The 115,343-nt window shown below is 49.6% G+C and carries 100 protein-coding genes, 6 tRNA genes and 1 other RNA gene (2 of these 107 cut by a window edge); 66 read left to right on the top strand and 41 right to left on the bottom strand.

Annotated features, from left to right (window positions below; translation table 11 throughout):
• The 3 genes in view from AACH41_RS07675 to AACH41_RS07665 are tightly spaced (at most 16 nt apart) and all read left to right on the top strand, a layout consistent with a single transcriptional unit that may run on beyond the window.
• Positions 1–439, top strand: partial view of a hydantoinase/oxoprolinase family protein gene (locus tag AACH41_RS07675; RefSeq protein ID WP_338654199.1) — the 3' portion only. 620 nt of this gene lie to the left of the window's left edge; only the last 439 of its 1,059 coding nucleotides appear in the window; the start codon falls outside the window, past its left edge; it ends in the stop codon at positions 437–439.
• Complete coding sequence (pabB, locus tag AACH41_RS07670; RefSeq protein WP_338654196.1) at positions 421–1,875, top strand: aminodeoxychorismate synthase component I; 1,455 nt, start codon at positions 421–423, stop codon at positions 1,873–1,875. The genes AACH41_RS07675 and pabB overlap by 19 nt, the downstream gene beginning before the upstream one ends.
• A 16-nt stretch (positions 1,876–1,891) precedes the next feature.
• Positions 1,892–2,557, top strand: a complete 666-nt coding sequence (locus AACH41_RS07665; protein ID WP_338654193.1) for a hypothetical protein — start codon at positions 1,892–1,894, stop codon at positions 2,555–2,557.
• Positions 2,558–2,577: 20 nt separating this feature from the next.
• Here the strand turns inward: AACH41_RS07665 and AACH41_RS07660 are convergent, their stop codons facing one another.
• The 4 genes from AACH41_RS07660 to AACH41_RS07645 are packed head-to-tail and all read right to left on the bottom strand — an operon-like array spanning position 2,578 to position 8,504.
• A complete protein-coding gene (locus AACH41_RS07660) occupies positions 2,578–5,709 on the bottom strand; it encodes an efflux RND transporter permease subunit (protein WP_338654190.1) in 3,132 nt (1,043 codons plus the stop codon).
• 36 nt (positions 5,710–5,745) lie between these two features.
• Positions 5,746–6,810 (bottom strand): hypothetical protein, encoded by a 1,065-nt coding sequence (locus AACH41_RS07655; RefSeq protein ID WP_338654188.1) that lies wholly within the window; start codon positions 6,808–6,810, stop codon positions 5,746–5,748.
• Positions 6,807–8,225, bottom strand: coding sequence for a TolC family protein (locus AACH41_RS07650; RefSeq protein ID WP_338654186.1), 1,419 nt, complete (start codon positions 8,223–8,225; stop codon positions 6,807–6,809). The genes AACH41_RS07655 and AACH41_RS07650 overlap by 4 nt, the downstream gene beginning before the upstream one ends.
• A 42-nt stretch (positions 8,226–8,267) precedes the next feature.
• Positions 8,268–8,504 (bottom strand): hypothetical protein, encoded by a 237-nt coding sequence (locus AACH41_RS07645; RefSeq protein ID WP_194747649.1) that lies wholly within the window; start codon positions 8,502–8,504, stop codon positions 8,268–8,270.
• 145 nt (positions 8,505–8,649) lie between these two features.
• Here AACH41_RS07645 and AACH41_RS07640 point away from each other — a divergent pair.
• From AACH41_RS07640 to AACH41_RS07595, 10 genes are all read left to right on the top strand, one after another.
• Positions 8,650–8,734 (top strand) — tRNA-Leu (locus AACH41_RS07640).
• Positions 8,735–8,893: 159 nt separating this feature from the next.
• The gene (locus AACH41_RS07635) at positions 8,894–9,268 is read left to right on the top strand and encodes a RidA family protein (protein ID WP_338654183.1); all 375 of its coding nucleotides are present in this window, start codon (positions 8,894–8,896) and stop codon (positions 9,266–9,268) included.
• Between the two features lie 335 nt (positions 9,269–9,603).
• The gene (tig, locus tag AACH41_RS07630) at positions 9,604–10,914 is read left to right on the top strand and encodes a trigger factor (protein ID WP_194747645.1); all 1,311 of its coding nucleotides are present in this window, start codon (positions 9,604–9,606) and stop codon (positions 10,912–10,914) included.
• Between the two features lie 3 nt (positions 10,915–10,917).
• The gene (gene clpP, locus AACH41_RS07625) at positions 10,918–11,565 is read left to right on the top strand and encodes an ATP-dependent Clp endopeptidase proteolytic subunit ClpP (RefSeq protein WP_275355305.1); all 648 of its coding nucleotides are present in this window, start codon (positions 10,918–10,920) and stop codon (positions 11,563–11,565) included.
• 27 nt (positions 11,566–11,592) lie between these two features.
• Positions 11,593–12,882, top strand: coding sequence for an ATP-dependent Clp protease ATP-binding subunit ClpX (clpX, locus tag AACH41_RS07620; protein ID WP_194747643.1), 1,290 nt, complete (start codon positions 11,593–11,595; stop codon positions 12,880–12,882).
• Positions 12,883–13,018: 136 nt separating this feature from the next.
• The gene (gene lon / locus AACH41_RS07615; protein WP_313987602.1) at positions 13,019–15,451 is read left to right on the top strand and encodes an endopeptidase La; all 2,433 of its coding nucleotides are present in this window, start codon (positions 13,019–13,021) and stop codon (positions 15,449–15,451) included.
• 120 nt (positions 15,452–15,571) lie between these two features.
• Complete coding sequence (locus tag AACH41_RS07610) at positions 15,572–15,844, top strand: HU family DNA-binding protein (RefSeq protein WP_018985281.1); 273 nt, start codon at positions 15,572–15,574, stop codon at positions 15,842–15,844.
• A gap of 60 nt (positions 15,845–15,904) precedes the next feature.
• Positions 15,905–15,980 (top strand) — tRNA-Val (locus AACH41_RS07605).
• 163 nt (positions 15,981–16,143) lie between these two features.
• Positions 16,144–16,220, top strand: a tRNA-Asp gene (locus AACH41_RS07600).
• 313 nt (positions 16,221–16,533) lie between these two features.
• Positions 16,534–18,432: a SurA N-terminal domain-containing protein gene (locus AACH41_RS07595; RefSeq protein ID WP_338654170.1), complete on the top strand. Its 1,899-nt coding sequence runs from the start codon at positions 16,534–16,536 to the stop codon at positions 18,430–18,432.
• A gap of 77 nt (positions 18,433–18,509) precedes the next feature.
• On the opposite strand, the gene AACH41_RS07590 is transcribed toward AACH41_RS07595, so the two are convergent.
• The 10 genes from AACH41_RS07590 to gloB form a co-directional block, all read right to left on the bottom strand.
• Complete coding sequence (locus tag AACH41_RS07590; RefSeq protein WP_338654169.1) at positions 18,510–19,127, bottom strand: cold shock and DUF1294 domain-containing protein; 618 nt, start codon at positions 19,125–19,127, stop codon at positions 18,510–18,512.
• A 202-nt stretch (positions 19,128–19,329) separates the two neighbouring features.
• On the bottom strand, positions 19,330–19,851 hold the full coding sequence (locus tag AACH41_RS07585; protein ID WP_338654167.1) for a hypothetical protein: 522 nt from the start codon (positions 19,849–19,851) through the stop codon (positions 19,330–19,332).
• Positions 19,852–19,961: 110 nt separating this feature from the next.
• Positions 19,962–20,444, bottom strand: coding sequence for a hypothetical protein (locus AACH41_RS07580; protein ID WP_338654165.1), 483 nt, complete (start codon positions 20,442–20,444; stop codon positions 19,962–19,964).
• A 61-nt stretch (positions 20,445–20,505) separates the two neighbouring features.
• Positions 20,506–20,901, bottom strand: coding sequence for a hypothetical protein (locus tag AACH41_RS07575; RefSeq protein ID WP_338654162.1), 396 nt, complete (start codon positions 20,899–20,901; stop codon positions 20,506–20,508).
• Between the two features lie 306 nt (positions 20,902–21,207).
• Complete coding sequence (locus AACH41_RS07570) at positions 21,208–21,993, bottom strand: SDR family oxidoreductase (protein WP_194747633.1); 786 nt, start codon at positions 21,991–21,993, stop codon at positions 21,208–21,210.
• Between the two features lie 48 nt (positions 21,994–22,041).
• The gene (locus AACH41_RS07565) at positions 22,042–22,866 is read right to left on the bottom strand and encodes an ABC transporter permease (protein ID WP_338654157.1); all 825 of its coding nucleotides are present in this window, start codon (positions 22,864–22,866) and stop codon (positions 22,042–22,044) included.
• An 11-nt stretch (positions 22,867–22,877) separates the two neighbouring features.
• The gene (locus AACH41_RS07560) at positions 22,878–23,903 is read right to left on the bottom strand and encodes an ABC transporter permease (protein ID WP_338654154.1); all 1,026 of its coding nucleotides are present in this window, start codon (positions 23,901–23,903) and stop codon (positions 22,878–22,880) included.
• Between the two features lie 3 nt (positions 23,904–23,906).
• A complete protein-coding gene (locus AACH41_RS07555) occupies positions 23,907–25,514 on the bottom strand; it encodes a peptide-binding protein (protein ID WP_338657590.1) in 1,608 nt (535 codons plus the stop codon).
• 125 nt (positions 25,515–25,639) lie between these two features.
• Positions 25,640–27,208: a transglycosylase SLT domain-containing protein gene (locus AACH41_RS07550; protein WP_338654152.1), complete on the bottom strand. Its 1,569-nt coding sequence runs from the start codon at positions 27,206–27,208 to the stop codon at positions 25,640–25,642.
• Between the two features lie 210 nt (positions 27,209–27,418).
• The gene (gene gloB / locus AACH41_RS07545; RefSeq protein ID WP_338654149.1) at positions 27,419–28,198 is read right to left on the bottom strand and encodes a hydroxyacylglutathione hydrolase; all 780 of its coding nucleotides are present in this window, start codon (positions 28,196–28,198) and stop codon (positions 27,419–27,421) included.
• Between the two features lie 90 nt (positions 28,199–28,288).
• Here gloB and AACH41_RS07540 point away from each other — a divergent pair, with 90 nt between their 5' ends.
• The 7 genes from AACH41_RS07540 to rfbD all read left to right on the top strand — a co-directional run bounded on the left by AACH41_RS07540 (position 28,289) and on the right by rfbD (position 33,768).
• The gene (locus AACH41_RS07540) at positions 28,289–29,068 is read left to right on the top strand and encodes a class I SAM-dependent methyltransferase (protein WP_338654146.1); all 780 of its coding nucleotides are present in this window, start codon (positions 28,289–28,291) and stop codon (positions 29,066–29,068) included.
• Complete coding sequence (gene rnhA / locus AACH41_RS07535) at positions 29,034–29,483, top strand: ribonuclease HI (protein ID WP_228518729.1); 450 nt, start codon at positions 29,034–29,036, stop codon at positions 29,481–29,483. Before AACH41_RS07540 ends, rnhA begins: the two co-directional genes overlap by 35 nt.
• A gap of 13 nt (positions 29,484–29,496) precedes the next feature.
• Positions 29,497–30,177 carry a DNA polymerase III subunit epsilon gene (gene dnaQ / locus AACH41_RS07530; protein ID WP_338654143.1) on the top strand — a complete coding sequence of 227 codons (681 nt, stop codon included), beginning with the start codon at positions 29,497–29,499 and terminating at the stop codon, positions 30,175–30,177.
• Positions 30,178–30,299: 122 nt separating this feature from the next.
• Complete coding sequence (rfbB, locus tag AACH41_RS07525; RefSeq protein ID WP_194747621.1) at positions 30,300–31,385, top strand: dTDP-glucose 4,6-dehydratase; 1,086 nt, start codon at positions 30,300–30,302, stop codon at positions 31,383–31,385.
• Positions 31,385–32,266, top strand: coding sequence for a glucose-1-phosphate thymidylyltransferase RfbA (rfbA, locus tag AACH41_RS07520; RefSeq protein ID WP_338654140.1), 882 nt, complete (start codon positions 31,385–31,387; stop codon positions 32,264–32,266). Before rfbB ends, rfbA begins: the two co-directional genes overlap by 1 nt.
• Positions 32,266–32,811, top strand: coding sequence for a dTDP-4-dehydrorhamnose 3,5-epimerase (rfbC, locus tag AACH41_RS07515; protein WP_338654139.1), 546 nt, complete (start codon positions 32,266–32,268; stop codon positions 32,809–32,811). Before rfbA ends, rfbC begins: the two co-directional genes overlap by 1 nt.
• A gap of 39 nt (positions 32,812–32,850) precedes the next feature.
• The gene (gene rfbD / locus AACH41_RS07510; protein WP_338654136.1) at positions 32,851–33,768 is read left to right on the top strand and encodes a dTDP-4-dehydrorhamnose reductase; all 918 of its coding nucleotides are present in this window, start codon (positions 32,851–32,853) and stop codon (positions 33,766–33,768) included.
• Between the two features lie 13 nt (positions 33,769–33,781).
• Here the strand turns inward: rfbD and queD are convergent, their stop codons facing one another.
• Together queD and AACH41_RS07500 are read right to left on the bottom strand one after the other, a co-directional pair.
• A complete protein-coding gene (gene queD, locus AACH41_RS07505; protein ID WP_338654135.1) occupies positions 33,782–34,228 on the bottom strand; it encodes a 6-carboxytetrahydropterin synthase QueD in 447 nt (148 codons plus the stop codon).
• Between the two features lie 70 nt (positions 34,229–34,298).
• Positions 34,299–34,472, bottom strand: coding sequence for a hypothetical protein (locus AACH41_RS07500; protein ID WP_194747616.1), 174 nt, complete (start codon positions 34,470–34,472; stop codon positions 34,299–34,301).
• A gap of 221 nt (positions 34,473–34,693) precedes the next feature.
• On the opposite strand from AACH41_RS07500, the gene AACH41_RS07495 reads away from it, so the two are divergent.
• The 3 genes from AACH41_RS07495 to AACH41_RS07485 all read left to right on the top strand — a co-directional run bounded on the left by AACH41_RS07495 (position 34,694) and on the right by AACH41_RS07485 (position 35,647).
• Entirely contained in the window at positions 34,694–35,224 is a 531-nt protein-coding gene (locus AACH41_RS07495; protein ID WP_228518728.1) for a glutathione peroxidase, read from the top strand.
• 182 nt (positions 35,225–35,406) lie between these two features.
• Positions 35,407–35,482: transfer RNA gene (locus AACH41_RS07490), tRNA-Ala, on the top strand.
• 89 nt (positions 35,483–35,571) lie between these two features.
• Positions 35,572–35,647: transfer RNA gene (locus AACH41_RS07485), tRNA-Glu, on the top strand.
• A gap of 162 nt (positions 35,648–35,809) precedes the next feature.
• Here the strand turns inward: AACH41_RS07485 and queF are convergent.
• A complete protein-coding gene (queF, locus tag AACH41_RS07480; protein ID WP_194747615.1) occupies positions 35,810–36,256 on the bottom strand; it encodes a preQ(1) synthase in 447 nt (148 codons plus the stop codon).
• A 79-nt stretch (positions 36,257–36,335) separates the two neighbouring features.
• Between queF and smc the strand changes: the two genes are divergently transcribed.
• From smc to AACH41_RS07445, 7 genes are all read left to right on the top strand, one after another.
• Positions 36,336–39,845: a chromosome segregation protein SMC gene (gene smc / locus AACH41_RS07475; protein WP_338654127.1), complete on the top strand. Its 3,510-nt coding sequence runs from the start codon at positions 36,336–36,338 to the stop codon at positions 39,843–39,845.
• 52 nt (positions 39,846–39,897) lie between these two features.
• The gene (locus AACH41_RS07470; RefSeq protein WP_338654123.1) at positions 39,898–41,331 is read left to right on the top strand and encodes a cell division protein ZipA C-terminal FtsZ-binding domain-containing protein; all 1,434 of its coding nucleotides are present in this window, start codon (positions 39,898–39,900) and stop codon (positions 41,329–41,331) included.
• A gap of 2 nt (positions 41,332–41,333) precedes the next feature.
• Positions 41,334–43,418 carry an NAD-dependent DNA ligase LigA gene (ligA, locus tag AACH41_RS07465; RefSeq protein WP_338657589.1) on the top strand — a complete coding sequence of 695 codons (2,085 nt, stop codon included), beginning with the start codon at positions 41,334–41,336 and terminating at the stop codon, positions 43,416–43,418.
• Positions 43,419–43,477: 59 nt separating this feature from the next.
• A complete protein-coding gene (locus AACH41_RS07460) occupies positions 43,478–44,299 on the top strand; it encodes a tetratricopeptide repeat protein (RefSeq protein ID WP_338654122.1) in 822 nt (273 codons plus the stop codon).
• A 177-nt stretch (positions 44,300–44,476) separates the two neighbouring features.
• On the top strand, positions 44,477–45,424 hold the full coding sequence (gene msrP / locus AACH41_RS07455) for a protein-methionine-sulfoxide reductase catalytic subunit MsrP (protein WP_194747608.1): 948 nt from the start codon (positions 44,477–44,479) through the stop codon (positions 45,422–45,424).
• 61 nt (positions 45,425–45,485) lie between these two features.
• Positions 45,486–46,040, top strand: coding sequence for a protein-methionine-sulfoxide reductase heme-binding subunit MsrQ (locus AACH41_RS07450; RefSeq protein WP_338654119.1), 555 nt, complete (start codon positions 45,486–45,488; stop codon positions 46,038–46,040).
• A 331-nt stretch (positions 46,041–46,371) separates the two neighbouring features.
• Positions 46,372–48,633 carry a GGDEF domain-containing protein gene (locus AACH41_RS07445; RefSeq protein ID WP_338654116.1) on the top strand — a complete coding sequence of 754 codons (2,262 nt, stop codon included), beginning with the start codon at positions 46,372–46,374 and terminating at the stop codon, positions 48,631–48,633.
• Between the two features lie 59 nt (positions 48,634–48,692).
• On the opposite strand, the gene AACH41_RS07440 is transcribed toward AACH41_RS07445, so the two are convergent.
• Genes AACH41_RS07440 through flhB form a run of 7 tightly spaced genes read right to left on the bottom strand, consistent with a single transcriptional unit; the run spans position 48,693 to position 56,548 of the window.
• Positions 48,693–49,628 carry a flagellar motor protein MotB gene (locus tag AACH41_RS07440; RefSeq protein WP_194748422.1) on the bottom strand — a complete coding sequence of 312 codons (936 nt, stop codon included), beginning with the start codon at positions 49,626–49,628 and terminating at the stop codon, positions 48,693–48,695.
• Positions 49,628–50,380, bottom strand: a complete 753-nt coding sequence (locus tag AACH41_RS07435; RefSeq protein WP_338654115.1) for a flagellar motor protein — start codon at positions 50,378–50,380, stop codon at positions 49,628–49,630. Before AACH41_RS07435 ends, AACH41_RS07440 begins: the two co-directional genes overlap by 1 nt.
• Positions 50,380–51,114, bottom strand: a complete 735-nt coding sequence (locus tag AACH41_RS07430; protein WP_275355227.1) for an RNA polymerase sigma factor FliA — start codon at positions 51,112–51,114, stop codon at positions 50,380–50,382. The genes AACH41_RS07435 and AACH41_RS07430 overlap by 1 nt, the downstream gene beginning before the upstream one ends.
• 17 nt (positions 51,115–51,131) lie before the next feature.
• The gene (locus AACH41_RS07425; RefSeq protein WP_194747603.1) at positions 51,132–51,923 is read right to left on the bottom strand and encodes a hypothetical protein; all 792 of its coding nucleotides are present in this window, start codon (positions 51,921–51,923) and stop codon (positions 51,132–51,134) included.
• Positions 51,916–53,265, bottom strand: coding sequence for a flagellar biosynthesis protein FlhF (gene flhF / locus AACH41_RS07420; protein ID WP_338654110.1), 1,350 nt, complete (start codon positions 53,263–53,265; stop codon positions 51,916–51,918). The genes AACH41_RS07425 and flhF overlap by 8 nt, the downstream gene beginning before the upstream one ends.
• Position 53,266: 1 nt before the next feature.
• Positions 53,267–55,354 carry a flagellar biosynthesis protein FlhA gene (gene flhA / locus AACH41_RS07415; RefSeq protein WP_275355223.1) on the bottom strand — a complete coding sequence of 696 codons (2,088 nt, stop codon included), beginning with the start codon at positions 55,352–55,354 and terminating at the stop codon, positions 53,267–53,269.
• A 21-nt stretch (positions 55,355–55,375) separates the two neighbouring features.
• A complete protein-coding gene (gene flhB / locus AACH41_RS07410) occupies positions 55,376–56,548 on the bottom strand; it encodes a flagellar biosynthesis protein FlhB (protein ID WP_338657588.1) in 1,173 nt (390 codons plus the stop codon).
• Positions 56,549–57,157: 609 nt separating this feature from the next.
• Between flhB and flhD the strand changes: the two genes are divergently transcribed.
• The 23 genes from flhD to cheZ all read left to right on the top strand — a co-directional run bounded on the left by flhD (position 57,158) and on the right by cheZ (position 90,073).
• The gene (flhD, locus tag AACH41_RS07405; RefSeq protein WP_194747599.1) at positions 57,158–57,478 is read left to right on the top strand and encodes a flagellar transcriptional regulator FlhD; all 321 of its coding nucleotides are present in this window, start codon (positions 57,158–57,160) and stop codon (positions 57,476–57,478) included.
• Between the two features lie 49 nt (positions 57,479–57,527).
• Positions 57,528–58,094 (top strand): flagellar transcriptional regulator FlhC, encoded by a 567-nt coding sequence (gene flhC / locus AACH41_RS07400; protein ID WP_194747597.1) that lies wholly within the window; start codon positions 57,528–57,530, stop codon positions 58,092–58,094.
• 46 nt (positions 58,095–58,140) lie between these two features.
• Positions 58,141–58,989, top strand: a complete 849-nt coding sequence (locus AACH41_RS07395) for a class I SAM-dependent methyltransferase (protein WP_275355219.1) — start codon at positions 58,141–58,143, stop codon at positions 58,987–58,989.
• A 182-nt stretch (positions 58,990–59,171) separates the two neighbouring features.
• Positions 59,172–60,029, top strand: coding sequence for a flagellar motor stator protein MotA (motA, locus tag AACH41_RS07390; protein ID WP_194747595.1), 858 nt, complete (start codon positions 59,172–59,174; stop codon positions 60,027–60,029).
• A 59-nt stretch (positions 60,030–60,088) separates the two neighbouring features.
• Positions 60,089–61,033 (top strand): flagellar motor protein MotB, encoded by a 945-nt coding sequence (gene motB, locus AACH41_RS07385; RefSeq protein WP_194747593.1) that lies wholly within the window; start codon positions 60,089–60,091, stop codon positions 61,031–61,033.
• A 96-nt stretch (positions 61,034–61,129) separates the two neighbouring features.
• The gene (locus AACH41_RS07380) at positions 61,130–61,672 is read left to right on the top strand and encodes a chemotaxis protein (protein WP_194747591.1); all 543 of its coding nucleotides are present in this window, start codon (positions 61,130–61,132) and stop codon (positions 61,670–61,672) included.
• A 44-nt stretch (positions 61,673–61,716) separates the two neighbouring features.
• Positions 61,717–62,085, top strand: a complete 369-nt coding sequence (locus AACH41_RS07375) for a response regulator (RefSeq protein ID WP_018985223.1) — start codon at positions 61,717–61,719, stop codon at positions 62,083–62,085.
• 30 nt (positions 62,086–62,115) lie between these two features.
• A complete protein-coding gene (cheA, locus tag AACH41_RS07370; protein WP_338654095.1) occupies positions 62,116–64,524 on the top strand; it encodes a chemotaxis protein CheA in 2,409 nt (802 codons plus the stop codon).
• Between the two features lie 12 nt (positions 64,525–64,536).
• A complete protein-coding gene (locus AACH41_RS07365; protein ID WP_338654092.1) occupies positions 64,537–65,052 on the top strand; it encodes a chemotaxis protein CheW in 516 nt (171 codons plus the stop codon).
• Between the two features lie 90 nt (positions 65,053–65,142).
• On the top strand, positions 65,143–67,752 hold the full coding sequence (locus AACH41_RS07360) for a methyl-accepting chemotaxis protein (protein WP_338654089.1): 2,610 nt from the start codon (positions 65,143–65,145) through the stop codon (positions 67,750–67,752).
• Between the two features lie 174 nt (positions 67,753–67,926).
• Positions 67,927–70,431, top strand: a complete 2,505-nt coding sequence (locus AACH41_RS07355; RefSeq protein WP_338654086.1) for a PAS domain S-box protein — start codon at positions 67,927–67,929, stop codon at positions 70,429–70,431.
• Between the two features lie 216 nt (positions 70,432–70,647).
• The gene (locus AACH41_RS07350; protein WP_338654084.1) at positions 70,648–73,293 is read left to right on the top strand and encodes a methyl-accepting chemotaxis protein; all 2,646 of its coding nucleotides are present in this window, start codon (positions 70,648–70,650) and stop codon (positions 73,291–73,293) included.
• 118 nt (positions 73,294–73,411) lie between these two features.
• Positions 73,412–73,636 carry a hypothetical protein gene (locus tag AACH41_RS07345; RefSeq protein WP_194747579.1) on the top strand — a complete coding sequence of 75 codons (225 nt, stop codon included), beginning with the start codon at positions 73,412–73,414 and terminating at the stop codon, positions 73,634–73,636.
• 209 nt (positions 73,637–73,845) lie between these two features.
• Positions 73,846–76,548 carry a methyl-accepting chemotaxis protein gene (locus AACH41_RS07340; protein WP_338654079.1) on the top strand — a complete coding sequence of 901 codons (2,703 nt, stop codon included), beginning with the start codon at positions 73,846–73,848 and terminating at the stop codon, positions 76,546–76,548.
• A gap of 298 nt (positions 76,549–76,846) precedes the next feature.
• Positions 76,847–79,561, top strand: coding sequence for a methyl-accepting chemotaxis protein (locus tag AACH41_RS07335; RefSeq protein WP_338654076.1), 2,715 nt, complete (start codon positions 76,847–76,849; stop codon positions 79,559–79,561).
• Between the two features lie 319 nt (positions 79,562–79,880).
• Positions 79,881–83,060, top strand: a complete 3,180-nt coding sequence (locus AACH41_RS07330) for a methyl-accepting chemotaxis protein (protein WP_338654073.1) — start codon at positions 79,881–79,883, stop codon at positions 83,058–83,060.
• A gap of 459 nt (positions 83,061–83,519) precedes the next feature.
• On the top strand, positions 83,520–85,472 hold the full coding sequence (locus tag AACH41_RS07325) for a methyl-accepting chemotaxis protein (protein ID WP_338654071.1): 1,953 nt from the start codon (positions 83,520–83,522) through the stop codon (positions 85,470–85,472).
• Positions 85,473–85,528: 56 nt separating this feature from the next.
• A complete protein-coding gene (gene fae, locus AACH41_RS07320) occupies positions 85,529–86,236 on the top strand; it encodes a formaldehyde-activating enzyme (RefSeq protein WP_313989212.1) in 708 nt (235 codons plus the stop codon).
• A gap of 41 nt (positions 86,237–86,277) precedes the next feature.
• On the top strand, positions 86,278–87,177 hold the full coding sequence (locus AACH41_RS07315) for a CheR family methyltransferase (protein ID WP_194746682.1): 900 nt from the start codon (positions 86,278–86,280) through the stop codon (positions 87,175–87,177).
• A complete protein-coding gene (gene cheD, locus AACH41_RS07310) occupies positions 87,174–87,782 on the top strand; it encodes a chemoreceptor glutamine deamidase CheD (protein WP_124551641.1) in 609 nt (202 codons plus the stop codon). The genes AACH41_RS07315 and cheD overlap by 4 nt, the downstream gene beginning before the upstream one ends.
• Positions 87,783–87,808: 26 nt before the next feature.
• Positions 87,809–88,879 carry a chemotaxis response regulator protein-glutamate methylesterase gene (locus AACH41_RS07305; protein WP_275355195.1) on the top strand — a complete coding sequence of 357 codons (1,071 nt, stop codon included), beginning with the start codon at positions 87,809–87,811 and terminating at the stop codon, positions 88,877–88,879.
• Positions 88,880–88,991: 112 nt separating this feature from the next.
• On the top strand, positions 88,992–89,390 hold the full coding sequence (gene cheY / locus AACH41_RS07300) for a chemotaxis response regulator CheY (RefSeq protein ID WP_194746684.1): 399 nt from the start codon (positions 88,992–88,994) through the stop codon (positions 89,388–89,390).
• Positions 89,391–89,392: 2 nt separating this feature from the next.
• Positions 89,393–90,073, top strand: a complete 681-nt coding sequence (gene cheZ, locus AACH41_RS07295; protein ID WP_194746685.1) for a protein phosphatase CheZ — start codon at positions 89,393–89,395, stop codon at positions 90,071–90,073.
• Between the two features lie 78 nt (positions 90,074–90,151).
• Here cheZ and AACH41_RS07290 read toward each other — a convergent pair whose 3' ends face one another.
• Positions 90,152–90,529 carry a DUF779 domain-containing protein gene (locus AACH41_RS07290; RefSeq protein ID WP_194746686.1) on the bottom strand — a complete coding sequence of 126 codons (378 nt, stop codon included), beginning with the start codon at positions 90,527–90,529 and terminating at the stop codon, positions 90,152–90,154.
• Between the two features lie 101 nt (positions 90,530–90,630).
• Positions 90,631–92,151: an aldehyde dehydrogenase family protein gene (locus tag AACH41_RS07285; protein ID WP_194746687.1), complete on the bottom strand. Its 1,521-nt coding sequence runs from the start codon at positions 92,149–92,151 to the stop codon at positions 90,631–90,633.
• A 323-nt stretch (positions 92,152–92,474) separates the two neighbouring features.
• Between AACH41_RS07285 and AACH41_RS07280 the strand changes: the two genes are divergently transcribed.
• Positions 92,475–92,564 (top strand) — tRNA-Ser (locus tag AACH41_RS07280).
• Positions 92,565–92,610: 46 nt separating this feature from the next.
• Here the strand turns inward: AACH41_RS07280 and AACH41_RS07275 are convergent.
• From AACH41_RS07275 to cmk, 6 genes are all read right to left on the bottom strand, one after another.
• Positions 92,611–92,919, bottom strand: coding sequence for a ComEA family DNA-binding protein (locus AACH41_RS07275; RefSeq protein WP_338654062.1), 309 nt, complete (start codon positions 92,917–92,919; stop codon positions 92,611–92,613).
• A 110-nt stretch (positions 92,920–93,029) separates the two neighbouring features.
• On the bottom strand, positions 93,030–93,725 hold the full coding sequence (gene pyrF, locus AACH41_RS07270; RefSeq protein ID WP_338654060.1) for an orotidine-5'-phosphate decarboxylase: 696 nt from the start codon (positions 93,723–93,725) through the stop codon (positions 93,030–93,032).
• A 51-nt stretch (positions 93,726–93,776) separates the two neighbouring features.
• The gene (gene lapB, locus AACH41_RS07265) at positions 93,777–95,009 is read right to left on the bottom strand and encodes a lipopolysaccharide assembly protein LapB (protein ID WP_194746693.1); all 1,233 of its coding nucleotides are present in this window, start codon (positions 95,007–95,009) and stop codon (positions 93,777–93,779) included.
• A 127-nt stretch (positions 95,010–95,136) separates the two neighbouring features.
• Positions 95,137–95,424, bottom strand: a complete 288-nt coding sequence (locus AACH41_RS07260; protein ID WP_018985241.1) for an integration host factor subunit beta — start codon at positions 95,422–95,424, stop codon at positions 95,137–95,139.
• Between the two features lie 14 nt (positions 95,425–95,438).
• Positions 95,439–96,935 carry a 30S ribosomal protein S1 gene (gene rpsA / locus AACH41_RS07255; protein ID WP_124551649.1) on the bottom strand — a complete coding sequence of 499 codons (1,497 nt, stop codon included), beginning with the start codon at positions 96,933–96,935 and terminating at the stop codon, positions 95,439–95,441.
• Positions 96,936–97,112: 177 nt separating this feature from the next.
• Positions 97,113–97,787 carry a (d)CMP kinase gene (cmk, locus tag AACH41_RS07250; RefSeq protein ID WP_338654043.1) on the bottom strand — a complete coding sequence of 225 codons (675 nt, stop codon included), beginning with the start codon at positions 97,785–97,787 and terminating at the stop codon, positions 97,113–97,115.
• Positions 97,788–97,881: 94 nt separating this feature from the next.
• On the opposite strand from cmk, the gene AACH41_RS07245 reads away from it, so the two are divergent.
• On the top strand, positions 97,882–98,109 hold the full coding sequence (locus AACH41_RS07245) for a DUF2061 domain-containing protein (protein ID WP_275355173.1): 228 nt from the start codon (positions 97,882–97,884) through the stop codon (positions 98,107–98,109).
• Between the two features lie 6 nt (positions 98,110–98,115).
• Here the strand turns inward: AACH41_RS07245 and aroA are convergent, their stop codons facing one another.
• Both aroA and AACH41_RS07235 read right to left on the bottom strand, forming a co-directional pair.
• Positions 98,116–99,414 carry a 3-phosphoshikimate 1-carboxyvinyltransferase gene (gene aroA / locus AACH41_RS07240; RefSeq protein ID WP_338654039.1) on the bottom strand — a complete coding sequence of 433 codons (1,299 nt, stop codon included), beginning with the start codon at positions 99,412–99,414 and terminating at the stop codon, positions 98,116–98,118.
• A gap of 12 nt (positions 99,415–99,426) precedes the next feature.
• Complete coding sequence (locus AACH41_RS07235) at positions 99,427–100,296, bottom strand: prephenate dehydrogenase/arogenate dehydrogenase family protein (RefSeq protein ID WP_338654036.1); 870 nt, start codon at positions 100,294–100,296, stop codon at positions 99,427–99,429.
• Between the two features lie 82 nt (positions 100,297–100,378).
• Between AACH41_RS07235 and ssrA the strand changes: the two genes are divergently transcribed.
• Positions 100,379–100,744: a transfer-messenger RNA gene (ssrA, locus tag AACH41_RS07230) on the top strand.
• 88 nt (positions 100,745–100,832) lie between these two features.
• Here ssrA and AACH41_RS07225 read toward each other — a convergent pair.
• From AACH41_RS07225 to AACH41_RS07195, 7 genes are all read right to left on the bottom strand, one after another.
• Positions 100,833–101,591: a hypothetical protein gene (locus AACH41_RS07225; RefSeq protein ID WP_313989182.1), complete on the bottom strand. Its 759-nt coding sequence runs from the start codon at positions 101,589–101,591 to the stop codon at positions 100,833–100,835.
• A gap of 10 nt (positions 101,592–101,601) precedes the next feature.
• A complete protein-coding gene (locus AACH41_RS07220; protein ID WP_194746763.1) occupies positions 101,602–102,501 on the bottom strand; it encodes a response regulator in 900 nt (299 codons plus the stop codon).
• Positions 102,498–102,995 carry a hypothetical protein gene (locus AACH41_RS07215; RefSeq protein ID WP_194746764.1) on the bottom strand — a complete coding sequence of 166 codons (498 nt, stop codon included), beginning with the start codon at positions 102,993–102,995 and terminating at the stop codon, positions 102,498–102,500. Before AACH41_RS07215 ends, AACH41_RS07220 begins: the two co-directional genes overlap by 4 nt.
• Before the next feature lie 121 nt (positions 102,996–103,116).
• Positions 103,117–103,485 carry a hypothetical protein gene (locus AACH41_RS07210; protein ID WP_338654024.1) on the bottom strand — a complete coding sequence of 123 codons (369 nt, stop codon included), beginning with the start codon at positions 103,483–103,485 and terminating at the stop codon, positions 103,117–103,119.
• A 348-nt stretch (positions 103,486–103,833) separates the two neighbouring features.
• On the bottom strand, positions 103,834–104,373 hold the full coding sequence (locus AACH41_RS07205) for a PEP-CTERM sorting domain-containing protein (protein ID WP_338654023.1): 540 nt from the start codon (positions 104,371–104,373) through the stop codon (positions 103,834–103,836).
• Positions 104,374–104,396: 23 nt separating this feature from the next.
• Positions 104,397–104,912, bottom strand: a complete 516-nt coding sequence (locus AACH41_RS07200) for an FxDxF family PEP-CTERM protein (RefSeq protein WP_338654022.1) — start codon at positions 104,910–104,912, stop codon at positions 104,397–104,399.
• Between the two features lie 206 nt (positions 104,913–105,118).
• Complete coding sequence (locus tag AACH41_RS07195; RefSeq protein ID WP_338657587.1) at positions 105,119–106,864, bottom strand: PQQ-binding-like beta-propeller repeat protein; 1,746 nt, start codon at positions 106,862–106,864, stop codon at positions 105,119–105,121.
• Between the two features lie 254 nt (positions 106,865–107,118).
• Here AACH41_RS07195 and AACH41_RS07190 point away from each other — a divergent pair, with 254 nt between their 5' ends.
• From AACH41_RS07190 to mnmC, 10 genes are all read left to right on the top strand, one after another.
• Positions 107,119–108,162 carry a cyclopropane-fatty-acyl-phospholipid synthase family protein gene (locus tag AACH41_RS07190; RefSeq protein WP_338654020.1) on the top strand — a complete coding sequence of 348 codons (1,044 nt, stop codon included), beginning with the start codon at positions 107,119–107,121 and terminating at the stop codon, positions 108,160–108,162.
• A 15-nt stretch (positions 108,163–108,177) separates the two neighbouring features.
• Positions 108,178–108,705 carry a DUF2878 domain-containing protein gene (locus tag AACH41_RS07185; protein ID WP_338654018.1) on the top strand — a complete coding sequence of 176 codons (528 nt, stop codon included), beginning with the start codon at positions 108,178–108,180 and terminating at the stop codon, positions 108,703–108,705.
• Between the two features lie 2 nt (positions 108,706–108,707).
• Complete coding sequence (locus tag AACH41_RS07180; protein ID WP_275355156.1) at positions 108,708–109,475, top strand: DUF1295 domain-containing protein; 768 nt, start codon at positions 108,708–108,710, stop codon at positions 109,473–109,475.
• On the top strand, positions 109,472–110,110 hold the full coding sequence (locus AACH41_RS07175) for a DUF6134 family protein (RefSeq protein ID WP_338654013.1): 639 nt from the start codon (positions 109,472–109,474) through the stop codon (positions 110,108–110,110). Before AACH41_RS07180 ends, AACH41_RS07175 begins: the two co-directional genes overlap by 4 nt.
• A gap of 38 nt (positions 110,111–110,148) precedes the next feature.
• Positions 110,149–110,646 (top strand): lipocalin family protein, encoded by a 498-nt coding sequence (locus AACH41_RS07170; RefSeq protein ID WP_338654011.1) that lies wholly within the window; start codon positions 110,149–110,151, stop codon positions 110,644–110,646.
• 73 nt (positions 110,647–110,719) lie between these two features.
• On the top strand, positions 110,720–111,664 hold the full coding sequence (locus AACH41_RS07165) for an acyl-CoA desaturase (RefSeq protein WP_338654009.1): 945 nt from the start codon (positions 110,720–110,722) through the stop codon (positions 111,662–111,664).
• A 5-nt stretch (positions 111,665–111,669) separates the two neighbouring features.
• Complete coding sequence (locus AACH41_RS07160; RefSeq protein ID WP_338657586.1) at positions 111,670–112,917, top strand: FAD-dependent oxidoreductase; 1,248 nt, start codon at positions 111,670–111,672, stop codon at positions 112,915–112,917.
• Positions 112,914–113,687 carry a DUF1365 domain-containing protein gene (locus AACH41_RS07155; protein ID WP_338654007.1) on the top strand — a complete coding sequence of 258 codons (774 nt, stop codon included), beginning with the start codon at positions 112,914–112,916 and terminating at the stop codon, positions 113,685–113,687. Before AACH41_RS07160 ends, AACH41_RS07155 begins: the two co-directional genes overlap by 4 nt.
• A gap of 16 nt (positions 113,688–113,703) precedes the next feature.
• Entirely contained in the window at positions 113,704–114,993 is a 1,290-nt protein-coding gene (locus AACH41_RS07150; RefSeq protein ID WP_338654005.1) for a cyclopropane-fatty-acyl-phospholipid synthase family protein, read from the top strand.
• A 36-nt stretch (positions 114,994–115,029) separates the two neighbouring features.
• On the top strand, positions 115,030–115,343 hold the 5' end (the start) of the coding sequence (mnmC, locus tag AACH41_RS07145) for a bifunctional tRNA (5-methylaminomethyl-2-thiouridine)(34)-methyltransferase MnmD/FAD-dependent 5-carboxymethylaminomethyl-2-thiouridine(34) oxidoreductase MnmC (protein WP_338654003.1). It continues 1,663 nt past the right edge of the window; 314 of the gene's 1,977 nt are visible here — the first part of the coding sequence; the start codon lies at positions 115,030–115,032; the stop codon falls past the right edge of the window.

Here is a 115,343-nt window from a genome sequence, read left to right as displayed (position 1 = left end):
CGAGTATTTTGCCACCACGGCGGATGTCTACCGTATTTTGGGCGAGCTGCCGGCCAGCGATGACCTGGCAGACACGGCGGATGGTCAAGGCAAATCGCTGTTAGAAAGCATGCGGCGCATCGCTCGTATGGTTGGGCATGATGTCGAATCAGCCGAGGACAACCTCTGGCAGTCTCTGGCGCAGGCGTTTAAAGCAGCGCAGCTCACCTTAATCAAGCACAGTATTCAGGCAGTGATCGCGCAGGGACAAGACCGACCGCAGACCTTGGTGGGTCTTGGTGCGGGCAGTTTTCTGGTCAGCCAATTGGCTGACGAATTGGGGATGAAGTACTACGCTGCTTCTACTGTGGTAGAGGCCGCTGAGGCAAGTTTAAAAAAGGATGCAGAGGTATGTTTTCCGGCCTATGCAGTGGCGAGGTTATGGCAGCAACGACATTGAATACGCTGACGCTCCCGTATGCTGAAGGCATGCATTGGTTCAAGCAGGTGAGAGACCTCACTTGGCCCATGTTGCTTGAAAGTGGGCAGATTGAGAAAACAGATGCAGTCGCGACCGTGGATGAAGAGATCAGCCTGGGGGCGCGCTTTGATATTGTGGTGGCTGCCCCTGTGGCGAGAATAATTCATCGGCATCCGCACACAGACGTGCTGGTTGATGAGCAGCGCACCCGCACGGAAGAAGATCCTTTCAAAGCCATTCAGCAATGGTTGCTCTCCCATCCTGTTGAACGTACCCCTGAGGTTCCGTTTGCAGGGGGCGCCCTCGGCTATTTTGCCTATGACTTGGGTCGCAGTATTGAAAACATTCCAGTGATGGCACAACAGGACGTGCCGTTGCCAGAGATGATGGTGGGCATTTATGACTGGGCGATCATCGTGGATCACCATGCACGGCAGTGCAAGCTGGTTTCGCATTTACGCTATCTGGATCAAGCAGGCCTTGAGCAACTGCATGCCAGGTTGCTATCCGTGGCGCCAGAATGCAATAGCGTACCATTTGAAGTCGTCGGCAACGTAGAGGCCAATCTGGATCAAGCAGCTTATGCTCAGGCCTTTACACGCGTCAAAGATTACATCCGTGCCGGGGATTGCTATCAGATTAACCTTGCGCAGCGTTTTGCCGTGGAGGTGCGCGGTGACGCCTGTCAAGCGTATGATCATTTCCGGCAATTGAGCCGTGCGCCTTTTATGGCGTTGATGCAAGTGGAGGACGGGGAGGGGTTGCCTGTTTCGGTCCTTTCCATGTCGCCTGAGCGTTTTTTGCAGGTGGTGGATCAACAGGTGGAAACGCGTCCGATCAAAGGCACTCGTCCGCGTCACCTCGATGCTGAGCAAGATGCAGCGATTGCCCAGGAGTTATCCGGCTGTATCAAGGACCGCGCCGAGAACCTCATGATTGTTGATCTGTTGCGCAACGATATCGGCAAGGTGTGTGCCGTTGGGTCGGTGAAAGTCGAAGCGTTATTCAAATTGCAGCGATTTACCAATGTGCATCATCTGGTCAGCATCGTTCGTGGTCAGCTGGCCAATGGGTTTCATGCGCTGGATTTGCTGCGCGGTTGCTTCCCTGGCGGCTCTATTACTGGTGCGCCCAAGTTGCGTGCGATGGAAATTATTGAGGAGTTGGAGCCGCATCGGCGTGGGATTTATTGCGGCAGTATCGGCTACATTGGCTTTGATGGTTGTATGGATACGAATATTGCGATTAGAACGGCGGTCATTGCCCAAGACCGCATGACGTTTTTTGCCGGCGGTGGCATTGTCGCTGATTCGGATTGCGCCAAAGAGTATCAGGAAACCTTTGACAAGGCGTCGCAGTTCTTCAAGCTGGTTGCGGCATTTAAAACAAAAAACGAATGGTCAGCAAAAAACTAATGTTCAGGAAGATGCGATGTGGGTGATCAAGCTAGGGGGTAGCGTGACCCACTATGATAGCCTGATGCAATGGCTAAAGCTGGTGGTGCGCTGGGGGGATGGTAAGGTGATCATCGTCCCCGGGGGCGGTGTGTATGCTGATGCGGTACGTGAGTTCCAGCGCTTGCGGGCGACGATGCCTGAGGGACATATCGATGACAGTCAGGCGCATGCGCTGGCAATTTACGCCATGGATCAAATGGCACGTAGCCTGGTAGCGATGATGCCCGCGCTAACCCTGGTGCGTAATCCCTTTGAAATTGCCGAGCGTGGCTGGCAACACCGTGGCCTGGTCTGGTTGCCGAGTGAAATGGCATTAAACCAGGCATTTGCCACGGAATATCCGCTGCCGCACAGCTGGGACGTGACCTCGGATAGCCTGGCCGCGTGGTTGGCTTTGCAACTGGATGCTTGCCAGTTGTTGCTGGTGAAGTCTGATGAACGCTTGCTGAGCCTAGACCAGGCGCTGACATTGCCACAATTGCAGGAGATGGGCATGATAGACACCGGAGTTACCGCGCTCCTCAGGCTGGCGCGGTTTAAAACCCGGGTGGTGCATCAGAGTCAATACACACTGTGCGAGCACGGCTTTGATGCCAGCCATTTTGATCGTTGTGGCGTGACGAGTATTTCAACTGCGTAATGCAGGTTTAGCCAGGCACATTACTGAGGGGCTGTCTGCTCAAATTTGCCAAAATGCAGCATGATCGTGGGCAGAATCAGCAAATTAAGAATTGTTGAAGACACCAGCCCGCCGACAATAATGGTCGCCATCGGGCCCTCAATCTCCCGCCCGGGTTCGCCGCTGCCAATGGCGAGCGGGAGTAAGCCTAACGCTGTTACCAAGGCGGTCATCAGCACCGAAGGCAGCCGTTCTGAGGCGCCACGAATGCAGGTCTCCAGATTCCATTCACAGCCCTCATGATCCACCAGATGCTGGAAGTGCGATACCATCATGATGGAGTTGCGCAACGTGATGCCAAACAAGGTGACGAACCCCACCAATGTGCCTACCGAGATCCAGCCGCCACTAAAAAAGGTCACCACTACGCCGCCAATCAAGGCAAAAGGCAGATTGGCAAAGGCTAGCAGGAGGTTACGCAGCCGGCCAAACGCCATGTACAGCATGAGAAAAATGGCGATGCCAGCGACCAGCGAATGAACAATTAGGTCCTGACGCGATTGCGCGTTAGCTTCAGCCTCACCCGAAAATTCAAGATAGTTGCCGGGATTGAGTGTCATCTTTTCATGTAAAGCGCTTTGTATCTGTTTAAGCAATAATGTCTGGTCACGCCCGGCCATATTGGCGGTGACAGTTTGGATGCGTTTGGCACCTGAATGCAGGATTTTTGACCGTCCACCTTCCTGCGCAACATAAGCGACATCAGACAGCTTGAGCATCTGGCCTTCGGGGTTGAAAATAGGCAGGTTGCGCATATCGGCGATATCGTCGCGTGCGGCATCATTGAGCAGCACGCTGACACCGACCGCGCGATTGCCAATGTAAACCTGGTTGACAGGCACCCCTTCATAGCAGGCTTTAACCGTCTCCAGGACGTCCATAGGCTGCAACCCCCACAATGCCAGTTTTTCCTGCTTGAGCCGAATCACAATCTCTGGCGTTTCAGGTGGGGATTGCACCATGACATCTCGAATGCCGCGTATCCCGGCCAATACACTGGCGACTTTTTGCGCATCCCTGTCCAGGGCATCCAGGTCCTGGCCGTAAATATTAATCACCAAGCCAGCGGCGTAGCCCGAGATGGTTTCTTCAATCCGCTCGGTTAAAAACGTATTCATGGCAAAATTGGCGCCGACAAATCCCACTTCCACTTTACCGTCATCCTCTTCGTCCGTGGATTCGCCAGCCAGCTCCTCTCGGATGGCATGAAAAATACGCTCCTGCTCAGCGCCGGGCAAGGTGCCAGTCTCGACCTCAAACTCGCTGTAGTGTGTGCCAAACGTATCTGCTGCATTCGGGGCCCGGCCTACCCATTGGGCGACCGTTTTCACTCCGGGGATTTCCAGCAGCGTTTTAGTGACCTGATTGCCCAGCTTGAGTGACTGCAGCTCTGAGGTCCCTGGCACGGTAGTCATGTGCAATACGTAGTGCCCTTCGTGCAGGGAGGGAATAAATTGGCTCCTGAATAAAGGCAGCAGGGCCAGGCCGAGTGCAATACACACAAAGCTGCTCAGCAGAATGAGCTGATAATGCTGTTCAATGCGGTGGAGCAGGGCGACATAACGGTGCTTGAGCCAGTGTAATAAAGGTGATTCTTGCGCATCTAAAGGCGCTTTCGCCAGCAACAGATAACAGAGTGCAGGGGTAAGGGTGAGGGCGACGAATAATGAGGCTAAGATGGCAGAAATATAAGCGTAGCCCAATGGCGCAAACAATTTTCCTGCTACCCCTGTCAAGGTCAGCAACGGTAAAAATACCAGCGCGACAATCATGGTGGCGTAGACCACCGAACTGCGCACCTCCATCGAAGCTTGAAAAACCACGGTTGTCACAGGTTGTGGCTGTGCAAGCTGGCGGTTTTCGCGTAGGCGGCGGAAAATATTTTCCGTATCAATAATGGCGTCATCCACCACTTCGCCCAGTGCAATCGCCAGCCCCCCCAGCACCATGATATTCAGACCTGCACCACACTGGTAGAGCACCACAATGGCGGTTAGCAGTGACAAGGGAATGGCCGTGGCGGAAATGACGGCCGTACGCACGTTGAACAAAAATACAAACAAGACGGCGATGACCAGTATGGAACCAATCAATATATCGGAGCGCAGGCTGTGAATCGCCGTTTCAATAAAGTTGGCCGGGCGGAACAGGCCGGTGTGCAAGGTTGCTTGCGCGCGTTGCAAGCTGGGCTGTATCTCTGCCAGTTTTTGCTCCAGCTGTTTGGTGAGGGCGTATACGTTGGCCCCCAATTGCCCTTGCACCGATAGATAGACGCCCACCTTGCCATTGATCGCCGCACTGCTAATGGAGGGGGCCGCACCTTCTGCGACTTCGGCCACATCGCTGATGCGAATGGTCCGGCCAAGTTTGCGGAGCAGGGTGATGTGTGCGAGTTGCTGTGGTGTCGTGGTTTGCCCTTGCGTATTCAGAATGAGGCGCTGATTGTCATTTTGGATAAACCCGGCCCCTCTGACTCCAGTTGCGCGGGAGGCTGCATTGACGACATCTTGCACATTCAGCTGGTATAGCATCAATTTGCGCGGATCAATCTTGATTTGAAACTGACGCACTTGTCCGCCATAGACATTGACATCAGCCACGCCAGGTATGCTCATCAAATGCGGAGTCAGTTGCCAATCGACCAGGGTCCGTAGCGCCATCAGCGACAGCGTCTCCGAGGTAATACCCAGCCCGAGAACGGTACTGGCGGACGAGGTCAGCGGAGTCATTTTGGGAATAATGCCTGCAGGTAGCAGATTGCCCAGCATGTTCAGGTGCTCCGCAACCATTTGCCGATTGCGGTATATGTCTGACTTGTCCTGGAAAACGACGGTGACGATGGACAAGCCTGGAATCGACTGCGAACGTAAGCTTTTGATGCCTATCGATCCGGAGAGCACGTTTTCAATCGGTTGTGTCACCATTTTTTCTACCAGGCTGGCGGACAATCCCGGCGATTCGGTTTGAATCACCACCTGTGTTGGCGCAAACTCTGGAAAAACATTCAGATCACTTTGCTGCAGGCTATAAACACCATACAGTACTACCAGCAGGGCCAGGCCGATGATGACACCGTAAAAGCGGATGGAAAATCTGACTAGGGCTGCCATCATGGTTTGAAATCTCTATTTTTTTCAAACAGTTGCAGATTAATCTTCATTTTCATTCTTGATCTGAAATTTGAACTCTTCCGACAACAACAACTGTGCACCATGGGTGACGACTTCTGTGCCGGGCGTTAAATGGGTGTCGAACCAGCCGTGCTCGAGTTCAATATCAGAGGCCACCGGTTTGCGCAAAAAGGTATCTGGCTGGGTCTTGATGTAAATCCAGGCGATGCCCCCGTGCCAGGCAATCGCCTGGTTAGGCACCAGTACGCCCTTGAGTGATTTTGACGAGGCCTCGGCCGGAACCACATTGACCCGCATGCCTACCCGCAAATAATCGGCGGGCGCACTGTAAAAATAGGTTTTTCCGATATTGCTGATATCGGTTTGGATCGATTGCGAAACAAACTCTGCCCGGATGGGGGTGACTTCATCTTGAATTGGGGTCAGATAAACAACGGAGTCGGTGGCTGGTGCCTCATAATTCAACGGAAAACTGACTTGTACCAGTACTTTTTTTTGCTTGATCAAGTCATTGAGCGGGCCTTGCGAAGGTTGCTGGGTGATGAGGGTAGCCAGCGGTTTGCCCCATTGTGCCACGATGGTGTCTGTGAGCGCCCTGAGTTGCTCTTGCGTGGTTTTGATATGCGTCTGGTCGCTAATCATCACTGACTGCGCTTCTTGTAGTGCCTTGTCAGAGATATTTTTGTCGTCTTCGTTCAGTTGCTTGTAACGCTGGTATTGCAGTTGATGGTTAGGCAACATGTTTTCAGCCAGTGCCAATTGTGACTTGAGTAGCTGGTATTGGCTGTTGTAGTCCACCAGTGTCTGGATCGAGATCACTGAACCCAGCACCTTGATATTGCCATGATATTGATAGGCTTGCAGAGGCTGCACCTGGATGCCACTGTTTTTTTGCGTGGCTGCATTCAATTTGACCACTTGCAACCCATTTTGCTCGCTTACTCTTGAGGGGCCTTCAATGGTTTCATCTCCGTCATTCTGGACGGATTCATACTCGTCGCGACCGAGAATGGCAACGCACCATATCAGAACCACAATCAGTAAAACCTGAACCACAATAATCCACAGCGCTTTTTTATTCATTTGGCTGTTGCCTTTTGCTGTTGTTTTAGGGTGACCACCGGGCGCTGTGACAGCGCGATGGGTGTTTGCATTACGTTCTCAATCTCTTGCAATGCCCGCATGACATTGGCCTGCTGCAAAATGAGCCGTTGCTGCGCATTGTAAAATTGAATTTCGGCTTGCAAGTATTCCACTTTGTCGATCAGCCCTTGCCGCCACTGTTTTGCAAGCTGGGCTTTTCTCTGCATTTGCTGTTCATAGGTTTGTGTCAATGTGACCAGCAAATGCGCGCTATCGCGGTATTTGACATGCACCTGCTCTGAAGATTGAATCACCTGATGCTGTAAGGCATAAAATCGCGCAGCTTCATTCAGTCTCACTTGCTCGGCTTGTGCCCACAAATCCGAATTGCGGTTGAGCAGGTTCAGCATGGTGCTCAATCCCAATGACCAGATTTTATCGCCATATTCATACATGATGCCGGGGCTGAGCGAGAGGTTGGGGTAGCGCTTGGCCATCTCCAGTTTCAGTTGCGACTCAGCCTTGGCATATTGTGCTAAGCCGCGTTGAATGTCCATGCGGTTGGTCAGCGCATAATGTTGTATGGTGGTCGCATCGGCATATACCGCTGCATGCGCAAAGCGCTCCTTGAGAATTTGGGAAAGCTGGACTGGCGCCAGTTTAAACAGCGGGTTGTTTTGTGTGGTCAGTCCGGCATCATGCAAGATTTTCTGCTCGGTCTGTTTGATTTGAACACTGGTTTGTTGCAACTGCCAGGCTGACTGGTCACGCTGCAAACGAATCGGCAGCACGTCAGATTGCCCTGCGACTCCCACATCCAGCCGTTTCTGGTAAGCATCCAGCAATTGATCCTGTGCTGTTTGCAATTTGCTCAAGTTTGCCTGCATGGCTTGCTGCTCTGCCAGCAAAATCAAGTCTACGCTCAATTGCTGCCTGAGCATCCACGCCGTTTCCGCGATCTGTATTTTGGCGATGTCTGCCTGATATTGCGCGATTTCAATGCTGATTTGTCGCTTGTTAGCAGTAATTAGCGGGATACTCACTTGCAGGCTGTAAGCCCAGGGGCTGATGTCACCATTGGCCTGGTTGCTATGCGCTAACTGGCTGTTCAAGCCGACTTGCGGCCGGAGTCCGGCACTGGTGATGCTGGCGAGCGCAACTGCGTAATCGGATTTTGCAACTTTAAGGGCTGGATGAAAATAAAGCGCAGATAAGGTCAGGCTATCCAAATCCCAGGTCTGGATAGGCCAGGCGGTCTGGGGTGCATTGCTTAGAACAAACGTCTTGAAGCCATCTTCATCCGGCACCGCTTCATGGATGGTGGTAATGTTTTCTTGTTGAGGAATCGGGTGTGGCTGAAAAGCAGTGCCGCAAGCAGTCAGTAACCATGGAAAAGCAAAAGCTAGCAGACGCATCACATCTCAAGCCCGCATGTCAGACATGCACTTCACCAGAACTTAGTTGACGATGGTCGCGTGAACAGCGTCCAGCGCGTCTTGTAACAGGTCTTCTGGCAGCTGATTAATGGTCGTGGCCAATAAATCAGCGGCTTCCACCGTGCGAATTGGCAAATCCGGTGTGTTGAGTTCTGCAATGAGTCCGGCAGCCACCCCGGTGATTTTGAGCAAAATTTCACGCTCTCGCATCAAGAGCTCAAGTTCCGCTCTAAGCATGTTTTCTTCGGCTGAATGCATATCCTGTCCTATAACAACGTTTTTATGATGATTAATCTGGCATCTTGCAGTTGAACGGCTGGCTTGTCAATCTGAACTCGGCAAGTTTGTGAAAGCTGATGCAATTAGGGTATAATATCGAATTGTCAGCGAACGATGGCAGTATGCGAAAGTGGCGAAATTGGTAGACGCACTGGATTTAGGTTCCAGCGCCTCGCGGCGTGAGAGTTCGAGTCTCTCCTTTCGCACCACCTCACCCGATGGGGGAGGATACAAATTAAAGGCTTCCTTTGCGGAGGCCTTTGTTGTTTTTGGCGGCCGTTCAATGGTCATGATAGAGCGGCCTAAGCAAATGATCTGGATTGATTTGAGCGAGTCATCTTTGAATGACGCTCTGAAAGGAACGAAAAATGAATATTGTACAAACAGCGAATGCACCAGCCGCGATCGGGCCTTACGCACAAGGTGTTGTCGTCGGGAATATGCTTTATACCTCAGGGCAAATCGCCTTGCGCCCGGATGGCACGCTCAATGATGGCGATATTGAGACCCAGACGCGTCAAGTACTATCCAATTTGCAGGCTATTATCGAGGCTGCAGGGGGCAGTTTGCAGCAAGTTGTGAAAACAACCGTGTTTCTCAAGAATCTGGATGATTTTGTGGCGATGAATCAGGTGTATGCCGAAGTGTTTGGCACGCACACCCCGGCACGCTCCACCGTACAAGTGGCCAAATTGCCGCGCGATGTATTGGTTGAAATTGAGACGATTGTTGCACTTGCATAAGATGTTGAGTAAACATTGCTGAGTTAGGCCGCTTGCAATTAAAGTGCTTAGCCCCATCTTCGATTCATGTAGTGAGTATTTCGCATTTTGATGGGGTTGTCGTTTAAAAGTACAGTGTCTTTAGCCATGTGTTGTGCGCAGTTGCGCTAAACTGGCTTTAAGTTTATTTCAATTCAGACTTGTGTTATATTTTTACGCTCTTTTTTCATCATTTGATCGCCGGCCTCTGCCTTTAGAGTGTGGTCAGGTTGTGTGAAAACATTATTAAATGCGCATTCAATGGCGTTCACTTACATAACCCATCGTTAAATAACGATTTTTACAGGAAGTTCAGCATGGCAGCAGTATCTGTTGAAACAGTCAGCAACTTGGAACGTCGCATGACAATCAAAGTCCCTTTGGCACCGCTGGAAGGGCAAATCAGACAACGTTTACAGCAAATTTCACGTACCGCCAAGTTTGCTGGTTTCCGTCCGGGCAAAGCGCCCATGGGTTTGGTCAACCAGCACTACGGCAATCAGGTCCGCGATGAAGTGTACTCCAAAGCTGTAGAAACCAGCTTTGGTGAAGCGGTAGAGCAGAATCAGCTGCGTGTGGCAGGCTTCCCGAATATCGAGCATATTCCGTTTAAGGATGCTGCAGAGGAATTTGAATACATTGCTACTTTCGAAATTTTCCCGGAAGTGAAACTGGGCGATCTGAGCAAAGTCAAAATTGAGCGTCCAGCGTTGGAGTTGACCGATGCCGATGTGGAAAAAACATTGGATGTGTTGGTGAAGCAGCGCGTGAGCTATGAGCCGGTCAAACGCATGTCGAAAAAGGGTGACCGCATTAACATTACTTTGACCGCTTCTATTGATGGTGAGCAGGTTGAAAGTACTGGCGACCGTGGTATTGATCTTGTGATCGGTGAACCAGGCCGTGTGAAAGAATTTGACGATGCGTTGATCGGTGGCAAAGCTGGTACCGAAAAAACATTTGAGATCACTTATCCGGAAGATCACAATCCGGCGCAGTTGGCAGGTAAAACTGTGTCTTATGCGGTGAAGTTTGTTTCTGTGTCGCAGCCAGTCTACCCTGAAGTGGATGCTGAGTTTGCGAAAAGCCTCGGGGTGGAAGATGGCAACATCGACACCATGAAAGCTGAAATCAAGCAAAGCCTTGAGCAAGAAGTAGATAAACGTATCAAGGCACGGGTTAAAGAGTCTGTCTTCCAGGCCTTGGTCGATGAGAGCAGCTTTGAATTGCCTAAAGCGGTGATTGCGGCCGAGACTAATCGTTTGATGCAGGTTGCTGCACAAAACCTGCGTCAGCGCGGTGTGGATCCGGCACAAGTGCCTATGGAGCCTTCTGTGTTTGAAACGCAGGCACAGCGCAATGCCAAGTTGCGTTTGGTTTTAACTGAGTTGGTCAACACCAACAACTTGCAGGCCAATGCCGATCAGGTACGTGCGATGGTAGATACTTTCGCGCAAAGCTTTGAGAAACCTGAAGAGCTGGTCAACTGGTATTATGCAGATGTGAAACGTCTGGATGAGCCAGCGGCCTTGGCGACCGAAGAAAATGTTGTTGCCTGGGTGTTGGAAAAAGCCAAAGTAACAAACAAAAAAATTAAATTTGATGAATTGATGATGGCAGGTGCTTAAACCATGAATTATATGAACGCGAACGAAGGCATGATGCAACAACGTATGGAGCCACAAGGCCTGGGATATATCCCTATGGTTATTGAGCAGAGTGGCCGAGGAGAGCGTTCATATGACATCTATTCCAGGCTGCTCAAAGAACGCGTCATTTTTCTGGTGGGGCCGGTCAATGACATGACCGCCAATCTGGTGGTGGCGCAGTTGCTGTTCCTTGAGGCCGAGAATCCTGACAAGGACATTTCTCTCTACATTAACTCTCCCGGTGGCTCGGTCACTGCGGGGATGTCTATCTATGACACCATGCAGTTCATCAAGCCCGATGTCAGCACGCTGTGTATCGGTCAAGCGGCCAGCATGGGCGCGTTCCTGCTGACCGCTGGTGCGAAAGGCAAGCGTTTCTGCCTGCCTAACTCACGCGTGATGATTCACCAGCCGCTGGGTGGCTTCCAGGGCCAGGCGTCTGATATCGAGATCCATGCCAAAGAGATTTTGTACCTGAAGGACAAACTCAATGGCATCATGGCCCATCACACTGGCCAAAGTATTGAAACCATTGCCAACGATACCGATCGTGACAATTTTATGAGTGCTGACGCTGCCAAAGCTTATGGTTTGGTAGATCAGGTGATTGCCGCACGTAGCGCTGCTTAATCAGCGCGTAACTAGCAGGGGAATAGCATGGCAAACAAATCTGACAGCGAGAAGCTGTTATATTGCTCGTTTTGTGGCAAAAGTCAGCATGAAGTGAAAAAACTGATTGCAGGCCCCTCTGTGTTTATTTGTGATGAATGCGTTGATTTATGCAATGACATTATTCGTGAAGAAATTCAGAGCCTTAACGAAATCAAGTCCGCAGACAAAAAATTGCCGACGCCACAAGAAATCTGCTCTATTTTGGATCAGTATGTGATTGGCCAGATACAGGCGAAAAAAAATCTGTCTGTTGCGGTGTATAACCACTACAAACGTCTGGGGTATAACCCTTTGTCTGACGGCAACCAGTCTGGCAAAGATGATGTTGAGGTACAAAAAAGCAACATTTTGCTGATTGGACCAACCGGCTCTGGCAAAACATTGCTGGCGCAGACCTTGGCACGTTTGCTGGATGTGCCTTTTGTGATGGCGGATGCGACCACACTGACCGAAGCCGGTTATGTGGGTGAGGATGTTGAAAACATCATGCAGAAACTGCTGCAAAAGTGTGATTACGATGTAGAAAAAGCACAGCGCGGCATTGTTTATATTGATGAAGTCGACAAGATTTCCCGTAAGTCTGATAACCCGTCAATCACCCGTGATGTGTCTGGTGAAGGCGTGCAACAGGCCTTGTTGAAACTGATCGAAGGCACGATTGCCTCGGTGCCGCCACAAGGTGGACGCAAGCATCCTAACCAGGAGTTTGTGCAGTTGGATACCACTAACATTCTGTTTATCTGCGGTGGCGCTTTTGACGGGCTGGAAAAAGTCATTCGTCACCGTTCAGAAAAAGGCGGTATTGGTTTTGGTGCCGAAGTCAAGAGCAAAGAAGATGTGCGCGCGGTTGGCGAAGTTTTGCGTGAAGTGGAGCCGGAAGATCTGATCAAGTTTGGTTTGATTCCTGAGTTCATTGGACGTCTGCCAGTCGTGGCGACACTTGAGTCTCTTGATGAGGCTGCACTGATGACGATTCTGGTAGAACCCAAAAACGCGCTGACCAAGCAATACATGAAGCTGTTCAAAATGGAAGGCGTTGAGCTGGAGTTTGAAGAGTCTGCCTTGCGTCTAATTGCTAAAAAAGCGCTGGAACGTAAAACCGGTGCACGTGGCCTGCGTTCGATTCTCGAGCACGCTTTGCTAGACCTGATGTATGAGCTGCCATCTCTCAAAAACTTGTCTAAAGTGATTGTAGATGCTGGCGTGATTGAACACACCTCCGAACCAATTCTGATTTATCAGGATGCACAAAAACGCGTTGAAAACGCACATTAAATCCCGCTTGCAATAGCCGTCCGGCTATTGCAAGATAGCATCTAATAGCATGAGATGCTTGCTCTCTTGAATTCTCAAAGAATGTTCCCATCTATATGCAAAGGACTTGTTCCTTTGACACTTATTGAAAGACGCTATGACAGAACACACTTTGCTTGACTCCGAGACACCGGAAAACGCTTTAATCCCTTTATTGCCTTTGCGCGATGTCGTCGTCTATCCCCACCTGGTGATTCCATTGTTTGTTGGCCGGACCAAATCGGTCAAAGCGTTGGAGCGCGCTTCAGAGGGCGATAAAAAGATTTTGCTGGTTGCACAAAAGTCAGCCAACAAAGACGATCCTGTGGCTGAAGACTTGTATGAAATCGGTACCCTGGCGACCGTACTGCAAATGCTCAAGCTCCCGGATGGTACAGTGAAAGTTCTTGTAGAAGGCTTGCATCGCGTACGCGTTTCCCATTTTGTGGAGACTGACGAGTGCTTCATGGCTTTGGGTGAAGAGGTTGAGCAAACAGATCAGGATGACAAAGAGGCTGAAGCCTTGATGCGTACGGTCATGACCCAGTTTGATCAATACGTTAAACTGAATAAAAAGATTCCCCCCGAAATTCTGACTTCGCTGGCAACAATTAACGAGCCTGGTCGTCTGGCTGACACCATTTCAGCTCACTTGACGCTCAAGCTGGAAGAAAAGCAGAAAGTGCTTGAGATGCTCAGCGTGATTGAGCGTCTGGAGCATTTGCTCTACCTGATGGAGTCTGAAATCGACATCCTGCAGGTTGAAAAACGCATCCGTGGCCGTGTTAAACGGCAGATGGAAAAAAGTCAGCGCGAGTACTACCTCAATGAGCAGGTGAAAGCTATCCAGAAAGAGCTCGGTGAGCAGGATGAAAATGCCGAGATGGAAGAGCTGGACCAGCGCATTAAAAACGCTGCCATGCCTAAAGAGGCATTAGCCAAAGTCACTGCCGAGTTCAAGAAGCTGAAATTGATGTCACCGATGTCAGCTGAGGCTTCTGTGGTACGTAACTACATTGATACTCTGTTAAATCTGCCATGGAAAAAGAAAACCAAAATCAGCAAAGACTTGCAGGCAGCAGAAGCGATTCTGGATGCGGATCACTATGGTCTTGATAAAGTCAAAGAGCGTATTGTGGAATATCTGGCAGTACAGCAGCGTGTTGGCAAGCTCAAAGCCCCAATTTTGTGCTTGGTGGGCCCTCCAGGGGTCGGTAAAACCTCGCTGGGACAGAGTATCGCCAAAGCGGTCAACCGTAAGTTTGTGCGCATGGCTTTAGGCGGTGTGCGTGATGAGGCGGAGATTCGCGGCCATCGCCGTACCTATATTGGCTCCATGCCAGGCAAAGTGCTGCAAAGCATGACTAAAGTTGGGGTGAAAAACCCGTTGTTCCTGCTTGATGAAGTCGACAAAATGGGCCAGGACATGCGCGGTGATCCGTCTTCAGCTTTGCTGGAGGTGTTGGATCCAGAACAAAACCATACCTTTGCTGACCACTATGTCGAGGTTGATTATGACCTGAGCGACGTCATGTTTGTCGCGACGGCTAACAGTATGAATATCCCCGAGCCGTTATTGGACCGGATGGAAATTATTCGTCTGTCAGGGTATACCGAAGATGAGAAGATCAATATTGCGCAACGCTACTTGTTACCCAAGCAGCTTAAAGCCCATGGCTTGAAGTCTACCGATATTTCGGTGGCGGAAAGTGTGTTGCGCGATATCGTGCGTTACTACACCCGTGAAGCGGGGGTGCGTCGCCTGGAGCAGGAAATTGCCAAGGTCTGCCGTAAAGCAGTCAAAGAGCAATTGCTGGCCAAAGGCAAAACCAAAACCGTTAAAAAGATTAACATCACCAGCAAGAATATTGAACAATATCTGGGCGTCAAGCGCTATGACTTTGGTGTTGCCGCTAAAGATAACCAGGTAGGGCAGGTGACAGGCTTGGCATGGACCTCGGTAGGCGGTGAATTGCTGACCATTGAGGCGGTGACTTTGCCTGGTAAGGGTAAAACGATCACCACAGGTAAGTTAGGCGATGTGATGCAAGAGTCTGTCACTGCGGCCATGAGTGTGGTACGTAGCCGTTCAGAAGGATTGGGTATTCCGACCGACTTTTACGAGAAGAAGGATATTCATATCCACTTGCCAGAAGGTGCGACGCCTAAAGATGGTCCAAGTGCGGGTATTGCCTTAACCACTGCCTTTGTGTCTGTGCTGACGGGCATTCCAGCCCGAGCAGACGTGGCGATGACAGGCGAGATCACCTTGCGTGGGGAAGTGCTGGCGATTGGCGGCTTGAAAGAGAAATTGCTTGCCGCTCACCGTGGAGGGATTAAAACGGTATTGATTCCTTCAGCTAATGAAAAGGACCTGGTTGAAATCCCTGCCAACATCAAAAAGGATCTCGACATTCATTGCGTGAAGTGGATAGATCAGGTCCTGGATCTTGCGCTGGAAAGAGCACCGCAACCGTTGGCTGTGGAAGCGCCTGCAGTCGAGATTGTTGCCGCTGGCGAAGGGAATGCCGAGCAAGCTGTCACGCATTAGTAAAATTGATGCGAATTATTGTCAAAAGGCCGGAATACCGCTTGACAGCTCGTTTTGCGGCTTGATATAAAGACGGTACAGGATGTACCTGTCTTTTTAACTAGTTATTAGGGGAAACACGTGAATAAATCAGAATTGATAGATCATATTGCAAGTGCTGCTGGTATTTCTAAAGCCGCTGCGGCTCGTGCTCTGGATGCAACAACTGAGGCTATTTCCGGTGCATTGAAAAAAGGTGATATGGTGACCTTGATTGGTTTTGGTACATTCTATGTAGGTGAGCGTTCTGCCCGTTCTGGCCGTAATCCTCGTACCGGCGCAACAATTAACATCAAAGCTGCTAAATCTCCTAAATTTAGGGCTGGTAAAGGCCTTAAAGATGCTGTAAACTAGCATTCTTTGGTTGAGCAGCGTTTGTTGCTTAACTGCAGTAGCAACACCAGTGGTTGTTACGGGTGCTTAGCTCAGTTGGTAGAGCGTCGCCCTTACAAGGCGAATGTCAGCGGTTCGACCCCGTTAGCACCCACCAAACAATTTAAATTAAGAGTGCGAAGTTTGCGCTCTTAATTTTTTGAGTGACACGGTACTTAAGAAGTTACTTTAATTAGCAATGCTAAGTACCGAATAAGTAATTAAAAAAATTAGTTGATTTTATAAAAAACAATGTTATAATTTCAGCTTAACGATTACCGGGAGCGGTAGTTCAGTTGGTTAGAATACCGGCCTGTCACGCCGGGGGTCGCGGGTTCGAGCCCCGTCCGCTCCGCCAAATAAAAGCCCTGATTATTCAGGGCTTTTTTCTTTTTATTCGATTAAAACACTTCTCATTTGTTCACTTGATATTCCAAATTTGGAATCAGGTTTATCTTGTATGTTTGTCAGTATCGACTGCTGTTCTTTCCCATTCGTTTTAATCTCTCAGACCTCCAGCGCTTATTTGATCGAGTGCATTGGCTAACGTACGGTTTATTTTTGGATCAAATCTTTGGGTGTAATGCCTGAAGGGTGTTGCACTCAGGCGGTTTTAATCGCTTTATGGTATAGTTTGCTGTTGCAAAAAATCAGGTAATGGAAACGATAAAATGTTGGAAGCACTTAGAAAACATACACAAGGATGGATGGCAAAAATCATTCTGGCACTGATTGTGGTGCCGTTTGCATTGTTTGGCATCGACTCCTATTTGAATCAGGCGGGTGGGCAGGTTGCAGTGGCCAAAGTTGATGGCCAGAAGATATCCCTGCAGGAATATTCTAACGCCGTGGAAAATGCGCGTAACTATATGCAGTCCCAGGGACAAAAAGTCGATACGGCTTTGCTCGAAAGCCCGGCTTTCAAGCAATCTGTGCTGGAAGGCATCATTACACGTCGGCTGATTGAGGGTGCGATTCATGATTACCGCTTTAAAATCAGTGACGAGCAACTCAGCCAGCATATTCTTGGCATGCCCGAGTTTCAAAGCAACGGTAAGTTTTCTGAGGAAACCTACAACCAGTTGCTGACACAAAACAAGCTGACACCAGCCAAATTTGAGCAGAGCATACGCAAAGACCTCGCGGTCCAGCAGGTAAGAGAAGGCCTGAGCAATCTGGTCTTTATGCCGAAAAAAGTCGCTGAGCAATCGCTGATGTCCGAGTTTGAACAGCGTGAAGTCAGCGTGACCGATATTAAAGTAGCTGACTTTATGAATCAGGTGACGGTGACGCCTGAGCAGGTACAAGCGTATTACAACCAGCATAAAACTAAATTCATTGCACCAGCCAAGGTGAAGTTACAGTTTGCTTTGCTCTCTGCTGCAGGCCTGATGGGTCAAGTCAGCGTGACTGACCAAGAAGTTAAGCAATACTATGATGAAAATGCGGCTAAATTTCAGGGCAATGAACAACGTCAGGCCAGCCATATTTTGATCGGCTTTAATAGCACTGCCACGTCTGCTGAAAAAGCCGCTGCCAAAGAAAAGGCAGAGTCCATTCTCAAGCAGGTCAAGGCCAATCCTAAGAGTTTTGAAAAGCTGGCAATTGAGTTTTCACAAGACACAGGCTCAGCAGGCAAGGGCGGCGATTTAGGCAGTTTTGGCCGTGGTGCGATGGTCAAGCCTTTTGAGGATGCAGCTTTCTCAATGAAGGTTGGCGATATCAGCGATTTGGTGGAATCTGAGTTCGGCTACCATATCATCAAGCTGACAGGCATTACAGGCGAGTCTTCTGATTTTGATTCGATGAAGCTCAAAATTAAAGCCGAATTGTTGTTCCAGAAAGCACAAGCCAAATATGCAGAATTGGCCGATGATTTTGGCAATACTGTGTATGAGCAATCTGGCAGCATGGAGCCAGCGGTCAAGAAATTTAACCTGCAATTGCAGTCTTCTCCAGCCATGAGCAAAGATGAAGTCGCCAAGTTCTTCAAAAGCGATCGTTTTGCTTCCTTGGTGTTCTCCGATGACGTGCTTAAAGATAAACGCAATACCGAAGCCGTTGAGGTATCACCGAATAACCTGGTGTCTGCACGCGTGGTTGAGTACAGCCCAGAAGCGCCTCGTAGCTTTGATGAAGTTAAAGCCGGTATTGAAGGCTTGCTCAAAGCTGAAGCCGCAGATAAATTGGTGCAGCAAAAAGGCGAGGCCTTGTTGGCTGAGCTAAAGGCCGGTAAAGCAAGCAATGCAGACTGGATTACGCCCGTGACGGTTGATCGCAGAAATGCGCAGGGCTTGAGCGATGGTGTGATGAGAAATGTGTTCAAGGTCAACATACATACACTGCCAGCGTACTATGGCTTTAACGAGGCCAACAAAGGCTATACCGTGATTAAAGTGATTGCGGTGAACCAGAAGCTCAAAGACCAGCCAGATGTGGCGGACAGAGCCTTTAAAGTGTATCAGATGGCACTGGGGGCAGAGATGTCACATGCTTATGTCGCTTCGCTCAAAGCCAAGAAAGATATTCAGTTCAATGCCAAAGTGTTGTTATCTAAAGGTAACGAATAATTAGCGAACTGAAGTGAAAAAAGGAGGGCATAGCCCTCCTTTTTTATTTCATGTCACTCTGTAATTGATACACCTGGCTAATTTAAAAATGTGCTAATCACGCGCTCTATAAAAGCGAGACCATTCATGGAAAGCAGCCACGCTAATGTCGCGCAGTTCAGAATAATAGTTGCCCAAAAAATCACTTGAAAAGAAAGCTTCTTTGATTTGTGGCGAAACAGTTTCTGGCCAATAATGGCCCCAGGCCAGCCACCGATTAATGCCAATAGATGCAAGGTTTTTTCAGGGGTACGTCTATTGTTCTGCCTTGCAGCACTTTTATCCAGCTTGTAAGCAATGAGTGTGCAACTGCTCATCAGCAAATAGATCCCTAACACCCATAATGGCAGTTTTCCGGCGAAAACGGATATTGCCATGCAAACAAGAAAAATGATGGCAAATAGGAATAGAAACTGCCCATCCTTTGATCGCGATGGTGCATCAATGTATTGAACACGCTCGGCTTTTAATTTCCCACTCGCATCTTTACTGACTTCATAACTCACAATCTCGTTGCCAATCGGCCGTCGCCGCCGGTTTGAAAATGCAGTGATATGAACAAACACTTGCTTTCCGTTACTATTGGGCGTGATATAGCCAAACCCTTGTTCGTCTTTCCAGGTAGTGATTCTGCCTTGATAACGAGTGCATTTCATAATTCATCTTTGTTAGAGTCCGTTTGATATGACTCGCTAGGTTTCGCCTTCATAACGCATCAACTCTGCAAATCTTTCATAAGTTACCAAGGATAAGGAGGCGAGAATGGCAGCAGCTTTTGCGAGCGTTCTCATAAACCCGCTAACGTTTGACCTAATCGGCGCCGGAGCGCAGCATTTTGGCATCCGGTTGACGGACTTGTTAGCAGTATTTCGCATCATGAGTGTTCGATACTTCTCGACTGTATGCAGCTTCAAACTCAGTGAGTGTTCTGGCCTTGCCCCAAAGATCTGCGATGTACTCGAACTCTTGTTCGAAGGGCTCGCGGAATGCATCGACGTCGGTAGCGTATTCACAGTTTCTGCTGAGCATGACTAGCCAATTTGGATACCCAAGACTGACAAAGAGTTTGGTGAACTTGCCATTGAGCGACTCAATGGACTCGGCGCCAGACAAATGCAAAGGCCGTAAACTCGCCACGTACTTTCCTGCAGCAAGTTGCTTGTCCAATGCCTCAGGGCCTTTGTAGCGCTCCAAAATCGTATGAGCCAACGGAGAAGCTTCTTCTAGTACTGTTGCTGCAGCAAGCAAGATAACGTCTAGATCATCACCTTCTTGATTGAGCTCCAATCGTTCAATTGCCCAGTCGATGCACGGTTGTATCTCACCTACACCAAGCGTAAGCATCATGTAGTGGCGCTGAAGTTGGTCGATGGCTTCCATGAGACTGCTAACGTTTGACATAAGGAGCTGGCGACATTGGTGGCTCCACCCTCGTTATTGAAAATTCCATCATCGAAGATTGCTTTCGCCAGTTCCTCTTGATGGATGGGTTAGTGGCTAACATTAAACTCAACCTGGAAAATTACCTCACCACTGGTTTTAAGTGGTGTAAGGGCTTTTGTCTTGTCATAAAGTTCATGCAGTACAGCTTCTTGTGCATTGCCTTGACTAGCAATTTGTACAACATGATGATTGGGTTGACAGTTGAATTGAAGAAGCACTCGGGCTGGAGCTATATTTTTTGCCAAAATGGCATGTGCCTCATTTTCGGCTGATTTAATAAATGAGTCGAGCTCTTCAACAAGGACTCTTTCTTTCAAGTCAGGCTCACCAGTTAGAAGTCGGACGTTACTTATAGTTACTTTCTCGTTTTTGGCGAAATTTTGCCCCTCTGGACTGTAGGTTTTAAATTCTCCATTGGTTAGATATGTGCGACCATCTACTGGATTTCCATAGCTAGACTCACCAAATACAAAGCTAGTAGATAAGAAGAAAAATAAACCCGTAATAGCGAGGCGATGCTTTAGTATCATAGTATTAGCCCCTAACGTTTGAATTAAGGGGCGCCGTTAGGCGTCCCGCTTGAATGATGGGTTAGAGAACATTTTCTACCTCTTGCCGTGCTGAATTTTCCCACACTCCTATATAGCTTTGGTCTGCTGTAAAATAACCCGAAAGAACTGGACCGTCACTAAAGTTCTCAGAGCTAAATTTATACTCTGTTTCAAGAGAGCCTAAAGCACTAAGTTTGAACTCAAAATAGATGTTTTCTTCCATATTCGACCATTTTAGTTCAGTGCTTTTACCGACTGATGCATCAAGTTTCTTGAGTGTTTTGATTAGCAACAACCACTCACTTTTTTGAACAGTACATGTAAAAGCGCCCTGAAACTGCTGGGTTTTGACTTTGACATTGGTATCCATCCACTCCCCACTGTCGGGAAGTGATAAATCAATTTCACATTCAAAAGCATGCCCAGTTATTTTCATTGTTGCGCTCTAACGTTAATTAGACCCCAAAAACGAACCTAAACTTTTATTTAGACTAGGGGCTATAAATATTAAAAAATAAATTTTAATTAAAATACAATATATTATATATTTTTATTACACCATAATTAAATGAGAATTAAATTCTAGTGCACCTTTAATTGGTTTGTTTGTATTTTTTTGATTGCTTTGAAGATATTGTGCAATTTAGCGCATTGTTATTAAGCAGTGCAAGTATTCGGCATTTAGCTATAAAAAAACGCCTGGCTTTTATCAGCGCAGGCGTTTTTATGCAGGTGGTCAACTTTAGTCGATTTGACCAGCAGCAGTGATGTTCATGCCACCATCAACATAAGTGATTTCACCAGTCACACCAGAGGCGAGGTCGCTGGTCAGGAAGGCGGCGACATTGCCAACTTCGTCGATGGTCACGTTACGGCGCAAGGCGGCGTGTTTTTCGTTAAAACCGATCATTTTGTCAAAGTCAGCGATGCCTGAGGCAGCCAGCGTTTTGATTGGGCCAGCAGAAACAGCGTTAACACGGATTCCGCGTGGGCCAAGGCTTTGTGCCAGGTAGCGTACGTTGGCTTCCAGACTGGCTTTGGCGACCCCCATGACGTTGTAATTAGGCATGGTGCGTTCTGCGCCCAAATAGCTGATGGTCAACAGGCTGCCATTGCGGCCTTGCATCATCGGGTAGGCTGCTTTGGCCATCGCTGAGAAGCTGTAGGAGCTGATATCATGTGCAATGCGGAAATACTCGCGGTCGATTCTTTCGAGGTAGTCACCATCAAGAGCGACTTTAGGGACGAAAGCAATCGAGTGCACCAGGCTATCCAGGCCATCCCAGACTTTAGCCAGCTCTACAAACAGGTTGTCGATTTGTGCATCTTCAGCAACGTCACAGGGGAGAACGATCTCGGATTCAAAGTCTGCGGCCAGGTCACGTACACGCTTTTCGTGTTTGTCGACTTGATAGGTAAATGCCAGTTCGGCACCTTCACGTTTCATTGCGGCTGCGATGCCATAAGCGATTGAACGGTTGCTCAGCAAACCGGCAATCAGGATTTTTTTTCCAGCAAGAAATGCCATGCTTGTTCCTGTGTGGTTGTTAGTTCGTTTGGTCAGTTGATTGAAGGGTTAGCGTACTGTGTTGGAACGTGGGTCGAACACATCCCGCAGTCCTTCGCCGAGCAGATTATACCCTAACACCGTGATTAAAATGGCAAGTCCGGGAAACACGGATAACCACCAGGCAAACTGGATGTACTCTTTACCATCGGTGAGGATGTTGCCCCAGGAGGCTTGCGGTGGCTGCACGCCCAGACCTAAAAAGCTGAGGCCAGACTCAAGGAGAACGGCGCTGGCGATGCCCAGCACGACACTAACCAGAATAGGGGTGAGACTATTAGGCAGGCAATGTTTGAAAATAATGCGGCTGTCCAGAGCACCGAGCGCCGTGGAAGCGGTGACAAATTCACGTTGTGTCAGACTCAGGAATTCAGCGCGCACCAGCCGCGTGACGCCCATCCAGGAGGTGAGGCCGATGACCACCATGACGTTGGTGATCGAAGGACTTAAAAAGGCAATCACGGCTAAAATCAAGAAAAAACTGGGAATAGACAACATCAAATCAACCAGTCGCATGATCAGCGTATCTACCCAACCACGATAGTAGCCAGCTAAAGCACCGAGCATGACCCCGATGGCAGTCGAAATCCCCACCGCGACCAGGCCTACCAGTAGCGAGACGCGGCCGCCAAACAGCATCCGGCTCCAGACATCCCGCCCCAGACCATCGGTGCCCATCCAGTGCTGGCCCGAAGGCCCCACCAGAATCTGCTTGACCTGGATCGCATCCGGGTCATAAGGGGCAATCCAGGGCGCAAGTAGCGCCAGCAGCAAGATGATGCTGATAATGATCACCCCGGTTAGGGCTAAGGGATTTTGCAGGACTTTTTTCATGTCTGGATAGCCTAGCGTTGTGGCATGACCCCTTTGCGTAAACGCGGATCCGCCCACGCGTAGGCAAGATCAGCCAATAAGTTGCCCACCAGCGTCAAGGCTGAGCCTATGGTGAGTATGCCCATGACGACCGGAAAATCACGCATCATCACCGCTTCATAAAACAGTTTACCCATGCCTGGAATGGCAAAAATGGTTTCAGCAATCACCGAGCCGCCAATCAAGCCCGGCAGTGACAGGCCGACCAAAGTAATCAGTGGTAGCAGGGCATTGCGCAGAGCATGTCTATAAGTCACGACCCGGTCACTCAAGCCCTTGGCGCGAGCGGTGATCACAAAGTCTTGGCTCAATACGTCCAGCATGCCGTTTTTCACAAACATGGTGACACCTGCGAGGCCCGTCAATGCTGGAATGATCACAGGCAAACACAAATGCATGAACAGATCCTGTGCTTGCTGCCAGGCGTTGAGTTGGTCGTAGTTGAGGCTATGCAGGCCAGAAATCGGAAACCAGGGGTGAATCACACCCAGCCAGTACATCAGCAACAGGGATAACCAGAAGCCGGGGATAGAAAAGCCAATAAAATTAAATAAGGTAATGCTTCGATCTTGCCAATGACCATGTTTTTTGGCCGCCATGACACCCAGCGGAATCGCAAGGCTCAGCGTCAACAACAAACCAACTAAATTCATGAGCAAGGTCACTGGCAAGGCTTCTTCAATCATGCCCTTGGTGGTATTGCCGTCTTTGTCGGTTTCTGACCAAAACACCGGTTTTTGATGGCTGGCAAACGAATGGCCGAAATCAAGGTGCACCATGCGCTCCAGCCATAAGCCATACTGCACGATAATGGGTTTATCCAGATGATAAAGCTCACGCAGTTTTTGCCGTGACTCTTCTGAGGATTTGGGGTCGAACGCAGATTCCGTACTGGTGATATCGCCAGGCGCCAGATGCATGATAAAAAACGAAATCAGACTGATGCCGATCAACATCGGGATCATCCATAAAACACGTCTGATTAAATAACGTAGCATGTTTTATTCAGCCTGTATTTGCGCGCGGCGCAGCGGCGCCGGAATATACCATTTTTGTGAGTCGTAGCCGACACCCGCCGGAGGTATAGGATTCATAATCCCTTGCACACGTTTGTGGATGGCGGTCAGCCCGTAGCCGGCAGACAGGTAAACCAGAGGACTATCGTCATAGAGGGCCTTGGCGAATGCATGATAAATCTGCATGCGTTTTTCCGGGTCAAACTCAAGTCGCCCTTGCTCCAGCAGATGGTCTACTTGAGGATTGTGGTAGCCGATAAAGTTGAATTGTCCGGGATTCTGCTGACTGGAATGCCAGATATTGTACTGGTCAGGGTCCAGACCCAGTCCCCAGCCCATTACCACGGCATCAAAATTACCCGGTTTGATAAAATTGGTCAGTAAACTGGCCCATTCCAGCGTACGCAAGCGGGTATCAATCCCGACTTCCTTGAGTCTGCGCTGAATAATGACCGAGGTTTTCTCGCGCTGCTTGTTACCGAGGTTGGTCAGGATTTCAAATGACAATTTTTGACCATTTTTGTCTAGATAACCGTCGCCATCGCTGTCTGTGTAACCTGCCTCGGCTAGCAATTGTCTGGCTTTGGCCGGATCGAAGGCATAGGGGTGAAGATCAGGATTGCTCCAGCGCGTGCCCGGCTTGTACGGGGAGGCAATCGCAATGCCGAGGCCAAGATAGACGCCATCAATAATTTCCTGTTTATCAATGGCATAGTTGATCGCTTTACGCACACGCACATCATCAAATGGTTTGCGTTTGAGGTTAAAGCCCAGGTAGGTATAGCTGTTGCCTAGCTCTTTGTATTGGTTGAGCCTGGCTGCGAGTGCCGGACGCGAAGGAATAATGCGTGCATAGGTAATCGGATCCATGTTCATGCTATCAATATGGTCCGCCATGAGCTCGAGAAATTGGGCGGCTGGATCAGGGATCACGCGTTCGACCAGTGTTTCGATGTTGGCGGGTCCCATGACAGACTTGGGGTTGCGACTTAATTTGATGTATTCGCCGTGTCGCCATTCCTGAAGCTGGTAATAATGACTGCCTAACGGTTTTTGCGCAAAACTGGTGGTATGTATATCCTGTCCTGCCAGTTTGTGTTTGGGCAGCACTTGCAAACTGGCCCAGCTTTCGAGCGCGGGTGCAAAGGGCTGCGAATAGTGCACGATAAACGTTTGTGGATCTGGCGCTTCTGCCTGGGTGACGAGTTGATAATCAGAGGCATAAGGGCTATGCGTTTTTTCGTCTGTGATCAGCTGCCAGGTGAAAAGCACATCCGCACTGGTAAGCGGCTTGCCATCAGCCCATTGCAGATTGGGTTTGAGCTTGAAAGTGATGGTCTTATTGTCGTCTGCGACTTGCCAGGAAGCGGCTAATTCGCCGGCCAAATCCAGATTCTGGTCGTATTTGAGCAGTGAATTAAACAGGTAACTGCCAATTGCCAGCGAGGCGGATTCGCCAGCCACCATACCGATCATGCTGCTCGGATCTGAGGGCATGGCGCTCATCAGCGTGCCCCCGGCCTGTGGTGGGTAGGCCTGATCAAACGCCAGTGTCTCCTGGTTGGCCTGCTCTGGACTACAGGCTGACAGCATGGCCGCCAGAGCCATGGTCATCATGGCATGGCGCACATATCCTCGGCGCTTGCCTTGCGCATTCTGCGGATGAGACACAACGTGCAAATTGAGCGGTGAGTGTGCAGTGCGCATAATGAGCCGATTTAATGTTTGCTGGACTGACTTTTCTTATGATGCGATGTTGTGCTCTTTTTAGCTGAATCTGATGAAGAGGCACTATGTTTACTGTGGCTGCCTGCTTTCTTAGCACCAGATTTTACGCTTGTTTTCGAGTCATGCGATTTTCCAGAGTTCCCTTTACTTGATTTGCTGGCATGGCTTTCTTGTTTTTGCAGTTGCAATACCTGGCCAGCCGCCAGTTTTTTAGACTTGAGATGGTTTTGTTGCATGATTTGCTGGCTGCTAATGCCATAGCGCTTGGCCAGAGTAGACAAGGTCTCGCCAGCTTTCACTTTATGGGAAAAAGTCGTTGGTTCGCTGGATGACTCTTTTTCAACCGGCACTTCTACGGAAAGTTTGGCCATGGCTGCGACATCAATCGGTTTGGTCAGACCAGCTGACTCCACGCTGGCGGGCACTAACAATGGTCGACGGACAATCAGATTGCGATTCGGCTTCAGGTTATTGGTTGCGCTCAATTCGTAAATACTGATATCAAACTTGCTGGCAATCACACCCAGGCGCTCACCACGCTTGGGCTGGTAGCTGTGCCAGTTGGAGAGGGGACGGTTGTACGCATTCAGATTTTGTGTAAAGTTGCTGGCCGCCCAGGTTGGTAACAGAAGTTTTTGATAACTGTTTTCCGTAATGAGGACCGGCCGCGTAAAACTTGGGTTCAGTGCGCTAAACTCCTCCAGCGTAATCCCTGCCAACTCTGCAGCCAGTTTTGCATCAATCTTGTTGGGGGCCTGGACGGTGGTAAAGTAAGGCCGGTTTGGAATTTCGTTTAGCGTCAATCCATATTGTTCAGGCCGGAAAATAATGTTTTTGATGGCCTGCAGCTTTGGCACGTAATTGCGAGTTTCATCCGGTAAGGACAAGTGCTGGTAATCGGTCGGCAAGCCCAGGCGCTCATTGCGCTCAATGGCGCGTGCAACCGTGCCTTCACCCGCGTTGTAAGCGGCCAGTGCCAAGTCCCAGGCGCCAAACATGGTATAAAGCTTTTGCAGATAATTGAGCGCAGCCTGGGTGGCGGCAGTCACGTCTTTGCGTGAATCTTTCCAGTAGTTCTGCTTGAGGCCAAAGTCTTTGCCGGTAGAGGGGATGAATTGCCAGATGCCTGACGCCTTGCTGGTAGATAGCGCTTTAGGGTTAAAGCCGCTTTCTATCATGGGCAGTAGCGCAATCTCGGTGGGCATGCCTCTTTTTTCAACCTCAACAACGATGTGGTAAAGATACTTTTTACTCCGCTCCAGCATGCGTGAAACGTAGTCTGGGCGAGAGGCGTACCATTGTTCGTGTTTGTTGGTGTAGCTTGAGTCGATGTCCGGCATGTTAAAGCCATCGCGCACGCGGTCCCACAAGCTGTTTTGCAAGGTCAGGCTATCTTCAAACTGATAAGTGGAGGTGTAGCCTTCTACGCCAGTCTCTCCATAGCTTTCGTCATAACTGCCATTGTCATCGGACAAGGTGGCTGGTTCCACGTATTCAGCCGACCCGCACCATGGCGAGGCTGACAGTGCAATGCAGACGATGAATCTTTTAAAACGCATGACGGTAATACTTTATCCTGAGAGTGTTGTGCATCCGGCAGAGCGGATACACATGGATTGCTAAATCCGGATGGCCGTAGCGGCCGCGCCGATCTGTTTGAGATAGGCCTAACGCACACAAGCGCTTTAAGGAGGACATCATTCTACGTTAAATTCGGGGGGAGACAAGCCCTTGCCAGCGAGCCCAGACTGTGCTTGAAGGTTGTGCGATCAGAAGTCATTGCGGCGGGTGCGGATCTCGGTAAACACTTCCAGCACCGAGCGCGATTGAAATTCAGGGCGCAGACGCAACTGTTCACAGCGCAAAAACGGATTGGTCGCCAATTCTTGTGCCAAGGACGTTGGCAGGGTGGGGCGTTGCTGATGGCGTAACTCGCGGGTGGTTACGATACGTTGGAGTAATGCGCGGTTATCCGGCTCTATGGTCTGCGCAAAAGCAAGATTGTGCGCGGTATATTCATGCGCCGGGTAAACGAGTGTTTCTGGGGGAAGCGCGGCAATCTGCTGTAGCGAGGCATACATTTGTGCAGGCGTGCCTTCAAACAGGCGGCCGCACCCTGCACCAAACAGAACGTCGCCGCTAAACAAATGCTGCTGATTGACATAATAAGCCACATGATCAAGTGTATGGCCCGGCAGCGAAAGCACTTCGCAGCTTATTATGTCTTCTGGCAGCAGACTGATAGTGTCCCCGGCGTGGACGGGGATGGTCTGCATGGCCTGATAAGACGGCTGTGAACTGTCCGGGGCATAGACAGGACAGCGCCAATGCTTTTGCAAGCTGGCAGCGCCGCCCACATGGTCTGCATGATGATGTGTGAGTAAAATCCCTTTTAAGCTCAGTTTTCTCTTGCTCAAAGCCTCTTCAACCACGTCCGCATCGCCCGGATCAACCAGCCAGGCCAGTGAGCCAGACTGAATTAACCACAGATAATTGTCGCTAAAAGCGGGCAGGGGGATGATTTCTATACTTGCAGAACTTTTGTCCATCACGCATCATTGAAAAAATCATGATGCTTGTCAAGGGAGATGCCCTGGACGGTATTCAAGAGGTGTTTTAAGTGCGTGAGGGAATCTATCTTGCAATCAAGCCAGTCAGTGTTCTTTGAACAAATGCCTCTGGGTCAATATATTGTCGCGCGTGAAACGCCTTTGTACGCGCAAGCCGTGGCTGATGTGTTCGGCTTTCATGCTCTGCAGATCGGATGGTCTGCGCATGACCTGCTCGAGCAGTGCCGGATTCCTTACAAACACTCCCTACAGCTAACCGCCTCGGCCAATGCCTCGTTGTTATGCGAAAGCGAGTTTTTGCCATTTGCCGAAAATTCAGTTGACTTGGTTTGCATGCCACATGTGCTGGAGCAGTGCGCGGATCCACAGCAGACGTTACGCGAAGTGTTTCGGGTACTGGTGCCTGAAGGTACTTTGGTGTTGACCGGAATTAGCCCTGCCAGTTGTTTAGGCATGCGCGCCAGAGTCGGGCAATTCAGGCAGGCAGGCGGTTTCAGTAGATTGTTTACAGCCTGGCGCATTCGTGACTGGTTGAGTGTATTGGGATTTGAGGTCGTGCGTAGTGGTTATTTGATGCACGCTTTTCCATTCAATGATCCTGACTGGCTGGCGCGTCAGTCTTGCCTGGAACGGTGGGGGCCACGCTTGTGTGGCATGAGTGGTGGCATTTATTTCCTGATTGCCAAAAAAAGAGTGCTCAATATCCGTTTGTTAAAACCAGACTGGAAAATGTTGCCGCTGAATCCGGCGTTGCAGGTCAGAAAAGGCCGTTCCAGCATACAAAAAAACGGCCAAAAGCAGTTAGAATGCGCGGATGTCGAATCAACAATGGATAGAAATGTACGCTGATGGTGCTTGCAAGGGCAACCCTGGCGTCGGTGGCTGGGGGGTCTGGCTTAAAGCGGGCTCGCACGAAAAATCCCTCTACGGTGGCGAAGCGCTGACCACCAATAATCGTATGGAGCTGACTGCGGTGATTCAAGGCTTGCAGGCGCTTAAGAAACCCTCACATGTCAGGGTGTATACCGATTCCAGCTATGTGCAAAAAGGCATGACCGAGTGGTTGGCAGGCTGGAAGCTCAAGCAATGGCGTACGGCGGATAAAAAGCCGGTTAAAAATGCGGACTTATGGCAACAGTTGGATGTCATCGCCCAGCCTCACCAGATTGAATGGATTTGGGTGAAAGGTCATGCTGGCAACGAGGGCAACGAGCGTGCGGATGCCTTGGCAAATCAAGGTGTATTAACCGTGGCGATAGGATAGGAGTGTAGCTTAAATGAGACAGATTTTCCTCGATACCGAGACCACTGGCCTCTATCCCGATCAGGGACATCGAATTATTGAAATTGCGGCGGTGGAGATGCTGAACCGCCGACCAACCCAGCGTCACTTTCACTTGTATATCAATCCCGAGCGTGAGATTGATGCCGGTGCGCAGGAAGTACATGGCATTTCGCTGGAGTTTTTGCAAGATAAGCCGCTTTTTGCGCAAATTGCACAGGATTTCATTGCGTTTATTCGTGGTGCAGAGCTCATTATTCATAACGCTCCGTTTGATGTCGGCTTCCTCAATATGGAGTTGTCCAGGCTTAACCTGGACCCGTTGCCGTCATTCGTCAGTGGTATCGTTGATACCTTGAAAATGGCCAAGGAAATGCGTCCCGGCCAGCGTAACAATCTGGATGCCTTGTGCCGCCACTTCGGTATTGATAACTCACAGCGGACTTTGCACGGCGCCTTGCTCGATGCGGAATTGCTCGCCGATGTCTACATTGCCATGACGCGCGGACAAGAGAGCCTGTTGATGGAACTCTCAACCTCCGAGCAGCAAACCACGCAAAGCCATATTGACGTCGACTTTTCTGCACTGAAGCGATTGCAGCCGAGCGAAGAGGAGTTGGCCAGCCATCAGCAATATATAGAAAGTCTTAGCAAGTCTGGCGCTTCACCCTGGTGACGACCGTCTTTTGTTGTGATTTGATGCGGCTCTGCTGCGCTTATTCACTCTTTACATGCCGGGTGCTTGCGGTAGTATCAAAAGATATTTCCAAGTTGTAATCACTATTAAGCAGAGATTTTATGCACACAGACACCATTGTAGTGACCGGGGGTGCCGGTTTTATCGGCAGCAATTTCGTCAATGCCTGGGTAAAGCTGAAGCTGGGTAAACTGGTCAATCTGGACAAGCTCACCTATGCTGGCAACATGGAAAATCTGGCGGAGATTAGCCACGACCCGGACCATGTCTTCATTCATGCGGATATCGGTGACCGCGCTGCGGTTAAAACTTTGCTGGAAACCCACAAGCCCAGGGCGGTGCTTAATTTTGCTGCAGAAAGTCATGTAGACCGCTCTATCCACGGGCCGGATGCGTTTATCCAGACCAATGTGGTCGGTACGTTTAATCTGCTCGAAGAGGTCAGGGCCTATTGGCAAGCATTGCCGGTAGAGTCACAACAGTCGTTCCGTTTCCTGCATGTGTCTACCGATGAAGTCTATGGCTCACTGGAACCCAATGATCCTGCATTCAAGGAAACCAACCCTTATCAGCCCAATAGTCCATATTCAGCCTCAAAAGCGGCCTCAGATCATCTGGTGCGTGCCTATCATCACACCTATGGCCTGCCGACCCTCACCACCAATTGTTCCAACAATTATGGCCCTTACCACTTCCCAGAAAAACTGATTCCATTAGTAATTCATAACGCCTTGTCTGGCAAACCCTTGCCGATCTATGGGAATGGCAGCAATATCCGTGACTGGCTGTATGTCGAAGACCACTGCAATGCCATCCGTGAAGTGCTGGCCAAGGGCCTGCCTGGCGAGACATACAATATTGGTGGCTGGAATGAGAAAACCAATCTGGACGTTGTACATACGCTGTGCGACATCCTCGATCAGGAGCAGCCCAAAGCACAAGGCAGCTACCGCGATCAGATTACGTTTGTCAAAGACCGTCCCGGTCATGACCTGCGTTACGCCATTGACGCCAGCAAGATCGAGCAGACCTTAGGCTGGAAACCTCAGGAAACCTTTGAAACCGGGATCCGTAAAACGGTGCGCTGGTATCTGGAGCATACCCAATGGGTGGCACGCGTCACCAGCGGTGAATACCAGCACTGGCTCAGTACAAACTACCATGAACGTGGCGAGGAGTTGGCATAATGGCAAGAAAAGGCATCGTATTGGCCGGTGGCTCCGGCACCCGCTTATATCCAGTGACGCAAGTCGTCTCCAAACAACTGTTGCCGGTGTATGACAAACCCATGATCTACTACCCCCTGTCCGCACTCATGCTGGCAGGCATCCGGGAAGTGTTGATTATTTCTACCCCGATGGACACACCACGCTTTAAAGAACTGCTAGGCGATGGTAGTCAATGGGGCATGCGCATTGAATACCAGGTACAACCCTCACCCGATGGGCTGGCACAAGCCTTTATCCTCGGCAAGTCGTTCATTGGTAACGACAGCAGCGCCCTAGTGCTCGGCGACAATATTTTTTACGGGCATGAGCTCGGTGACATGGCCATGACTGCCGGTAAACGCGAGCAGGGCGCCACCGTGTTTGCCTACCCGGTCAACGACCCCGAGCGCTATGGCGTGGTCGAGTTTGATACGCACGGCACGGCCATCAGCCTGGAAGAAAAGCCTACACAACCCAAATCGCGCTATGCGGTGACTGGGCTGTATTTTTACGATCAGCGCGTGGTTGAGATTGCCAAGAACCTCAAGCCCTCGGCCCGTGGCGAACTCGAGATCACTGACGTCAACAAGCATTATTTGGCCTCTGGGGACCTCAATGTCGAAGTCATGGGGCGTGGCATGGCCTGGCTGGATACTGGTACCCACGAATCACTGCTGGAAGCCAGTGGCTTTATTCAAACGATTGAAAAGCGTCAGGGCCTGAAGATTGCCTGTCTGGAAGAAATCGCCTATCGCCAGGGCTTTATCAATGCAGAGCAACTGGACAAACTGGCGGATAAATATGCCAAGAATGGGTACGGACAGTATTTGAAGATGATTTTAAAAGAGCGGGTATTTTAATGCTGGTGACTGCGACCAAAATTCCAGAGGTGTTGATTCTAGAACCCAAGGTATTCGGCGATGCACGAGGCTTCTTTATAGAGAGCTTCAATGCGCAAGCCTTTAAACAAGCCACAGGGCTCGATGTGACATTCGTGCAAGATAACCATTCCCGTTCGGCCAAAGGCGTATTACGCGGTCTGCATTATCAAGTCCAGCAAGCGCAGGGAAAACTGGTGAGAGTGGTTGCCGGAGAAGTGTTTGATGTCGCGGTCGATCTGCGTCAGAGTTCTGCGACCTTTGGATTATGGGAAGGCGTGCATTTAAGCGCTGACAATCACCGTCAGCTATGGATTCCGCCTGGCTTCGCGCATGGCTTTGTCGTGCTCTCTGACACGGCTGACTTTCTGTATAAAACAACGGATTACTATGCGCCACAATATGAGGCCTGCCTTAAATGGGATGACCCGACGATTGGCATAGACTGGCCGTTGGACATGCCCCCCAGCCTGTCTGCCAAAGATCAGCAAGGGCTCCCCTGGGCACAGGCGCCCAAATTTGACTAATTATTAGCATATTCTTTGATTCGGACCTTGCTCACGCATATGAAAAAAATCCTGTTAACAGGCGTCAATGGTCAAGTGGGGCATGCACTTGCCGCACAGCTGCAACAACAGCCCATTGCTCAAGTACAGCTAATCAGCTGTACCCGCCAACAACTGGACCTCAGTCAGCCAGTGCACATCCGACAAGTCATCCGCCAGGTCAAACCAGACCTGATTATTAACCCTGCCGCCTATACCGCGGTAGACCAGGCCGAAACCGAGCGTGAACTTGCCTTTGCCATCAACGCCACGGCCCCACAAATCATTGCAGAAGAAGCCGCACGACTGAATGCAGCGCTGATCCATTTCTCGACTGACTATGTATATGACGGCAGCAAAGCCACAGCTTACCTTGAAACTGACGCAGTTAATCCAGTCAGTGTTTATGGCGCCAGCAAACTTGCTGGCGAGCAGGCAATTGCTGAGGTTGGCCTCCCGCATCTCATCCTGCGTACCAGCTGGGTCTATGGCAGCTACGGCAAAAACTTCCTCAAAACCATCATTCGGTTAGCACAGAGTAGTGAACAACTACGCATTGTGGCAGACCAGCATGGCGCCCCCACGGCCGATATCGCGATTGCTGAAGCAGTCGCGCAATTAATTGAACGCTGGCATCCGCACAACGCTGAACAAACCGGGATTTATCATTTGGTGAATCGAGGTGAAACCACCTGGTATGGTTTTGCCAGTGAGATTGTGGCGCAGTATCAAGCGCTGGCGCTAAAACAGGGCTGGCCCGCCTTGCTACTTAAAGAGCTGCAAGCCATATCAACTGCAGAATACCCAACGCCTGCCAGACGCCCTCAAAACTCAAGGCTGGTCAGTGATAAGCTGGAGCAGGTGTTTGGTGTGCGTTTGCCGGGATGGGACACATCACTTGCGCAAGTCATGCCAGCGTTGAGTGCGCTGGAAAATTAATTCTGATCGCAGACTATTTCTGATCGAATGCGTCCGTCCAGCTATTGGGCGTTTCGTAAAGGCGAACCCTTACCAGCTTGAGCTGATTGCCGAAGGTATCACGATATTGGGCCTTGAGCAGCTTAAAGGCTTCCGCAGCCATGTTTTCTGCCGTCGGGATGGTTGGGAACACCACAGTCTTGTGATTGGGCAAGCTGTTTAGAAAATCCAGCACCGCCGTATCGCCATGGTAGACCAGAAAAGCATGGTCCCAGCGATCGACAATGGTTTCACGGGCAATTCTTTTTACATCGGCAAAATCCATTACCATGCCATTTTCAGAGGCATGCTCTGCATGAATCACCTCTCCAGACAGTGTAATTTCAATTGCGTAGCGATGACCGTGCAGATTACGGCATTGACTCTTGTGATCAGGAATGCGATGGCCCGCATCGAATTCCAAGCGTGTAGTAATTTCCATCACGCCATTATATCAGCAACCACGGCTCACGCTGATGCGCGATCACGGATTGCAAATGCAAGTGCATGCATCAATACAAATCATCAATATTCATCAATGCATCTTCATCGGCAGAGTAGTGCTTATGACTTTTTTCATAGCTACCATAGCCACTGTCATAATCATCGACTTCATCGCCGGCAAAGTCTTCGAGCATTTGATCGATTTTCTTGAATTTATCGTTAGGTGCTGCTTTTTGTAACATGATGATCTCCCATGACGTTATTCTGTTAACAAAACCTGTCAGTATCAAATTGCTTTAGAACATCTTTAGCATAGACTGTGCCAAGCATGGCAAAGGTTCCTTACAAGAAGGTTAACGGCACCTATTAAAAAAAGTAAAATATGAAAACTTAATTGAGAACAATCAAGCTAACACATTGTCTACAAAGGCATAACACAATCATAACTATTTGGAGAGATGCAATGCGCAGTTTTATATTGATGTTTTTAACCCTGGGGGGGGTATCCATGGCTGAGGCAGAATGTCTACCGTTATACCAGCACCAGTTTAAGACACTGCAAGGTCAAACTGTCGATTTTTGTCAATTTCAGGACAAGCCAGTGCTCATTGTGAACACTGCCAGCAAATGCGGATTCACGCCACAGTTTGAAGCGTTGGAGGCCATGTATGAGCAATATAAAGATAAAGGGCTGGTGGTGATTGGCTTCCCCTCCAATGATTTCCGTCAGGAGCCTGGCAACAACAAGCAGATTGGCGACTTTTGCAAGCTGACTTATTCGGTCAAGTTTCCTATGGTTGAAAAGTCCAGCGTGACTGGAAGTGGCGCCAATCCGCTTTATCAGCAACTGATCAAACAAACAGGGCAGGCACCACAATGGAATTTCTACAAATATCTGATTTTGCCAGGCGGGCAGAAGGTCTATTCTTTTAACAGTATGACACGTCCGGAAAGTGAAGAAATTCTCGGCAAGATCAAACCCCATCTCAAGTAAGTTTCTCAAGGTTTTTACGGCAGGCTCTGTAGCAAAACAAGGCAGGGCCTCATAAAACAAAACGATATAAAGTTTTTTTCATGTTTTCTTATCAAAGTCGTTGACAAGATATCTGGGCATCATTAATATGGCGCCTTCTTTGAATTGCACTGCAAAACAAAGAACTGCAATACCAGAGATTTGGGGGTATAGCTCAGCTGGGAGAGCGCTTGCATGGCATGCAAGAGGTCAGCGGTTCGATCCCGCTTATCTCCACCAAGTGATTGAAAATATTGAATTTTTTTAAAAAATAAATATTTTAATTATTTGAAAAACTGGTATAATGCACGGGTTGTTAAATTTCTTAGGTCCCCATCGTCTAGAGGCCTAGGACACCTCCCTTTCACGGAGGCGACCGGGGTTCGAATCCCCGTGGGGACGCCAAAAATCACTCAGTGATTTCTAGCTTTAAATTTCATATTTATTTAAATTACCTGCTTATTAAAGCTTAAGCTTCTTTAAGGCTATGGTGTAAAGCTGCGTACAGATTACGCAGTAAAAAACCCGGCATTGCCGGGCTTTTGTTTTTTTGCATGGTCAAATGGCTTATCCGCGTATATTACTTTGCGCAGAAAACTGAGAGAGCTCGACAAAAGGTTGTGGCTGCCAGCCTGGGGCACGATGTTCGGCCACCACATTGGTGAAAATGCCACCACGGACATAAAACTTGGCGGTTACGCGCATAAATTTTGGGTCTATGGCAGAGACTAGATCATCCAGAATCTGATTGGTGACCGCTTCATGGAAGCAGCCCTCATCGCGGAATGACCACATGTAAAGTTTAAGACTCTTGAGCTCAACACATAACTTGTTGGGAATATAGTCCAGATAAATCACCGCAAAGTCAGGTTGACCGGTTTTTGGACACAGGCAGGTAAACTCTGGAATTTCCATATGGATATGGAAGTCTCTCTGCGAATTGGGATTTTCAAAAGTTTCCAGTGTTTTAGTCGGTTGTGCAGTGGGTTTCCCACCAAGTAAATGTTCGTTCATTGTGCGCATGTTTCGTCTTAAAAATGGGTATTATAACGCTTAAGCGACCACTCAAATTCTTATAAGCAGTTTACTTACTTTGCGTCTGACACATTTAAAACTTGCGGGGTTCAAGTCTTTTGTTGATCCAACGACCATCCACCTGCATGGGCAGCGTGTGGGCGTGGTAGGGCCCAATGGCTGTGGCAAGTCTAACGTCATGGAGTCGGTCCGCTGGGTGCTGGGCGAATCCTCCGCCAAGGAAATGCGCGCCGATGCCATGGACGCAGTGATTTTTAACGGATCTTCGCATCGCAAACCTATTTCGCGGGCCAGTGTCGAGCTCATTTTTGATAACAGCCTGGGTGGTGCCAGTGGCGAGTGGAATCAATATGCTGAAATCTCGGTCAAGCGTGTAATCGAGCGCGATAAGGGCTCAAGCTACTATATTAATAACACTGCGGTACGCCGTCGGGATGTGGCGGATTTGTTTTTGGGCACCGGCCTTGGGGGACGTGCTTACGCCATCATCGGTCAAAACACGATTTCACGTATTGTTGAAGCCCGGCCAGAAGAGCTGCGAGTATTTCTCGAAGAAGCCGCAGGGATCAGCAAATATAAAGAGCGCAGGCGTGAAACAGAGCTACGCTTGCGTGATACACGTGAGAATCTTGCGCGCGTGGAAGATATTTCACGCGAGATGAACAAGCAGATTCTCAAGCTGGAGGCGCAAGCCGTGGTGACGCAGAAATATCAGTCACTGCAAGCGGCGTACCAACTGGCTGAGGCGCAATGGTGGTGGTTGCGCAAGCGAGATGCTGTGCTGACTTACGAGGCCGCTTCACAAGCGGTAGCGCACGCAGTGAATGCGCTGGAGGAGAAAGTTGCGGCGTTAAGGCGTTGCGAGCTGGTTTTGGAGCAGGCTCGACAGCAGCATCAGGCCGTATCAGGCGAATTGCATACGGCACAGGCGGCCTTTTACGAGGCCAACGCGCAAGTTTCCAATCTGGATTTACAAGTCAAGCAATCGGAAGAGGCCCGCTTAAGACTGCTGCAACAGCAGCAACAGCTGCAGGGGCAGATTGAACGTGGTAGCCAGCAGCAAGCGCAGTTACAACAGCAACTGGACGAAAAAACCACGGCACTTGCCTCCGCACAACAAACGCTGACCGAACAAGCGCAGCAGTTGCAAGCCTTGCAACAGGCTTTGCCTGCACAGTCATTACAGTTGCAAGGTATACAGCAAGCCGCCAGTGAAGCACAGCAAGCCGTGCAGCAATGCCGCCAGCAGATGCAACTGGAGCAGAATAACGTACAGTTTTTGCAACGCAATCTTTCTGAATCCAGCCAGCGCTTGCAACAGTTACAAGGTGAGCTATCAGCCTGGGCCTTGCCAGATATGCAGGCCTTGGAGGGGTATAAGCAGCAGCAGGCGCAACAGCAAGCCCAGTTGCAGCAAGAAGAACAGCAGCTACAACAATGGCGGGTAGATGAGCAGCAGCAACAGCAATGGTTGCTGCAAGCCAGGCAAGACTGGCAGCAGGCTCAACGCCAGCTGAACCAGCTTGAAGCCGAAATCCAGTCTTTGCAAAAGTTGCTGCAAAGCCTCAAGCAAGACCAGCAACTAGGGCCCTGGTTGCAACAAAGCGGTTTGCAATCAGCGGCGCGTTTGTGGCAGGCGGTAGAGGTGGATGCCGCATGGCAACCCGCACTCGAAGCGGTCCTGGGCTATAAACTGAATGCCTTGCTCACTGAATCTTTGCCGATGTTGGCTACATTACCGCATCCGCAAGCCGCTTTAGCCATAGCCATGGCTGGAACGGCGCGCGATAGTTTACCAGAGCGTTGGCAAGGATTGCCTAGCCTATATAGTTTGCTTACGCTCAAGCAGCCGGAAATTGCCGGTGCCTTGCAACACTGGCTCATGGGCATTTATGTGATTGAGGATATTGCCCAAGCTGGCCACTTTCAATCGCAACTCCCGGCAGGCGTGAGTCTGCTTAGCAAGCAAGGGGATCTCTATCAACGCTATAGCGTGGTTTATCATGGCCGCCAGAATGCCATGCAAGGCGTGTTGGAACGGCAGCAGCAACTGGTCAAGTTACAGGCCGGTTTGGAAGCCGCGCAAGCTGCGGTTAATCACACCCAGCAGCAGGTGCAACTGATTGAACAGGCGCTGCAACAGTTGCGCTTGCAACAGCAGCAGGCACATCCACGGATCAAACAATATACCGCAGCCATGCATGAGGCGCAGATGCAACAGTCAAGCTTGCAGCAGGCCTATGACAACGCGTCGCGCAGGCAAACCGCTTTGCAACAAGACCTGTCTGCGCTGCAAGTACGGCAGCAGAGTCTCAATGACGAGATTTTGCAAGCGCAAGCCAGGATCGCGCAGTATCAGGCGCAGTTTGCCAGCCTGGAACAGGCGGCGCGCGAAGCGCAGGCCCTCAAGCATCATGTAGAGCAAGCCTATTTTGATGCGCGTGACAGCGTACAGCAGGCTGAAAAAGCGCATCAGTCACAAGTATTCGAGCAAACCCTGTTGCAAAATGCTGTCAATGATTTGCAGCACCGCTTGAGTCAGCTCAGCCAAGAGCGTGAGCATTTGCAATTACGCCTGCAAGAAACCGAGCAAACGCTGGCCGTCAGTGCCATGGAAACCTTGAAGGCACATTTGGCACAGGCCTTGGACAAGCAGCACACTTGTGAGCATGCGCTGGCGCATGTGCGTAACGATCTGGCGCAGAAAGAAGCCGTTTTGCAGTCAGAAGAGCGTCAGCGCATGCAAATCGAGCAGCAATTGCATCCCTTGCGCGACACCGTTGAGCAACAAAGACTTAAACAGCAGGCCTGTCAGCTACAAGTCGAGCAATGCCAGCAGTCTTTGTCTGAAACGGGGCTGGATGAAGCCTTGCTTCAGCAAGGGCTAAATCATGACAGCAAAGCCGAAACACTGGCACAAACGACCCAAAGGTTACAACAGCAGATCCAGCAACTCGGCGCAGTCAACCTGGCTGCGATTGAAGAATTAGCCAGCGAGCAGGCGCGTAAAGGGTATCTGGACAGTCAACTGCAAGACCTGCTCACCGCCAGCGAAACGCTGGAAGAGGCGATCCAGAAAATAGACCGCGAAACCCGCGGAAAACTGCGCGCAACCTTTGATGAAGCCAACCGTCACTTTGGCGAATTATTTAATACCTTGTTTAATGGCGGCAATGCTAAGCTGGTGCTGTTGGGTGATGAAATTCTGGATACCGGCGTACAAGTCTTTGCGCAACCGCCAGGCAAAAAAAACACGACCATCCAGTTATTATCCGGGGGCGAAAAAGCGCTGACGGCCATGGCGCTGGTGTTTGCGCTGTTCAGGTTAAATCCGGCTCCGTTTTGCCTGATGGATGAGGTGGATGCACCATTAGATGACAGCAACACCGAGCGTTTCTGCCAACTGGTGCGCGTGATGTCAGAAAAAACCCAATTCTTGTTTGTTTCTCACAACAAAATCACCATGGAGATGTCTGAACAGCTAATTGGGGTCACCATGCAAGAGTCGGGCGTGTCACGGATTGTCGATGTGGATATCGAAGAGGCCATCCGCATGCATGCGGCTTAGCGCCAGTTTTGTTGTATCATAATGCAAGCGTTATAAAGGATTGTTAAGTCACATGTCTGATTTGTGGATGATATTGGTGTTGCTCGGGGTCAGCATCGTTCTGGCAGTGGTTGTATTTAACTGGTGGCAGGAAAAAAAATATCGTAGAGACGTTGAATACCGTTTTAGTCATACCCGTAGTGATTTACTGGATGGCGAGCCTGCCGCCAAGGTCAAAGAGGCTGCCAAGAAAGCTGCCGTGGATACCGCGCCTGTGTCCGAGGAGGTAGAGGGCTGGATGTCTGAGCCCCGTGTCCGCCAAACTGGCGTGCGGCCTTCAGCTCAACCTTCTGTTAAAGTTGAGCCTGAGTTTTCCAATCCGCCCCCGGAAAAAGCCGCAGAGCCTGCCAAGCTTAAACCAAAACCAGCGCCTGCCACTTCTCCGGTCAAAACAGCGCCTGTTCAACCTGCTCATGAGCCAATTGTCAATGTGACCAAGCCAGAACCGCTCACCCCACAGGTGTCGGCTTATCAACCGCCAGTCGCAGTGCCAGCGCCGGCTGTGGTAGCAGAACAACCGACTTTTACTTTTGAAGCACCGCCAGTCCAGGCCTTGGAAGAGATGCCATCGGCAGAATCGGCTTCCTTGTCCCCGACACTGCCGGACTTGCCTGCTGAAGTGCACCCCTCTATGGATTGGATCGGCTTGATTGATGCGCCGTTAGGCGTCATGTTGGTTGAGCTGGAAGATATGCAAGCTGAGGTACGTACGTTCCCACAACATGCCACCCTCTGGGCGCAGAGCGCGACAACGGGCGAGTGGCAGGATGTATTGGCTCTGGATGCTGCCGCCATGCAAACACAAACGCCCGCCAGTCAGGTCGCTTGCAGTTTGCAATTGGCTGACCGTGGTGGTCCGGTTGATCAGGAAACGCTCAAGCGCTTTCAGAAGTCCATGGAAACATTGGCCAGAGCCTTGGGCCTGACTGTGGTATGGCAGGGCGAATATGAGCCTGCATTACAAGCACAAGCGATAGATGCTTTCTGTATCGACGTTGATAAAGCCGTTGAATTTCATGTGTTAGCCAACCAGGGCATGTTTCATGCGACCAAGCTGCGTGGCTTGGCTGAAGCTTGCGGCATGCAGCTGAGTGCCGAAGGCCGCTTCGAGTTATTGAATGCTGACGGTCAATTAGTGTTTTCAGTACGTAATTACGAGGGCAAGCCATTTTCTGCTGATATGTTGAAATCCGCAGTGATGACTGGGGTGACTTTCCAGCTGGATATTCCTACTACGCCTGACAGTTTGCAAGTGTTTGACCAGATGGTCGAAATTGCACGTCATCTGGCGACTAGCCTCAATGCCGCCCTGATTGACGTCAACCGCAAAGCGATTGGTGATCCACAGCTGGATAAAATCCGCCAGCAACTCAAAAATATCTCTAATGCAATGGCGACGCAGGGGATTATCCCCGGTAGTAGCCATGCCAAGCGCCTGTTCTCCTGATGATGTCCATGCAAGAGGCTGCGCTGGCGTTGCAGCAGCTCAAGCAACGTATTGCCGAGTATGACTATCACTATTATGTGCTGGACGCGCCCTTGGTCAGCGATAGTGAATATGATGGCCTCTACCGTCAGCTGGTCGAGATTGAGCAGCAATATCCAGACCTGATTACTGCGGATTCCCCCAGTCAGCGGGTGGGTGGTCAGGCATTGTCTGCTTTTGAAAGTGTGCAACATCGGCAAGCCATGCTTTCCCTGAATAATGCCTTTGCAGACGACGAGCTAGAAGCGTTTGACCGCCGAGTGCGTGAAGGTACCGGGGAGGCCGTGGTGGCGTATGCCGTCGAGCCAAAATTTGATGGCTTGGCGATTACCCTGACCTATGAGCACGGGCTATTTGTGCAGGGCGCGACCCGTGGTGATGGATATACGGGGGAGAATGTCACCCACAACCTCAAAACCATACGCGCCATTCCCAGCCGCTTGAATATTGCGCAGCCACCAGCCTTACTTGAGGTGCGCGGCGAGGTCTTGATGTTGAAAAGAGACTTCGAGAAGCTCAATCAGCAACAGGCCGCTGCTAATGGCAAACTGTTTGCCAACCCGCGGAATGCCGCAGCAGGTAGCTTGCGCCAGCTGGATCCTCACATTACCGCCAAACGCCCTCTACATTTCTTTGCCTATGGTCTGGGCGCCAGCATAGGCGTGCCGGAATTAAACACTCATTCTGAAGCCATTCAATACCTGGCTGACTTGCGTTTTCCTGTCAGTGATTTGCGCGCGGTGAAAATAGGCGCTCAGGGGTTGCGTGAATACTATGCCGAGATTGGCGAAAAACGGCACCAGTTACCGTTTGACATCGATGGCGTGGTCTACAAAGTGAATGACTTTGCCTTGCAGACCAGCCTAGGCTTTGTTTCGCGTGCGCCGCGCTGGGCGGTGGCACACAAGTTTCCGGCCGAAGAGGCGACAACCATTGTTGAAGATATTTCTGTGCAGGTGGGCCGTACTGGTGCAATCACACCTGTTGCCAGATTGAAACCCGTATTTGTAGGCGGCGTAACGGTTACGAATGCCACCTTGCATAACGAGGATGAATTAAGGCGCAAGGATATCCAGATCGGCGACACCGTGATTGTCAGGCGGGCAGGGGATGTGATCCCTGAGGTTGTTTCGGTAAAAACAGAATTACGCCCGGCAGATGCGCGCCGCTTTGTCATGCCTGCCGTCTGCCCGGAATGTGGCTCGCATGTGGTCCGTCCGCAGGATGAAGCAGTGGCACGCTGCACTGGTGGATTAATCTGCCCCGCACAGCGTAAACAGGCCATTACACACTTTGCTTCACGCCGTGCCATGGATATTGAGGGCCTGGGTGAGAAACTGGTAGACCAGCTGGTTGCACGCGAACTCGTCCATCATCTGGATGATATTTACCGTTTGACCCTGCCCATGCTCAGCGACCTTGAACGGATGGCAGAAAAATCTGCACAAAATGTGCTGGTAGCCATTGAAAAAAGCAAGCAAACGACCTTGCCCAGATTTATTTATGCATTAGGGATTCGCAATGTGGGTGAGGCCACTGCAAAAGACCTGGCACAACATTTTGGCAATCTTGATGCCTTGATGCAGGCCGATGTAGCCGCACTCACGCAAGTCAAGGATGTCGGGCCGATTGTGGCGGAAGCTGCATATCAGTTCTTTCAGGAACCGCATAACCGCGAAGTGATCGCCGCCATGCGCGATTTAGGTGTGCATTGGGCCGACATTGAAAAAAAGGCCGCTTTGACCCCGTTTGCTGGCAAAACCTTTGTGCTGACTGGCACATTGCCTACGCTCAAGCGTGACCAAGCCCAAGCGATGATTGAAGCCGCGGGCGGTAAGGTCAGCGGCAGTGTCTCGGCCAAAACCAGTTATGTGGTGGCCGGAGAAGAGGCGGGCAGCAAACTTGAAAAAGCGCAGCAACTGAATATCGCCATTCTGGATGAAGCTGCATTGCTCGTCATGTTACAGGCCGCTTCTGAAGATGACACGACAACGGAAACGCCCTCTGATTCAATCGAACCTCTCTCAAAACAATCGAGTTTATTCTGAATATGAACTTAAAATTAACTTTAATTTTTGCTGTTAATCTATTGATTATAAATGAATCAATGGCTAAGGATGCTGCATTAGATGCCTGCGATACTGCCGTCCAAAAACATCAATACGCTGAAGCCGTCAAACTTGCGGAGCAGCATGCAAAACAGGCTGAATTTTGGCTTTGCAAAGGCCGCGCGCAATCGGGTTTAGGGGATAACACCGCCGCCCAGCAGAGCTTTAAACAGGCACTAAGCCTCAAGCCGGAAGGGCTGGATCTGATTGCGGCGCATATGTTGTTGGGCAATGCGCAGCTGGAAGCCAAAGTGCATGCCGCAGCGCTGGAGAGTTATCAGCAAGCATTGAAATTTAGCGAGCAGCAAAACATGCGCCGCTATGCCCGCGTTGCCCACAACCTCATCGGCGAAGCCTATTTTGAAATGGAGCAGTATGCTGACGCGCTCAAATCATTTGAAGCCGGCGAAAAGCTCTCCTTGAACGACGACGAGCGCGCGGATAGCTATATCCACGAAGCCATGACCTATCAGCAGTTAAAACAGGCTGAAAAAGCGATTGAATATCAGCTCAAAGGTGTCCTGATGCTGCGCAAATCAGGCACCCCTGACCAATATGCTGAAGCCAGCCTGACTTTGGGGCAATTGTTTACCGATAAAAAAGACTTTGTCGGGGCAGACAAAACCTACCAGCGCTTGATGGACTATGCGCATGACAATGGCGGCGAATTTTATGAAGCCAAGACCGCCATTCAATGGGCCGCTTCAAAAAAGGCACAAGGGGATCATGCGGCTGCGCAACAGTTACTGCAGCAAGCCCGTACCATTGCCGCCAAATTAAAAGATGCTGAACTGGACGCCTTGTTGACACAGGCAAAATAAAGCATTCCCAATCAAACTGGATGATTTGCGCTTGAGGCCCAGTTAAGGGCCTCAAGTGACGCATTTAGCCCTGTCAAACGTCCCTGGCAGTTAAAGTTTTATTTTTATTTGGAATCCCCTGTAAGGTTTTCCTGTCATACGCGACAAACATACAATTGTCACCACACAGGAAACAACATGCAATTTGACCCTCACCGCAGCAACCCCAGCGGAATCTTACCCTCAGAAATCACGCCGCAAGCGCTGTTTGAACAACGCCGGACCTTGATCAAGGCTGCTGGTATCGCCGCTGCCAGTTTGTGGTTGCCAACCACGGCACAGGCAGCGCAAACGCTGGAGTTTCAAAAAACCGCCTATGGCAAGGAGGAGACGCTCACCGCTTTGCAGGACGTGACCAATTACAATAATTATTATGAGTTTGGCACCGGCAAAGAAGACCCGGCGCGCGAGGCGGTGCTGTTCAAGCCGACGCCATGGACCATCAAGATAGAAGGTGCGGTCAAGCAAGCGAAAACCATAGGCATTGAGCAACTGATGAAGCTGGCACCGCTTGAAGAGCGGATTTATCGTATGCGCTGTGTCGAGGGCTGGTCTATGGTCATCCCATGGATAGGGTTGCCACTCAAGGCGCTGATTGACTGGGCGCAACCGACCGGCAATGCAAAGTATATTGAATTTGTGTCGTATAACGACCCCCGGCATATGCCTGGCGCGCGCATGCCAATACTGGACTGGCCTTATGTGGAGGGGTTGCGTATGGATGAGGCCATGCAACCACTGACGATTCTGGCGGTGGGACTGTATGGCAAGGTCTTGCCAAATCAGAACGGCGCACCAGTGCGTCTGGTGGTGCCATGGAAGTATGGGTTTAAAGGGGCCAAAGCCATTTCTACCATTCGCTTTGTAGAGCAGATGCCAACGACAACCTGGATGCGGGCTAGTCCGCGTGAATACGGGTTTTACGCCAACGTAAACCCGCAAGTCGATCATCCACGCTGGACGCAGTCCTCAGAGAAGCGTATCGGCGCAGGACTGTTTGCCGGGCGCGTGAAAACCAAGCTGTTTAATGGTTATGAAGAAGTCGCCAGCTTGTATGCCGGGATGGATTTGAAGAAAAATTTCTAATATGAGTCCTTTATTCACATGGCCTTCTCTTTCAGTGAAAGACCGCATCAAGGGGGTAAAGATGCTGGTTTGGCTAGGCGCATTACTGCCGATACTGCGCCTGGTCTATCTGGGGGTTACCAATGACCTGGGGGCGAATCCGGTTGAACTTATTGAGCGTTCGACCGGCACGTGGGCACTGGTATTTTTGTTACTGTCACTGAGTGTGACACCGCTTAAATCTCTCACCCGTCTAGGCTGGTTGATCGCCGTGCGGCGCCTGTTAGGGTTATGGATGTTTGCCTATGCCAGTTTGCATGTGACCAGTTATGTCTGGCTGGATTATCAGTTCGACTGGTCAGACATGGTCAAAGATATCGTCAAGCATCCCTATGTGCTGGTTGGGGCATTGGCTTTATTATTGACTGTGCCGTTGGCGGCTACTTCTAACCAGGCAGCCATGCATGCCCTTAAACAGCGCTGGAAAACATTGCATCAACTGGTGTATGTGATTGCGGTCTTGGCCTTGCTGCATTTCTGGTGGCTGGTCAAAAAAGACCTGACCGAACCGATCATTTACAGCGGGGTGTTTGGCTTGATCATGCTCTTGCGTTTGCCTGTCTTTAGTAGAAAGTAGATTTGGGCGATTTTTCTTTGATTTTTTATGATGCAAAGCCATCTTACGTGGGACGAACTCCAATCGCCGGATTTACCCCAAAGTGAGGCCGGGGAGGGGGATGGTCGCGCACTGTTTCTACCCGCGAACTTGCTTGCAGCCAGACAAGTGTTAAGGTATCTGTGCTTGACATCGCACTGCTTTTTGGACACATTATTGTAAATATAATGCGCAGCCATCCATTGGTAGTGCTATTCTAAAAATATTCTTCGGGGGTGTGCCATCTCATGACCAGCGTATTTACCTGCGTTGGAGGGACAGAGATTGTGCACTGCAGTTGTGAAAGTTTGCGATGTCTTCAGTAATCTCTGAGCCAAGTGCTTCAATATTGGCCAATCCTGCACTGTGTGTGCTTCTTGAACAGTGGTCTAATTTGCTTGATCCGGCCCAGTATTACCTGGCGGTTGAGACCAATGCCGCCGGTGATTGTTTGTCTGTGTTAGCGCAAGGGCCAGCTGCGACTTCACCAGCGCATCAAGTCTTGAATAGCAACGGCCTTTGGCAAGCCTTACCCGCCGAAAGTCATGCGTTGATAAAAGCCCTGTTAACGCCCGCCACTGATCAGACCACCCAACAATGCATACAGATTGCCTGCGACCAGCTGGGAGTGCAGTGGCTAGAGTGTCGAGTGCATTATTTTTTGCATGGGCAAAACGAGCCACGTTGTTTGCTGCTGGTGCGGGATGTGAGTCAGACGCATCAAGCTGCCTTGCTTTACCAGCAAGAAAAACAACGAGTGCGAGACTATGATCGCTTCAAGTTTTCTATGCTGGAGCTGATTCTTAAAGAACAGGACACCGAACACATCCTGGCCTGGATTGTTGGCGAGATCGAAGCGCTGCATCCCGAGACCTTTTGTGCCATCGTAGTGACGCAGGATCTGGGGCAACGTGTACAAACCGTGATCGCGCCCAGTTTGCCATCTCCGCTACTGCAAACCTTGCAACAGCTCAAGCTGGAGGCCGGTAATGGCTCTCTTGCCACAGCGATTGCCACGCGCCAGCGCGTGATGGTTGAAAATGTCATGACCCATCCTTACTGGCAGTACCACCGAACGGCAGCACAGGCTTCGGGAGTGCAGGGCGGATGGGCAGAGCCTATTCTCAATGCTGCGGGGGAAGTGCTCGGGGCGTTTGCCTTGTATTCGCGCCAGGTACAACTACCTACAGCCGCTGAGCAATCCCTGATCGGGCAGGCGGCCAGACTGGTCAGTATCGTCGTGGATCGCCATTTGTCACAGCAGTCGATGCAAACCCTGGCCTATCTTGAGCCGGTGAGCGGTTTGCCTAACCGCAAAAAAATGTATGAAGTATTGCATGCCTTGCGTCATCAATCCGCCGCAGAGCAACATGGCGGTCTCATTTATATCGACCTCGACCATTTCAAATGGGTGAATGAAGCCCATGGCCACAATGCAGGCAATACGCTGTTGCAGCAAGTGGCGCAGCGCCTGCAAAAGGCGGCACAACCGCATTTTATTGCCTGTATGGGCGGCGATGAGTTTCTGATTCTGCTTTCCGGGCTGTCCACCCAAAAAGACAAGGCGGTACAACAGGTCTGGGCCTTGCAGCGCAAATTGCACAAAACCCTGCAACGGCCCTTTAACGTGGCAGGACTCAAGCTACCGGTGACCGCCAGCATGGGTTTGTGCAGCTTTAGCGGGACAGACATGGATGAAACGGACTATGTGAAAGCCGCGGACATCGCCTTGCACAAAGCGAAGCAGACTGGCCGCAACCATGCCTGTCTGTATGAGCCTGGCATGCAGACCGAGATTGCGACGCAAGCGCGCCTCGAAGCCGAGCTGCGCGAAGCCATCGTCCAGCAACAGTTGCGGGTTTATTATCAGGTGCAAGTGGATCACACCGGCCGGCCGTTTGGTGCAGAAGTCTTGCTGCGTTGGCAACACCCCACCCAAGGCCTCATTTCACCGCTGCAATTTATCGCGGTGGCCGAGAGCAGTGGCCTGATTGTTGAAATCGGCATGTGGGTGCTCGACCAGGCATGTGCACAAATTGCCGTTTGGCAACGGGCACAAAAAACACGTGAACTCAGTTTGTCGGTGAATATCAGCGCGCGCCAGTTCCGTCAGGCCAATTTCACCGCCATGGTCAAAGCCTGTTTACAGCGGCATCAAATCAACCCTAATGCCTTGCGTCTGGAGTTAACCGAAAGCCTGCTTTTGGAAAATGTGGACGATGCGGTACGCATCATGACAGAGCTCAGCCAGTCAGGCATCCAGTTCTCCCTAGACGACTTTGGCACCGGCTATTCTTCGTTGCAATATCTGAAAAAATTGCCACTGTATCAACTCAAGATAGACCGCTCATTTGTAAATGATATTGTGACCGATAGTCATGACCGCACCATTGTGCGTACCATTATTGCAATGGCGCAGAGCATGTACCTCGGCGTGATTGCCGAAGGGGTTGAAACCCCAGAACAACTGGAGCTGTTGCTAAACAATGGTTGCCGCCGCTACCAGGGTTACCTGTTTGGTAAACCCATGCCAATAGACGCATTTAATGATTGGTTGCAACAAGCGCTGGTTTAGAAATGATGCCCTAAAAGGGGATGGTTTAAAAAATAACTTTTACGGCCGCACAGCCAAGGTCAAGGCTGACTGTTGCGCTTGTTTGTCATTGCTGATGGCAAAGTAGCTGGCGTTGCCATCGTTGGAATCTCTGCGGTTGCTTCTGGCTCGGCTGGCGAGACTTCCTGGCGGTTCGCCAGATTGGTGGTGAGTTGCTCACCTGCCTCTGCGGTGAGGATGCGCAGGGTGATACGGCTGTTGAGCGATTGCGCCAGATTGTTGTCACTGCTGGAGACCGGCCTTGTTTCTGCCAGGCCAAGGGCTGAAAGCCGTTTGGCTGCGATGCCATCGGCGGCCAGTGTTGCCGCGACGCGTGCTGCCTGCGTCGCCGTCAATGTCCAACGCTTGCTTTCTGCGTCAACCATGCCACTGAAGGTGTGCTTGTCACTATGCCCTTCAACCTGGAGGGTGCGGTATTCATTTTTTAGTTGTGCGCTGATGATGTGCAGTACCTGGCTGGCCTGGGGTGTATATGCCGCCTGGTTGTTCTGGAACAGCAGATGGGTGGAAATATCCATTTCCACCCCCAAGTCTGACTGGTAAACCGTGATCTGTTTTTGCTCTATCCATTGCCCCAGAGTGTTGGCCAGTTGCTGAGCCATGGCACGAATTTTCTCCTGATCACGCAGTTTTTTTTCCTGATATAGATAGCTGAGCGGCAAAGGCTTCATCACCGCACTTGGAACTTGCCCATTTTGATTCTGTGCGCCAGGAACTGGCAAACCAGGCGTTTGTAAGCCCTGTGGCATATTCTGCGGCTGGCCGACAGCCCCCGGTTGCCCCTGAAACGCATTGACGACCGAGCTGGAGAGGGCGCGGTATTTATTCAGGTTAATGTTGGAGGTGGCATACATGACGACGAAAAAAGCAAACAGCAGGGTAATGAAGTCTGCATAAGAAATGAGCCACCGTTCGTGGCTTTCCTCTTCATCTTCGAGCTTGTGGCGTCTGTACATCACGATTGTCTCAAATGCAGATAAGATTCCAGCCGCTCACTGACCAGTTTTGGATTGTCGCCCCGTGCGATGGAGACCCAGGCATTGAGCAGCATTTCGCGCCTGGACATTTCATGCTGGACATGGCCTTTGAGTTTATTGGAGATGGGTAAAAACACCAGGTTGGCGAGCGCTACACCATAAATGGTGGCAACAAAGGCCACTGCGATGCCGCTACCGATCTTGCTTGGGTCAGACAGATTCTCCATGACATGAATCAGGCCGAGCACCGCACCCAGAATGCCTACGGTGGGCGCATAGCCGCCTGCCGCTGACCAGATTTTGACAGCGTCGCGCTGTTGCATTTCGTAGTAATACATATCAATGGCACAGACTTCGCGGATGCGGTCAGGCGGGGTGCCGTCCACCAGCAATTGCAAGCCCTTGCGTACGAAAGGATCCTGCTCACGCTTGATGTAGCTTTCCAGAGACAGCACGCTTTCTTTGCGCGCCTGCTGGCTCCATTGATTGATTTTAACGGCGAATTTTTTACGGTCATCTTGTGGGTGGACAAAGGCCAGCTTCAACATGCGCAGGCCTTTGATAAACACTTTGAGTTCGGTTTGCAGCAAGACGGCGCCAGTCGTGCCGAGAATAACCACGGCAAAGGCAGCAGGTTGCATCAGGGAGTTGAGGTGGCCCCCTTCTATGACTTGGCCCAGGACCAGGCCGCCGAGTGCAATCAGCAGTCCGGCCAGGCTACCCCAATCCATCAGGCAACTCCGGTCCAGGCTTTTTCACGCATGGCGGCACGCAAGCGGGCGACCGCCTGGCTATGCAGCTGGCAAACGCGTGATTCGGACACATTCATGATGGCGCCAATCTCCTTGAGGTTAAGCTCCTGCTCGTAATACAAGCCCATCAATATCTTTTCGCGCTCTGGCAAGTTGTCGATAGAGGCAATCAAGGCTTCACGGAAGTCGCTTTCGAGCAGGGCTTTCACCGGGTCGCTGCTATCATCGTCCACATAACGATCCAGAAAGTGCTCGCCACCGTCATCGTCCTGAAAATCTTCGTAATAAATCAGCTGGTGACCCTGGCAGTCGCTCAAGACCTCGTAGTAATCTTCCAGGCTAAAATTCATGTGCTTGGCGATTTCGGATTCAGTTGGCGGGCGACCCAGTTTTTGTTCCAGTTGCTGCACAGCCAACTCGATATCGCGCATGTTTTTGCGGATACCGCGCGGCAGCCAGTCGGCACCGCGCAATTCATCCAGCATGGCGCCGCGTACGCGCTGAGAGGCGTAAGTTTCAAATTGTGCCCCATGCGTATCTTCGTAACGCTGTATCGCGTCCATCAGCCCGATCATGCCCGCTTGCACCAGGTCATCCAGCTCGACGCAGGAGGGCAGCTTGGCCTTCATTTGATACGCCATTTTCTTGACCAGGCCGCTATGCATTTTGAGCATCTGATCGGTATTTTGAGTCGTGCCTTTAGCGGTATACATGTTTTTCCTTTTTGACTTTAGGCAACAGCCATGGATGGCATGGAAATCCGTTGTTGTTCTAGACGATGGGCGACGGTTTTAAACGCCAGTGTGCTGGAAAGCTGTTTGCTCACTTCTGCAGTCGCGCGCCCAGGGTTGGCAGTGACTGCCTTGGCGGTTTCAGCAGGCATGGCCCCAATGAACTCCAGCGTGATGCCCAAAAATTGTTTGCACACCTGGTTCAGGCGCATAAAGTACTGATTGCCTTGATCATGGTTAGCGTCTGTCACGACGACACCCAACGGAATCTGCCCATGCTGCTGGCTGATGTGCTTGATGGTCGCATATGCCGACTTAATGGCGGCTTCGCTTCTATCCATTTGGATCACCAGCTCATGCGCGGCAATTACCGGCAGCAGCAGGCTGTAGTCTTGGCTATCCAGTTGTGCTTCAATCATCACAGTGTCGTAATCGTACGCAAGTTGCTCCACTATACCGTTGAGTTGCGTTTTTAAATCGTGAGATAAAGGCGAGGTTAACAGGTCATTTTCGCCCAAACAGGTCAGGTCATAGCCTTGCGGGTGTTTGAAAATGCCCCGCTGGATGGCCTGGCGTTGCACGGCGATGCCTTGCAGGGAATGTGTCATCGCGGGTTGGCGGTGCGCGTGCACCAGCAACAAACGCTGTTCTGGCGTCAGCATGCTGGTCGCCAGTTGACGCATCCACTGGCTGGCTGGCTGGCCATTGGCCCCAATCACACTGATAATGCGGGCAGAGGTTTTGGCCATGATACGGCGCAAGCCGTCCGCCTGGTCACGGTAATTAAACATGTGGCTGCTCCTGGCTGGCGGATTGCATCATGCTGGAGATCACCAGCGGTAACTCTTCATCCAGATACTGGTAGGGCAGGCTGGCCTGGTGCGGTGTCAACACGCGCTCGACCAGGGCTTGCTTGTCTGCAACCTCGATATCCTCCGGCACACGCTGACCGCTGGTGGTGTAAAACAGGCGCATACGTTCGCGAATCAACACGTCCAGTACATTGCCAATCGCAGCCGCTTCGTCGAGTTTGGTGACGATACAGCCAGCGATATCATGTTTTTTATAGCTACGCATCACATCAGTCAAGGTATCGCCGGTTGAGGTCGCATTCAGGCACAACAGTTTCTGTATCGGGCTGTCGGCACGGCTCAGCATGGAAAGTTGCTCAGTCACCGCCTGGTCACGCTGGCTGACGCCTACGGTATCCACCAGAATCATATGTTTGTTCTTGAGTTCGTTTAAGGCTATTTTTAAGTCTTCTTCATCTTTGACCGCATGTACCATCACGCCCAGAATCTTGCCGTAAATGCGTAATTGCTCGTAGCCGCCAATCCGGTAGCTGTCCGTGGTGATCAAGCCCAGGTTCTGGGTGCCATGTTTCATTACATAGCGGGCCGCCAGTTTGGCTGTGGTGGTGGTTTTGCCTACCCCGGTCGGGCCGACCAAGGCATAGATGCCACCACGGTCCAGCAAAGCATCTTCGTCGTCCAGCGTATGCAAATTGCGGCTGATCACTTCTTTGGCCCACATTGGCGCCTTATTCACATCAATGTGTTGCGGCATTTTTTCGGCAATCTGGCGCGAAAGAGACGCACTGAAGTTGGCAGCGAGCAGGGTGCCCAGCACTTTTGATTTGGCCGGGCTATGTTGTAAATGATGCTGCCAGGTCATGGCACTCATCTGGGTTTCAAAGTGGCTGCGCATCTGGCGCATTTCCACCATCATGCCTTGCATTTTTTCTTCCAGCGTTTGTGTTGCCAGCTGATACGCATGCTCTTGTTGTTCACTGTGCTGCTTGAGCATGTCCATGATGGCCGATTCGTTGACATTGGCCTCTTCAGAGACCGTTGCTGCCGGCGGCTGAACGGCGCGCGGCGCCGGTACTGGGGTTGCTTGCCGGGGTTGCTCTTTGGCATTCACAAAATCAAGCAGGCTGCGGGTTTGCTCGCTGCCTTGCTCAGCAGTTGGCTGGCTCGCACTGGCATCGACATCCGACTCCAGCATGGCCATGATCTCGGTCCCACCGTTGACACTGCGATTCGCAACAATAATGGCATCTTCCCCCAGGGCCTGCTTGACCTGAGCCAGGGCTTCACGTGCGTTTTTGCCAAAAAATCTTCTGATGTTCATATTACTGCGCTCCGATTAAACTGGTGACACGAATCGATTTGTTGTCTGGCAACTCATCGTGGGATAACACTCTGAGGTGCGGGACGGTCCTTCTTAAAAATCTGGATAAAGCCTGGCGGAGGGGGCCAGCCACCAGCAGGACTGGTGTCAAGCCCATCTGCTCTTGCTGTCTGGCGGCCATTTCGGTCTCTTGTGACAGTCTTTCGGCAATGCCAGGCTCGATCACGCCCTGGCTAGACTGGTTGTTTTGTAATGCTTGCAACAACAGTTTTTCCAATTGACCATCTAAGGTCATGGCGGTGATCTCGTTGCTGTAGGGGAACAGGTCCTGCACAATTGCACGCCCCAGCTTGATGCGGACCATGGCGGTCAGGTCATTGGCATCTTGCGAATACTGGGCATGGTCTGCCAGCGTTTCCAGAATCGTGCGCATGTCACGGATATGCACGCCCTCATTGAGCAGGTTTTGCAAGACCTTTTGCAAGGTGGACAAGCTGATGATCTTGGGCACAATTTCCTCAATCAGCTTGCTAGATTCTTTGCTCATGTGATCCAGCAGTTGCTGGACTTCCTGGCGGCCCAACAGCTCACCGGCATTGAGTGAAATGATGTGGTTTAAATGAGTGGCAATCACGGTGCCTGGATCTACCACGGTATAGCCCAGACTTTGTGCGAATTCTTTCTGCTCGGGATCAATCCACACTGCCGGCAAGCCAAAGGCTGGATCTGTAGTGCGGGTGCCTTCAAGCTCACCGGTCACCGCACCTGGATCAATCGCCAGCATTTGATGATAGTTAGATTCCCCGGTCGCCATTTCCACGCCTTTCATGGTGATGCGGTAGGCGTTCGGTTTAAGCGTCAGGTTGTCGCGGATATGGACCGTCGGTGCCAGGAAACCAATCTCCTGGGCAAATTTCTTGCGAATGCCCTTGATACGCTTGAGCAATTCACCGCCTTGACCTTTATCCACCAGCGGGATCAAACGGTAGCCAACTTCGAGGCCGATGGTATCTACTGGCAGCACATCGTTCCAGGTAGCTTCTTCCGCCTCGCTGGCCGGGGCCAATTTATCATCTGGTTGTGGTTCAATCACCGTTTGCTGTTTGGCTTTTTCCTGTTTTTGTTTGACTGAATAGGCCATCCCACCCAACAAGCCCCCCAACCCGATAAAGGCCAGGTGAGGCATGCCTGGAATCAGGCCGATACCGCCAATAATGCCGGCGGTGATGGTCAGCACACGTGGATTTTCAAACAGTTGGGTAATCAGCTGGCCGCCGATGTCTTCATTGTTGGCCACACGTGAAACCACCACACCGGCCGCAATGGAAATCACCAGCGAAGGGATTTGTGCCACCAGGCCATCACCAATGGCGAGCAGGGTGTAGTTTTTCACTGCATCGCCAAAGCTCAGGTCATGTTGCACCATGCCGACAATCAACCCGCCGACAATGTTGATAATAATGATCAAGATCCCGGCGATCGCATCCCCGCGCACATACTTGCTTGCACCGTCCATCGCGCCATAGAATTCGGATTCCTGGCCGACTTCTTTACGGCGGCGACGGGCTTCATCTTCGCCAATCAGGCCCGCGTTCAGGTCCGCGTCAATCGCCATCTGCTTGCCTGGCATCGCATCCAGGGTAAACCGTGCACCCACTTCTGCAATCCGGCCCGCACCTTTGGTGATCACGGTAAAGTTGATAATGGTGAGGATGACGAACACCACAATTCCGACCGCATAGTTCCCGCCAATCAGAAAGTGACCAAAGGCCTCGATCACTTTACCGGCGGCATCAGGACCAGCATGGCCCTCGGTCAGCACGATACGGGTCGAAGCCACGTTGAGCGACAAGCGCAACATGGTGGTCATCAGCAGTACGGTCGGGAAGGCGATAAAGTCCAGCGGCTTGGTGGTTTGCAGACCGATCATCAAGACCAGGATGGACAAGGCAATATTAAAAGTGAAAAACACATCGAGCATGATGGCCGGTAACGGCAAGATCATCATGGCCAGCAGCAAAACAATAATGAGCGGGGCGGCGATGCTGCGGCCGTCCAATTTCCCCATTATTTGTTGCCAGTTATTCATCTAAATACTCCTCAGTCTTGCTTATTCAATATCTGTTGCCGTGGCAGGCGCTGCGACCAGTGCATGTGGATCCAGTGCGTCCGGGACCGGTACATCAGTAGGGATGACCGGACGGACGCCGCCATGCTGCTTGAACACGCGCAGTTGAAACACATAAGCCAAAATTTGCGCTACCGCGGCATACAAGGTTTGTGGAATCTCGCGCTCCAGCTCGGCATGGGCATACAAGGCCCGTGCCAGTTTGGGGGATTCCAGCGTCATCACATTATGTTCTGCAGCAATTTCCTTGATTTTTTGCGCAAGTACATCGACGCCTTTGGCAACGACGACAGGCGCTGCATTTTCACCTTCTTTATAGCTGATCGCCACGGCATAGTGGGTCGGGTTAGTAATCACCACGTCTGCCTTGGGCACATTACTCATCATTCTTCTGCGCGCCATTTCACGCTGCTGCTGACGGATACGGCCTTTAATTTCAGGGCTGCCTTCGGACTCTTTGGATTCGTCCTTGAGTTCCTGTTTGGTCATTTTGTGTTTTTGCGCGTATTGATACAGCTGGTAGGGCACATCAATCACGGCGATCAGGACCAGCGCAGAAGCCAATGTTAAAAAGCCGGTCACCATAAGTTCGCTGACAGTGCTAATTCCGGATTCCAGCGGCATGTTGGACAAGCCCAACATCGGTTGCAAATCCTTTTTCACCAGCGTGTAGCCGACAGAACCAACCAGGATGGTTTTTGCAATCGACTTCACCAACTCCACCAGCGAGTTCTTGGAGATCAGATTGGACAAGCCTTTCATCGGGTTGAGTTTGCCAAAGTTGGGCACCAGCGATTTCTGCGACATCACCCAGCCACCGACCAAGATCGGTGAAGCAATCGCTACGGCAACCACAATGACTGCCAGTGGCAAAAAGGCCCACATTGCCTGTTCCACCACTTTGATCATATGCACAATCAACAGCTGCGGCTCAAACGCCATGGCCCTGTCCAGACTCAGGCCCTGACGCAATACATCCTTCATGGCCTCACCCATCGGCTTGCTCATCATCATGATGGCAATGCCGCTGGTAAACAAAACCGCACAAGAGGCCAATTCGCGCGACCTGGGAACATCGCCGTCTTCGCGTGCCTTCTCCAATCGCTTGGGGGACGCGTCTTCGGTCTTTTCCATATCGCTGTCTTCAGCTGCCATGTCTTTCACTCGTTCCGGGTTTGCACACCACGCCATGTCGTGTGTCTTGTGAGTGATTATTGGCTAGATAAATGTATTTCTAAGTTGGGAATAAAAGGGCGAATTGACCGCTTTCTCACAGTTGCTGCCTGCCTGTTGTTAAGGGGTGTAAAAGCTAAAAATATTTTTGATTAATAAACAGTGACTTATCAAATTTTTGGATTTTTTTTGATTGTGCACCCTAAAGTTTTATCAAGTAGGGACGTTAACCGGAATATCTGAAAAAGTATCTGGCCATCATGAAGACGGCTTGAAAACGAATAAAAGTCATTGTTTACGGAATACAACAAGAAAACTTGAATTAATTTTTGAATTGGAAATCAAAAAATGCTGACAGACTGCACATAACGAACTTGTAGCTCAACTTTAGGTTTGAGCGATAAGTGATTGATATTATTGTTGGTGAATAATGCCGTGTAGGGGTTTGTAAGACAAACTCCTACACGGCTGTTTTCGTCTGTCTTACAAAATAAACCGACAAACCCTGATTGTTGCAGTTCATGATTGCGCGCAAAGTACGCCTAACGCTCAGGCGGACTTAAATTTACGCAAAAAAACGGAGAAAAGATCATGAACATGCAAAACGATTTACTCGCTGAAATCAAGGATGCCAACCTGAACTACCTGATGTTGGCGCAACAACTGATCCGTGCTGACAAAGCCACTGCCATCTTCCGCCTTGGCATTAACAAGGAAATTGCAGATCTGCTCGAAAACTTGACCAATCTGCAGTTACTCAAACTCTGTAACACCAACATGCTGCTGACCCGCTTCCGCTTTGATGATAGCGAAATCCTGGGAATGTTGACCAGCTATGCCAAAGACCCTGCCCAAGCCCATCTGCATACCGCGGTATTGATGTCAGCCCAGGCCGCAGATTCCACAGTATAAGCAGCGTAGTTGTCACCACACGGCGATTAGAAAGAGAAAAGAGGATATCATGCAAAAGAAGAGTGTAGTAAACGAAGCAGAACAAATTCAACTGGCCATGCAAATGATCGAACTGGGCGCCCGCCTGCAGTTGCTCGAATCACAAACCACATTGTCACGTGAGCGTTTGATCAAGCTGTACAAAGAGATGAAAGGCGTTTCTCCTCCAAAAGGCATGTTGCCATTCTCTACCGATTGGTTCTTGACCTGGCAACCAAACATTCACTCCTCGATTTTCTACAACATTTATCGCTTTATGGTTGATTACGCAGGGGTAGACGGCATCCAGGCCATCATCAAAGCCTATACCTTGTATATGCAACAAGTACAGCATCCTGATGCCGACGCCAAAGAAGAGCCTGTGTTGTCACTGACACGCGCCTGGACACTGGTACGTTTTATTGAAAGCAAGATGCTGACAACTAAAGTCTGTCATTGCTGTGGTGGTCAATACATCGTCAATAGCTATGATTTGAACCAGAACTATGTCTGCAACTTGTGCCATGTGCCTTCACGTGCCGGCAAAACCAAAAAGGCAAAAGAGTTGAGCTACAAACTGGTTTCCATGACTGCCTGATCAGCCGGATCAGTGTCACGACACTCTGTGAGTGAAAGGATTCAGCATGCCATCGGCCAAACTTTCGGTAGAGACGCTGTTGCCCAAACCCTGGCTACAGCGCCTGCTACCAAAACGGTTGTGGTGCCAGGCATTACTGATCCAGACCCTGAGTATACTGTTGATCGCGGGCCTCGCGCCAGGCGTGATCAACAGTGTATTCGCATTTGAATTAAGCCATCTTGGCATTTCGCTAGAGCATGTCTGGATTTGGCTGCTCCTGCATATTTGTTTGGTCAGCCTGCTGGCCAAAGCCGCGCAGATGCCAGTCTGGTGGCGCTGGATTCATGCGATTTTTCCAGTCGCTGTCCTTGGCATGCAGCATATTAACTTGCCTGCCACGGTTTACCTGGCTGGATTTATCATTACCTTGACCCTGTACTGGTCTGTACACAACACCCGGGTCCCATTTTATCCTTCTTTCCCTGCCACCTGGCGCGCGCTGCATCACGTGCTGGAGCAGCATGGCGATGATGCTCCGCTCAAAGTGCTGGATATTGGCAGCGGGATTGGGGATCTCGCCCTGTTTTTGGCGAGCCAGCGTGTGCATGACGAGGTTTCAGGTATCGAAATTGCGCCGCTGCCATGGGCGGTCAGTGCGGTCAGAGCCTTGTTTTCTGGCACCAGTGCCAGATTTACGCTCGGTGACTACCGCGAACTGGACTTTGCAAAATTTGATGTCATCTTTGCTTATTTGTCGCCTGCTGTGATGCCCGATGTCTGGCAAAAGGTGAGGGCAGAGATGCCGGCTGGCACGCTGTTTGTCAGCTCCGAGTTTCCGGTGCCAGACATGACGGCGCAACGAATCATCTATCCGCAAAAAAACGCCCCAGCCTTGTACGTCTACAGCCTGTAGACAGCCTTTATTCCTTTCTTGTATCCGCCATCGCAGGCGCTTAGGCCTGTCGTTGCTGGCATGAAATCTAACCAGAATTAACCATATTTAATAAGGGGCTAAAGCCCTTTTATTTGGATAATTGAATTCCTTGGCCTGTTGCTATGCTCTTAACATTGGTAAAACCATTGTGGAGTGTAGGCATGTTAGTCATTGTCGGGTATGTCGTTATTTTAGGGGCGATTTTTGGCGGGTACGCAGCGGCCGGGGGGCACTTGGGTGGCCTATGGCAGCCATTGGAAGTCGTGATGATTTTCGGTGGGGCTGTAGGTGCATTTGTTGTCGGCAATGATGCCAAGTCATTGAAAGCCACACTTAAAGACTTACCAAATGCCTTCAAAGGCTCCCATGTCAACAAAGCCATGTATATGGATTTGCTGGCTTTGCTGTTCGAGATTCTGACCAAAATTCGTAAAGAAGGGCTGATGTCGATCGAGAAGGATGTTGAAGATCCTGAATCCAGTGCCTTGTTTGGCAAATATCCCAAAATTCAGCATGACCATCATGTGGTCGAGTTTATTTGTGATTACTTGCGTTTGATGGTGTCCGGCAACATGGATGCCTTCCAGGTAGAAAACCTGATGGATAACGAAATTGAAACCCACCATCAGGAAGGCCATGTGGCAGCGCATTGTATTGCAAAACTCGGTGACGCCTTGCCAGCTTTTGGTATTGTGGCCGCAGTGATGGGTGTGGTACACACCATGGAAAGTTTGCATTTGCCGCCCACCGAACTGGGTGTGCTGATTGGCCACGCTCTGGTGGGTACCTTCCTCGGTATTTTGCTGGCGTATGGCTTTGTTGGCCCGCTGGCTGGGGTGCTGGAAGCCAAGCTGGAAGAAAGCTCCAAGGTCTTTCAAACCATCAAGGTGACGCTTCTTGCCAGCCTGAATGGGTATGCGCCTGCAATTGCTGTTGAGTTCGGCCGCAAGGTCTTGTACTCCACTGAGCGTCCAAGTTTCTCTGAGCTTGAAGATTACGTCAAGCAAGCTAAAAAATAAGCCTGGCAAACAAGATCAATCCAAATAAAGCACAGGACCAATCCTAGAGGACCACGAAAATGGCAGAAGAACATATTGCCCCCATTATCGTTAAAAAAATCAAGAAAGGCGGCGGCGGTCATCACGGGGGTGCCTGGAAAATCGCTTACGCCGACTTTGTGACGGCGATGATGGCGTTCTTTTTGCTGATGTGGCTGCTCGGCTCCACCTCTAAAGCACAACGTGAAGGCATTTCTGAATACTTTAAAACCCCGCTCAAAGTCGTGCTCATGGGCCCGGGCGTGGGTGCCAGTGATTCCGCCTTGAAAAATACCGGCGGCAAGGATGTGACACTTAAGCAAGGTCAGGTGAAGCCGGTCGATGGCGACCCTGGTCGTAACAAAACGATTAAGGAAGAAGAGTTAAAAGAAGTCCTCAAGAAGGCAGAAAAAGCCAAGCTGGAAGAAATCAAGGCCAAGATTGAACAGGCGATTGATGAAAATCCTGAGCTCAAGCAATTCAAATCCCAATTAAAACTGGATATGACAGCGGAAGGCCTGCGCGTACAAATTATCGACGAACAGAATCGCCCGATGTTTGAAAACGCACGCGCTGACTTGCAACCTTACGCCAAGAAAATTTTGCGAGAGATTGGTAAAACACTCAATGGCGTGGATAACAAAATCAGCCTGTCTGGGCATACCGATGCCACGCCTTATGCCAGCGGTGATCAGGGCTACAGTAACTGGGAGCTCTCAGCCGACCGTGCCAATGCTTCAAGGCGAGAGCTGATTGCCGGCGGCATGGATGAGACCAAGTTATTGCGTGTGGTTGGCATGGGCTCGGCCATCATGATGGACAAGGAAAATCCGTTCAATCCTATTAACCGCCGGATCAGTCTGATCGTGATGAACAAAGAAGCAGAAGAGGATTTACTCAAGGATAACGAAAAAATTTCTGTCAGTGAGAAAGACCATTCGCAAGTCGATGCATTGCAGAAAACCGCCGATACACCTGCGGAGTAAAAAAACAGGGAACGGTAAAAGCGCAAGAAATAAGTCATTTTTATGATGCTTATTTCTTGATTGAAAATCAGGGGAATCAGGCAAGATAGGACCACTATGAAAACATTGCCCATAGAAGAACTAAGAGAGTTACTGGCTGCAGTTTCGCACCATGGTGATTGGCATTTGCTCGAAATCGAAACCGATTTACAGCAAACCAGCTTTTTGCTCAATGAGGCGATTGAAAAGCTCAGTGCCAGCTTTATGAATGTGTATGCCCAGTTAATGGAGCAACAGTCTGCCCTCCAGTTATTGGTAGAGGCCGGCAAGTTGCAGCCTGAAGAAATGCAGCAGTTGCAGGTGTTTCAGGACAATATTGGTCAGGAAGTGAATAAAGTGGTGACTGGCATGCAGTTTCAGGACATGACCAATCAATTGCTGCAACGGACGATTAATCGGGTGAACGGCTTAAAAGTGCTGTTACATGAGTTATCCAGCCATCAGTTTCCGATGGCAGCGGATGACGAGCATGAGGAAATCAGAAGCTTCATTCAGCAATTGAACCAGAATTTTGATCAGGGTAGCCAGCATTTGACCGGCAATTTACGCAAGTCAGTGAACCAGCAGGACTTGGCAACCGGTGATATCGATTTATTTTAGTCACAGCGGCGTTTTACAAAATTAGTGAAAAAGGCGAATCAAACATGGCGAAAACAATTTTAACAGTAGACGACTCCGGATCATTGCGTCAAATGGTGGCTTTTAGCCTGAAAGCGGCTGGCTATGATGTGGTACAGGCGGTCGATGGTCAGGATGGCTTGAACAAAGCAAAAGAGAAAACCGTTGACCTGGTTTTGACGGATCAGAACATGCCCGTGATGGATGGGCTAACGCTGATCACCAACCTGCGTACATTGGCTTCTTACCAGAAGGTGCCTATTTTGATGCTGACCACTGAGTCATCAGACGAAATGAAGGCAAAAGGCAAAGCGGCTGGTGCAAATGGCTGGTTGGTCAAACCATTTGATCCAAAACGTCTGATTGAAGTTGTACAAAAAGTAATTGGTGCCTAAGGGCACAAGGTTAAGGGACTGGAGTAAACAATGACAGTGGATATGAGCCAGTTTTATGAGGTGTTCTTTGACGAGGCTGAAGAGTTATTGGCCGAAGCAGAGCGCCTGTTGCTTGATATTGACGTAGAGTCACCTGATATCGAGCAGTTAAACGCGATTTTCCGTGCTGCGCACTCAATCAAAGGGGGCGCGGCAACGTTTGGCTTTATGGACATGGCAGAGATTACCCATGTTCTGGAAAACCTGCTTGATAAGATTCGCAAGCAGGAAATGGCATTGACCACAGAGCATGTGGACGCCTTTTTGGCCGCCAAAGACGTGATCAAGATGCAACTGGATGGGCATAGACATGGTTCAGCAGTAGATGCTGAGCAAGTCGGCGATGTCTCCATGATGCTGAAGTCCTTGTCTGAAGGCAAAAGCGCCATTCCCGAAGACCCTGTCATTGCAGCTGCGACACCAGAGCCGGAAGTGTTGGTCGTCGGTGCTGAAAAGCCAGCCTTGTCTGTCAGTGAAGATGAAAAAGCCAAAGGCATCACCTTATATGACGTCGGCTTGCCGGTAGTTACCGAGCGCGACTTGGCAAACTTGAAAGACGAGTTAGCCTTGTTAGGTGAGGTGGCCGTGTATCAGCGTGCGCCAGGCTCACATGCACTGTTGGTTAAAACCGATTCGAGCGCAGACGACATTGTTTCGATTTGCTCCTTTATTGTAGACCCTGACGCACTGGTGATTCAGGTAGCGAGCGAGACCGCCAAAGCGCCAGAAGCCGCCGCCGCACCAGAGCCTGCGCCTGCCGTCGCGGTTGCCGCACCCGTTGAGGAAGATCTGGGCTATGGCTTCTTCGATGATGATCCGATTATCAAGCCTGAAGCAACAGCGGAGGCCGCCCCGGTTCAGCCGGTCGCTGCAGAAGTGACTGGTAATGGCAAAGTTCAGGTGGCTGAAGAAATGGGCTATGGCCTGTTTGGCACTAATAATGAGGAGCGTCAGGAGGATGGTTACGGCTTCTTTGCCCCATTCAAGCCACATCCAGATGCCCCCAAAGCACAATTGATCGGTGACGAGACTGCCGTCGCAGCGCAAGCTGCGGCAACATCGGCGCCTGCACAAGTCGCTGAAGCCGCACCGAAAGAGGTGAAAGAGGACCGCAGATCACAACAACGCCGTGAGTCCGATAAACCGGCGGCGGCACAAAATGCAGAAAGCAGCTCCATCCGTGTCGGGATTGAAAAAGTTGACCAGTTGATTAACCTGGTTGGCGAACTGGTGATTACCCAGGCCATGATTGAACAGCGTGTCAATGCACTGGATCCTGTGGATAACGAAGCACTGATTAATAGTGTCAGCCAACTGACCCGTAACACGCGTGACCTGCAAGAGTCCGTGATGTCTATCCGCATGATGCCGATGGACTTCGTGTTCTCACGCTTCCCTCGTATGGTGCGCGACCTGGCCGGCAAGTTGGGCAAAAAAGTGGACTTTGTCACTAGCGGTGCCACGACAGAGCTCGACAAGAGCCTGATTGAGCGGATTGTGGATCCTCTGACCCATTTGGTGCGTAACAGTGTAGACCATGGTATTGAAAAACCGGAAGTGCGTAAACAGCTAGGCAAAGCCGAGAATGGCACGTTGACCCTGTCTGCGGCACACAAAGGCGGCAGCATCGTGATTGAAGTCACCGATGATGGTGGCGGCCTCAACCGCGACAAGATTCTGGCTAAAGCCATGTCTAACGGCTTGCCAGTCAGTGAAAGCATGTCTGACGCTGACGTTTATAGTTTGATTTTTGCCCCGGGCTTTTCTACCGCTGAGGTGGTGACCGATGTGTCTGGCCGCGGGGTCGGCATGGATGTGGTGAAACGGAATATCACCGCCATGGGCGGCAATATTGAAATCCGCTCAGCGCTGGGCTATGGCACGACCATCTCGATTTCCTTGCCACTGACGCTGGCCATCCTCGATGGCATGTCGGTGTCGCTGGACAAGAGCGTCTATGTGGTGCCACTGAACCTGATTGTTGAAACCTTGCAACCTCGTGCAGAAGACCTGAAAACGGTCACAGGCGAGGGGCTGATGGTGCATGTCCGTGGAGAGTATCTGCCGATTATCGCCTTGCATGCCTTGTTTAACCATCCTACCCAGATCACCAATCCGACTGATGGTGTCTTGCTGATTCTGGAAGCCGATGGCAAGAAATCTGCCCTGTTTGTAGACCGTCTGGTTGGTCAGCAGCAAGTGGTGATCAAGAGCCTGGAAACCAACTTCAAGCGGATTCCCGGTGTTTCTGGCGCCACCATTATGGGCGATGGCTCGGTGGCATTGATTCTGGATGTGCCAGCCATTATTCAGATGGGTCAGACAACCAATTATGTGACTGGTGGATTGGCATTTTCCAACCAGAACTATTCGACTTCACAAACACATATCAATGCATAAGGAGTATATGCAATGAGCACAACAACAGAATTAGCAAATACATCGGCCAATAACACTGGCGGCAGCCTGAAAACGGCGGCCGGCGAGTACCTGACCTTTGTGCTTGGCAGCGAGCAATATGGGATTGAAATCCTCAAGGTGCAAGAAATCCGTGGCTACGATGCCGTGACGCAAATTGCCAATCTGCCATCGTTTATCAAGGGCGTGATCAATCTGCGCGGCAAAATTGTGCCGATTGTCGATTTACGTATCAAGTTCAATCTGGGCAAAGTGGAGTATGACGAGTTTACTGTCGTCATCATTCTGAATCTGAATGGCCGCATCGTTGGCATCGTGGTGGATGGTGTGTCTGATGTCCGTGAATTGCGCGATGAACATTTGCGCGAGGTCCCCACGCTGGTCACCCGTATCGACACCAAATACATTGTGGGCCTGGCCACTATTGAGCAGGAAATGCTGATCCTGGTGGATATTGAGAAACTCATGACCAGTGACGAAATGCAACTGATGGATGCTGCCGTAAATTAAATAGAGAGAATGCAATTAAAGCATTGACACAATAATTATTATAAAAATTGCAACTCGTTTCATAGAGATCTTTTGCAAGGGGTAACAACCATGTTTTCTACAATCATCAACAAATTGGCAGCAAACACAAGGGGCTATCAGAATGTGTTGAATCAGGTGGCTGAATTTAGTGCCCTGAAGTCAGAAATCAACAAGGCACGTGCCATTGTTGAGTTAAATGACAAGGGTGAAATCAGCCATGTGAACGAGAATCTGTGCCACTCTTTAAAATACGCAGCCAATGAGCTGGTCGGCAAGCATCATCGCGCCCTGTTGGCTGGTGTTTATACAGAAAAACCAGAATATGAACAATTCTGGAGTGCCTTAGGCAGTGGCAAATCGCAAGTGGGTAGCTTTAAACTGATCAACAAAGAGGGCAAGGATGTCTGGTTTCAAGGGTATTACGCCCCAGTGATGCAAGGCAACCAGCTGCGCAAAGTGGTTGCTTACCTGACAGACATTACAGCAGACAAGCTGCGCAACATCATCCTGCAAGAGGAAGAGCACGCACTAAACCAATGTTTTGGTGTCATGGAATGTGACTTGCAAGGACATATTCTCGAATGTAATGATGTTTTTCTGACCCCGCTTGAGTTTCGCCGTGAAGAGGTGATCGGCAAGCATGTGTCCATGTTGCTCAAGGCTTCTACCGCACAAAGCGATCAGTACAAGCAAATGTGGGAAAAATTGAACAAGGGGCAGAATGCAAAACTGGAAATCTGCCGAGTGGCAAAGTCTGGCAAAGAGTACTGGTTTAGTTCCAGCTATGTGCCTATCCCAGATGCGAGCGGCCAATTAGCCAAGGTCAAAGTCTATTCGTACTGTATTACTGAAGAAAAGCAGCGAGAAATTGACTTTCAGGGTAAGGTGGCTGCGATTAACAAGGTACAGGGAGTCATTGAATTTGACCTCCAAGGCAATATTTTGCATGCCAATGACAACTTCCTAAAACTTACAGAGTACTCACTGGCTGAGGTGGTTGGTAAGAACCATAGCATTTTTGTTAGTGAGCGTTACAAGAATAGCCCTGAGTATAAAGTTTTCTGGGAAAAGTTAAGTAGCGGTCAGTACGATGAAGGGGTTTATCATCGCTATACTAAAAATGGTAAGGATATATGGGTGCAGGCATCTTATAACCCCATTTTAGGGTTAGATGGTAAGCCGATGAAAGTAGTTAAATATGCTACTGACATCACCAAAGCAGTGCTGGCAGACAAACAGCAAAAAGAAAAGTCCAGAGAAGCTTCGATGATCAAGCAAGCGTTGGAGTCTTCCTCTAACAACTTGATGGTTGCGGATAACGATGGTGTCATTACCTATATGAATCCAACAACCTTGAGCTTAATGCGCGAGGCTGCTGATACGTTCAGAGCCATCTTCCCATCTTTTGACCCAGACAAGTTGATTGGGCAGAACTTTGATCTGTTCCACAAAAGTCCTGCGCATCAACGCAATTTACTGGCAAGCCTGAAGGGCAAGCATGTTGCTGAGTTACCGATTGGCGAGATGTTTTTCAGACTCACTGCAAATCCTCTCATTGATGAGCAAGGCGAACGTATTGGCAGCGTGGTGGAGTGGGTCAATTTGACCGAGGAAAAACGTCTTGAAAACGAAATGAAATCTGTGGTTGAAAATGCCGTGGATGGTGATTTGTCTACAAGACTGGATGCGAATCGTGCAAAAGGTTCTGCCGTCAAAACGATGGAAGCCATTAACCAGCTCCTGGACACGTTTAGCGATATTTTGTTGCGTGTGCGTGAAGCGGGCGAAACGATTAATACGGCAGCTCATGAAATTTCCAGTGGCAATAATGATTTGTCCAGCCGCACTGAACAGCAAGCCTCTAATCTGGAAGAGACAGCTTCCAGCATGGAAGAACTGGCATCAACCGTTAGACAGAACGCCGAAAATGCCCGCCAGGCCAACCAAATGGCTGAAGCAGCTTCACAAGTGGCGCTTCGTGGTGGCGATGTCGTTGGCAATGTAGTGACTACCATGAGCGCGATCAACGAAAGTGCGCGCAAAATTGAGGACATTATTTCTGTCATTGATGGCATTGCCTTCCAGACCAACATTTTGGCATTGAACGCCGCAGTTGAGGCTGCCCGTGCAGGTGAGCAGGGTAGAGGCTTTGCCGTGGTCGCTGGTGAGGTGCGTAACCTGGCTCAACGCTCTGCCAGTGCTGCCAAAGAGATCAAGGAGCTGATTACTGACTCCGTCAGCAAAACCACTGAAGGCACCAAACTGGTGGAAAGTGCTGGTGTAACCATGCATGAGGTGGTCACTTCCGTACAACGTGTGACCGACATCATGAGTGAAATCACCGCGGCGTCTGCAGAGCAAAGCTCAGGCATTAACCAGGTGAATGACGCGGTCAATCACATGGATGAAGTCACACAGCAGAATGCTGCCTTGGTTGAAGAAGCCGCTGCGGCAGCAGAATCGCTGGTAGAGCAGGCTGCGACGCTGATGGATACCGTGAATCGATTTAAATTACGTGGCGTGAGCCAAAGCAGTGCTGTCAGCCGCCCGACGATGACAAGCAAAGTGGCGGCCGCACCTGCGGTAAGCAAAGCCAAACCGACGGTAGCTGCGGTCAATCATGCGCCAGTCAAAGCCGCAAAAACCGGCACGGATGACCAGGAGTGGGAAGAGTTTTAATGTGAGCGCTCAATACAAGGAGGTGCAACATGATCAGATGTCCTGCAATGATAGAAAAAATAATTGAAGGCCTGAAATTGTGGGCCTCCTTATTGAGCGGTTATCCTCTGTGGTAAAAAGTTGTGATTTCAAAGTCCTGTTGCAGGGCTTTGTCATTTTGAAGGTAGAAATACAATGAGAACCTGGCTAGGCATACTCAAGCAATGGATGACTGGATCTCATCATTCTCAACTCAGTGATTTGGATCTAGAACGCTTGAACAGGATGGAGGCCCTCCATCGCGTCGTGGCGATGATCGAGTACGATTTAGATGGGAACGTGCTTGATGCCAATCAAACATTTTTAGACTTAACCGGTTATACGCGTGACGAAGTGCTCGGTCAGCATCATCGCATGTTCCTGCCATTGGGAAACCTTGATGCGCCAGAGCATAAGCAGTTTTGGCAAAAGCTTTGCAATGGAGAGGCTCAGACGGGCCAATTTAAACGCTTAAGCAAAGGAAACCGCGAAGATTGGATTGAAGGCAGCTTTATCCCGTTAAAAAACCAAGACGGGCAAGTGGTGAAAATCGTCAACTACTTTAGTCTCATCACCGCGCTTAAGGCACGTGAGCTTGAGAGCCAGGGCCAAATTGATGCCTTAAACCGGGTGCTTGGAGTCATTGAATTTTCGCTGGATGGCACGATTCTGGCATTGAATCAGAACTTTGCGCGGGTGACCGGTTACGATGCTGCTGAAGTGGTTGGTAAACATCATCGCATTTTCATGCCACACTCAGAAGCCAGCTCCTCGGACTACATCAGATTTTGGCAAGATCTTGCCAGAGGTGAGTTTAAATCGGGGATCTACAAACGCATTGCGAAAAATGGACAAGAGGTCTGGTTACAGGCGACCTATAATCCTATTTTAGACAGTGACGGCAAGCCGTTGAAGATCATTAAATTTGCTACTGATATCACACAGCAAAAGGCGCGAGACTTAGACTTGGCCAGCCAGTTGTCCGCCATTCGGCAAATCATGGCTGTGATTGAGTTTGACCTGCAAGGCAATATTCTGGATGCCAATGATAACTTCTTAAATACTGTTGGTTATCAGAAAAGCGCTGTTGTGGGCAAGCATCATAAAATGTTTGTTCCGAGCGACGTTCAACAATCCACTGAGTATGCGCAATTTTGGCAAAAGCTGGCTCAAGGAAACACACAAGCGGGTGTTTATCAACGTGTCGCGGCGAATGGCAACCCACTATGGTTGCAAGCCAGCTACAATCCGATTTTAGACTTGAATGGCAAGCCCTACAAAATAGTCAAGTATGCGATTGATGTGACTGAGCAGCGCCTGCGTGATATCGATAACCAATGGCAAATGACCGCTATCCAACGCTCATTAGGAACGATAGAGTTTTCGCTGGATGGTCATATTACTAAAGTGAACGCAAATTTCATGCAAGTCGTGGGTTATCAAGCGGCGGAACTGATTGGCAAACATCACAGTATGTTTATGCCACTGGAAGAGCGTCATGCAATGGAGTATAAAAACTTTTGGCATCGCCTTGGTCGCGGCGAATTCATGCAGGGTGTGTTTAAACGGATAGATAAACACGGCCAGGAAATTTGGCTCCAAGCGAGTTATAACCCTGTGCTTGATGAGCATGGGAAACCCATCAAGGTTGTGAAGTTTGCAACAGATATTACTCAGCAGAAACGTGCTGAAACAGGCTTGATGGAGGCCGTGCTATCTACTGAGCAATTACTGGAAGCGGCACAGCACGGAGACATGACCGCACGCATAGACTTGCATGGTAAAACGGATCAGATACTTAGTTTGTCCAACGGTATCAATCGCTTAATGGACCGTGTGTCTGAAATTCTGTTGCAAGTCAAAGAGGCCACCACCACGATCAATAGTGCAGCCAATGAAATTTCAACGGGCAATATTGATTTATCTACGCGCACAGAAAGACAAGCGCACAGCTTGCAGGAAACCTCCTCCAGTATGAGCCAACTGGCTGCAACGGTGAAGCAAAATGCTGAGAATGCATTGCAGGCCAACCGAATGGCAGAGGCGGCTTCCAAAGTGGCTGAGCGTGGTGGGGAAGTAGTGAATCAGGTCGTGGATACCATGACTGCGATCAGTCAAAGCGCGCGTAAGATTGAAGATATCATTTCAGTGATTGATGGGATTGCCTTCCAAACTAATATTCTGGCATTGAATGCGGCGGTTGAGGCTGCGCGTGCTGGCGAACAAGGTAAAGGGTTTGCTGTTGTGGCTGGAGAGGTGCGTAATCTGGCACAACGCTCTGCAAGTGCTGCCAGAGAAATCAAGGATCTGATTGCTGACTCTGTCAATAAAACCACGGAAGGTACACAACTGGTCGAAGGTGCCGGTCAAACCATGGTGGAGATTGTGCAGTCAGTCAAGCGCGTCAGCGATATTATCAGTGAAATTTCTGAAGCCTCGATTGAACAAACCTCAGGAATTGATAGTGTTAACCAAGCCATCACTAGCATGGACGATGTGACGCAGCAAAATGCAGCGTTAGTTGAAGAGGCGGCGGCCGCAGCCGAGTCTTTAGTTGAACAAGCCAGCCAATTGTCTGATCTGGTGGCTGATTTCAATCTGTATGAAGCAACTCAAAACAAAGCCACACGACCTCTATCCCGAACAGGTACTTACAATTGATCCATTGAGTAGAGGAAGAGTTGTTAGGACCTAGCAAACTCTGATTGAAGCCGACTGTAAAGTCGGCTTTTTCTTTTTTCAAATCTGCTATTTAACACGCGATCACATGCTTTTTCGGTATCTATGTTGCAGTCGTAATCTAATAAACTCACTGGCAGAAGTAAAAATTGTAATTTCGTCCTAGTGAAAATACAAAATATCGAAAGAGATCAGATTATGAAAATCAACTTGCCCGTGACACAAAAAGAGATTGAACTCAAAGAGGATGCCTCTATTGTGTCCAAGACGGATTTAAAAGGGGCCATCACCTATATCAATCGTGAGTTTATTGAAATCAGCGGCTTCAGTGAGGCGGAGCTGATAGGTAAAAATCACAATATTATCCGTCACCCGGACATGCCAGCAGCGGCGTTTGAGGATTTGTGGCGGACGGTGAAAGCAGGGAAGCCCTGGAACGGTATGGTGAAAAATCGCTGTAAAAATGGTGACCACTACTGGGTAGAAGCGAATGTGGCCCCCATCCGTGAAGGCGCTAAGGTGATAGGGTATATGTCTGTTCGCAACAAAGTGAGCCGCGTACAGATTGAGCAGGCTGAAAAACTGTATCAACAGATGCGTGACGGCAACCTCCCGCAACCTGGCTGGGGTGAAAAACTGGCCGCAAAAGTACATGACCTGCCGATTTTCTACAAGCTGTCAGCAGCTATGCTGACCCCGGTGGCTGTTGTTTCTTCAGTGGGCTTTTATCGTCATGATCCTGGCGCATGGGTAGGCATGGGGATGGGGATCGCGGCTGCATTGGTGGCTGGCGGCATTTTCTCGCTAAAACTGAAAAAGTCGATGGCTGTGATGGCACATGCGATTGAAGGCTTGGCTGGTGGCGAGTTGAATCTCAAGATTGATACGCGTGGCAACGACGAATTTGGCAGTTTGATGAAGACACTGAAGTCCATGCAAATCAAGGTGGGGTTTGATGTCAACGATTCTAGGAAAATGGCTGAAGAGGCGGGTCGTCTGCAAACCGCGCTGGATCAAAGTGCCACCGCCTTTTCCTACAGCGACAGTCAACATCAATTGCAATATATGAATGCTGCGGCCCGTAGCCTTTGGCAACAGCTGGTAGAAGAGATTGCCAAAGAACAGCCAGGGTTTACCTTGGAAAAGATGTTTGGGAATGCGATTTCCAGTTATTTACCTGAGGCTTACCGCGCGGCATTTGCCGAAGTTTCCAAGATACCTCGGGTGATTGAATTTGCTGCTTATGGCAAAAAAATTCAAGCGACCATTGTTTCAGTGTATACCGCCAAGGGCGAATATCTGGGCCGTATGACGCAGTGGGATGATAAAACCGCTGAAGACATTGGTCAGCAAGAAGTCTTCCGCTTGGTGCGTGAAGCTTCTGCGGGCAACCTGAGACAACGTGTAGATCTGGCAAAACTGCCTGAAGGCTTTGTGCTTGAAATCGGTAAAGGCATTAACCAGATTCTGGATGCCTTGATTAATCCGCTCAATGTCGCCGCCAAATATGTTGAAGACATTTCCAAAGGCCATATCCCGGCAAAAATCACGGATACTTATCAGGGTGACTTTAATACCTTAAAAAACAACCTGAACCAGTGTATCGATGCCTTGAGTACCCTGATCGCTGAAATGAACCACATGAGTGCCGAGCACGATGCAGGTGACATTGATGTTGAGATCGATGTCACTAAATTTGATGGCGCTTATCGCACCATGGCTGGTGGCATCAACCAAATGGTGGGCGGCCACATTGCGGTCAAGAAAAAAGCTATGGCCTGCATGCAGGGACTGGGCGAAGGCAACTTTGATACTCCACTGGAAAGATTCCCAGGCAAAAAAGCCTTTATCAATGACACCATCGAGCAGGTGCGTGCCAATTTGAAAGCCTTAAATACAGACACTAGCATGTTAGCCGAGGCCGCCAGAGATGGTCGCATCAGTGTCCGTGCGGATGCGGCGCGGCACCCTGGCGATTACCGTAATATTATTGATGGTATCAACAATACGCTGGATCTGATTGTTGGACCGATTAGTGCGGTGACTGAGGCGGTGGAAACAATCACGACCGCAGCCAATGAAATCTCCAGCGGTAACTCTGATCTGTCTGCCCGTACCGAACAGCAAGCCTCCAGCCTTGAAGAAACGGCGGCCAGTATGGAAGAACTTGCTTCTACGGTTAAACAAAATGCCGAGAATGCCAAACAGGCCAATCAGATGGCGCTGTCAGCCTCTAGTGTTGCAGCCAAAGGGGGCGAAGTGGTGGATGAAGTCGTCGCAACCATGAGCGCGATTAATGAAAGCGCCAAGAAGATTGAGGACATCATCTCAGTCATTGATGGGATTGCTTTCCAGACCAACATCCTGGCGTTAAATGCGGCGGTTGAGGCCGCCCGTGCAGGTGAGCAGGGCAGAGGGTTTGCCGTGGTGGCCGGTGAGGTGCGCAGTTTGGCGCAACGCTCCTCGACAGCGGCGCGAGAAATCAAGGAGCTGATTACGGACTCTGTCAATAAAACGGCGGAAGGTACCCGTCAAGTAGAGCATGCAGGGACCACCATGCAGGAGGTCGTCAGTTCTGTACAGCGGGTCGCCGATATTATCAGTGAAATTTCCGCAGCTTCTATTGAGCAGACCACGGGGATTGATCAGGTCAACGAAGCGGTGACCAGTATGGATGAAACCACACAGCAAAACGCAGCGCTTGTAGAACAAGCGGCGGCGGCGGCTGAATCCTTGGTGGATCAAGCCAATCATTTGGCTCAAGCGATCAGCCATTTTAAAGTGGACAGTGGCCGTTCTACAGCGGGGCATCAAGCCATGCGCAGAACCGGCACGCATGGCTAAAAATAAAGTTGTAATTGTTTTGTAACAACACTAAAGAAATCATAAGGTCTGTCGTTATTAACAATAAGTGGTAGTGAAAAGCCACCTAAACCATGGTTAATAATTTGATGGAGACTTTATGAAAAAACATTTGAAAACAACGTTAAGTATTATTGCATTATCAACATTGGCAACACCGCTGTTTGCGGCTGAAGTGTGCAAAGTGTCTATGATGGGCCGTGTCTGTTTTGAAGAGGGCAGCCCGGAATTGACTGCAGCGCACATGAAAGGTGACGCAGTGGCTGAATCATCAGCAGCGAAGAAAAAGGTAGATGTTGCTGAAGCTGAAAAAACCAAGAAGTAATGCATTTGTTGCTTTGAAAATCCCCCTCTGCAAAGGGGGATTTTTTATGCGTATCGCCAAGCGGTAGCCCCGGCAAAATACATGAAAACTTGAGTAGGAAAAGACCTGTAAAAAGCTTGTTTATTAGCGCATGAAATATGTTTGGAGTATTACAAAATAAACGAGAGTCTGATAAAGGCGAATAAAAATCTGGATTTGGAGTTTTAATTATGACCATTGCGAAGAGAATGTATATTCTGATTGCAGTTGCAGCGCTGGGGCTATTTACGCTAGCGACGCTCAGCTACTTTCAGACTGATCGTGTATTTAAATACACTAACGTTGCCAATGAAAATGCGGCACCCAGCATTGAGGCATTGGATGACACGCTCGCTGAGTTTGAGCTATTAAATAGCTTGATCTGGCAGCATATGCTGAATACAGACAACGTCAAAATGCAGCAGATTGAAAAGCAGGTTGCTGAGGTGCATGGTGATCTGATGGCTGCACTTAAAAAATACGACAGTCTGATCAGCGATGATAAAGACAAGCAGTTACTGCAAAAAGACTATGAGGCAATCAAGTCTTATGATGAGCTAGGTAGCAGCGCGCTGACGCTTTCGCTCTCTAACAAGAAAACAGAGGCCAGGGATGTGTTGCTGGCTAATCAGGCGGTGATTGAGCATGTTCAGAAAGCGATTCGTGAACACCGTGCCTACAATAATCAGATTGCTAAACAAGGCGCTGCTGCAGCGGTGAAGGTTAAGCAAAATGCATTGTTGATGCTGATTGCGATTGCCGGCCTCTCCTTGGCTGTCGTGGTTTCGATTGGTTTCTATATCAAACGCAGCCTGTTTAAGCAATTGGGTATGGAGCCTGCCGATTTAACTGTCATTGCACGCAACTTTGTAGAGGGCAATCTGACCCAGAAGATTGTGTTGCCTGAAGATGACAAAACCAGTGTTGCTTATTCTATCCGTGTACTGCAACGTACCCTGGATGGCCTGGTACAGTCATTGAACTATGTCAGCCAGCAGCATGATGAAGGCGATATTGATTGCACTGTTGATCAAAACCGCTTTAAAGGCGGCTACGCAGAAATGGCCGCCGGGATCAATAAAATGGTGGCTGGGCATATTGCCATGAACCGCAGTGCGATTGAAGTGGTGAAAGCGTTTGGCGATGGCAATCTGGATATGCCGTTGGAGCAATTCCCAGGCAAGAAAGCCTTTGTGAACGAAGCCATTGAGCAAGTGCGTACCAATATCAAGCGTCTGGTCAATGATACTGACGAGCTGGTGCATGCTGCCGTAGAAGGGCGTTTGTCCACCCGTGCGGATGCCAGCAAGCATCAAGGTGACTTCCGCAAGATTGTCCAGGGCGTGAACGAGACGCTGGATGCGGTGATTGACCCCCTCAACGTGGCGGCCCAATATGTGTCCGATATCTCCAAGGGCAATATCCCGGCCAAGATTACCGACCACTACAATGGTGACTTCAACACGATTAAAGACAACCTCAACCAGTGTATAGACGCCGTCAATGCGCTGATTAGCGATGCCGACATGCTGTCACAAGCCGCGGTCGATGGCAGACTCACCACCCGTGCCGATGCCAGCAAACATAATGGCGACTTCCGCAAGATCGTCGAAGGCGTCAACAACACCCTGGATTCCGTGATTGGACCATTGAACGTGGCTGCGAACTACGTAGACCGCATTTCCAAAGGCGATATTCCTGAGCGCATTACCGACCATTACAATGGCGACTTTAACGAGCTCAAGAACAACCTCAATACTTGTATTGAAGCGGTCAACCTGCTCGTTAATGACGCCAACCAACTGGCCGAAGCCGCAAAAGAAGGACGCATCACCGTGCGTGCTGATGTCGACAAACACAATGGCGACTTCCGCAAGATCATTGCAGGCGTGAACAACACGCTGGACATGATCGTAGAACCGATCATTGCAGTGACCGAAGCCGTCGAAACCATCACCACGGCCGCCAATGAAATCTCCAGCGGTAACTCAGACCTGTCTGCACGTACCGAGCAGCAAGCCTCCAGCCTGGAAGAAACTGCCGCCAGCATGGAACAACTGGCTTCGACCGTGAAACAGAACGCTGATAACGCCAAACAGGCCAACCAGCTGGCGCTGACCGCCTCAGGCGTTGCCGTCAAAGGTGGCCAAGTGGTGAACGAAGTGGTTGCCACCATGAGTGCGATCAACGAAAGTGCCAAGAAGATCGAAGACATTATTTCGGTGATTGACGGCATTGCCTTCCAGACCAACATCCTGGCGCTAAACGCAGCGGTAGAAGCGGCGCGTGCAGGTGAGCAGGGCAGAGGCTTTGCGGTGGTCGCGGGTGAAGTACGTAATCTGGCGCAACGCTCAGCCAGTGCGGCAAAAGAGATCAAGGAATTGATCACCGACTCTGTGAACAAGACCACCGAAGGCACCAAGCTGGTTGAGAATGCCGGTAACACCATGGAAGAAGTGGTTTCCTCAGTCCAGCGTGTGGCCGATATCATCAGTGAAATCTCAGCCGCATCTACCGAGCAGACCACCGGCATTGACCAGGTCAACCAGGCAGTGACCAGCATGGATGAAACCACCCAGCAGAACGCTGCCTTGGTTGAAGAAGCGGCTGCTGCGGCTGAATCGCTGGTCGATCAGGCCAACCAGCTGGCTGATGTGATTAGCCAGTTCAAGCTGGAAGGTAAAGTCAACACAGGGTTCACTGCAACGCTCAAATCTTCTTCTGGTAGTGGCGGATATTCAGCGCCAAGACCAAGTGCAGATTCGCGTTCGGGCAGAGTAGTGCCAGCCCCTTCAGGCTATGTCGATAAACCGCAGTTTTCAAAATCTCCACCGAGCACGTCAAGGCCGTCCGCCAAAACAGGCACTGACGATTCGGATTGGGAAGAGTTCTAACCATTCGTCTAAATAAAAAGCCGGCTGTTTAACAGCCGGCTTTTTTTATGCGCTCGGTTTGGGAGCTATTTGCATTTTAAGGACATCCCTTCAAAGACATTAAAAGGATAGGTTTTAAGCCTTTCTTTAATCGATGCTTGATGGATGACTAATTGCAAGATAGCAAAGTATTAAGGAAAAAAGTGTTTGTGTTGGCAAGACACGTCAGAAGACAGTCATGTCTTTGACTTTTGTAATCTTAAACAAGCATTTGGCATAGGCGTAAGCAAATACTGAGGATGGATAAATGTTCGGAAACATGAGAGTAAAGAAAAGCCTGATGGTCGGGTTTGGTAGCATGATTCTGCTGATGGCAGGATTAACTGTTATTGGGATTGACCGTGTGCGTGAAATCGACAATACGCTAACCGAAATCAATGATGTGAACAGCGTTAAGCAGCGCTATGCCATTAACTTTCGCGGCAGCGTGCATGACCGGGCGATTAGTTTACGTGATGTGACCCTGGAGGCATCCAGTGCTGAAGTGGACAAGTCCATCAGTGATATCCGCCGATTGGCGGTTGCTTATGAAGAGAGTGCGGCCAAGCTGGATGCTATTTTTAAAGAGGATGCGGCTGTTACGGCAGATGAAAAAGAAATTCTCACGCACATCAAGTCTATCGAAGCCAAAACATTACCGGTAATTGAGCGTGTGATTGCATTACGCCATGCAGGTGATGAGGAGCAAGCGAAAAGTCTGTTAATGCGTGAAGCCAAGCCCTTGTTTGTAGAGTGGCTCAAAACCATTAACCAGTTTATTGATTATCAGGAGGCATTAAACAAAACGGCTTCAGCGCAAGCCAAGTCTGTCGCTTCCGGGTTTTCCGTACTGATGCAAATTGCACTGGGGATTGCCATTCTTATCGCTGGATGGATGGCTATTGCAATCTCTAAATCCCTGCTTAACCGTTTAGGTGCAGATCCGTTGGAACTCACTGAGTTTGCCAAAAAAATTGGTGAAGGGGATTCTGACTTTGCCGTACCGCTGGCTGAACATGACCAAGGCAGTGTTGCCTACCAGCTACAACGCATGCGGCAACATGTGCTAAAAGTGATCAGCGAAATGAAGGATGTCGCGCATGCGCAAGCCAATGGTGAGATTGATCGCCGTATCCACAGTGCCCAGCATCAAGGTATGTTTAAAGACATGGCCGAAGGGGTCAATCAAATGCTGGATGATCAACATGCCTCGACCCGCAAGGTGATGGCTGTAATCAACGGCTTTGGAAATGGCGACTTTGGCATTCCGCTTGAGACATTCAAAGGGAAAAAAGCCGAGATCAACCGCGATATTGAGCAAGTCAGAGCCAATTTGACCAATATCATTTCCGATTTAAACCAGATGTCTGCTGCGCATCGCCAGGGCAATATCAGCTATTTTATTGATCCTGCCAAATATAATGGCCACTTCAGCGCCTTGGCTGAAGGTGTGAACGGCATGGTGCAGGAGTATATCGAAGAAAATAAAACCGTGACCGATTGTATTTTGCAATTTGGTGAAGGTAATTTCTCCGCCACCATCAAGGAATTCCCCGGCGAAAAAGCGTTTATCAACAAGAGCGTCAAGAAAATTGGCGGCAACCTCAAAGGCTTGATTGATTCGGTGAACTGGGTCAGTAATGCGCATGAGCAAGGTGAAATTGATGCCTTGCTACGTGATGACATGTTTAGAGGCGATTTCAGTACGCTGGCCAAGTCTGTCAACAACATGGTGACTGGCTTGTTGGAAATGAACCAGCAATCCATGCAGGTGGTGAAGGGCTTTGGCGAAGGTAACTTCGACATTCCGCTTCAGCGCTGGCCAGGTAAAAAAGGCGAGATCAACGACAAGGTTGAGCAAGTTCGCGCAAACCTGAAAGGGTTGATTGGTGACATCAATGGCTTAACCGAAGCGGCAGGCGAAGGCCGTATTTCTGTACGGGCCGACGCCAGCCAGCATAAGGGCGATTTCCGCAAAATTGTTGAAGGCGTTAACCACACCCTGGACATGATTGTAGAGCCGATCATTGCGGTGACTGAAGCCGTCGAAACCATCACCACTGCGGCCAATGAAATTTCCAGCGGTAATGCTGATCTTTCAGCCCGTACCGAACAACAGGCTTCCAGCCTGGAGCAAACGGCGGCAAGTATGGAGGAGTTGGCATCCACGGTTAAACAGAATGCCGACAACGCCAAACAAGCTAACCAGCTGGCACTGACAGCCTCTGGTGTCGCGGTTAAAGGTGGCCAGGTGGTGAATGAAGTGGTTGCCACCATGAGTGCGATTAACGAAAGTGCCAAGAAGATCGAAGACATTATTTCGGTCATTGACGGCATTGCCTTCCAGACCAACATCCTGGCCTTGAACGCAGCGGTAGAAGCCGCGCGAGCAGGGGAACAGGGTAGAGGCTTCGCCGTGGTCGCAGGTGAGGTGCGTAACCTGGCCCAGCGTTCAGCCAGTGCTGCGAAAGAGATTAAAGAGCTGATTGCAGACTCTGTGAATAAAACCACTGAAGGCACCAAGCTGGTCGAAAATGCCGGTAGCACGATGGACGAGGTGGTCTCCTCTGTGCAACGCGTGGCTGACATTATCAGTGAAATCTCTGCTGCCTCTATTGAGCAAACCACCGGCATTGATCAGGTAAACCAGGCAGTGACCAGCATGGATGAAACCACGCAACAGAATGCAGCCTTGGTTGAAGAAGCGGCCGCTGCGGCAGAATCCCTGGTCGATCAGGCCAACCAGCTGGCGGATGTGGTCAGCCAGTTCAAGCTGGAGAGGGGCGCGGGATCAGGCTTTACCGCCTCACCTAAGTCTCAAGCCAAAGGGAGTGTTTCTTCAACACCGCGAACCATGCCCCAGCATGGCTCGGGACGACCGGTTCCAGCCCCCTCCGGCTATGTGGATAAACCCCAGCGTGCTCAAGCGACGGCCAGTCCACCTAGGGTCAGTGCCAAAACCGGCACGGATAATTCGGATTGGGAAGAGTTTTGACCTAAGTCATCTTCAGAAACGGCTGCTTCGGCAGCCGTTTTTTTGTGTCTGCACATTATTGGACAGGGTTTGAAAAACCTCATGCCTGAATGACTTTAAACAGAACCATAAAAATACGTTTTACATTCAATTTGGATCTTTATCTTTAGCGGGATAATGATTACATAAACAGTGAATAAAAAATCTTATAAACGGATTTTATTATTCATATAAAAATTGGCTTTACGGTCATCGATTGACTTCAAGCTAGAAATAACTCGGAAGAGCAGTGTGTCAGCAATGCACGCCCCCTATTTATTTTTATGCAAAGGAAGTCAATATGCAGTTGTCTCAGCGCTTTCAATCTATTCAGGGCAAAATCGTCCTGATGGCAGGGCTGTCCATTCTGGTCAGCGGCAGCATTCTCGTCGGATCCTCTTATCTCTCAGCTAAAAACAATCAGCAACTGGTGTCTGAAAACGTATCGTTGTTAGTCAACGAAGGCACCAAAAACAGCTTGAAGAATCTGGCTGGCTCTGAAGCAGGAAAAATCCAGGCCAAGTTTGATGTCGCACTGGATGCGGCACGCACGATGGCAAATACTTTTGTGTTGAGTAAAGAGGGTTCCGTGGCACTGGGGCGTGACCAGATTAATGCTATCTTGCTCAATGTGCTGAAACAAAACCCAGAGTTCAATGGCACTTATAGTTGTTGGGAGCCGGATGCGCTTGATGGTAAAGATGACACTTTTAAAACGGGCAGGGATGGCAACAATAGCCTCACCGGCCGTTTTACGCCCTATTGGAACCGTGATGAAAGCGGACGGATTGCGGTGCAACCACTGGTGGAGTATGACACGCTGGACAAGCACCCCAATGGTGTCATGAAAGGCGGCTGGTATCTTGGCCCCAAAACAAACCATACCGAAAGTGTATTGGACCCATTTCCTTATATTGTGCAGGGCAAATCTGTATGGCTGACCACGCTGTCGGTGCCCATTATCAAGAACGGCAAGTTTTATGGGGTCGCCGGGACTGACTACAATCTGGACTTTGTGCAAAAAACCGCTGAAGGTGCCAGCAAGAATCTGTTTGACGGCAAGGGCGAAGTGGTTATCGTCAGTAATATGGGGCTTATCGTGGCCGATAGCCGTAATCCAGGCTTGATTGGCCAGCCCTTTGGCAAAATTGTGGGCGACAGTAGCGCAAAGTATCTCCAAGAGATCCAGTCTGGTCATGATTTAGCCGCGATTGACCAGCAAGCCGGTCAAATGATGGCGCTCGCCCCCATTATGTTGGGCCGCACTGGCAAACCTTGGTCTGTCCTGATTAAAGTACCAACCGCCGTCGTGCTGGCAGAAGCGCAAGCGCTTGATCAACGATTGTCTAGCGGTGCGAATCAAGCCGCTTTATGGCAGTTATTGTTAGGCTTGATGGTGACGGCAACCGGGATTGCGGTCATCTGGTTTTCAGCCGCAAAAATTGCAAAACCCATACGTGAGGCCGCCCAGGTTGCACAGGACTTATCACTAGGTAGAACAGATGTCGTGATTGAGGTGCATAGCCAGGATGAAACCGGCCAGTTAATGACGGCCATGCAAAGCATGGTCAAGTCGATTAAGTTACTCATTCATGATACCCATGGCCTAGCACAATCTGCGGTACAAGGTAATCTCTCTACACGGGCAGACATTCAGCCGCATCAAGGCGATTTCCGCAAAGTGGTTGAGGGGATAAACGAGACACTGGATGCGGTTGTAACGCCCTTGGGTGTGGCTGCGAGCTATGTGGAACAGATCGCCAAAGGTGAAATTCCAGAAAAAATTACGGCTGACTATAAAGGCGATTTTAACGCCATTAAAAACAACCTGAACCAGTGTATAGAGACCATTAATAGTATGGTGTATGACACTGAAGAATTGGTGCACGCAGCGGTAGAAGGGCGTTTATCCACCCGTGCGGATGCGAGCAAGCACCAAGGTGACTTCCGCAAGATTGTCCAGGGCGTGAACGAGACGCTGGATGCGGTGATCGATCCTCTCAACGTGGCGGCCCAATATGTGTCCGATATCTCCAAGGGCAATATCCCGGCCAAGATTACCGACCACTACAATGGTGACTTCAACACCATTAAAGACAACCTCAACCAGTGTATAGACGCCGTCAATGCGCTGATTAGCGATGCCGACATGCTGTCACAAGCCGCGGTCGATGGCAGACTCACCACCCGTGCCGATGCCAGCAAACACAATGGCGACTTCCGCAAGATCGTCGAAGGCGTCAACAACACCCTGGATTCCGTGATTGGACCATTGAACGTGGCTGCGAACTACGTAGACCGCATTTCCAAAGGCGATATTCCTGAGCGCATTACCGACCATTACAATGGCGACTTTAACGAGCTCAAGAACAACCTCAATACTTGTATTGAAGCGGTCAACCTGCTCGTTAATGACGCCAACCAACTGGCCGAAGCCGCAAAAGAAGGACGCATCACCGTGCGTGCTGATGTCGACAAACACAATGGCGACTTCCGCAAGATCATTGCAGGCGTGAACAACACGCTGGACATGATCGTAGAACCGATCATTGCAGTGACCGAAGCCGTCGAAACCATCACCACGGCTGCCAATGAAATCTCCAGCGGTAACTCAGACCTGTCTGCGCGTACCGAGCAGCAAGCCTCCAGCCTGGAAGAGACTGCCGCCAGCATGGAACAACTGGCTTCGACCGTGAAACAGAACGCTGACAACGCCAAACAGGCCAACCAGCTGGCGCTGACCGCCTCAGGCGTTGCCGTCAAAGGCGGCCAGGTTGTTAACGAAGTGGTTGCCACCATGAGTGCGATCAACGAAAGTGCCAAGAAGATCGAAGACATTATTTCGGTGATCGACGGCATTGCCTTCCAGACCAACATCCTGGCGCTGAACGCAGCGGTAGAAGCAGCGCGTGCAGGTGAGCAGGGCAGAGGCTTTGCGGTGGTCGCGGGTGAAGTACGTAACCTGGCGCAACGCTCAGCCAGTGCGGCAAAAGAGATCAAGGAATTGATTACCGACTCTGTGAACAAGACCACCGAAGGCACCAAGCTGGTTGAGAATGCTGGTAACACCATGGAAGAAGTGGTTTCCTCAGTCCAGCGTGTGGCCGATATCATCAGTGAAATCTCAGCCGCATCTACCGAGCAGACCACCGGCATTGACCAGGTGAACCAGGCAGTGACCAGCATGGATGAAACCACCCAGCAGAACGCTGCACTGGTTGAAGAGGCTGCTGCTGCGGCTGAATCGCTGGTCGATCAGGCCAATCAATTAGCCGATGCGATTAGTCAGTTTAAACTGGAGGGCGTGGCCGCTGGCGGGTTTTCCAGTGCGCACGCAAACACGCACCGCGTGTCTGAGATAAAACATGCAGTCAACCTGACTGCCATGCATAAACATAAAGTCAGCCCAAGCCGTGGCGCTGGTGATCCGGGCAAGTTGCTCAAAACGGGCACGCACGATCATAGCTGGGAAAGTTTTTAAGCGCCAAATTGCTTTCTGTAGCAGCACATAGGGCTTAAATCCCCCTGTTTGCTGCTGCAAAGGCTAAATGGCTCGAATAATCCCCATGATCAAAACCACCCTGCCAGGTAAGTAATTACGACGATAAGAATTTCTTTAGGGGGGCAATTACCGCAAAAGAACCAAATTTCCCCTTTTTACATGCAATTCAAAAGTGGCTTGCATGCTGAATAATCGCTGACATAGGTCGATAAATAGACCAAATAATAAATTATCTGGATCTGGAAAAAAGGAGTGAAACGCATGTTCGCTGATCAATGGGGTGCGCTTGCGGGAAGACTTTCTCGTACTAAGCTTTCATTACAACTGACGATGATACTGGGCGTGCTGGTATGCAGTCTGTTGGCACCACTGGTTTTAAATACCGGTTCAGGTATGGGTTTCATGCTTCATGCGGGATTAACGCTGTTGGCCATATTCATGGCATGCGGTCTGACCGCTTCAGTGAAGCACGTGGTAGGTGGCGAGCCCTTGCAAACACTGCAAGCCGCACAATCTCTAGCGCAGGGTGATTTTGCTGTGCAGACAAGCGCAGCCACAGCCTCGGTGGCAGATGCAATCAATCAGTCAAAAGCCGGTTTTGCAAACTTCAAACAGCAATTGGCGCTGATAGAAGCCGAGCATGCCAAAGGCAACCTTAACGCGCAACTGGATGTGACTGCGTTTGCAGGGGAGCTGAGCCAGTCTGCCGCAAGCGTGAACCATCTGTTAAACATGCATGTGGCCAGTATGGAAAAAGCCGGCCGCGCCGTTGAGGCGCTGGGTCGTGGTGAGCTGAATACGCAGCTTGAACGCTTGCCAGAACATTTGCATGCCTTCAATCAAGGCTTCGATGGCCTCAAATCTAACGTACAGGCATTGATTCAGGATCTGACAGCAATGGCTAAAAACCATGCCGAAGGTGAAACGGATGCGCGTTTGAATAGCGGTCAATTACAGGGTGATTTTAAAGTGGTGGCTGACGTTTTGAATCGCATGATTCATGGCTATGTGACCGAAACCGAGCGCTTTATTGCAGTCATGGACAGTATTGGCCGGGGTGACCTGACGGCGCAACTGGAAGCCATGCCAGGCAAGAAAGCCGCCATGAACAAGAGCGTAGATCGTATCCGCGGCAACCTGAAAGGGATTGTAGACTCTGTAAACTGGGTCAATGCCGAGCACGAAAAAGGCAATATTGATATGACCCTGCGTGCAGACATGTTCAAAGGCCAGTTCTCATTATTGGCTGAAAGTATCAACAATATCGTGGCTGGACATATCGAGTTGAATCAAAAAGCCATGGCCTGCGTACAAGCGTTTGGTGATGGTAATTTTGATGCACCGCTGGAGCAGTTCCCAGGCCTCAAGGCAAAAATCAATCAAACCATAGAGCAAGTGCGCAGCAACCTGAAAGCCTTGAATGCAGACGCCCAAATGCTTGCTGAAGCCGCCAAAGAGGGCCGTGTCACCGTCCGCGCCAATGCAGACAGACACCCAGGCGATTATCGCAAGATTGTGCAAGGCATGAACAATACGCTGGACATGATTGTAGAGCCAGTGTTGACGGTGAAGACCGCAGCGGAATCTATCAATATTGCTGCCAAGGAAATTGCCCAGGGCAATGCTGACTTGAGTCGCCGTACTGAGGACCAAGCGGCCAATCTGGAAAAAACAGCTTCCAGTATGGACGAGCTCGCATCGACCGTGAAACAGAATGCCGAAAACGCCAAGCAGGCGAATAATTTAGCTGCACAGGCCTCACAAGTTGCCGTCAAGGGTGGCGAGGTCGTCGGTGCGGTGGTGGCCACCATGAGTGATATCAATGAGAGTGCCCGCAAGATTGAAGACATTATTTCCGTGATCGACGGCATTGCCTTCCAGACCAACATTCTGGCGCTTAATGCAGCGGTAGAAGCAGCCCGGGCTGGTGAGCAGGGGCGTGGTTTTGCAGTGGTGGCGGCCGAGGTGGGTAGCCTGGCGCAACGCTCATCCGTAGCCGCACGTGAAATTAAAGAATTGATTACTGACTCCGTGAACAAAACAGCAGAAGGTAGCCGTCAGGTGCAGGAAGCTGGAAACACGATGCATGAAATCGTGGATTCCGTGAAACGGGTCAGTGTGATTATTGGTGAAATTGCATCGGCATCGAATGAACAAAGTGCCGGCATCGCCATGGTCAACGATGCGGTGATCCGCATGGATGATGTGACGCAGCAAAACACCGCTTTGGTTGAAGAGGCTGCTGCGGCTGCAGAATCCCTGATGGATCACGCCAACGAGTTGGCTAGTGCAGTAGGGGTATTTATTGTGGATGGACAGGCAAAAGCGTCCAGCCATCGCGCAGGAAATGCAGACTGGGACGATGATTATCGTCAGGTCAGCAACGGTTAGGGCAGGGTAGCGAACGCCCTTTAATAAAGTAGTACTTTTTATATCAGGAGTTAAAAATGGCAGTGATTGATCGAGTATTGATTGGCGAAGGTTTAGTCATCGAAGAGCGTCCAGAAGGTGGTTTGGATTTGAAAAATGTGGCCCACATTGACTTGATTATGGGTCCACGCGGTAGCGCTGCAGAAGACGCATTTTGTCGTACGCTCACCGACCAAAAACAAGGCGTAAACGGTTTGTTGGCGATTGCAGCGCCAAACATGATGGTAAAACCAAACACCGTAATGTTTAACAAGGTGACCATTAAAGATGGACGTCAGGCAACACAAATGTTTGGCCCGGCACAACGTGGTGTAGCGATGGCTGTAATGGATTGCGTCGCTGACGGCACGATCCCGCTGGAAGAGGCAGATGATGTATTTATCTGTGTTGGTGTATTCATCGACAGCAAAGCTGACATGGATGACCGTATCCAGGACTGGAACTACCGTGCAACAAAAATGGCGATTAAAGCCGCCGTTGCGCGTGAGCCTAAAGCTGCTGACGTTGTGAAGCAGTACAAGGAAGCGTTGCATCCATTTGCTGCACAAACCCCGGAAGCACAAAACCGTCGTGCTGAAGACAAAGCTGCTGCCTTAGCAATTTCTCAAATGCAAGAGCGCAGCAAGCACGCAAAAAGCAGCTATGAAACCCAAGTTAAAGATAATCAGCAAGTTGATTTGGCCATTTCACAAATGAGAGAGCGTATCAACACGACACGCGCTTAATTCTGGCAGTGTATGCCCGCGGATTTGCATAGGATAACGAAGTGAGTGCATTAAAAAAACAAGAGCAAGAAGATCGCGAGTTTTTGTTTACGCGCGATGATTTCGTCAGAATTAAAAGTCTGATTTATCGCCATGCAGGCATTTCATTATCCGATGCAAAGACCGATATGGTCTACAGCCGAATCGGTAGGCGTTTGCGCGCGCTGGACATGAATAGTTTCAAACACTATCTGGACACGCTCGAGCAGCAGAACAATGCGGATGAGTGGCAGGCATTTACCAATGCGCTAACCACTAATTTGACCTCGTTTTTTCGGGAAGAACATCATTTTCCGATTTTGGCCGAACATCTGGTGAAGCTGTCAGCCAACCGGCGAGGAAAACCGCTACGTATCTGGTGTTCTGCGGCATCGACAGGCGAAGAGCCTTATTCGATTGCGATCACCGCTTGCGAAGCGTTTAATAGCTTGAAACCGCCTGTAGAAATTGTTGCCACAGACATTGATACAAATGTGCTGGCGACGGCGAGTGCAGGCGTGTACCCGCTAGACCGGGTCAAGAAAATGGATGACGGTCGTGTACGCAAATTTTTTGAACGTGGCACAGGCAAGCATGACGGCCTGGTCCGTGTCAAAAAAGCCGCCCGTGACCTGATTCATTTTCACCAATTGAATTTACTGGATGCACAATGGCCATTTCATGATGGCTTTGATGTGATTTTTTGCCGCAATGTCATGATCTATTTTGACAAGCCGACACAAGGCAAAATCATTGAAAAATTTGTCAACCTCATGCATGAAGACAGTTTGTTATTGGCAGGCCATTCAGAAAACTTTTTGTATGTGTCCGACCACCTGCAACTGTTGGGAAAAACCGTCTATAAATTAAAAACCAGTGGCGCGGCACGTTCCAGCCTCTTTACGCATCGGAAATCGCTATGAGTGTCATGCAAGAAGAAATTTCTAACACCCTGTATTTTGACAGAACATTTAATTGCAATGCTGCCAAAATTTCACCAGGGGAGTATTACTACACAGACAAGGACATGTTGATTGTCACCGTGCTTGGGTCCTGTGTTTCTGCCTGTATCCGTGACAGCCGTACCGGCATTGGTGGCATGAACCATTTCATGTTGCCCGAGGGGGGCAGTGCAGACAAGGACAGCCCGATTTCTGAGTCGATGCGCTATGGCACTTATGCCATGGAAGTCTTGATCAACCAGCTGTTGCGTAACGGCGCCAAGCGCGAAAACCTCGAAGCTAAAATTTTTGGGGGCGGCAACGTCTTGCGCAGCTTTACCACCAATAACGTGGGTGATCGCAATGCTGCGTTTGTCAAAAAGTATCTGAAAGAAGAAGGGATTAAAGTCACCGGCGAAGATTTGCTGGATATTTATCCCCGCAAGGTTTATTTCTTTCCCAAAACCGGTAAAGTACTGGTTAAAAAGCTGAAACAATTGAACAACTACACCTTGGTCAAGCGCGAGCAAGCTTACTCCAGCAAGCTGCAAACCAACGATGTGGGTGGAGATATCGATTTGTTCTAATAATAATTAAAACAAGGGGTTATGCCATGAAAACAAAAGTGCTGGTGATTGACGACTCGGCATTGATACGCAGTTTGTTGAGCGAAATCATTAACGACACCAAGGATCTGGAAGTGGTTGGAACCGCACCGGATCCGCTGGTCGCGCGCGAGATGATCAAGCAGTTGAATCCGGATGTACTCACGCTGGATGTAGAGATGCCACGCATGGACGGTCTGGATTTTTTAGAAAAACTGATGCGTTTGCGTCCGATGCCCGTGCTTATGGTATCTACGCTGACAGAAAAAGGCTCTGAAATCACTTTGCGTGCACTGGAACTGGGTGCCACCGACTTTGTTACCAAACCCAAAATGGGCATTACCCAGGGCATGCAGCAGTATGCCGCCGAGATTACTGACAAGATCCGTGTTGCTGCCAGGGCAAAAATCAGCACCTTGCAAAGTATTGCCAAAGCGTCTAATACGCAGATGCAACAAAGTCCCATCCGCAATCCGCTCATCAGTAGTGAAAAACTGCTGATTATTGGCGCCTCTACTGGCGGCACCGAAGCGATCAAGTCCTTTTTAATGCAGATGCCGTCTGATTGCCCCGGCATTTTAATTACCCAACACATGCCTGCAGGCTTCACCAAGTCCTTTGCTAGTCGCCTGGACAGTCTGTGCAAAATTGCCGTCAAGGAAGCCGAAGATGGTGAGCGTGTATTGCCTGGCCATGCCTATATCGCGCCAGGGGATCAGCATTTACTGCTCGCCAGAAGTGGCGCCAACTATGTCACCCGTTTATCTGATGCCGAGCCGGTGAATAGACATAAGCCATCAGTCGATGTATTGTTTGATTCAGCGGCTACAAACGCCGGTAAAAACGCCGTCGGGATCATTTTAACGGGCATGGGCAAAGATGGCGCCGCGGGTATGTTGCGCATGAAGAATGCCGGCTCTTTCAATTTTGCCCAAAACGAAGAAAGCTGTGTGGTGTATGGTATGCCACGCGAAGCGGTTGCGCATGGTGGTGTTCACGAAGTCGGGCATTTAAAAGACTTGCCTCGTCTGGTGCTACAACATCTTGCAACTAACAGTGAACGCGCCATTCGCGTATAGTACTGTGAGGAATAAACCGGTAAATCCCAGCTTTATCCTGATTAGCATTGACCATGGTTCGTTCCATAATACAGGCTACGGGATTAGTAATTAAATGATAGCGGAGTAACAAATGGGCAACCCAAATACTAAATTTCTGGTAGTGGATGATTTTTCTACGATGCGTAGAATTGTGCGCAACCTGCTCAAAGAACTTGGTTATAACAATGTTGAAGAAGCAGAAGATGGTGCAGATGCCCTCAACAAGTTGCGCAATGGTGACTTTGAATTCGTGGTTTCCGACTGGAATATGCCCAACATGGACGGTTTGACCATGTTGCAGAATATCCGTGCAGACAGCAAATTATCCAAATTGCCTGTATTGATGGTCACTGCCGAGGCAAAAAAAGAAAACATTATTGCTGCGGCCCAGGCCAAAGCGAGTGGTTATGTGGTGAAGCCTTTCACTGCTGCCACACTTGAAGAGAAGTTATCCAAAATCTTTGAAAAATTGGAAAAAGGCGAGGTGTAACCATGACCGAAGCGATCAATCCGAATCAGGATCATGCGGCGATGGATCTTGCCTCTAACCTGATTTCCACGATGAGTCCCAATCAGCAAGAGGAAATGATCAGCCGGATTGGACACATGACCCGCTCCTTGCACGATAATCTGAGTGCACTGGGCTATGACAAGGTGCTGGAACAAGTCGCGCAGGAAATTCCTGATGCCAGAGACCGGTTAAGTTATGTGGCAAAAATGACTGAACAGGCGGCTGAGCGTGTGCTGAACGCCACTGATCTGGCCACGCCTTTACAGTCAGAGTTATCTGATCGGGCTGCAGTGTTGAAGCAACGCTGGGAAGAGGTCATGCAGCGTGCTTCGCTCAAATCGGAATACGATGCTGTTGTCCATGAAACACTGGAATATATGTCACTGGTCAGTCAACACACATCGACGACCAAATCGTTACTGATGGATATCATGATGGCGCAGGACTTTCAGGATCTAACCGGCCAGGTGATCAAAAAAGTGACCTCACTGGCACAAGACCTGGAGAGACAATTGGTGCAAGTGTTGGTGGATTTTTCTCCTGCGGCCAAAAAAGACGAGGACTCCTTGATGAACGGTCCACAAATTGATCCACATAACACCGTGGATGTGGTCGCCAATCAGGAACAGGTGGATGATCTGCTGGAAAGCCTGGGCTTTTAGTTCTCAGCATTTATCCAGTGTCATCATAGCAAAGGCATCTTAGGATGCCTTTTTATTGATCAGGCAGACTTCTATTTATTAAAGCCCGACGCGCTCTTCGGGTTTTAGCGCAGCGAGTTCCTCATCCGAATATAAGCGGCCTCGCGTGATAAAGGCCATGCCACTGCCACAATCGAGTGAAAATGAGCCACTCGAGCCCGGCATCGCATCGAGGATGGTGTGCGTACTGTGCATAAAACTGAAATGACTGTCACTCATGTAGAAAATAGCACCACCGGGCAAGGTTCCCAGTTTGACATCCATCGGACTGGCGATGTATTCGGCGGCTGGTAGGCACATCGGGCCACTGCCTTCACAACATCCGCCTGATTGAAAAAATACAATCGGGCCATGCTGGGCGGTTAATTGCTCAATGAGCGCGATGGCCGCTGGCGTTGCAGAAACACGTTCAGTCATGCTCTTCCCCTGTTTATATTTTGATAGATAGATAAAAAAAGGAGCGAAAAATTCGCTCCTTTAGATCAAACAAATGTCTATTTTAGCATTCCCGCCAAGATTTAGAAGAATCCCAGTTTTTTCGGGCTGTAGCTGACCAGCAGGTTTTTGGTTTGCTGGTAGTGGTCCAGCATCATTTTATGCGTTTCACGGCCAATGCCGGACTCTTTGTAGCCACCGAATGCGGCATGCGCAGGATAAGCGTGGTAGCAGTTAGTCCAAACGCGGCCAGCCTTGATGCCACGGCCCATACGGTAAGCGCGGCTGCCGTCACGCGACCAGACGCCTGAACCCAGGCCGAAAATGGTGTCGTTGGCAATGCTCAGTGCTTCAGCTTCATCTTTAAAAGTGGTCACTGCCAGTACAGGTCCAAAAATTTCTTCCTGGAAGATGCGCATTTTATTATGACCTTTGAACAAGGTCGGCTTGATGTAATAGCCTTCAGCCAGATCACCGCTCAGTACATTACGCTCACCTCCGCACAATAACTGCGCACCTTCCTGACGACCAATATCCATGTAGGAGAGGATCTTGTTCACTTGGTCTTGGGATGCCTGCGCACCAATCATGGTGTTGGGGTCAAGTGGGTTACCTTGCTTGATGGCGGCAACACGTGGCAATACGCGCTCCATAAACTTGTCGTAAATGGATTCCTGGATTAACGCACGGGAAGGGCAGGTACAGACTTCACCCTGGTTAAATGCAAACAGCACCAAGCCTTCTACGGCTTTATCCAGGAAATCATCATCGGCAGACATGATATCTTCAAAGAAGATGTTAGGCGATTTGCCACCCAGTTCGAGGGTTGCTGGAATCAGGTTGCTGGCTGCAGCCTGGGCAATATAACGGCCGGTGGCTGTCGAACCAGTAAAGGCGATTTTCGCAATACGCTTGCTGGTAGAGAGTGGGGCTCCTACCTCACGGCCAAAGCCGTTCACGATGTTGATGACGCCAGGTGGAATCAAATCAGCAATCACTTCCATCAGGATCAGCAGGCTAATCGGCGTGAACTCTGCAGGCTTCATCACCACCACGTTACCCGCGGCCACAGCTGGCGCCAGTTTCCAGGCGGCCATCAGAATAGGGAAGTTCCACGGAATAATCTGGCCGACCACCCCTAGTGGCTCGTGAAAGTGGTAGGCAACGGTATGTTCGTCCAGTTCACTAATGCTGCCTTCTTGCGCACGCAACGCCCCGGCAAAATAGCGGAAATGGTCTGCTGCCAATGGAATATCGGCATTCATGGTTTCGCGGATAGGCTTACCGTTATCGACGGTTTCCGCAGTCGCGATCAACTCAAGGTTTTGCTCGATGCGATCAGCAATTTTCAGCAACAAGTTGGAGCGATCAACGACAGAAGTCTTGCCCCATTTATCGGCTGCTGCATGCGCTGCATCCAATGCCAATTCAACATCCTCGGCGCTAGAGCGTGCAGCTTGTGTGTAGGGCTTGCCAGTAATAGGCGAGATGACATCAAAATATTCACCTTTGACCGGTGCAACCCATTTTCCACCGATAAAGTTATCATACTTGGCTTTATAGGGCACTTTAACGCCCATCGCCTTGAGAAGATCCAAACTCATAGTAACTCCTGTGTTTTTTCTATTAATATCGTAGCAGAACTGCTCTCCAAACCGCCTACATCAAATCGCAACTAGATATCGCGATAAACATACGTTAACACCTTATTTTATAAGGCTTAGCCGTGTGTTTGTGTGCTAAACATTAAACCTTAAAAATAACAAAAGCAAGCTTTTTAGCCAACTTTATACTGTTTTATAAGATAGCAGACCTGACATCTTGCTAGCCCTAAAACAGGCCATATGCAGTGTGAAAGTCGCCAGTGGTTGCACCATAAAATGATTTGGCGTCTTTAACTTTTATGGGTATAATCCCGCCTTCTTTCGGAGAGATGGATGAGCGGTTTAAGTCACCACCCTGGAAAGGTGGCATAGGGGCAACTCTATCGAGGGTTCGAATCCCTCTCTCTCCGCCAAATAAAAAAAGCACCCAATAGGGTGCTTTTTGTTTAATGTAGATCGTTATTTCTTTTTCTCTGCTACTTTTTCGGATTTAATCTCGGCCGCAGTCGCTTTTTTTGCGCCGACGCTTACATCTTTCTTCAGGTTTGCCAAGGTTGCCTGGCCTATGCCTGGCACTTGATCCAGCTCTTCCACTGACTTAAAGCCACCACTCTTTTTTCGATATTCAATAATGGCTTGCGCCTTGGCCGGACCGATACCATTCAGGCTTTCAAGTTCAGCCTGGCTGGCCGTATTGATATCAACCACCGCATAAGCGGCTGGCAATAAAAGGAAATACATCAGGTAACCCATAAGCGTTTTCATCATATGACCTCCAGAATCGTTAAGTATAAAAAAACAGGCATTGCGCCTGTTTTTAATTCTACTGAGCCAGTCCAGGTTCGGACGGTTAACGCCCTTAAATTAATTTAAAAATGTTAAATATTTTTAATAATTGTATTTAATGCAACAATCGGGTCATCTGCTTGTGTAATTGGCCTGCCTATCACCAAGTAGCTGGCGCCTAATGCGATGGCATCTGCAGGCGTCACAATTCTGGTTTGATCGTCCTTTGCCGAGTCCTTTGGGCGAATACCCGGGGTGACCAGACAAAAGTCAGGCCCCAATGCTTTTCTTAGCATGCTGGCCTCTTGTGCTGAACAAACTACACCATCTAAGCCAGATTGTTGTGTCAGTGTGGCCAATGCGAGTACCTGTTCAGGCAGGGTGCGCTGAATCCCCAAGCTATGCAACGTTGGCGTGTCCATACTGGTTAATACCGTGACAGCGATTAGCAGCGGCGCTTGATCACCAAATGCTTTATCCAAGCCTTCACGTGCGGCCTGCATCATGGGTTGCCCACCACTGGCGTGAACATTGATCATCCATACGCCTAAATTTGCGGCGGCCTGACAGGCTTTTGCCACAGTATTCGGGATATCGTGAAATTTGAGATCGAGGAACACATCGTATTGCCGCGCAACCAGTTGTTCGACAAGCTGAGGCCCGGCGGCGGTAAACAGTTCCTTACCCACCTTGAGTTTACACAGGCTTGGGTCAAGCCGATCTACTAGCGCGGTTGCCGATTTGGCATCTGCATAATCCAGGGCAACAACAATTTTACTGTCGGTCATAAAGGAATTGTCTTAGGAATGAAACGGGTTGGGGAAGGGTGCCAAACGGTTTTATTTTCGTTTAAGTAACTTGATATCTCGAATGGTCGCTTCAGTGGGTTCGGGCGGCAGCGACTCCCAGGCATTACAGGCTGGGCATTGCCAATGATATTGTTTGGCCCGGAAACCACATTGGTCGCAGTAGTAGGCGGCACGGTCACCTATGGCATTACGAACAGTTTGCTGCATCAACTGCAAATCATGCTGTTCATCCTGGAGCATGGCACGCGCTTGGAGCAATTGATCCAGCGATTTGAGGCTGGGTTTGCGGATCAACTCATTGCGGGCGAGTTTTGCCGCCTTATCCGCACCTTCAGCCTGCAGGGTGGCCTCATACAACACCGACATAATGCTACTGAGTTGATACAGTTCCAGATAGTAATGGAGTTGGCTCAGGCCTTCCTTTAAGCCTCTGGATAGTTTAAGGTCGCCTTCGCTTTCCTCTTCACCATACAGCGCAGCATAGCTTTTAAGCATTTTTTGCGCGACCAGCCCCAGATGTTCTGGATGCTGCATTTCTATGCGTTTCCAGAGCGCAATTGCATCGGAATGGTGGCCTTGATGTGCCGCAATATCGCCCAATAAGACATTTGCGCGTACACAGTTCTTATTGGCGTCCAGCGCTTGTTCGAGTTGGACTTTTGCAGAGGACCAATCCTGCTTGATCATCGCATTGGCAGCCAATTCACAATAATACTGAGCGACCTCTTTGCGGTAAGACACGCCTGACGAACGCTCTAATTCGGTGGCAATGCCAATGGCGAGCGACCATTCGCGTTCCTTGACATAAATCTCAAGCAGGTGACGTAAGGCCGCTTGTTCATAGCGAGTATGGCGCAGTGTTTGAAAAATTTCTTCGGCACGATCATACAGGCCTGCCTTGAAGTAATCCTGCGCCAATTCCACTTTGATTGATGTCGATTGCTGCTCGGTGAGTTCGTAGTTTTCTAGCAGGTTTAAGTGCAAGTGAATCGCGCGGTCTGTCTCACCTGTGCGGCGAAACAGGCTCCCCAGCACAAAGTGCAGTTCCAGGGAGTCTTTATTCATGTAAAGCGCTTCACTGAATGCATCTACCGCTTTGTGGTACTGGTCAGCAATGAGCAGATTCAGACCTTTAAAATAGGTGGCTGGCAATGAGGTGGATTCAGCAATCAGTTGCTTGATATCCACGCGGGCTGCAATCCAGCCCAATGTAAAAAACAGAGGCAGAATCAATAACCACCAATACTCGAATTCAACCAGCATAAAAGCTCTCTTGTTTGATCACATGACATTTTACCCAAGCGCTCCTCAATGCGCCATCAATAGCGGTCTGAGCGGCCAAAAAAAACGGTATCCGAAGATACCGTTTTTTACTGCTGAATCACAAAAATTAAGATTCGATCGCGTCTACGCGGTCACGCAACTCTTTACCAGCCTTAAAGTGCGGCACGTATTTCGCTGGCACCTGTACTTTGGTACCAGTTTTCGGGTTACGTCCCAAACGAGGCGGGCGGTAGTTCAAGCTAAAGCTGCCAAAACCGCGTATTTCGATACGCTCTCCTGTTGCCAGGTTTTCCGTCATTGCATCAAGGATGGTCTTGACGGATAACTCTGCGTCTTTCAGCACAAGTTGCGGAAAGCGCTGGGCAAGCAGGTCTATTAGTTCAGATCTTGTCATGATCTAAAGCCTTCTTATTTTTTGCTATCCAGTTTGGCTTTCAGCAAAGCACCCAGGTTAGTTGTCCCGGCAGAAGCTTCATCAATCATGACATCATCCGCTTTTGCTTTTTTGGCTTTTGGTTTGCCACCTTTGTCTTCGCCAATTGGTGCGCTGTTGCCGCTTGGATCTTCAGTCAACTGTTTAACGCCCAGAGAGATACGCTCTTTCTCAACATCAATGCCCAAGATAACAGCTTGCAGCTCATCACCTTTCTTGAAGTTGCGGATCGCTTCTTCGCCAGACTGAGTCCAGGACAGGTCAGACAAGTGTACCAAGCCATCAATACCGCCTGGCAAGCCAATGAACACACCAAAGTCAGTGATAGACTTGATCTGGCCTGAAACTTTGTCGCCTTTAGCGTGGGTTGCAGCGAAATCATCCCATGGGTTTGGTTTGCACTGTTTCATGCCCAGTGACAGACGACGACGGTCTTCGTCGATTTCCAGAATCATCACTTCAACTTCGTCGCCCAGTTGAGCGATTTTGCCCGGGTGGATGTTCTTGTTGGTCCAGTCCATTTCAGACACGTGTACCAAACCTTCAATGCCTGGTTCTACTTCAACGAACGCACCGTAGTCAGTCAGGTTAGACACTTTACCGAACAGGCGTGTACCGACTGGGTAACGGCGGCTCAATGCCACCCATGGGTCGTCGCCCAATTGTTTGATCCCCAGAGAAACACGGTTTTTCTCTTGATCGAATTTCAGGATCTTGGCTTCAACTTCTTCACCAACGGTCAGCACTTCAGATGGGTGCTTCACACGGCGCCATGCCAAATCAGTGATGTGCAACAGGCCATCGATACCACCCAGATCCACGAACGCGCCGTAGTCAGTGATGTTTTTAACGATACCCTTGATCACAGCACCTTCAGTCAGGCTACCCAACAATGCTTCACGGTCAGCACCCAAGGTGTCTTCCATCACAGCACGGCGGGAAACCACGATATTGTTACGCTTGCGATCCAGCTTGATGACTTTGAAGTCCCACTCTTTGTTTTCGTAAGGAGTGGTGTCTTTAACTGGACGAATGTCTACCAGTGAGCCTGGCAAGAAAGCCATGATGCCGCTGACAGAAACGCGCAGACCGCCTTTAACACGGCTGCTGACAAAACCTTTAACTACACGGCCTTCGTTCATGGCTTCTTCCAGATCCAGCCATGCTTGCATTTTCTTCGCTTTTTCGCGAGAAAGTTGTGTAGAACCAAAACCATCTTCCAGTTTTTCGATCGCTACTTTAACGAAGTCGCCAACGGCAACTTCCAGTTCGCCTTGTGCGTTTTTGAATTCACTGGCGTTAATTACGCTCTCGGATTTCAAGCCGGCGTTCACGATAACGAAATCATTGTCTACAGAAACTACTTCGGCGGTGATTACTTCACCAGCGCGCATTTCCTGGCGGGCCAGGCTTTCTTCGAAGAGGGCTGCAAAAGATTCCATGGAAGAGGATGTATTAGAAATAGAAGCCATTAAAAAATTGTCCAATTTTTACTCGCATGAAGACAGGCATCTTGCAGCGAGCCATTGCAAGGCAAAAGCGCCAACAATGGAAAAGGTTTAAAAAATATTGCCCAAGCGTGACTTGAGCAACCCGAATCCAAGACTATACACAAAAAAATTATTGGGTTCAATGACTTATGTGTGTTTTTATTTAGTTTGCGCCGCTTTTTTAAATGCTTCGATAATGATATTCACCGCTTGCTCAATATTGATGTCGGTGGTGTCCAGCAAAACCGCATCTGGCAATTGCTTGAGTGGCGCGACTGCGCGCTGGCTATCGCGTAAATCGCGCTGCTGCAAATCAGCTAGAATCAAAGCGTAATCTGCGTGATCGCCGCGTTGAATTAACTGATCGTAGCGTCTTTTTGCGCGCGTTTCGACCGCGGCTGTCAAAAATATTTTCAATCCGGCATCCGGGAAAATGACAGAGCCAATATCGCGGCCATCACCAACCAGCCCAGGGACTTGCCTGAAATTGCGTTGCGTTTGCAACAGCGCGGTACGTACGGCAGGGTGGACAGCGACTTCAGAGGCCCCTTTGCCCATCTGTTCTGTACGAATATGGTGGCTGACTTGTTCGCCGTTTAAATAAGCTTGGCCATGCTCAAACTTGATCTGCATCTGTGTCGCGATATCAGCCAGTGCGTCAGCATTTGACCAGGCCACGGCTTGTTGAGCAGCTGCATAAGCCAATAGACGATAAATCGCACCCGAGTCCAGGTAATGAAATCCAAAATGGGTAGCCACGCGTTCAGCGACGCTGCCCTTGCCAGAAGCAGAAGGGCCGTCAATGGCAATGACTGGAGGGAGAGGGTTATTCATAATAAATTTTACTTATCAATCAGTTAAAAACAATGAATTGGATTTTGACTTTTGGCTTTTATATTATGGCTGCATCGTTAATAAGGAGCACACCATGATTAAAACCATGTCTTTTGCCATGCTGCATTTTAGCGTCGCGTTCACCATTGCCTATCTTTTCACAGGCAGCCTGCTGGTGGGTGGGCTGATGGCGCTGGTTGAACCGGCCTGCAACACCGTGGTGTTTTATTTTCACGAGCGTGCCTGGCAACAGCATCAGCATTCTCACGACGTGGCGCCTGCCGCAGAGCCTGACGAGCATGAGTGGGCGTATGCGGCGTGAGAATGGCTAGCGAACAATGCTGGCGAATACCTTAAAGTACTCTGGAAAGGTTTTACCCACACATTTTGGGTCATTAATGGTAATGGGCACGCCGGCCAGGCTGAGCAATGAAAAGCACATGGCCATGCGGTGGTCATCATAGGTATCAATTACTGCGTTAGGGGTCAGTTGCAAGGGGGCGGTGACCTGAATATAGTCCGGGCCTTCGACCACTGTGGCCCCGACTTTGCGCAGTTCTGTTGCCATGGCTGCAATGCGGTCGGTCTCTTTTACGCGCCAGCTGGCGATATTGCGTAGGGTCGTTGTACGGTCTTGATCCGAATTGCCACGCACAAACATGGCCATCACGGCTAAAGTCATGGCCGCATCGGGGATGTGATTACAATCAAGGTCGATCGCCTTCAATGTGCCTGTGTTTTCAGCACGCACGTGGTTGTCGCCATAGCTGATCCGTCCGCCCATGAGATTGGCCGCCTCAGCAAAGCGGATGTCGCCTTGGATGCTTTGCGCGCCGACGCCGTTGACGGTGACGTCACCCGCAACAACACCCGCACCAATAAAATAAGAGGCGCTTGACGCGTCACCTTCTACATATATTTCTCCTGGCGCGTGATAACGCGCATCTGCAGCAATGTAAAAATGCTGCCAGCCATCCCGTTGCACGGTCACGCCAAAGCGTTGCATCAGGTTGAGCGTGATTTCGATATAAGGCTTGGAGATCAGTTCGCCTACCACTTCAATACTGGCCGCCTGGCCTGTTAGCGGCAAGGCCATCAACAAGGCTGTCAAAAACTGGCTTGACACATCACCTCGTATTTTGATCGCTTGACTGACATCCAGCTGCGCTGGCGAAATTTGCAGGGGAGGGTAGCCCGCATTCCCCAGGTAGCTGACTTGCGCGCCCACCTGTTGCAAGGCATCCACCAAATCGCCAATCGGGCGCTCATGCATGCGCGCAATCCCATGCAGATGGTAGTCACCGCCTGAGAATGCCAGTGCGGCAGTCAAGGGCCTAAAGGCCGTCCCCGCATTGCCCAGAAATAAATCCGCTTGCTTATTGGGAAAGTTGCCGCCACAGCCCATGACTTGCCAGGCATTTTCAGAGATATTTTCCAGCTTGACGCCTAACGCTGATAAGGCCTCCAGCATTCTGGCGGTATCGTCTGAGGCGAGTAAGTCGCGAATGACAGTGACACCGTCAGCAAGTGCTGCGAGCAATAGCGTACGGTTTGAGATACTTTTTGAGCCAGGCAAGGTAATTGCGCCTTGGGCTTGGTGGGCAGCGGGTAAATGCAGTTGTTCCATAGCGATTGGTAATTATTGAATTTTTGACTTGGCCCAGTCATTACGTGCACGGCTGGCATGTTCAAACAAATCGTGCAAAGCACGACTGTCATCAGCCTCCAAGAGTGCCGTCATGTCGCTGAGCGCTTGTTGATAGAGCCTAAGTTCACTTAATAAGGCGGTTTTGTTAGCCAGTGCAATATCCCGCCACATCTCAGGATGACTGCCTGCAATGCGCGTAAAGTCGCGGAAACCGCTGGCGGCAAATTTGAACAACAATTCCGCATTACTACGCTTGGCCAGATCCTCCACCAGTGCGAAGGCAAGCAGGTGCGGCAAATGGCTGACGGCTGCAAATACGCTGTCATGTTCTTGCGCACTCATGTGCGAAACCACTGCACCACATTGCTGCCAAAGTCTGCTGACTTTATCTAGCGCTGAGTTAGAGGTCTGCTCATCAGGCGTCAGAATGACATTCTTACCGAGATACAAATCAGCCATGGCAGCAGCAGGGCCACTTTTTTCCGCCCCAGCAATCGGATGACCACCCACAAATTGATTAACCTGGTCCCCAAGTTCGGCCCTCGCGTACGCCATCACGTCCGACTTGGTGCTGCCGGCATCTGTGATAATGGTCGACTCGCCCAAATAGGGGCGGATGGCCTTTAAAATCGCCGGCGTCTGTGCCACTGGAGTGGCAATGATAACCAGATCCGCCGCGTGCAGTGCAGAAGCAATATCCGTTTCCGCACTGTCAATCAAACCCAAATCCAGTGCTTCCTGCAAGCTTTGTTGAGCGCGGCCCACACCAACAATGTGAGGAGCCTTAGGGTGTTTTTTAAGGGCCAGCGCAATGGAGCCCCCTATTAAACCTACCCCAAAAATCACAATTTTCTTGAACATTTATAAATTGTACCATGTCGAAGCAATGCGCCTTTAAGTTTGGCTCACCACCGTTTAAGGCGTATAATCCAAAGCCTGTATTGGGGCTGACCCGGTTTCGACGTGGGTTGCAAAGCAGTGCAGGGCATACCGAGGATTCAGGTTCCCTCGTAAATCCATCTGAAAAAGTATAGTCGCAAACGACGAAACTTACGCTTTAGCCGCTTAATCCCGGCTGAACGCTGCACCGAAGAGCCTCTCGGTCGGGCCGGGTAACCGGCAGCAGCGTCATTTAGAGAGGATCGTGCTTTACCGGGTTGCTTGGTAAGGCATTAAATCCAAGGCAACTCGCTTGTCATCTGCTTGCTCGTTGGTGGGTGCCTGGTTAAATATAAACAACACAGCTAAGTATGTAGAACTGTCTGTGGAGGGCTTGCGGACGGGGGTTCAATTCCCCCCAGCTCCACCATTTAAAATGTTCAATGCATTGATTTGATTGAACAATGAGCGTAAACAAAAAAGCCACCTTCGGGTGGCTTTTTTGTTTTGCATCTGCGTTACGATAACTCCATAAAACGGTCTTCAATGAATTGTTTTTCTATTTCATTGCGCTGTTTCTCTGTGGTTAATGCCGCAAGCTGTTCCTCAAGTCTGCGTTTTTGTTGCTCCATTTCATTCAGTTGGAATTGTAGCTCTTTTGTGAATGCATCATTGGCTGATTGCAGTGGGCGATTGTTCATGACCTGTAGTTGCTGTATTTCCTGACGCAATTCCGCCATGGTGTTTTCAGCCTCTTTGGCTTCTGATCTTGCTTTCATCATCATGGATTGATAGCTTTCAATCCGCTTTCTCATGGCAGCCATTTCGACATTTTCGTCAGCAGACAAATTGTTATTGCGCCGGAGTTGACCAGCCATTTGCTCTAGATGTGTTTGCAATTTATTCAGCTCTTGCAGCACAGGCTCACTCAATCGCTCAGCAATAATGTTATCCGAGGCTTCCGATAGCAACAAATCATCCAGGCGATCCCTGATCTCCTGTGCTACTTTATCAAAACGCTGTATGCTATTGATTAACAATGGATCTGATTGTTTATGGTTTTCCTCGTAGTTGGAAAATCTTCTATCCAGAATAGTACAGAGTGTGTCTAGTCGATCGCTGGATGACTCGAGCTCTGTATAGCACTTACCCAGTGCGTTAAAAAACTTTTCCTGCTGTAATGTATTGCTGATGAGCAACTTGACTAATAAAAAGGCGGCACCCAAGCTAACGATAATCCCGGCACCGCTCAGTAATTCACCCCAAGAAAATGGCATCCTATTCTCCTTACAGGAGTTTAATATAAGTAATAAATCCTGTTCCGATTTCTGGTACATGGATTCGATAATCCATACGGCCAGCATTGCTCTTCAACGACATCTCAAGGCGGGGAAATTGCCGACTGACTATACTTGATCTAGCCAGTTTCAATGGACCATTTTTATGTCCAATTGACATACCCGCACCAAACTCATCCATGAACCTTCTCGCTTCATCTAGTTGGTCGTTACTGGCGCCACCACTGGCGAGTATAGTTTTAAGCATTTCGGGTTTTTCATTATTCAACGCCCACAACAGGCCTACAGCGTTCATTTCCATGATAGCAAGCGCATTGACGGGGGGTGTTTTCCCGTTTTCGCCAAACAATCCAATGAAATTGTTTTCAGTCAAATCCGTTAAGCCCAGTGGAGGGCAGGGCTCTAGCGTAAAAGCCTGACCCTTAAGCATGCTTGAGAGCATTTGATGGCTAGTCGCGAGATTCTCTGGGATAGCCGCAGGCTGCTCAGTGATGCCACCCACTGGAATGATCTCTAATATTTTTGATCTTAAATCAATATCTTGGAAGGGTTTGTTAATTACAAATCTTGCGCCACTTTGATAAGCCTGGTCGATTTTTTCGGCGGCAGATTCCGTGGTCACAAAGCCAATTGGGATTTTTTTTCCGTATGTTTGGCAGACATGCTGACAAAATTCAAGGCCACTGATTTTATGCATGTGCCAGTCAGTAATAATCAAGTCAGGGCGATAGCCCTCGAGAATATTCATCGCAGCTTCAGCATCTGTCGCAGTTTGAATTTCGAGCTTTGGATAATTACATCCTTCAATCGCACGTTTGATAATACTTTGTATTGCACGACTGTCATCCACAATCAAGAATTTGGCTGCTTCACCCGTCATTGTGCTCATAATGAAAATACCCCTGAAAACTTATGATTATTTACATCGAAGATCACCAGATTCACCAGGTCTTCGTTTGGTTTATCGCTTACAAATAAACGGCTAAATGTTGCCGTTTTTTGGAGTTCAAAGAACTCTTCTAAAGGAATCTCTTTGGGTAGGCCCAATTCACTGTGCTCATCTACAATCAAGCCGCCCCCCATGATATTGCATGTCTCCTTTTTGGCATCTTTGACATCCTCATCGGATAATTCGTCAGAAGATAAGCCAAACATATGAGATGCGATTTTGTGTGCCTCAGCATCATCTAATATCAAACCAATCGCAATCGACTCATGTTGCGGTAATTGGTCAATATAAAGTGGAAGAACAACCGCCATGAGGTTGTCATGATTGTGAAATGTATAGCGCTGACTTTCCTTGAAGTTGAAAGCGGAACCGCTTACAAACGACCAGGAGTCAGATATTTTTTTCACCATTTCCTGTGTAGGCAAAAGCTGCATGTAGCATCTCCAACAATAGGATATTGATGCTAACGCAGCTTAAAAAGGATTGAAGGCTGAATAAATGGTGTAAAAAGCAGGTAAATTTTTCAATTGCCATTCATTGGATTTACGCGGTGAATTAAATGATCCGCTTTAATTTCTTACAAAACTTGTACTTTGCTCGCTTATTCATCTCATCAAAAAAACGGATCTTCCATTCACACCTTACCTTCAGTGAAGCTAAATTTTGTTCACCACACGCAGTCATGCGTAATTTTCTACACTTGCGTGAACGTGGTGGTGCATAGGCCAGTTGTTTTACTTGATAAATGATAGTGCTAGGGACCACCATCTTACCCAATAACCATCTTCTGAGGAAAATAGGTTTCAAATTTAACTGATGGATAAGTTTCTGTTGATTAATGGTCCCTAAGAATTCCCCGATTCTTAAACACCAGAGCAGGGTGAGTTGCGTCTGCACTTTTTCAATTTGTTTTTCTTCTTTCATGTTTCCTCCCTTTTTCTTGTTTGAAAGCTAATACTAGCACTTTGTAAGATAATGTAAAAATTGTTTTTTCAAGCTTACAGCTACCTAACACTTAGAGTTTGATAAGCGAGTTGAAGTCTTAGTTTTCCATTGAGAACCGTCATTCTTCATTTTATTTCGCATAATGTATATTATGTTAAATTTATGGCACTATGCAAAGAAGAAAATGTCGGTACAAGAAATGGTTTTCCAGTCGCTTTGGGAGGAAACTACTGGGCTCATGCTTCTGGCGTCATATTTTTGTGAAGATGTATCTGATAAATAAAAAGGGCTCCATGAGCCCTTTTTATTTATTCTGCAATACGTTGATTATTTAGATCTGCGTCGGACAACCAATCCAATAACAGCTATTCCAAGTGCCAAAAAGCTAACTGACTCAGGTTCTGGGACCGGATTAACTCCGGGAACATCAAGCGTAATAGAGTACGCAAAATTTGGACTATTTGAGACTGAACGCTCAGCAGAAACAAAATATGTACCGGCATTCAACACATAATTCAGTATGGCGGCGTATTGAGTGCCACCGGTTTCTGTGTCGTAAGATAACAAATTGCCGCCAACGTCATACAAGCCCAAACCAGGATTCATGTTTGGTGCACTTAACTTGATATTTAGTACAAGCGGACTAGCTGACCCAACAATAATTTTGTAAAAATCAATGTCATTGGCCGTAATATCGCCAGTGATCTTATATTCATTACCTGGCAATAAAGTAAAAGCTGATTGGGCAGTTGAAAAAGAGTCGTTAGAACCTGGATTTAAAGGATCTGCATCAGATATAGAAAAAGCCGCATTTGCATAAGCTGACCAAAGCAACGATGTAGCAATAAAAAATTTGGCTAATTTCATAACGACCCTCTCACTCTCTAATATTATTTGCTTTTACGGCGAGCAATCATGCCAACCAGCCCCAGGCCAGCTAACATCAAGGCATATGAGTCAGCCTCTGGCACAGCCGCTACAGGCGAGATATTAAAGCTTACATTAAAGTCGCCACCGACAGTACCGGCCAATTTTCCGCTAGCAAAAAGAAAATAGGTGCCAGCAGCCAAGTTTGTCAATGTTGACACTGAAGTGCCATTTGCATCATAAAATCCGAAATTCAGAAATGTGACATCGTACTTTGTATTATCACCAGTTGTGATTTCAGAAATACTGTATGAAAAATCAGATACTTGTGTCAGGTTGATTTCATAAGTATCTTCAAAATACAAGCCTCTGGCAATTGCTGGCCCTGTGGTCTTGACGTAATCAGCGTCATCCTTCAAGCGAGAAAAATCTAAACTTTGACTTGTGGTATATGGACCAAAATCCTGTGCCTGCGCAACAGATACATATGCAGTTGCAAACATAGCAATCATTGATAATTTGCCGATAGACTTCAGCATTCTAACTTCTCCAAAAATAAAAATTTAATACTTTGATTATTGATTGACCAGTCATCCAAACGCAATAGCCCATTGTGACTAATCAATTTTAATTTGGTGTAACAATTAAAAACTCTTCTCTACGTCAGGGTAACATAAAAATCAATAGAGGCCAATTTAAACGGTTATTCAAAAAGAATAAAATTTACTTTTTGCATTATTAAAAGTTATTGCATTGTATTAAGCTTGAAAACGTGTATTTGATCGCCTTGTTTAAACCCAAATAACGAGTTTCCACCACTCACAACAGCAATATATTGCTCACCGTTAATTGCATAAGAAATAGGTGGCGCGTTCACGCCATATTCCGATTGATACTGCCACATTAATACACCGGTTTGAGCGTTATAAGCCGCTAGCCTGCCCTCACCTTCCCCACAAAACACTAACCCGCCATCTGTTGCTAGCACACCGCCAACCAATGGCTGATTCGTTTTTTGTTGCCATAAAATATGGCCATCAGTCAGGTTAATTGCACTGAGTACGCCCCATCTAGGGTCGTCTGTGGGTTCACTGGCTGCATAGCGAATAGGTTTTTCGCCCGGATTCACTGTGGTTTCGTGAACGGTATATTTGATCGGGCTATGCATTGCAGCCACATAAACTTTCTGATGTTTTTCATCGAGGCTGACAGGTGACCAGTTGGCACCGCCTAAAATGCCTGGATAGATGACAGTACCTTCTTGACTTGGCTTGGCAAATAAATTGTGTTGTGGCACAAATGGGGCTGACTTGGTCAAGAACTGACCCGTGTTGCGGTCGTGAATGTAAAACCAGCCCGTTTTACTGGCCTGCCCCACGGCAGGAATAGTCTTGCCATGAAGTTGATAGTCAAACAGGACTGGTGGGCTTGCCAGATCATAGCCCCAAAGATCGTGAGGGACTTGTTGATAATGCCATTTGTATTGACCGGTTTCGGTATCGAGCGCCACTAAAGAAACTGTATATAAGTTATCGCCTGGGCGCGAAATATCGTTCATTTGAGGTGAGGGATTGCCTGTGCCAAAGTATAGGGTATTGGTTGTGGTATCAATGGCTGGTGTACTCCAGGCTGAGCCTCCGCCAAATTTTGCGGCGTCAGGGTAGTCTTTAAGTGCTGTCCGCTCAGCGGCGGTGTCTCTGTGAAACTGATTGCCATCGGCCGTTTTAGTCACAAACTGCCCTTCCCAACCCTGCTTGGGTATCGTATCAAACTGCCAGACCTGATGACCATCATTCACGTCATAAGCTGCCAAAAAGCCTGGACGGCCATAACGGCCAGTGACGCCGATCACCGCGCCCAAGGGCGCATCACTGCGAGGATTATCAATATGCAAGCCATAGCCGACACCGGTAATGCCGATCATGACCTTATGATTGTAAACAACCGGGGCCATCGCAATGCCTACCCCGGTGCCCCCTGTCACTTTGCGGGTTTTATTGGGGTCATCACCACTTAAGGCGTCCTGGTGCTCGGTGCTCACCTGATTAGCGGCGACATCAATATCCCACTGCTTTGCGCCCGTTTTGGCATCCAATGCAATCAGCCTGGCATCCACTGTACCAATAAACACTTTACCTTCTGCCACGGCTACGCCACGGTTAGCTGGACCGCAGCACATCGGCCAGTCTGGTTTGCGGTCGTGCGTGTATTTCCATAGCTGTTGACCCGTCGCTGCATCCAGCGCCAACACATGGTTGTAGGGCAAGCTGACATACATCACACCATTGACCACAATCGGAGTGGCTTGAAACGTGGCTTTTACACCGGTTTCCACTTTCCAAGCGAGCGCAAGCTGATGGACGTTTTTCTGGTTGATTTGTGACAAAGAAGAGTAACGCTGCGCCTTCAGATTCATGCCATAACTTGGCCAATCGACATTGGGCGAGGCCGTTTTTTCTGGCTTGCTGGCATGCGAACAAGCCATAAGCATGACAGAAAATGTCACTACAGCACATACCTTCGCTGTGTTGTTTTGCATGATGATAACCCCCGCTATATATTTGACTATACAGGTTAGTATACACCTAAAACTTACCCGCCCGCGAATTCGGCATATCCAGCAGTAAACACCTGCAACATCGACCTGAAGGCTGGCATGGATAAAAAGTTTTCTATCCATGAAACTAATCGGAAGGACGAATGGACTTATACTAGAATCATTTAGTTAATACAATAATTATCATCATGACTTCACCTGTAACATTTGCCTTAAAATTGGCTGAAAAAGGCTACCTCTCTGATGCTTTGATCCGTAAAGGCATTCAACGCCTGTGCAAATCAAGGCTGCAAGAAATTTCTGAACAGGATTGTGAGCAAGCGCAGTCAAGTCTAGTCCAATTTTTGCAGGCAATGGCTCGGTCAGAGATCGCGCCACTGCCTGAAAAAGCCAATGCACAGCATTACGAAGTACCTGCCGATTTTTATCAATATTGTTTAGGTAGCAATCGCAAATACAGTAGCTGTTTCTGGTTGCCGGAAACACGCACGCTTGATGAAGCCGAGCAGCTGGCGCTCACGCAAACCTGTGCACATGCCCAGTTGCATGATGGTCAACATATTTTAGAGCTGGGGTGCGGCTGGGGTTCGCTGACGCTATGGATGGCCAGCCATTATCCGCAGGCGCAGATTACGGGGGTCTCAAACTCCGCTTCGCAGCGTGAATATATTATGAGTCAGGCAAAAGCGCGTGGTCTGTCAAACATTCATATCCTCACTGCAGATATGAATGTGTTTGATACCGAGCAAACTTACGACCGCATTGTTTCGGTTGAAATGTTTGAACACATGCGCAACTACCAAGTGCTCTATGGCAAAGTGGCGCGCTGGCTTAAGCCGGGTGGTTTGTTTTTCAAGCATATTTTTGTCCACCGCTACACCCCTTATGCTTTTGATGTCAAAGCGGAAGATGATTGGATGAGCCAGTATTTCTTTAGTGGTGGCATGATGCCTAGTGATGATTTGCCGCTGTATTTTCAGGATGATTTGAAACTGTTAGACAAATGGCGCTGGGATGGTACACATTATGAAAAAACGGCGAATGCCTGGCTGCAACTGATGGACCAAAACCATCAAGTACTGACCCCTGTCCTGGCGCATATCTATGGCCCGGCCGATGCAGAAATGTGGCGTCAACGTTGGCGGATTTTTTTCATGGCCTGCGCAGAACTGTTCGGTTACAACCATGGCCAGACCTGGTGGGTCAGCCACTATTTATTTGCCAAACGATAATCTGAAAGATTAAATATGACCAATAAGAAATTGATTATATTTAATTTTATTTCTTTTCAAGTGATCTGGTGGCTGTGCGTATTGTCCGCTAAACCCGGCTTGAGTACAGCCGTTTTCGCTGCAGTGTTGCTCTATACCCTGCTGCATTTATCGCTGGTCGAGGGTTGGGCGCAAACGTTGCCGCTCTTATTGACGGCAGTGATTGGCGCAGTGGCAGACCAATTTGCATATAAGTTGCAATGGATCCTATTTGAAAACCATACGCAGTGGTTGGCCTACATCCCGCTCTGGATGTTGGCCTTATGGCTTGCCTTTGCCACCACGCTGAACGTCAGCATGCGCTGGTTACAACATAAATATGCCTTGGCGTTCATGCTGGGGGCAGTGTTCGGCCCCCTTGCTTATTTAGGGGCTGAAAGTGTGGGGGCCATTCAATTACCAAGCCTTTACAGCCTGGCCTGGTTTGCCTTTGAATGGGCCACTCTGTTACCACTCATGCTGTGGTTACGTCATCGCTTTAACCAGTCTCTCGCTTTGGAGTAAACATGATTTATTACTACGCGCTGATCGCGATTGTGTTGTTTGCACTTTGCGGCTGGTTCTTAAGTTTTATCACCAAACACTACAGCCATGTGGATAGCATGTGGAGCCTGTTCTTTGCCATCACGGCCTATGTAACCGCCATATTCCTGCAAGACCTTTCATTACGCGCCTGCCTGGTGCTGTTCGCAGTGACCTTATGGTCGCTAAGGTTGAGTATTTTTTTAACCTGGCGCAACTGGGGCAAAGAAGATCATCGATATGACACGATACGTAAAAACAATGAGCCTTATTTCTGGTTGAAAAGCCTTTACATTGTGTTCGCTTTTCAGGCGCTGCTGGCCTGGATCATTTCTTATCCTCTGTTCGCGGCCATCTCAAGCACTGCTGCCTTGAATTGGCTGGACCTGGCTGGTGTATTGTTATTTGTGCTCGGTCTATATTGGGAGGTGGTGGCGGACTTGCAGCTCACACGGTTCAGGGCTTCCGCCGGACATCAAACCCAGGTACTGAATACTGGTTTATGGCGCTACAGCCGCCACCCAAACTACTTTGGCGAGTGTCTGATCTGGTGGGGATTTGCACTGTTGGCGGCGTCATCAGCGAGCTATTGGGTTTGGGTGTCACCGCTTTTGATGACGTTCTTGCTGTTAAAAGTCAGTGGTGTGAGTTTGATGGAGCAGACTATCCACAGCCGTCGTCCCGGGTATGCCGAATATGTCAAAAATACCAATGCATTTATTCCCGGGATCCCCAAGAGAGCTGAAAAATGAGAATTAAGGTTATCACGCGATGCACTTTAACTGGCCTGGCGCTGTTATTCGCTATTCCCCTACAGGCGCAGGACTGGTCATTTGAGGTCTATCTGGACCAGCAAAAAATTGGGACGCACACCTTTAGCCTGGATCAGAACCAATTGCAAAGCCGCGCCAATTTCAAGGTCAAAGTGCTGTTTATTAATGCCTATCGCTACCAGCACCAGGCCGATGAACAATGGCAAGGCAACTGCCTGTCTCAACTGACGGCACACACCGAGGAAAATAAAGAAATCACCGACGTCAAAGGAGCGATACAAAATAATCAGTTTGTACTTGAGAAAAATGGCAGTACGCAAACCCTGCCAAGCTGTATCATGACCTTTGCTTACTGGAATCCCGAAATACTCAAGCAATCCCGTTTACTTAACCCACAAAATGCAGAATATCTGGATGTGACTGTCACGGATGAAGGCAGCAAAACTATAGAGGTGAAAGGTCAGACCACCCTCACCCATCAATATCGGCTCAATGGCCGTTTAAAGGGCAAAGACAAACTGAAAATTACGCTTTGGTACGATCAGCAACAGCAGTGGGTGGCGTTGGAGTCGATTACGCCAGAAGGCTATAAAATTAAATATAAACTTATTTAATCAATATGTTGAATAAATTATTTAAAGTGATTTGTATAATGAGTATTTTTTCTCTGACCGCTTGCCAAAGCTTGCCTCCGATTAAAACGGTTGAGCAAGTGGATTTGGACCGTTTTATGGGCGACTGGTATGTGATAGCAGCGATCCCGACCTTCATTGAAAAGGATCCTTACAATCCGGTTGAGCGCTATGAAAAAACTTCGGATGGCAGTATTGCCACTACTTTCAGCTTTCGTCAGGGCAGTTTCACAGGCCCACTTAAAGTCTATCACCCGACGGGTTTTATTGTGCCGGGCACTGGCAATGCCGAGTGGCGCATGCAGTTTGTGTGGCCGTTCAAATCAGAATACCTGATTGCTTACCTGGACCAGGATTACCAGCATACGATCATTGCGCGTAACAAACGTGATTATGTCTGGCTGATGTCGAGGAAACCAACGCTGGATCAGGCCAGCTATGAACAACTGGTCGCTAGAATCCTGGCCATGGGCTACGACACCAGCAAGCTAGAGGTTTTCAAGCATCAACCACAATAAAAGGGTGAGTTGTTGATCAAACAAACATCACCATACGCGCAACAGGCGACGCGTATTTGAGAGAGGACGAATCATGCAACACAGAATCACCGGGCTGCTATGGCGGCTCATTGGCTGGCTGGATAACCAGCGCTACCAGCCGCCAGCCAGTGCGCATGCGGAGAGCATAGACTGGTGGCGGGTGCTGCCGTTTGTTGGCCTGCATCTTGCCCTGCTCGCTTTATATTGGGTGGGCTGGAGTCCTTTTGCGGTGGCCTTTGCCATCGGGCTTTATTTGATCCGCATGTTTGCGATTACCGGCTTTTATCACCGCTATTTTGCCCACAAGACCTTTCAAACCTCGCGCGCCGGACAGTTCTTATTTGCCTTGATTGGAGCCACTGCAGTACAACGCGGTCCTTTGTGGTGGGCCGCCCACCACCGCAGTCATCATGTACATGCAGATCAGCCGCAAGATATTCATTCACCACACCAGCATGGCTTGCTGTGGAGTCATTTAGGCTGGTTTCTGAGCCATGCCAATTTCAAGACGCAATTAGAGCGTGTGCGTGAATTGACGCGTTTTCGTGAACTCTGCTGGTTGGACCGTTTTGACAGCCTGGTGCCGCTCGCACTGGCTTTAGGCATCTTTTTACTGGGGACTGCGCTGGCACATTATGCGCCACAATTACAAACCAACGGCTGGCAGTTACTGGTGTGGGGCTTTGTGGTTTCCACCGTGGCGCTTTATCACGCCACCTTTTGTGTCAACTCCTTGGCGCATGTCTGGGGTAGCCGCCGTTATGCCACGCGCGACCACAGTCGCAATAACTGGCTGATTGCCCTGCTGACGCTGGGTGAAGGCTGGCACAACAATCATCATCATTTTCCGGGTTCGGTCAAGCAAGGTTTTTACTGGTGGGAGATTGATTTGACCTATTACGGACTGAGAATACTGGCTGCATTAGGGTTAATCTGGAATTTAAAGCAAGTGCCAGTTGAGGTGCGCGATCAGCATCATCAGGAAAGGCCGCTGTAATGGGATTGAAGATTGCCATTATCGGCGGCGGTATCGCTGGTAATACCCTTGCCTATTATTTGCATCAGCAGCATGACATCACCCTGTTTGAAGCTAACGACTACATCGGTGGCCATACGCATACACATGAGGTGACGGTTGGTGGCCAGAAGCATGCGGTAGATACTGGCTTTATTGTATTTAACGATAAAACCTATCCTGAGTTTGAGCGTATTTTGCGTGAAGCGGGTGTCGCTTGGCGTGACAGCAACATGAGCTTTAGCGTGCGCAACGAAGTCAGCGGGCTGGAATATAACGGTACGACGTTAAACAGTCTGTTTGCCCAGCGCCGCAACTTACTGTCCCCAGCGTTTTACCGCATGATTCTGGATATCTTGCGCTTTAACAAAACCTCACTGGCTCTGCTCGCTACAGGCGATGAAATTCCGCTGGGTGACTATTTAAAACGGCAGGGATATTCAAGCCAATTCATCCGCGACTACATCGTGCCTATGGGGGCCGCGATCTGGTCAACTGATTCAGAACAGATGCTGCAGTTCCCTGCCCGCTTCTTTGTGCGCTTTTTTCACCATCATGGCATGCTCACGGTAGACCAGCGGCCGCAGTGGCGCACCATCGTCGGCGGTTCTGCGCGCTATCTGGAAAAAATCACTGCCGGCTATCGTGACCGTATCCAGCTCAATGCAGCAGTGCAGGCTGTGCAACGCGATGCACAGGGCGTCAGCGTGACCACGCAAAACGGGCAATCACAGCGGTTTGATTTTGTCTTTTTTGCCTGCCACAGTGATGAAGCCTTGCAGATATTGGGCGCTGAGGCCACAACGGCCGAGCGCGACATCCTAGGCGCCATTCCCTATCAGGATAACACGGTATATCTGCATACGGATGCCCGTCTGATGCCGCAACGCAAGCTAGCCTGGGCGGCGTGGAACTACCACGTTACGGCGCAAGCGACAGACAAGGTGCAGGTCACCTATAACATGAACATCCTGCAAGGCATCCAGTCCAGCGAGCCTTTACTGGTCACCTTGAACTACACCGATGCCATCGCGCCAGACAAGGTGATTAAAAAGCTGCACTACCGCCATCCTTTGTACACGCTGGCAGGCGCCCAGGCACAAGCCCGCCATGCCGAGATCAGTGGCAAACACCGGACTGGCTATGCCGGCGCCTACTGGCGCAACGGTTTTCACGAGGACGGCGTGGTCAGTGCACTGGCGGCCATACAACATTTTCAGGCGATGCATTTATGAGTCCCCCCGCCGCATTGCAAACAGACTGCTTGCAAAGTGCCATTTATACAGGTTGGGTGAGCCATCAACGGCTACAGCCAACCCTGCATGGTTTTCGCTACCGGCTGTTTATGTTGTATCTGGATCTGGATGAATTGCCAAAGCTTTTTAAAAACAATCGCTTATGGTCTTATCTTAAACCAAATCTGGCTTATTTTCGGCGCCAGGACTATCTGGGGCCCAGCCACGAGCCGCTGGATGTCAGCGTGCGTAACCTGGTTGAACAGGAAACCGGGCAGCGTCCATTAGGTCGCATCGGCTTGCTGACGCATTGCCGTTACTGGGGCATTTGCTTTAATCCGGTGAGTTTTTATTACTGCCACGATGAGCAAGGCCAATTACAAGCGATTGTGAGCCACATTACCAATACTCCATGGAAAGAACGGTTTGCTTATGTACATGCCATGAATACGGCCGAGAACGGGGTATTTAGCCTCAAAAAAGACTTTCATGTTTCGCCATTTATGCCTATGGATATCCAGTATCAATGGCAATTTTCATTGCCGGCGGAAGTCCTCAACGTACATATGCAAAACTGGCGAGATCAACAGTCCATGTTTTTTGCCACCTTGAAATTACACAGACAGCCCTGGCAAGCGGCTACCTTGAATCGCCTGTTATGGCAGTACCCGTGGATGACACTGAAAGTGATTGCCGCCATTTATTGGCAAGCCTTGCGGCTTTGGCTCAAAAAAGTGCCGTTCTATCCCCATCCTGATCAAAATACCTGACGCTGAATTGAATACTATGAATACCCTTCCCAGCCCTTCATCCTTGCCAACGGACACCCTGACCAAACCGCTCAAGGCCAAAAGCCGCGCCAAATGGGTAGCGCAACTGGCCAAATCGCAGGTGCTCAAACGCCTGTTAGGACTGCAGATTGGCCAGCTTACGCTTGTAGATGGCACAGAAACGCATGTGTTTGGCCAGGCACAACCAGGCCAGATTCAAGCCAGCATTACCGTGCTTGATGCGCGTTTTTATGGCGAAATTGCATTTGGCGGCAGCATTGGTGCGGGGGAGGCGTATATGCTGGGCTACTGGCAAGCAGACACATTAACCGATGTGATCCGCCTGATGGTGCTTAACCAATCTGTCATGGACACGCTGGAAGGCGGCTATCAATGGCTAAGCAAGCCCGTACTCAAACTGTTTCACTGGCTCAATAGCAACAGCGAGGCAGGCAGCAAAAAGAATATTGCCGCGCACTATGATCTCGGTAATGACTTGTTCCAGTTATTTCTGGACCCGACCATGATGTATTCCTCTGCCATGTTTGACACGGAACCCGCTAGTTTACAAGCGGCTTCTGAGCGTAAGTTACAGGTTATTTGTGAGAAATTACAGCTTAGCGCAAACGATCGCGTGATTGAGATTGGTACGGGATGGGGCGGCTTCGCCATCTATGCGGCCAAGCACTATGGTTGCCATGTGACCACCACCACCATTTCGCAGCAACAATATGCGTTGGCTCAAAGCAGAATCGCGGAAGCAGGACTGCAAGACCGCATCACGCTGCTCAAGCAGGATTACCGTCATCTGCATGGGCAATACGACAAACTGGTTTCAATCGAAATGATAGAAGCGGTCGGTCATCAATACTACGACACGTATTTCAACAAAGTCAGCCAGTTATTGAAGCCCAACGGTGTTGCATTGATTCAGGCTATTACAATTGCGGATCAGCGTTATGACAGTGCCATCCGCTCCGTGGATTTTATCCAGCGCTATATTTTTCCAGGCTCGAATATTCCATCGAACACTGCCATGCTGGCAAGCATGACCCGCGCCAGCGACTTGCGGCTGGTGGACTTGCAGGATATTGGCCTGGACTATGCCACCACCTTGCGTCTATGGCGGGAAAACTTTTTTGCCAATATCGATGCCATACAGCGGCTGGGCTATAGCGAGACCTTTATTCGCATGTGGGATTTTTACCTGAGTTACTGCGAGGGTGGCTTTGCAGAATGCGCGCTGGGCGACGTGCATTTGCTGTTGGCCAAACCTGGTTATCGTCAGCTTAAGCGCGTGGCCTAAAGCAGCGCATGCTCCGGCCATGATAAACTTGGCGGCATGAGTACACATGCAGTCTTGGAGTGGCGCAATGGCCTGCCCTACTCCCCCGAATTCGATGATGTTTATTTTTCTGTCAGTCCCGAGCATCCGCAGCATGGGCTGGCAGAAACCCGTTATGTGTTTTTGCAGCATAACCATTTGGCTGAACGCTGGCAGCAGCTCCCGGCCGACACAGCGAGTCATTTTGTCATTGTAGAGACGGGTTTTGGCAGCGGCCTCAATTTTCTGGCGGCTCTCAAGCTCTGGCGTGACACCGCTCCTGCTCACGCCCACCTGCATTTTGTCAGCGTCGAAATTGCGCCCTTCACCTT

Origin of the sequence: Methylophilus sp. DW102, from assembly GCF_037076555.1 — a bacterium.
Taxonomy (GTDB): Bacteria; Pseudomonadota; Gammaproteobacteria; order Burkholderiales; family Methylophilaceae; genus Methylophilus; species Methylophilus glucosoxydans.
The sequence above is the reverse complement of the archived record's forward strand: the minus strand, read 5'-3'. Positions and strand labels throughout refer to the sequence as shown.

Excerpts from the sequence above, each read along its gene's own strand:
- pabB (WP_338654196.1), top strand. The coding sequence starts at position 421 with ATGGCAGCAACGACATTGAATACGCTGACGCTCCCGTATGCTGAAGGC.
- AACH41_RS07665 (WP_338654193.1), top strand. The coding sequence starts at position 1,892 with ATGTGGGTGATCAAGCTAGGGGGTAGCGTGACCCACTATGATAGCCTG.
- AACH41_RS07660 (WP_338654190.1), bottom strand. The coding sequence starts at position 5,709 with ATGATGGCAGCCCTAGTCAGATTTTCCATCCGCTTTTACGGTGTCATC.
- AACH41_RS07655 (WP_338654188.1), bottom strand. The coding sequence starts at position 6,810 with ATGAATAAAAAAGCGCTGTGGATTATTGTGGTTCAGGTTTTACTGATT.
- AACH41_RS07650 (WP_338654186.1), bottom strand. The coding sequence starts at position 8,225 with ATGCGTCTGCTAGCTTTTGCTTTTCCATGGTTACTGACTGCTTGCGGC.
- AACH41_RS07645 (WP_194747649.1), bottom strand. The coding sequence starts at position 8,504 with ATGCATTCAGCCGAAGAAAACATGCTTAGAGCGGAACTTGAGCTCTTG.
- AACH41_RS07635 (WP_338654183.1), top strand. The coding sequence starts at position 8,894 with ATGAATATTGTACAAACAGCGAATGCACCAGCCGCGATCGGGCCTTAC.
- tig (WP_194747645.1), top strand. The coding sequence starts at position 9,604 with ATGGCAGCAGTATCTGTTGAAACAGTCAGCAACTTGGAACGTCGCATG.
- clpP (WP_275355305.1), top strand. The coding sequence starts at position 10,918 with ATGAATTATATGAACGCGAACGAAGGCATGATGCAACAACGTATGGAG.
- clpX (WP_194747643.1), top strand. The coding sequence starts at position 11,593 with ATGGCAAACAAATCTGACAGCGAGAAGCTGTTATATTGCTCGTTTTGT.
- lon (WP_313987602.1), top strand. The coding sequence starts at position 13,019 with ATGACAGAACACACTTTGCTTGACTCCGAGACACCGGAAAACGCTTTA.
- AACH41_RS07595 (WP_338654170.1), top strand. The coding sequence starts at position 16,534 with ATGTTGGAAGCACTTAGAAAACATACACAAGGATGGATGGCAAAAATC.
- AACH41_RS07590 (WP_338654169.1), bottom strand. The coding sequence starts at position 19,127 with ATGAAATGCACTCGTTATCAAGGCAGAATCACTACCTGGAAAGACGAA.
- AACH41_RS07585 (WP_338654167.1), bottom strand. The coding sequence starts at position 19,851 with ATGGAAGCCATCGACCAACTTCAGCGCCACTACATGATGCTTACGCTT.
- AACH41_RS07580 (WP_338654165.1), bottom strand. The coding sequence starts at position 20,444 with ATGATACTAAAGCATCGCCTCGCTATTACGGGTTTATTTTTCTTCTTA.
- AACH41_RS07575 (WP_338654162.1), bottom strand. The coding sequence starts at position 20,901 with ATGAAAATAACTGGGCATGCTTTTGAATGTGAAATTGATTTATCACTT.
- AACH41_RS07570 (WP_194747633.1), bottom strand. The coding sequence starts at position 21,993 with ATGGCATTTCTTGCTGGAAAAAAAATCCTGATTGCCGGTTTGCTGAGC.
- AACH41_RS07565 (WP_338654157.1), bottom strand. The coding sequence starts at position 22,866 with ATGAAAAAAGTCCTGCAAAATCCCTTAGCCCTAACCGGGGTGATCATT.
- AACH41_RS07560 (WP_338654154.1), bottom strand. The coding sequence starts at position 23,903 with ATGCTACGTTATTTAATCAGACGTGTTTTATGGATGATCCCGATGTTG.
- AACH41_RS07555 (WP_338657590.1), bottom strand. The coding sequence starts at position 25,514 with ATGCTGTCAGCCTGTAGTCCAGAGCAGGCCAACCAGGAGACACTGGCG.
- AACH41_RS07550 (WP_338654152.1), bottom strand. The coding sequence starts at position 27,208 with ATGCGTTTTAAAAGATTCATCGTCTGCATTGCACTGTCAGCCTCGCCA.
- gloB (WP_338654149.1), bottom strand. The coding sequence starts at position 28,198 with ATGGACAAAAGTTCTGCAAGTATAGAAATCATCCCCCTGCCCGCTTTT.
- rnhA (WP_228518729.1), top strand. The coding sequence starts at position 29,034 with ATGTCGAATCAACAATGGATAGAAATGTACGCTGATGGTGCTTGCAAG.
- dnaQ (WP_338654143.1), top strand. The coding sequence starts at position 29,497 with ATGAGACAGATTTTCCTCGATACCGAGACCACTGGCCTCTATCCCGAT.
- rfbB (WP_194747621.1), top strand. The coding sequence starts at position 30,300 with ATGCACACAGACACCATTGTAGTGACCGGGGGTGCCGGTTTTATCGGC.
- rfbA (WP_338654140.1), top strand. The coding sequence starts at position 31,385 with ATGGCAAGAAAAGGCATCGTATTGGCCGGTGGCTCCGGCACCCGCTTA.
- rfbC (WP_338654139.1), top strand. The coding sequence starts at position 32,266 with ATGCTGGTGACTGCGACCAAAATTCCAGAGGTGTTGATTCTAGAACCC.
- rfbD (WP_338654136.1), top strand. The coding sequence starts at position 32,851 with ATGAAAAAAATCCTGTTAACAGGCGTCAATGGTCAAGTGGGGCATGCA.
- queD (WP_338654135.1), bottom strand. The coding sequence starts at position 34,228 with ATGGAAATTACTACACGCTTGGAATTCGATGCGGGCCATCGCATTCCT.
- AACH41_RS07500 (WP_194747616.1), bottom strand. The coding sequence starts at position 34,472 with ATGTTACAAAAAGCAGCACCTAACGATAAATTCAAGAAAATCGATCAA.
- AACH41_RS07495 (WP_228518728.1), top strand. The coding sequence starts at position 34,694 with ATGCGCAGTTTTATATTGATGTTTTTAACCCTGGGGGGGGTATCCATG.
- queF (WP_194747615.1), bottom strand. The coding sequence starts at position 36,256 with ATGAACGAACATTTACTTGGTGGGAAACCCACTGCACAACCGACTAAA.
- AACH41_RS07470 (WP_338654123.1), top strand. The coding sequence starts at position 39,898 with ATGTCTGATTTGTGGATGATATTGGTGTTGCTCGGGGTCAGCATCGTT.
- ligA (WP_338657589.1), top strand. The coding sequence starts at position 41,334 with ATGTCCATGCAAGAGGCTGCGCTGGCGTTGCAGCAGCTCAAGCAACGT.
- AACH41_RS07460 (WP_338654122.1), top strand. The coding sequence starts at position 43,478 with ATGGCTAAGGATGCTGCATTAGATGCCTGCGATACTGCCGTCCAAAAA.
- msrP (WP_194747608.1), top strand. The coding sequence starts at position 44,477 with ATGCAATTTGACCCTCACCGCAGCAACCCCAGCGGAATCTTACCCTCA.
- AACH41_RS07450 (WP_338654119.1), top strand. The coding sequence starts at position 45,486 with ATGCTGGTTTGGCTAGGCGCATTACTGCCGATACTGCGCCTGGTCTAT.
- AACH41_RS07445 (WP_338654116.1), top strand. The coding sequence starts at position 46,372 with ATGTCTTCAGTAATCTCTGAGCCAAGTGCTTCAATATTGGCCAATCCT.
- AACH41_RS07440 (WP_194748422.1), bottom strand. The coding sequence starts at position 49,628 with ATGTACAGACGCCACAAGCTCGAAGATGAAGAGGAAAGCCACGAACGG.
- AACH41_RS07435 (WP_338654115.1), bottom strand. The coding sequence starts at position 50,380 with ATGGATTGGGGTAGCCTGGCCGGACTGCTGATTGCACTCGGCGGCCTG.
- AACH41_RS07430 (WP_275355227.1), bottom strand. The coding sequence starts at position 51,114 with ATGTATACCGCTAAAGGCACGACTCAAAATACCGATCAGATGCTCAAA.
- AACH41_RS07425 (WP_194747603.1), bottom strand. The coding sequence starts at position 51,923 with ATGTTTAATTACCGTGACCAGGCGGACGGCTTGCGCCGTATCATGGCC.
- flhF (WP_338654110.1), bottom strand. The coding sequence starts at position 53,265 with ATGAACATCAGAAGATTTTTTGGCAAAAACGCACGTGAAGCCCTGGCT.
- flhA (WP_275355223.1), bottom strand. The coding sequence starts at position 55,354 with ATGAATAACTGGCAACAAATAATGGGGAAATTGGACGGCCGCAGCATC.
- flhB (WP_338657588.1), bottom strand. The coding sequence starts at position 56,548 with ATGGCAGCTGAAGACAGCGATATGGAAAAGACCGAAGACGCGTCCCCC.
- flhD (WP_194747599.1), top strand. The coding sequence starts at position 57,158 with ATGAACATGCAAAACGATTTACTCGCTGAAATCAAGGATGCCAACCTG.
- flhC (WP_194747597.1), top strand. The coding sequence starts at position 57,528 with ATGCAAAAGAAGAGTGTAGTAAACGAAGCAGAACAAATTCAACTGGCC.
- AACH41_RS07395 (WP_275355219.1), top strand. The coding sequence starts at position 58,141 with ATGCCATCGGCCAAACTTTCGGTAGAGACGCTGTTGCCCAAACCCTGG.
- motA (WP_194747595.1), top strand. The coding sequence starts at position 59,172 with ATGTTAGTCATTGTCGGGTATGTCGTTATTTTAGGGGCGATTTTTGGC.
- motB (WP_194747593.1), top strand. The coding sequence starts at position 60,089 with ATGGCAGAAGAACATATTGCCCCCATTATCGTTAAAAAAATCAAGAAA.
- AACH41_RS07380 (WP_194747591.1), top strand. The coding sequence starts at position 61,130 with ATGAAAACATTGCCCATAGAAGAACTAAGAGAGTTACTGGCTGCAGTT.
- AACH41_RS07375 (WP_018985223.1), top strand. The coding sequence starts at position 61,717 with ATGGCGAAAACAATTTTAACAGTAGACGACTCCGGATCATTGCGTCAA.
- cheA (WP_338654095.1), top strand. The coding sequence starts at position 62,116 with ATGACAGTGGATATGAGCCAGTTTTATGAGGTGTTCTTTGACGAGGCT.
- AACH41_RS07365 (WP_338654092.1), top strand. The coding sequence starts at position 64,537 with ATGAGCACAACAACAGAATTAGCAAATACATCGGCCAATAACACTGGC.
- AACH41_RS07360 (WP_338654089.1), top strand. The coding sequence starts at position 65,143 with ATGTTTTCTACAATCATCAACAAATTGGCAGCAAACACAAGGGGCTAT.
- AACH41_RS07355 (WP_338654086.1), top strand. The coding sequence starts at position 67,927 with ATGAGAACCTGGCTAGGCATACTCAAGCAATGGATGACTGGATCTCAT.
- AACH41_RS07350 (WP_338654084.1), top strand. The coding sequence starts at position 70,648 with ATGAAAATCAACTTGCCCGTGACACAAAAAGAGATTGAACTCAAAGAG.
- AACH41_RS07345 (WP_194747579.1), top strand. The coding sequence starts at position 73,412 with ATGAAAAAACATTTGAAAACAACGTTAAGTATTATTGCATTATCAACA.
- AACH41_RS07340 (WP_338654079.1), top strand. The coding sequence starts at position 73,846 with ATGACCATTGCGAAGAGAATGTATATTCTGATTGCAGTTGCAGCGCTG.
- AACH41_RS07335 (WP_338654076.1), top strand. The coding sequence starts at position 76,847 with ATGAGAGTAAAGAAAAGCCTGATGGTCGGGTTTGGTAGCATGATTCTG.
- AACH41_RS07330 (WP_338654073.1), top strand. The coding sequence starts at position 79,881 with ATGCAGTTGTCTCAGCGCTTTCAATCTATTCAGGGCAAAATCGTCCTG.
- AACH41_RS07325 (WP_338654071.1), top strand. The coding sequence starts at position 83,520 with ATGGCATGCGGTCTGACCGCTTCAGTGAAGCACGTGGTAGGTGGCGAG.
- fae (WP_313989212.1), top strand. The coding sequence starts at position 85,529 with ATGGCAGTGATTGATCGAGTATTGATTGGCGAAGGTTTAGTCATCGAA.
- cheD (WP_124551641.1), top strand. The coding sequence starts at position 87,174 with ATGAGTGTCATGCAAGAAGAAATTTCTAACACCCTGTATTTTGACAGA.
- AACH41_RS07305 (WP_275355195.1), top strand. The coding sequence starts at position 87,809 with ATGAAAACAAAAGTGCTGGTGATTGACGACTCGGCATTGATACGCAGT.
- cheY (WP_194746684.1), top strand. The coding sequence starts at position 88,992 with ATGGGCAACCCAAATACTAAATTTCTGGTAGTGGATGATTTTTCTACG.
- cheZ (WP_194746685.1), top strand. The coding sequence starts at position 89,393 with ATGACCGAAGCGATCAATCCGAATCAGGATCATGCGGCGATGGATCTT.
- AACH41_RS07290 (WP_194746686.1), bottom strand. The coding sequence starts at position 90,529 with ATGACTGAACGTGTTTCTGCAACGCCAGCGGCCATCGCGCTCATTGAG.
- AACH41_RS07285 (WP_194746687.1), bottom strand. The coding sequence starts at position 92,151 with ATGAGTTTGGATCTTCTCAAGGCGATGGGCGTTAAAGTGCCCTATAAA.
- AACH41_RS07275 (WP_338654062.1), bottom strand. The coding sequence starts at position 92,919 with ATGATGAAAACGCTTATGGGTTACCTGATGTATTTCCTTTTATTGCCA.
- pyrF (WP_338654060.1), bottom strand. The coding sequence starts at position 93,725 with ATGACCGACAGTAAAATTGTTGTTGCCCTGGATTATGCAGATGCCAAA.
- lapB (WP_194746693.1), bottom strand. The coding sequence starts at position 95,009 with ATGCTGGTTGAATTCGAGTATTGGTGGTTATTGATTCTGCCTCTGTTT.
- AACH41_RS07260 (WP_018985241.1), bottom strand. The coding sequence starts at position 95,424 with ATGACAAGATCTGAACTAATAGACCTGCTTGCCCAGCGCTTTCCGCAA.
- rpsA (WP_124551649.1), bottom strand. The coding sequence starts at position 96,935 with ATGGCTTCTATTTCTAATACATCCTCTTCCATGGAATCTTTTGCAGCC.
- cmk (WP_338654043.1), bottom strand. The coding sequence starts at position 97,787 with ATGAATAACCCTCTCCCTCCAGTCATTGCCATTGACGGCCCTTCTGCT.
- AACH41_RS07245 (WP_275355173.1), top strand. The coding sequence starts at position 97,882 with ATGATTAAAACCATGTCTTTTGCCATGCTGCATTTTAGCGTCGCGTTC.
- aroA (WP_338654039.1), bottom strand. The coding sequence starts at position 99,414 with ATGGAACAACTGCATTTACCCGCTGCCCACCAAGCCCAAGGCGCAATT.
- AACH41_RS07235 (WP_338654036.1), bottom strand. The coding sequence starts at position 100,296 with ATGTTCAAGAAAATTGTGATTTTTGGGGTAGGTTTAATAGGGGGCTCC.
- AACH41_RS07225 (WP_313989182.1), bottom strand. The coding sequence starts at position 101,591 with ATGCCATTTTCTTGGGGTGAATTACTGAGCGGTGCCGGGATTATCGTT.
- AACH41_RS07220 (WP_194746763.1), bottom strand. The coding sequence starts at position 102,501 with ATGAGCACAATGACGGGTGAAGCAGCCAAATTCTTGATTGTGGATGAC.
- AACH41_RS07215 (WP_194746764.1), bottom strand. The coding sequence starts at position 102,995 with ATGCAGCTTTTGCCTACACAGGAAATGGTGAAAAAAATATCTGACTCC.
- AACH41_RS07210 (WP_338654024.1), bottom strand. The coding sequence starts at position 103,485 with ATGAAAGAAGAAAAACAAATTGAAAAAGTGCAGACGCAACTCACCCTG.
- AACH41_RS07205 (WP_338654023.1), bottom strand. The coding sequence starts at position 104,373 with ATGAAATTAGCCAAATTTTTTATTGCTACATCGTTGCTTTGGTCAGCT.
- AACH41_RS07200 (WP_338654022.1), bottom strand. The coding sequence starts at position 104,912 with ATGCTGAAGTCTATCGGCAAATTATCAATGATTGCTATGTTTGCAACT.
- AACH41_RS07195 (WP_338657587.1), bottom strand. The coding sequence starts at position 106,864 with ATGCTTATGGCTTGTTCGCATGCCAGCAAGCCAGAAAAAACGGCCTCG.
- AACH41_RS07190 (WP_338654020.1), top strand. The coding sequence starts at position 107,119 with ATGACTTCACCTGTAACATTTGCCTTAAAATTGGCTGAAAAAGGCTAC.
- AACH41_RS07185 (WP_338654018.1), top strand. The coding sequence starts at position 108,178 with ATGACCAATAAGAAATTGATTATATTTAATTTTATTTCTTTTCAAGTG.
- AACH41_RS07180 (WP_275355156.1), top strand. The coding sequence starts at position 108,708 with ATGATTTATTACTACGCGCTGATCGCGATTGTGTTGTTTGCACTTTGC.
- AACH41_RS07175 (WP_338654013.1), top strand. The coding sequence starts at position 109,472 with ATGAGAATTAAGGTTATCACGCGATGCACTTTAACTGGCCTGGCGCTG.
- AACH41_RS07170 (WP_338654011.1), top strand. The coding sequence starts at position 110,149 with ATGAGTATTTTTTCTCTGACCGCTTGCCAAAGCTTGCCTCCGATTAAA.
- AACH41_RS07165 (WP_338654009.1), top strand. The coding sequence starts at position 110,720 with ATGCAACACAGAATCACCGGGCTGCTATGGCGGCTCATTGGCTGGCTG.
- AACH41_RS07155 (WP_338654007.1), top strand. The coding sequence starts at position 112,914 with ATGAGTCCCCCCGCCGCATTGCAAACAGACTGCTTGCAAAGTGCCATT.
- AACH41_RS07150 (WP_338654005.1), top strand. The coding sequence starts at position 113,704 with ATGAATACCCTTCCCAGCCCTTCATCCTTGCCAACGGACACCCTGACC.